The organism is Flammeovirga pacifica, from assembly GCF_000807855.2.
GTDB classification, from domain to species: Bacteria; Bacteroidota; Bacteroidia; order Cytophagales; family Flammeovirgaceae; genus Flammeovirga; species Flammeovirga pacifica.
In genome coordinates, this window is the sequence record NZ_JRYR02000001.1 from 2828299 (window position 1) to 2943641 (window position 115343).

The 115343-nt window shown below is 32.7% G+C and carries 84 protein-coding genes and 11 tRNA genes (2 of these 95 only partly in view); 61 read left to right on the forward strand and 34 right to left on the reverse strand.

Annotated elements, in window-relative coordinates:
- Nucleotides 1–2203, reverse strand: the 5' portion of a protein-coding gene (locus NH26_RS11010; protein ID WP_044222942.1) for a glycosyltransferase family 117 protein. It extends 890 nt beyond the left edge of the window; 2203 of the gene's 3093 nt are visible here — the first part of the coding sequence; it begins with the start codon at nucleotides 2201–2203; its stop codon lies beyond the left edge, outside the window.
- A 122-nt stretch (nucleotides 2204–2325) separates the two neighbouring features.
- Entirely contained in the window at nucleotides 2326–2955 is a 630-nt protein-coding gene (locus tag NH26_RS11015; protein ID WP_044222944.1) for an HAD family hydrolase, read from the reverse strand.
- Nucleotides 2956–3074: 119 nt separating this feature from the next.
- Between NH26_RS11015 and NH26_RS11020 the strand changes: the two genes are divergently transcribed.
- From NH26_RS11020 to NH26_RS11055, 8 genes are all read left to right on the forward strand, one after another.
- Entirely contained in the window at nucleotides 3075–4685 is a 1611-nt protein-coding gene (locus NH26_RS11020) for a mechanosensitive ion channel family protein (RefSeq protein ID WP_044222946.1), read from the forward strand.
- Between the two features lie 219 nt (nucleotides 4686–4904).
- Nucleotides 4905–6530: a mechanosensitive ion channel family protein gene (locus NH26_RS11025; RefSeq protein WP_084812140.1), complete on the forward strand. Its 1626-nt coding sequence runs from the start codon at nucleotides 4905–4907 to the stop codon at nucleotides 6528–6530.
- Nucleotides 6527–10168 (forward strand): PAS domain S-box protein, encoded by a 3642-nt coding sequence (locus NH26_RS11030; RefSeq protein ID WP_044222954.1) that lies wholly within the window; start codon nucleotides 6527–6529, stop codon nucleotides 10166–10168. Before NH26_RS11025 ends, NH26_RS11030 begins: the two co-directional genes overlap by 4 nt.
- Nucleotides 10169–10280: 112 nt before the next feature.
- Nucleotides 10281–10700, forward strand: coding sequence for a hypothetical protein (locus NH26_RS11035; protein WP_044222957.1), 420 nt, complete (start codon nucleotides 10281–10283; stop codon nucleotides 10698–10700).
- 27 nt (nucleotides 10701–10727) lie between these two features.
- Nucleotides 10728–11318 carry a penicillin-binding protein activator LpoB gene (locus tag NH26_RS11040; RefSeq protein ID WP_044222959.1) on the forward strand — a complete coding sequence of 197 codons (591 nt, stop codon included), beginning with the start codon at nucleotides 10728–10730 and terminating at the stop codon, nucleotides 11316–11318.
- A gap of 134 nt (nucleotides 11319–11452) precedes the next feature.
- Nucleotides 11453–12844, forward strand: coding sequence for a COG3014 family protein (locus NH26_RS11045; RefSeq protein ID WP_044222960.1), 1392 nt, complete (start codon nucleotides 11453–11455; stop codon nucleotides 12842–12844).
- A gap of 184 nt (nucleotides 12845–13028) precedes the next feature.
- Entirely contained in the window at nucleotides 13029–14489 is a 1461-nt protein-coding gene (locus tag NH26_RS11050; RefSeq protein ID WP_044222962.1) for a sodium:solute symporter, read from the forward strand.
- 71 nt (nucleotides 14490–14560) lie between these two features.
- Complete coding sequence (locus NH26_RS11055) at nucleotides 14561–15046, forward strand: hypothetical protein (RefSeq protein WP_139263012.1); 486 nt, start codon at nucleotides 14561–14563, stop codon at nucleotides 15044–15046.
- 17 nt (nucleotides 15047–15063) lie between these two features.
- On the opposite strand, the gene recO is transcribed toward NH26_RS11055, so the two are convergent.
- Nucleotides 15064–15774 carry a DNA repair protein RecO gene (recO, locus tag NH26_RS11060; RefSeq protein ID WP_044222969.1) on the reverse strand — a complete coding sequence of 237 codons (711 nt, stop codon included), beginning with the start codon at nucleotides 15772–15774 and terminating at the stop codon, nucleotides 15064–15066.
- Nucleotides 15775–15848: 74 nt separating this feature from the next.
- Between recO and dnaG the strand changes: the two genes are divergently transcribed.
- The 6 genes from dnaG (at nucleotide 15849) to NH26_RS11090 (ending at nucleotide 24345) form a co-directional block, all read left to right on the forward strand.
- The gene (gene dnaG, locus NH26_RS11065) at nucleotides 15849–18077 is read left to right on the forward strand and encodes a DNA primase (protein WP_044222972.1); all 2229 of its coding nucleotides are present in this window, start codon (nucleotides 15849–15851) and stop codon (nucleotides 18075–18077) included.
- Nucleotides 18078–18269: 192 nt separating this feature from the next.
- Complete coding sequence (cysD, locus tag NH26_RS11070; RefSeq protein ID WP_044222975.1) at nucleotides 18270–19175, forward strand: sulfate adenylyltransferase subunit CysD; 906 nt, start codon at nucleotides 18270–18272, stop codon at nucleotides 19173–19175.
- A gap of 14 nt (nucleotides 19176–19189) precedes the next feature.
- Nucleotides 19190–20446 carry a sulfate adenylyltransferase subunit 1 gene (locus NH26_RS11075; RefSeq protein WP_394331097.1) on the forward strand — a complete coding sequence of 419 codons (1257 nt, stop codon included), beginning with the start codon at nucleotides 19190–19192 and terminating at the stop codon, nucleotides 20444–20446.
- 239 nt (nucleotides 20447–20685) lie between these two features.
- On the forward strand, nucleotides 20686–21432 hold the full coding sequence (locus tag NH26_RS11080; protein ID WP_044222980.1) for a DUF6625 family protein: 747 nt from the start codon (nucleotides 20686–20688) through the stop codon (nucleotides 21430–21432).
- 103 nt (nucleotides 21433–21535) lie between these two features.
- Nucleotides 21536–23290: a hypothetical protein gene (locus NH26_RS11085; RefSeq protein WP_052431983.1), complete on the forward strand. Its 1755-nt coding sequence runs from the start codon at nucleotides 21536–21538 to the stop codon at nucleotides 23288–23290.
- Nucleotides 23291–23520: 230 nt separating this feature from the next.
- Nucleotides 23521–24345 (forward strand): hypothetical protein, encoded by an 825-nt coding sequence (locus tag NH26_RS11090; protein WP_044222982.1) that lies wholly within the window; start codon nucleotides 23521–23523, stop codon nucleotides 24343–24345.
- 82 nt (nucleotides 24346–24427) lie between these two features.
- Here NH26_RS11090 and tyrS read toward each other — a convergent pair whose 3' ends face one another.
- The 5 genes from tyrS to NH26_RS11115 form a co-directional block, all read right to left on the reverse strand.
- A complete protein-coding gene (tyrS, locus tag NH26_RS11095) occupies nucleotides 24428–25729 on the reverse strand; it encodes a tyrosine--tRNA ligase (RefSeq protein ID WP_044222986.1) in 1302 nt (433 codons plus the stop codon).
- Nucleotides 25730–25797: 68 nt separating this feature from the next.
- The gene (locus NH26_RS11100; RefSeq protein WP_052431984.1) at nucleotides 25798–27978 is read right to left on the reverse strand and encodes a LysM peptidoglycan-binding domain-containing protein; all 2181 of its coding nucleotides are present in this window, start codon (nucleotides 27976–27978) and stop codon (nucleotides 25798–25800) included.
- Nucleotides 27979–28346: 368 nt separating this feature from the next.
- Complete coding sequence (gene gatA, locus NH26_RS11105) at nucleotides 28347–29771, reverse strand: Asp-tRNA(Asn)/Glu-tRNA(Gln) amidotransferase subunit GatA (RefSeq protein WP_044222988.1); 1425 nt, start codon at nucleotides 29769–29771, stop codon at nucleotides 28347–28349.
- 216 nt (nucleotides 29772–29987) lie between these two features.
- Nucleotides 29988–30200: a Sec-independent protein translocase subunit TatA/TatB gene (locus NH26_RS11110; protein WP_044223187.1), complete on the reverse strand. Its 213-nt coding sequence runs from the start codon at nucleotides 30198–30200 to the stop codon at nucleotides 29988–29990.
- A gap of 61 nt (nucleotides 30201–30261) precedes the next feature.
- On the reverse strand, nucleotides 30262–32031 hold the full coding sequence (locus NH26_RS11115; protein WP_044222991.1) for an ABC transporter ATP-binding protein: 1770 nt from the start codon (nucleotides 32029–32031) through the stop codon (nucleotides 30262–30264).
- Between the two features lie 502 nt (nucleotides 32032–32533).
- Between NH26_RS11115 and NH26_RS11120 the strand changes: the two genes are divergently transcribed.
- Nucleotides 32534–33607 (forward strand): Glu/Leu/Phe/Val family dehydrogenase, encoded by a 1074-nt coding sequence (locus NH26_RS11120; RefSeq protein ID WP_044222993.1) that lies wholly within the window; start codon nucleotides 32534–32536, stop codon nucleotides 33605–33607.
- Between the two features lie 61 nt (nucleotides 33608–33668).
- On the opposite strand, the gene NH26_RS11125 is transcribed toward NH26_RS11120, so the two are convergent.
- The 8 genes from NH26_RS11125 to dusB form a co-directional block, all read right to left on the reverse strand.
- A complete protein-coding gene (locus tag NH26_RS11125; RefSeq protein WP_052431985.1) occupies nucleotides 33669–34052 on the reverse strand; it encodes a YHS domain-containing (seleno)protein in 384 nt (127 codons plus the stop codon).
- A gap of 582 nt (nucleotides 34053–34634) precedes the next feature.
- Nucleotides 34635–36110: a glycoside hydrolase family 30 protein gene (locus NH26_RS11130; RefSeq protein ID WP_044222999.1), complete on the reverse strand. Its 1476-nt coding sequence runs from the start codon at nucleotides 36108–36110 to the stop codon at nucleotides 34635–34637.
- Nucleotides 36111–37583 (reverse strand): glycoside hydrolase family 30 protein, encoded by a 1473-nt coding sequence (locus tag NH26_RS11135; RefSeq protein ID WP_044223189.1) that lies wholly within the window; start codon nucleotides 37581–37583, stop codon nucleotides 36111–36113. It abuts the gene before it with no gap.
- 71 nt (nucleotides 37584–37654) lie between these two features.
- Nucleotides 37655–39412 carry a SusE domain-containing protein gene (locus tag NH26_RS11140; protein ID WP_044223002.1) on the reverse strand — a complete coding sequence of 586 codons (1758 nt, stop codon included), beginning with the start codon at nucleotides 39410–39412 and terminating at the stop codon, nucleotides 37655–37657.
- A 17-nt stretch (nucleotides 39413–39429) separates the two neighbouring features.
- Nucleotides 39430–40899, reverse strand: coding sequence for a RagB/SusD family nutrient uptake outer membrane protein (locus tag NH26_RS11145; RefSeq protein WP_044223006.1), 1470 nt, complete (start codon nucleotides 40897–40899; stop codon nucleotides 39430–39432).
- An 11-nt stretch (nucleotides 40900–40910) separates the two neighbouring features.
- A complete protein-coding gene (locus tag NH26_RS11150) occupies nucleotides 40911–43889 on the reverse strand; it encodes a SusC/RagA family TonB-linked outer membrane protein (RefSeq protein ID WP_044223009.1) in 2979 nt (992 codons plus the stop codon).
- 235 nt (nucleotides 43890–44124) lie between these two features.
- Nucleotides 44125–45783, reverse strand: a complete 1659-nt coding sequence (locus NH26_RS11155; RefSeq protein ID WP_139263014.1) for a DUF6377 domain-containing protein — start codon at nucleotides 45781–45783, stop codon at nucleotides 44125–44127.
- A 225-nt stretch (nucleotides 45784–46008) separates the two neighbouring features.
- On the reverse strand, nucleotides 46009–47001 hold the full coding sequence (dusB, locus tag NH26_RS11160) for a tRNA dihydrouridine synthase DusB (protein ID WP_044223016.1): 993 nt from the start codon (nucleotides 46999–47001) through the stop codon (nucleotides 46009–46011).
- Nucleotides 47002–47187: 186 nt separating this feature from the next.
- Here dusB and NH26_RS11165 point away from each other — a divergent pair, with 186 nt between their 5' ends.
- The 6 genes from NH26_RS11165 (at nucleotide 47188) to NH26_RS11190 (ending at nucleotide 50557) form a co-directional block, all read left to right on the forward strand.
- Nucleotides 47188–48111, forward strand: a complete 924-nt coding sequence (locus NH26_RS11165; protein WP_044223019.1) for a CPBP family intramembrane glutamic endopeptidase — start codon at nucleotides 47188–47190, stop codon at nucleotides 48109–48111.
- Nucleotides 48112–48123: 12 nt separating this feature from the next.
- Nucleotides 48124–48333 (forward strand): putative signal transducing protein, encoded by a 210-nt coding sequence (locus tag NH26_RS11170; protein ID WP_044223021.1) that lies wholly within the window; start codon nucleotides 48124–48126, stop codon nucleotides 48331–48333.
- Nucleotides 48317–49156, forward strand: coding sequence for a phosphatidate cytidylyltransferase (locus NH26_RS11175; protein ID WP_044223024.1), 840 nt, complete (start codon nucleotides 48317–48319; stop codon nucleotides 49154–49156). The genes NH26_RS11170 and NH26_RS11175 overlap by 17 nt, the downstream gene beginning before the upstream one ends.
- Nucleotides 49157–49232: 76 nt before the next feature.
- Nucleotides 49233–49317 (forward strand) — tRNA-Ser (locus NH26_RS11180).
- Between the two features lie 194 nt (nucleotides 49318–49511).
- Nucleotides 49512–49596, forward strand: a tRNA-Ser gene (locus NH26_RS11185).
- Nucleotides 49597–49660: 64 nt separating this feature from the next.
- Nucleotides 49661–50557 (forward strand): sulfotransferase family protein, encoded by an 897-nt coding sequence (locus tag NH26_RS11190; RefSeq protein WP_044223027.1) that lies wholly within the window; start codon nucleotides 49661–49663, stop codon nucleotides 50555–50557.
- Here the strand turns inward: NH26_RS11190 and recG are convergent.
- Nucleotides 50550–52655 (reverse strand): ATP-dependent DNA helicase RecG, encoded by a 2106-nt coding sequence (gene recG / locus NH26_RS11195; protein ID WP_084812141.1) that lies wholly within the window; start codon nucleotides 52653–52655, stop codon nucleotides 50550–50552. The genes NH26_RS11190 and recG overlap by 8 nt on opposite strands.
- Before the next feature lie 265 nt (nucleotides 52656–52920).
- Here recG and porU2 point away from each other — a divergent pair, with 265 nt between their 5' ends.
- Nucleotides 52921–58188, forward strand: a complete 5268-nt coding sequence (gene porU2 / locus NH26_RS11200) for a putative type IX secretion system sortase PorU2 (RefSeq protein ID WP_044223029.1) — start codon at nucleotides 52921–52923, stop codon at nucleotides 58186–58188.
- Here the strand turns inward: porU2 and NH26_RS11205 are convergent.
- Nucleotides 58173–59324: a hypothetical protein gene (locus NH26_RS11205; protein WP_044223031.1), complete on the reverse strand. Its 1152-nt coding sequence runs from the start codon at nucleotides 59322–59324 to the stop codon at nucleotides 58173–58175. The genes porU2 and NH26_RS11205 overlap by 16 nt on opposite strands.
- Before the next feature lie 100 nt (nucleotides 59325–59424).
- Between NH26_RS11205 and NH26_RS11210 the strand changes: the two genes are divergently transcribed.
- Complete coding sequence (locus tag NH26_RS11210) at nucleotides 59425–61491, forward strand: hypothetical protein (RefSeq protein ID WP_044223034.1); 2067 nt, start codon at nucleotides 59425–59427, stop codon at nucleotides 61489–61491.
- A gap of 51 nt (nucleotides 61492–61542) precedes the next feature.
- Here NH26_RS11210 and NH26_RS11215 read toward each other — a convergent pair whose 3' ends face one another.
- Both NH26_RS11215 and dacB read right to left on the reverse strand, forming a co-directional pair.
- Nucleotides 61543–64713, reverse strand: coding sequence for a tetratricopeptide repeat protein (locus tag NH26_RS11215; protein WP_044223037.1), 3171 nt, complete (start codon nucleotides 64711–64713; stop codon nucleotides 61543–61545).
- A 190-nt stretch (nucleotides 64714–64903) separates the two neighbouring features.
- Complete coding sequence (dacB, locus tag NH26_RS11220; RefSeq protein ID WP_044223040.1) at nucleotides 64904–66328, reverse strand: D-alanyl-D-alanine carboxypeptidase/D-alanyl-D-alanine endopeptidase; 1425 nt, start codon at nucleotides 66326–66328, stop codon at nucleotides 64904–64906.
- A gap of 191 nt (nucleotides 66329–66519) precedes the next feature.
- On the opposite strand from dacB, the gene NH26_RS11225 reads away from it, so the two are divergent.
- The 6 genes from NH26_RS11225 (at nucleotide 66520) to hpf (ending at nucleotide 71190) form a co-directional block, all read left to right on the forward strand.
- The gene (locus NH26_RS11225) at nucleotides 66520–67506 is read left to right on the forward strand and encodes a PhoH family protein (RefSeq protein ID WP_044223043.1); all 987 of its coding nucleotides are present in this window, start codon (nucleotides 66520–66522) and stop codon (nucleotides 67504–67506) included.
- Complete coding sequence (locus tag NH26_RS11230; RefSeq protein WP_044223195.1) at nucleotides 67493–68146, forward strand: rhomboid family intramembrane serine protease; 654 nt, start codon at nucleotides 67493–67495, stop codon at nucleotides 68144–68146. The genes NH26_RS11225 and NH26_RS11230 overlap by 14 nt, the downstream gene beginning before the upstream one ends.
- A 17-nt stretch (nucleotides 68147–68163) precedes the next feature.
- The gene (locus NH26_RS11235; protein ID WP_084812143.1) at nucleotides 68164–69252 is read left to right on the forward strand and encodes an ion channel; all 1089 of its coding nucleotides are present in this window, start codon (nucleotides 68164–68166) and stop codon (nucleotides 69250–69252) included.
- Between the two features lie 125 nt (nucleotides 69253–69377).
- Nucleotides 69378–69572, forward strand: a complete 195-nt coding sequence (gene rpsU, locus NH26_RS11240) for a 30S ribosomal protein S21 (protein WP_044223049.1) — start codon at nucleotides 69378–69380, stop codon at nucleotides 69570–69572.
- A 218-nt stretch (nucleotides 69573–69790) separates the two neighbouring features.
- Nucleotides 69791–70684, forward strand: coding sequence for a site-specific tyrosine recombinase/integron integrase (gene xerA / locus NH26_RS11245; protein WP_044223051.1), 894 nt, complete (start codon nucleotides 69791–69793; stop codon nucleotides 70682–70684).
- 191 nt (nucleotides 70685–70875) lie between these two features.
- On the forward strand, nucleotides 70876–71190 hold the full coding sequence (gene hpf / locus NH26_RS11250) for a ribosome hibernation-promoting factor, HPF/YfiA family (RefSeq protein ID WP_044223054.1): 315 nt from the start codon (nucleotides 70876–70878) through the stop codon (nucleotides 71188–71190).
- Between the two features lie 339 nt (nucleotides 71191–71529).
- Here the strand turns inward: hpf and gldB are convergent, their stop codons facing one another.
- The 3 genes from gldB to NH26_RS11265 all read right to left on the reverse strand — a co-directional run bounded on the left by gldB (nucleotide 71530) and on the right by NH26_RS11265 (nucleotide 77131).
- Nucleotides 71530–72558 (reverse strand): gliding motility lipoprotein GldB, encoded by a 1029-nt coding sequence (gldB, locus tag NH26_RS11255; protein ID WP_139263016.1) that lies wholly within the window; start codon nucleotides 72556–72558, stop codon nucleotides 71530–71532.
- Between the two features lie 121 nt (nucleotides 72559–72679).
- Nucleotides 72680–74173, reverse strand: coding sequence for a sodium:proton antiporter (locus NH26_RS11260; protein ID WP_044223057.1), 1494 nt, complete (start codon nucleotides 74171–74173; stop codon nucleotides 72680–72682).
- Nucleotides 74174–74500: 327 nt separating this feature from the next.
- Nucleotides 74501–77131: a WG repeat-containing protein gene (locus NH26_RS11265; protein ID WP_044223060.1), complete on the reverse strand. Its 2631-nt coding sequence runs from the start codon at nucleotides 77129–77131 to the stop codon at nucleotides 74501–74503.
- Between the two features lie 240 nt (nucleotides 77132–77371).
- Between NH26_RS11265 and NH26_RS11270 the strand changes: the two genes are divergently transcribed.
- From NH26_RS11270 to NH26_RS11305, 8 genes are all read left to right on the forward strand, one after another.
- Nucleotides 77372–78748 carry an ABC transporter permease gene (locus tag NH26_RS11270; protein WP_084812144.1) on the forward strand — a complete coding sequence of 459 codons (1377 nt, stop codon included), beginning with the start codon at nucleotides 77372–77374 and terminating at the stop codon, nucleotides 78746–78748.
- A 122-nt stretch (nucleotides 78749–78870) separates the two neighbouring features.
- Nucleotides 78871–80067 carry a M20 metallopeptidase family protein gene (locus tag NH26_RS11275; RefSeq protein WP_044223203.1) on the forward strand — a complete coding sequence of 399 codons (1197 nt, stop codon included), beginning with the start codon at nucleotides 78871–78873 and terminating at the stop codon, nucleotides 80065–80067.
- Nucleotides 80068–80257: 190 nt separating this feature from the next.
- Nucleotides 80258–80926 carry a nucleotide exchange factor GrpE gene (locus tag NH26_RS11280; RefSeq protein ID WP_242427321.1) on the forward strand — a complete coding sequence of 223 codons (669 nt, stop codon included), beginning with the start codon at nucleotides 80258–80260 and terminating at the stop codon, nucleotides 80924–80926.
- Between the two features lie 15 nt (nucleotides 80927–80941).
- Entirely contained in the window at nucleotides 80942–82108 is a 1167-nt protein-coding gene (gene dnaJ, locus NH26_RS11285) for a molecular chaperone DnaJ (RefSeq protein ID WP_044223063.1), read from the forward strand.
- Between the two features lie 164 nt (nucleotides 82109–82272).
- Nucleotides 82273–82695 (forward strand): acyl-CoA thioesterase, encoded by a 423-nt coding sequence (locus NH26_RS11290; protein ID WP_044223066.1) that lies wholly within the window; start codon nucleotides 82273–82275, stop codon nucleotides 82693–82695.
- Nucleotides 82696–83646, forward strand: a complete 951-nt coding sequence (locus tag NH26_RS11295) for a YihY/virulence factor BrkB family protein (protein WP_044223069.1) — start codon at nucleotides 82696–82698, stop codon at nucleotides 83644–83646. It abuts the gene before it with no gap.
- An 88-nt stretch (nucleotides 83647–83734) separates the two neighbouring features.
- A tRNA-Ser gene (locus NH26_RS11300) sits at nucleotides 83735–83819 on the forward strand.
- A 139-nt stretch (nucleotides 83820–83958) separates the two neighbouring features.
- Nucleotides 83959–84156: a PspC domain-containing protein gene (locus NH26_RS11305; RefSeq protein WP_044223072.1), complete on the forward strand. Its 198-nt coding sequence runs from the start codon at nucleotides 83959–83961 to the stop codon at nucleotides 84154–84156.
- A gap of 49 nt (nucleotides 84157–84205) precedes the next feature.
- Here the strand turns inward: NH26_RS11305 and NH26_RS11310 are convergent, their stop codons facing one another.
- Nucleotides 84206–85345: an acyl-CoA dehydrogenase family protein gene (locus tag NH26_RS11310; protein ID WP_044223077.1), complete on the reverse strand. Its 1140-nt coding sequence runs from the start codon at nucleotides 85343–85345 to the stop codon at nucleotides 84206–84208.
- A 243-nt stretch (nucleotides 85346–85588) separates the two neighbouring features.
- Between NH26_RS11310 and NH26_RS11315 the strand changes: the two genes are divergently transcribed.
- From NH26_RS11315 to NH26_RS11360, 10 genes are all read left to right on the forward strand, one after another.
- On the forward strand, nucleotides 85589–86785 hold the full coding sequence (locus NH26_RS11315) for a M28 family metallopeptidase (protein WP_052431989.1): 1197 nt from the start codon (nucleotides 85589–85591) through the stop codon (nucleotides 86783–86785).
- Nucleotides 86786–86882: 97 nt separating this feature from the next.
- Nucleotides 86883–87473 (forward strand): hypothetical protein, encoded by a 591-nt coding sequence (locus NH26_RS11320; protein WP_044223083.1) that lies wholly within the window; start codon nucleotides 86883–86885, stop codon nucleotides 87471–87473.
- An 81-nt stretch (nucleotides 87474–87554) separates the two neighbouring features.
- Complete coding sequence (locus NH26_RS11325) at nucleotides 87555–88556, forward strand: class I SAM-dependent methyltransferase (RefSeq protein ID WP_044223086.1); 1002 nt, start codon at nucleotides 87555–87557, stop codon at nucleotides 88554–88556.
- 123 nt (nucleotides 88557–88679) lie between these two features.
- A complete protein-coding gene (gene rlmB, locus NH26_RS11330) occupies nucleotides 88680–89471 on the forward strand; it encodes a 23S rRNA (guanosine(2251)-2'-O)-methyltransferase RlmB (protein WP_044223210.1) in 792 nt (263 codons plus the stop codon).
- Between the two features lie 50 nt (nucleotides 89472–89521).
- A complete protein-coding gene (locus NH26_RS11335) occupies nucleotides 89522–90130 on the forward strand; it encodes a DUF4254 domain-containing protein (RefSeq protein ID WP_044223089.1) in 609 nt (202 codons plus the stop codon).
- Between the two features lie 147 nt (nucleotides 90131–90277).
- A complete protein-coding gene (locus tag NH26_RS11340; protein ID WP_044223092.1) occupies nucleotides 90278–91321 on the forward strand; it encodes a glycosyltransferase family 9 protein in 1044 nt (347 codons plus the stop codon).
- Nucleotides 91322–91332: 11 nt separating this feature from the next.
- Entirely contained in the window at nucleotides 91333–91935 is a 603-nt protein-coding gene (locus tag NH26_RS11345; protein WP_044223095.1) for a trimeric intracellular cation channel family protein, read from the forward strand.
- A 173-nt stretch (nucleotides 91936–92108) separates the two neighbouring features.
- Entirely contained in the window at nucleotides 92109–92309 is a 201-nt protein-coding gene (locus tag NH26_RS11350; protein WP_044223097.1) for a hypothetical protein, read from the forward strand.
- Between the two features lie 299 nt (nucleotides 92310–92608).
- A complete protein-coding gene (locus tag NH26_RS11355; RefSeq protein WP_044223101.1) occupies nucleotides 92609–93973 on the forward strand; it encodes an MFS transporter in 1365 nt (454 codons plus the stop codon).
- Nucleotides 93974–94204: 231 nt separating this feature from the next.
- The gene (locus NH26_RS11360) at nucleotides 94205–96148 is read left to right on the forward strand and encodes a GAF domain-containing protein (RefSeq protein ID WP_044223105.1); all 1944 of its coding nucleotides are present in this window, start codon (nucleotides 94205–94207) and stop codon (nucleotides 96146–96148) included.
- Between the two features lie 8 nt (nucleotides 96149–96156).
- Here the strand turns inward: NH26_RS11360 and NH26_RS11365 are convergent, their stop codons facing one another.
- Nucleotides 96157–96885, reverse strand: a complete 729-nt coding sequence (locus tag NH26_RS11365) for an SH3 domain-containing protein (RefSeq protein ID WP_158021931.1) — start codon at nucleotides 96883–96885, stop codon at nucleotides 96157–96159.
- A gap of 127 nt (nucleotides 96886–97012) precedes the next feature.
- On the opposite strand from NH26_RS11365, the gene NH26_RS11370 reads away from it, so the two are divergent.
- From NH26_RS11370 to NH26_RS11410, 9 genes are all read left to right on the forward strand, one after another.
- A tRNA-Lys gene (locus NH26_RS11370) sits at nucleotides 97013–97085 on the forward strand.
- A 31-nt stretch (nucleotides 97086–97116) separates the two neighbouring features.
- A tRNA-Lys gene (locus NH26_RS11375) sits at nucleotides 97117–97189 on the forward strand.
- Nucleotides 97190–97220: 31 nt separating this feature from the next.
- Nucleotides 97221–97293, forward strand: a tRNA-Lys gene (locus tag NH26_RS11380).
- A gap of 31 nt (nucleotides 97294–97324) precedes the next feature.
- Nucleotides 97325–97397 (forward strand) — tRNA-Lys (locus NH26_RS11385).
- 31 nt (nucleotides 97398–97428) lie between these two features.
- Nucleotides 97429–97501 (forward strand) — tRNA-Lys (locus NH26_RS11390).
- A gap of 31 nt (nucleotides 97502–97532) precedes the next feature.
- Nucleotides 97533–97605: transfer RNA gene (locus NH26_RS11395), tRNA-Lys, on the forward strand.
- 7 nt (nucleotides 97606–97612) lie between these two features.
- Nucleotides 97613–97696 (forward strand) — tRNA-Leu (locus NH26_RS11400).
- Between the two features lie 26 nt (nucleotides 97697–97722).
- A tRNA-Lys gene (locus NH26_RS11405) sits at nucleotides 97723–97795 on the forward strand.
- A gap of 120 nt (nucleotides 97796–97915) precedes the next feature.
- Complete coding sequence (locus NH26_RS11410) at nucleotides 97916–98344, forward strand: T9SS type A sorting domain-containing protein (RefSeq protein ID WP_044224262.1); 429 nt, start codon at nucleotides 97916–97918, stop codon at nucleotides 98342–98344.
- Nucleotides 98345–98399: 55 nt separating this feature from the next.
- Here the strand turns inward: NH26_RS11410 and NH26_RS11415 are convergent, their stop codons facing one another.
- From NH26_RS11415 to rsfS, 4 genes are all read right to left on the reverse strand, one after another.
- The gene (locus NH26_RS11415) at nucleotides 98400–98858 is read right to left on the reverse strand and encodes a MarR family winged helix-turn-helix transcriptional regulator (protein WP_044224259.1); all 459 of its coding nucleotides are present in this window, start codon (nucleotides 98856–98858) and stop codon (nucleotides 98400–98402) included.
- Between the two features lie 110 nt (nucleotides 98859–98968).
- The gene (locus NH26_RS11420) at nucleotides 98969–100192 is read right to left on the reverse strand and encodes a DUF418 domain-containing protein (protein ID WP_044224257.1); all 1224 of its coding nucleotides are present in this window, start codon (nucleotides 100190–100192) and stop codon (nucleotides 98969–98971) included.
- Between the two features lie 242 nt (nucleotides 100193–100434).
- Nucleotides 100435–102495 (reverse strand): ATP-dependent zinc metalloprotease FtsH, encoded by a 2061-nt coding sequence (gene ftsH / locus NH26_RS11425; protein ID WP_044224255.1) that lies wholly within the window; start codon nucleotides 102493–102495, stop codon nucleotides 100435–100437.
- Between the two features lie 34 nt (nucleotides 102496–102529).
- A complete protein-coding gene (rsfS, locus tag NH26_RS11430; protein ID WP_044224253.1) occupies nucleotides 102530–102898 on the reverse strand; it encodes a ribosome silencing factor in 369 nt (122 codons plus the stop codon).
- Between the two features lie 164 nt (nucleotides 102899–103062).
- Here rsfS and NH26_RS11435 point away from each other — a divergent pair, with 164 nt between their 5' ends.
- Nucleotides 103063–103845 (forward strand): biotin--[acetyl-CoA-carboxylase] ligase, encoded by a 783-nt coding sequence (locus NH26_RS11435; RefSeq protein WP_044224251.1) that lies wholly within the window; start codon nucleotides 103063–103065, stop codon nucleotides 103843–103845.
- Here NH26_RS11435 and NH26_RS11440 read toward each other — a convergent pair.
- Nucleotides 103842–105155 (reverse strand): PDZ domain-containing protein, encoded by a 1314-nt coding sequence (locus NH26_RS11440; RefSeq protein WP_044224248.1) that lies wholly within the window; start codon nucleotides 105153–105155, stop codon nucleotides 103842–103844. The two genes, NH26_RS11435 and NH26_RS11440, sit on opposite strands and share 4 nt — an antisense overlap.
- A gap of 386 nt (nucleotides 105156–105541) precedes the next feature.
- Here NH26_RS11440 and udk point away from each other — a divergent pair, with 386 nt between their 5' ends.
- From udk to NH26_RS11455, 3 genes are all read left to right on the forward strand, one after another.
- The gene (gene udk / locus NH26_RS11445) at nucleotides 105542–106156 is read left to right on the forward strand and encodes a uridine kinase (protein WP_044224246.1); all 615 of its coding nucleotides are present in this window, start codon (nucleotides 105542–105544) and stop codon (nucleotides 106154–106156) included.
- Nucleotides 106157–106196: 40 nt separating this feature from the next.
- Entirely contained in the window at nucleotides 106197–106898 is a 702-nt protein-coding gene (locus NH26_RS11450) for a potassium channel family protein (RefSeq protein WP_044224244.1), read from the forward strand.
- 68 nt (nucleotides 106899–106966) lie between these two features.
- Nucleotides 106967–107914, forward strand: coding sequence for an NAD-dependent epimerase/dehydratase family protein (locus tag NH26_RS11455; protein ID WP_044224243.1), 948 nt, complete (start codon nucleotides 106967–106969; stop codon nucleotides 107912–107914).
- Between the two features lie 436 nt (nucleotides 107915–108350).
- Here the strand turns inward: NH26_RS11455 and NH26_RS11460 are convergent, their stop codons facing one another.
- Nucleotides 108351–108872 carry a sigma-70 family RNA polymerase sigma factor gene (locus NH26_RS11460; protein WP_044224241.1) on the reverse strand — a complete coding sequence of 174 codons (522 nt, stop codon included), beginning with the start codon at nucleotides 108870–108872 and terminating at the stop codon, nucleotides 108351–108353.
- Nucleotides 108873–109100: 228 nt separating this feature from the next.
- On the opposite strand from NH26_RS11460, the gene NH26_RS11465 reads away from it, so the two are divergent.
- Nucleotides 109101–109832 (forward strand): FkbM family methyltransferase, encoded by a 732-nt coding sequence (locus NH26_RS11465; RefSeq protein WP_044224239.1) that lies wholly within the window; start codon nucleotides 109101–109103, stop codon nucleotides 109830–109832.
- Nucleotides 109833–109931: 99 nt separating this feature from the next.
- Here NH26_RS11465 and NH26_RS11470 read toward each other — a convergent pair whose 3' ends face one another.
- The 3 genes in view from NH26_RS11470 to NH26_RS11480 are tightly spaced (at most 21 nt apart) and all read right to left on the reverse strand, a layout consistent with a single transcriptional unit that may run on beyond the window.
- Nucleotides 109932–113402, reverse strand: a complete 3471-nt coding sequence (locus NH26_RS11470; RefSeq protein ID WP_044224237.1) for an efflux RND transporter permease subunit — start codon at nucleotides 113400–113402, stop codon at nucleotides 109932–109934.
- A 9-nt stretch (nucleotides 113403–113411) separates the two neighbouring features.
- Nucleotides 113412–114572, reverse strand: coding sequence for an efflux RND transporter periplasmic adaptor subunit (locus tag NH26_RS11475; protein ID WP_044224235.1), 1161 nt, complete (start codon nucleotides 114570–114572; stop codon nucleotides 113412–113414).
- Between the two features lie 21 nt (nucleotides 114573–114593).
- On the reverse strand, nucleotides 114594–115343 hold the 3' portion of the coding sequence (locus NH26_RS11480) for a TolC family protein (protein WP_044224234.1). Its footprint extends 672 nt past the window's final position; the window shows 750 of its 1422 coding nt (coding positions 673–1422); its start codon lies beyond the right edge, outside the window; its stop codon occupies nucleotides 114594–114596.

The following is a 115343-nucleotide window of genomic DNA, read 5'->3' on the forward strand; positions in this document are numbered from 1 at the left end:
CTATATCTAAAATGAATCTTCTTGATAATAACTTAGAAGTTGTCATTCCACCTTGTAATCCAACTTGAACCATAGGAGAATTCTTATTCACATATTCTAAGTAAGCTTTAAGATTAATACCATTTTTTGCTCTTTCGTCTTCAACTAATGGTATATAATCGTTTTTACCTTCAATATAGTTTTCTTTTGATATAGATAAAGGTAGAGGATCAGAATCATACTGCTGTTCTTTCATCTGATCTAAGTACCAATCAGTACTAAAGTAACTTAATACAGCTACTCTAACGTCAGTTCTAAAGCCTTCTACATTTTGAACATACCACAATGGGAATGTATCGTTATCACCACCTGTAAATAAAATAGCATTAGGAGCACAACTAGCTAAAGTGTTTCTAGCTTGATCTACTGAATGCCAACGGTTAGATCTATTATGACCTTCCCATCCGTTAACTGCCATCACAGAAGGTACTAATAATGAAATAGCAACACCTGCAATTGCTCCTTTACTTGATAATTTCTCAGAAAGGAATTGAGCAATAGCAAAGGCACCAAAACCAATCCACATAGCAAAGGCATAGAATGAGGCTGCATAAATATAATCACGCTCTCTAGGTTCTACTGGAGGAGAGTTTAAGTAACCCACCAAAGCAATACCCATTGTTACAAACAATATACCTACTACGTAGAAGTTTTTCTCGTCTTTTCTAAATTGATAGATAGCACCTAAAAGCCCGAGTAATAATGGTAAGAAATAAAAATTAGCTCTTGCCTTATTTTCTTGAAGCATCTCAGGTAAATCTTGCATATCATCCCATGGAGCAAGATAATTAGCATCTTTCTCATCACTTTCTCTACCCGCAAAATTCCATAAGAAATAACGGACATACATGTGATTAATCTGATAACGGAAAAGGAAAACCATATTGTGGAAGAAAGTGGGTTTCTCCCCAGGTTTTATCCCTGCCCATTGTCTATATAAATCGGCATGATGACCTTGTCTAGAGTACAATCTAGGCAGTAACATCATGTCTTTTTTAGCAAATTCTGCTTTTGTTTTCTGATCGTAGACCTCGTAGTAATCTTTTCCATTACTTACTCCTTGGCGGAATTTATCACCTACAATCTCAGTACCTACGTGTTCTGCATCATATGTTGGTCCGTAAAGTAAAGGACGATCTCCATATTGCTCACGCTTTAAATAAGATACATAACCTAATAAATCATCAGGTGCATTTTCATTAATTGGCGTTAACTGATTAGAACGGATAATTACTAAAGTATAACTCATGTAACCTACCAAGACAAATGTTGTCCCTAAGATTAAATTATTCCAAGTAACTAAACCTTCTCTTTGAGTATAATAAATACCGAAGATTAACCCACAAACTAATAATAGTGAGAAGAATAAACCTCCGTATCCGAAAGGTAAACCTAAAGTATTTACAAAAATTCTATCCACAAAAAAGGCAAATGATGGAAGACCTGGAATCACAATAATAATGATACCTAGAATGATTGCTCCACCTGCTGCCATTGCTGCAATTGTACCTTTTAATGTAATATTATTAGGATACTTTTTGTAGTAATAGATCATCGCTACGGCTGGCAAACAAAGTAAGTTCTCTAAGTGAACTCCAATAGATAAACCAATAATGTAAGCGATCATGACTAACCATCGGTTTGATGCCGAAGGGTTCTCAATATATTCCCATTTTAGGATAGCCCAGAATACTAATGCTGTAAACATAGATGACATAGCATATACCTCTGCCTCAACTGCAGAAAACCAGAAAGAATCTGAAAATGTATACGCTAAGGCTCCAATAGCTCCTGATCCTAAAAGAATAACTTTATTCGTTAATGAATACCCATCTTCAGATGGTTTTAAAATTTTCATGCCCAACATTACTATACTCCAGAAGAGGAATAAGATAGTTAGTGCACTCATAAATGCCGATTGGAAGTTAATCCACCAAGCTACTTTAAGTACATCTCCAAATGCTAAGAAGGAGAACATTCTGTTTATTAAAAGAAAGAAAGGTGCTCCCGGAGGGTGAGGTACCATTAACTTATAGGAAACTGCTATAAATTCACCACAATCCCAAAAAGATGCGGTTTCTTCCATCGTAATGGTATAAACGGCTAAAGATATTAAAAATATCGTCCAACCAACTAAATTGTTTAATCGCTTAAATTCGTTCATTCTATTTCTGTTTGCAACTAGCGAAAATAGGTTAAATTATGGTATTGATTCAACCCCTAATCTTGATCTTGTACGTTTTCGCCCATTATGTAGGTCTAGTTATCTTTATTTAACATACTTTATTAATACATATCTATAGATTTAAGAAATCCGATCACATTCAAATCATCCAAATGATGTGCATGTAAACCTGCTTTCTTTGCCCCTTCAACATGCTGAATAGAATCATCAATAAATAAAGTGGTTGATTTATCTAAATCATTTTCTTTGATCACCGTCTCAAAAATACTAGGATGAGGCTTCCTATCAGACATTTCATAAGAATAGTACCCCTTCTCAAAAAGGTTTTTAAAATCACCAAAGTCTTCTCCTAAAGTATTTTTTACGATATCATTAAAAGCATTGATATGAATTTCGTTGGTATTTGATAATAAGAAAATTCTATACTTCTTGGCTACCTCTTTCAACATATCAATTCTTTCTACAGGGAGATCTAATAGCATAGCATTCCAAGCTTCATCAATTTGATCATCAGTAATAGGTTCATTTACTAAATCTCTGATTCCTTTTCTAAAATCATCCGATGAGATATTACCTTTTTCATATTCATCAAATAAAGTTGTCTGTTCTTTTTTGGTATAAAAAGGAGATACAGGTTTTTGTAAGATTTCTGAGAATTTTTCTAATGTATTTTCGTATCTTAAATTTAGGATAACACCTCCTAAGTCAAAAATGATTGCTTCGTATGACATTTTACTATAATTTTCACAAAATGCTCATCATGAAGTAATGAACATTTAATTTTGGTTAGAGGACGTTAACCCCTCTTATTTAATAGACCGATAAAGATACTATTGTTTTCAAATTAAAAATGAAATTATCTATTCCCTTTTTTTGTGTTTTAAGTTTTCTTATTGTTTTCCCTGTATTTGCTCAGGAAACAGAAGAAGAAATCATTATGGAGTCTTATCCTAATGATCATGATTTTTATAAATTTTACATTTACGATAGTGTGGAGTATTCTCAAAGCACACCCTATCATGCTTTACATACTCATATCGATTTCCTTGATGATCAAAATTATCATCCCTCTGTTGCTGCAAGAGTATTTCCGACTAAAATGGGAAGTCTTGAGGAACGTATAAATATGGCCGCAGAACTAAAATTAGTATTTGCCGCTAAAGGGATATACATCTCTGCATTGGATTTGCCTCTTGAGAAAGATTATATAGAGAAGAACACCCAAAAGAAAAGGTTTATCATTAATAGCAAAATACCAGATATTTATTTGATAAAAGTGGGAGAAAGATGGAGGTATTCTAGTTACTCTTGTTTGCGTATCAGAGAAATTTTTGAAGACTCTTACCCATCATATTCTAGGGCGTTTATTAAATACGTCTCTAAAATGGAAAAGGGACAAAAAATACTATTAGGATTAAAATTATGGCAATGGGGGGCTATTATTACCTTATTTATTTTAATGTACCTAACGTTCTTTATATCTCAATGGCTTGTTGCATTCATCATCAAATTATTGTTTTCAGGACAAGCTAAACCTCATATCATACACCTCATTATCAAGAAATATAGTAAGCCCTGTACTATTGCTTTATTAGCTTTCTTATTTTTCTTATGTCTCCCAATGCTTTTATTGGATTCTCAGATCATGAGAATTTTATCTCTATCTATTCGATTTGTTTTTGGGGTTTGTATAGCCATATTCATTTTTAGAACAGCTGATATTATCGTTTTACAGCTAATGAATTCTAAAAAGCACCTTTCCATTGATCAGCACTTGGAGCCTGTGTTACGTTCGTCTCTAAGAATTGTTGCTTTAATGATTGGCATACTATCTATCATGAAAATTTTAGGGTATGATATTACCAGCCTTGTTACTGGTATTTCTTTTGGTGGTTTGATTTTAGCTTTTGCCGCCCAAGATACTGTAAAGAATTTTATAGGTTCGATTATGTTATTTACTGATCAGCCCTTTAAGGTGGGTGACTCAGTAGTAGTCAAAGGACAAGCTGGAATTGTAGAAGAAATAGGGTTTAGAACAACTAAAATTAGAACTTTTGATAATTCACTCGTGATTTTACCTAATAATATTGCCGCAGATAATGATATAAATAACATGGGAAAACGTCAGTTTAGACGATTTAAATCTATGTTGACGATCGAATATGGCACACCTCCTGATAAAATCCGAGCATTTATTGACGGAATTAAATCGTGTATAGACCAGCATTCTACAACCAGAAAAGAAGGCTATCAAGTAAGACTCTTTCAGTTTTCAAGTAGTTCTATTGATGTTTATCTGAATGTCTTTTTTGAAACAGATGATTATGATATCGAATTAAAATCTAGGGAAGAGATGATGTTCTCAATTATGGAAGTTGCCCAAAAAGTAGGAGTCAACTTTGCGTTTCCTACTCAAACTATTCATCTTAATAAGGAAGATGATAAAGAAACTACCTTGTAATTATTATCAGTACTAAGCCAAAATTTTATCACACTAATTCATGTTATTTTTGGCTTAGTGCTTAATATTCTTTTATAAAAGAAATAAGTGAAAACATTTTAGTTGATATCACTACTGAATTCTTAAATTTACAGCTTGAAAATATCTATATGATATTAAAAATGATGTGATTTCATCAATTTGAGTTTACACCTCAAGATATCAGTCAAAATAAGCTTTATGAACAGATTCTTCCACTTACTTTTAATAGTATTTCTTCACCCATTTTTATTGATTGCACAGAATAATACTGACGATCTAAATATTCAAGAACAAAGTTATCCTACTGATCATAGTTTTTATGAATTTCAAAAATTTGATAGTGTAGAATATTCATTAAGTACACCATATCACGCTTTTCATACTCACCTTACTAATTTAGAAGAAACTTCTTTTCATCCAGATGTTGCTGCTCATGCTTTTCCTTCTAATGTTGGAGACATAGAAGAAAGGAAAAAAATGGCTATTGAACTAAAATTGATATTTTTAGCCAACAACATTTATATAAATAATATTGATCTTCCATTAACCAAAAAATATATTGATCCGAAGACTAAGTCAAGACGATTTGAGATTAGTAATAAGATTCCTAATATCTATTTAGAATACCAAAACGGAATGTGGAGGTACAGTACCTATTCGTGTAAATCCATTCATACCCTATTTAAAGATACTTATCCTTCATATACTAGAGAATTAGTACTTTACACTAGTAAATTACAAAGATCACAAGGGCAATTTTTAAATTTAAAAATTTGGCAATGGATTGCTATTTTCAGCCTCTCGATTTTAAGTTATTTGTTCTATTTTCTCAGTGTTTGGTTTACCGACAGTGTACTAAAGCGACTTATCTTAAAAGCAAAACAAGAACAATTAGCTAAGGTTGTTATACCAAAATTAAGACGACCTATTGTTTGGCTTAGTATCATGTTTTTCTTTTATGTAGCAGTTCCCTTTTTATTATTGCCAAGTGGAATCTCCTACATGGTTACACTTATAATTAAATTAGTTATTGGTGTTAATATAGCCATTCTTTTCTTTGAGCTAGCTGATATTTTGATCCTTAGAATTGGTGTTTTCTCAAAAAAATCAAAAAAGATCGATGAAAACCTCATCCCGATTCTTAAAGTGATTTTTAGAATCATTGCCATATCATTAGGTATTTTGATGGTACTTCAAATTATTGGCTATGATATTACTCATTTAATAACAGGTATTTCTTTTGGTGGTGTTGCTATTGCTTTTGCTGCACAAGACACTATCAAAAACTTTATTGGATCTGTAATGATTTTTGCAGACAGACCTTTTGAAGTGGGAGATTGGGTTAATGTTCGAGGACAAGAGGGAATTGTAGAAGAAATTGGTTTTAGAACCACTAGAATTAGAACATTTGCCAACTCGTTATTAAATATTCCTAATGGCACAGTAGCGGATAGTGATATTGATAATCTTGGAAAAAGGGAATTTAGAAGATTTAAAACCTACTTATCAATACCTTATGGAACTCCTCCAGAGAAAATTGAAATGTTTATTAAAGCCATTAAAAAAGCTGTAGAAGAACACCCTAGAACAAGAAAAGACTTCTATGAAGTAAGATTGAATAACTTTTCTCGTTCATCTTTAGATATTCTTTTGTATATTTTCTTTATTACTAAAGATTGGAGTGAAGAATTGCAAGCCAGAGAATATCTAATGCTTAAAATATTACGTATTGCAGAGCAAATGGGTATTGATTTTGCATTTCCTACTCAAACTATTCATCTCGCTCAAAATGATCGAGAACTCATTGATGAACAACAACAATGAATAAAGACAGTTCCGCCCACATAACAACAGATAACAATTACTTTAAAATATTCGAAGACTCCTTTCAAAAAAGTGATCTTCCCAACTTTGGTCTTAATGACAATGGGATAATTGTTTTTTGGAACGAAGCCATGTTAACTTTATCCGATTTTTATCCTGAAGAAACAATTGGCAAGCACTATTCTGAATATTTTGATATTTTCCATTTCGAGAGAAACTTTTCTTTAAAAGGTCTGACGCAATCGTTAAATGCCAAAATGCGTAATCGAAATGGTAACGAACTGTTACTCAAAATTGGAGGAACTCATGTATGTCAACAAGGAGTTGATCACGTTTATGTACATGTTCAGAATATCACAAAAGAAACTTTTCATGTTCAAGAACTGATCAAAAGTAATACTCTGATGAAGGATATTTTCACTTCATCAAAAGAAATGGTTGTTGTCTTTGATCGAAAGGGATATATAAAATTTGCTAGCGACCCGTTCAAACAACTCCTTAATCTTACTGATTCAGAATTAAAAAAAATCTTTTTTATTGATTTAGTTCCTAAAGAATATCAAGAAAGATTACTGATTAGTTTAAAGCTATCTGAAGAATCTACCTCAGAAAAGAAAATTGAACTTGCTTTTGAACATGAATCCAAAAGAAAAATCACTAATTGTCAAATCAGTTTTAAAAAAGATTCAAATGCTTGTTATCAATTACATTTAACAGATATAACTGATAAAAAAAGAAAAGACAGAGAACAAGAAGTTATCATTACTTTCGCAAAACTGTTACAACAAAACTTTGGGATAAACGATCTCTTTGAGAAAGTTTATCTAGCCATGAAATTAGTTGTAGACATTGAAAGTTTTATTGTGGTAAGGAAAAAAGTGTTTCATACAGGAATGTATATCGCTTTTAACAATCACACTAGATCCAACAACAAAGCACTAGTACCCGCGTCGGACTTTGCACTACAAATGGTAGATGTTTTAAACAGACCGATGTTTATGTATAAAGAAGTCATTGAAAAACTGGCTGATCAATACAATCTAAAACTAGAAAAAGTACCTGAAATATGGATGGGCTTACCTTTGGTAACCAATAATCAAAAAATGGGTATGATTGTCATTCAATCATTTACCAATAGAAAGGCTTTTAGCAAACCCGATCTGAACTTATTTGATTTAGCAACAGGACTTTTAGCTGCGGCTATAATTAGAGATCAATCTCAACTTAAAGTAAGAACGCAAAGAGCACAATTAGAAGCTATTTTTGAAAGTGGTTCTCAAGCAATTTGGACATTCAATAAGAAAGGTGAAATCACTAGGCACAACCAAAGGTTTGCCGATATCATAAAAAAATATTCCAACCTTGAGTTAATACAAGGAATGTCTATCAGAGATATTCTTCCTCATGAAATGTCTCCTATTGAATTTTGGAAAGAGAAAGTAAGAAATGTTTTTGATGGTAAATCAGAATCGTTTGAATTTAAGTTCAATACTTTTGCCAAAGAAGAACAATGGCACTCTATTTCTCTTAACCCTGTAAGAATGCACAGTGGTGATGGAGAAATTATTCAAGAAATCGCCGGAGTAACTAAGAATATTACAAATAGAAAGAAAATGGAACTTCACTTAGCAGATAGTGAAGAACTGTTCCGTAATATTTTTGAAACATTACAAGATGTATATTTCAGAACTGATTTAGAAGGGAAATTCATCCTTATCTCTCCATCTGTGAAAGAAATGTTAGGAGAAGATCAAATGGATGTGGTGGACAAACATGTGACAGAATACTACATTAGTGAGTCACAATTGTCAAGATTAATGAAGGAATTGGCCATCAAAAAATCGGTCAAAAACTACGAAAGTACCGTAAGGAATAAAAAAGGTGAGGTAAGATATATTCTATCCAACTTTAGACTGATTTATGATAAAGAAAAGAGACCAAATGGTGTTGAAGGTTTGGCTCGTGATATCACTCCTATCAAACAATCTGAACATGAATTAAGAGAAGCGAAGGATTTAGCAGAACGTTCTTTAGAAGTTAAACGTCAGTTTTTATCAAATATGTCTCATGAAATCCGAACACCTATGAATGGTGTAATTGGTATGGTAGACTTATTAAGTACAACAAAACTGACGAAGGAACAAACTAAATATGTTTCTACTATTAAGCGATCATCAGAAATTTTATTGAATATTCTGAATGATATTCTAGACTTATCAAAAATTGAAGCTGGTAAAATGGAGCTTCGTCCTTTACCAATTGATATAAGAACTACGATATCAAAACTGATTGCATTATTCCATCAAAATGCAAAAAATAAAAATACCATCTTAAGCTCGAATGTTAGTAATAATGTTCCTAATGTTATCCTCGCCGACGAGACAAGATTACTCCAAATTCTATCTAATTTAACCTCAAATGCTATCAAGTTTACTGATGGCGGAACGGTACAAATTGATGTTAATGGAGTACAAAAATTCAATGGTGTTTATACTCTTATGTTTGATGTAATTGATAATGGTTGTGGTATATCGCCCGAAGGGCAAAAACACCTTTTCAAACAATTTAGTCAAGTAGAAGAAGATTCTTATAAAAGAACCAAAGGCGGAACAGGTTTAGGCTTATCGATTTCCCAAGAACTCTGTAATATGATGAGTGGGGATATTGGTGTAGAGTCAGAAGTTGGAGATGGTAGTACTTTTTGGTTTACAATTGAGGTAAAAGAGGTCAATCATCTTACCCCTACTAATATTGCAGAAGATGTAAAAGAGATATTTTCTCCTAAAATTTCTGTCCAACAGCCTAAGATACTTGTCGTAGATGATAACAGTGTCAATTTAATGGTAGCTGAAAGTATTCTGAAAAAAGCAGGATGCAATACCACCACTGCCAATAGTGGCAACCGTACTATTGAGCTTTTATCCGACGGTCATCTATTTGATATGATCTTTATGGATATTCAAATGCCTAATATGAACGGTATGGAAACAACTCAGAAAATACATGAGATGTTTCCTGAGGTAAAAACACCTATTATTGCGATGACGGCTTTTACCCTTCAGGAAGAACAAGAGGAGTTTATGAAGGCCGGTATGGATGATTTTCTTCCTAAACCGATCAAAGCCCATGATCTTTTACAAAAAGTTGAAAAGATCATTACAAAAAACCTTCATACCGATACGAAAAACACTAAGAAGGAAGAGGTTACTGTAGAAGTAATAGAAGAAGATATTATTGAGATTATTAATAACGAGGAAAAAGCACCAAGAACTGATCTTGATGTTGATGAGAACGGTAATGTTATTATTGATTATTCAATTACGGCTGAATTAGCTAAATATGGAGGAGTAGAATTAATCGAATTATCTTTCATGGATTTTATTAATGAAGGTGATCAATTAATTCACGATTTGGTCGAAGCAAAAAACAGAAAGAATGTCGATGAAATAAAATCTATAATGCACACTTTTAAAGGAACAGCTGCAACCATAGGAATTATGAAATTGGCAGAAAAAGCAAAACAATCTGAACAAAAATTAAAAGTGTCTGACACAACTGGTCTTTGGGATGATATTGATGACGTTTTCTCTCTATATGAGGAATTTAAGTTATCATGGAATAAATATTTAGGACTTTAAAATTTTCTTGAATAAATTCACAGCACAATGTTATTCTCATAAAAGAATTATAGAAATGTAACTTTAATGTTTAAAAAACGTTGTGCCTATTAATAAAAATCAAATATACACCATGAAAAATCACACTAAACTCGGAAGCTTAATTACCTTATTCTTTGCAATATTTCTTTTATCATCTGTTGAATCAAAAGCTCAGGATATTGAAAAAAGAAAACAATATTTAATTAGTAAAGACTGGACCATCACTGAGGTAAAAAGAGAAAAACTAACCAAACAAGAAGTTTACGCTTTAGACGAAGGAAATACACTTCACTTCTCTATTGACAAGAAATTTGGTTTTAAAAACAATAAAAACGAATATCTTGCAGGCAAATGGGTTATGGCAGGAAAAAAATCCTTACTATTAACCCACGGAAAAGGAGATGGTTCTTCGGAAACTGCCTCTTCTAGATTCAAAATTATAAGAATTTCTGAAACTAGAATCATCCTCAAAAAATTAGATAAGCCAAAAGGCAAATTTGTTTTACAATAATTTAATAACTTAAGAATATAGACTATAATGAAGTTTACTAAAACAATCGCATTAGCAATCGCTTTTATATCATTATTGATTGTTGGATCATGTTCAAGATCTGTTACACGTATGGACCCTAATCAAGCGGTTGATATTAGTGGACGTTGGAACGATACTGATTCTAAACAAGTATCTAAAGATATGATTTCAGATGTGATGAGCCGTCCTTGGTTACCTAACTTTGAAAACTCTAAAAATAGAAAGCCTGTAGTTATTGTAGGTGGAGTAATCAATAAATCTCATGAGCATATCGAGGCGGAAACCTTTATTAAAGATATCGAACGTGAATTTGTGAACTCTGGAAAAGTTAGAGTAGTAGAAAACGATCAGTTTAGAGCGCAATTACGTGCTGAGCAACAGTCACAACAAGTGAATGCTTCTGAGGAAACTCAAAAGAAAATTGCTCAAGAACTTGGTGCTGATTTCATTATGTTCGGAACAATCAATTCTACTGTTGACCAATTGAAAAAAGAAAAATTAGTAAACTACAAGATCAACTTGGAGTTAGCTGATTTGGAAACTACTGAAAAGGTGTGGATTGGTGACAAAGAAATCAAAAAATACATCAAAAACTAGTAACTAATAATAAGTATAGAAACCTCTATACTTCACATTATTAATTACCATAATTTCTCCTTACCTCCAAGTATTTTTGAGGTAAGGAGATTTCCTATTTTTTCACTTCAACCTTCCTTTAATTCTTTAAAAGAATGAAGTACTACCTCCGATTTTTTGTTTGTGCCATAGTCGCCTGTATAGTGGTAGCTTGTGCCCCTACTTTTTATGAAAAAACTTATGAGTTTAATAAAGCTCTTGCTGAGGGTAACTTTGATGCTGCTGCATTAATGATGTCTCAAAGTGAGAAGAAAATGAGTAAAGGGCGTCTCGAGTTTCTTTATTTAGTAAACTCTGGTATGGTTGCTTCTCTACAAGATAACTTTGAGAAAAGTAATCAAGATTTTCAAAAAGCAGATATCTTTATTGAAGATCATAAGAAAAATGCTTTTGAAGAAGGTGGAGCCTTATTATTAAATCCCAACCTAACTACTTACCCAGGAGAAGATCATGAAAAATTGATGGTCAATTATTTCAAAGCACTTAATTACCTCGAAATGAGACAATACAACGAAGCACTTGTAGAGTGTAAACGTATGAATCTTCGTCTCAATCAACTTAGTGATAAATACAAATCCGATAAAAAATACAAAAGAGATGCCTTCATCAATGTAATGATGGGTATCGTTTATGAAGCATTCAATGACCCCAACAATGCTTTCATTGCTTATCGTAATGCTTTAGATATCTATCAAAATGATTACGCTAAGCTATTCAAAATGCCTGTTCCAGATCAATTAAAGTTTGATTTAATTAGAACGGCTAGAGAAACTGGGTTATACGATGAAGCCGATAAGTATGCTACTCAATTTGGAATGGATTTCCAAAAAGATGATAGTTATGCGCACCTCACACTTTTATGGAATAATGGTATGTCTCCTGTAAAAGCTGAATGGGGAGTTAATTTTGCTATTATTCAAGGAAGTAATGGATATGTTACTTTTGTCAATAAAGAATTAGGATTGAGCTTCCCTTTCTATTGTGGAAATGATATGCCCGCTGTAACATGGATTAAAGCTGTGTTCCCTAAATATGTGGAGCGTAAAAATTTTTATAAACATGCTCGTCTTGTTGGTGCTGATAATATTGCCTATAAATTTTCTCATGCAGAAAATATCAATGCGATATCTTTTAAGGTACTAGAAGAAAGAATGCTATTAGAGTTTTCTAAATCTTTATTAAGAGTAGCAATGAAACAAAGTATTGCAGCAAGAGTAGGGCAAGAAAATGAAGGTTTAGGTGCTGCTTTAAGTATATTAGGTTCTGCATCAGAATCTGCTGATACTCGATCTTGGCAATCTCTCCCTAGAGATATTTCTTACACAAGAATTCCTTTAAAAGAAGGGCAAACTTCTGTAGAAATCATTTTAACTAATGACAAAGGTGTTGAAGAGAAAAAAACGATTCCTTTGCCTCAATTTGGAAAAGGAGAAAACGTAGTTTTACCTTATTACAGTTTAGCGTCTTATGCTGCTAAAGCATATTAATACACTAACATAATTAGAAAATGGAGGCTGTACTAATCATAGTACAGCCTCTTTTTTTATTTATATCAGATAACAATATGTAGCTTATTCATTATATTTTGAAGATTTCGATTTAATTTACAGTTTTACATTCTCAGTGATCACCTGAGTTCGAAAAAATCAATTCAATTTCGATTACAAACAGATGAATATTACAGCTTATCAAAGTTTCTTTATATATACGGGGTATGTTATTCTCCTATTTATCATTTCATACTTTACTAACAAAACCAACTCCACTACTTCCTTTTTTAACGGGAACAAGAAATCACCTTGGTACGCAGTGGCCTATGGAATGATTGGTACTACATTATCTGGGGTAACTTTTATTTCGCTACCAGGTATTGTTAAAGCAGCTGGTTTCTCTTATTTACAAATGAGTTTAGGTTATGTCGTAGGTTACTTAGTAATAGCTTACGTACTAATGCCTATTTATTATAAGCATCAATTGATATCTATTTACGGTTACTTAGAAAACCGATTTAATAGTATTGCCTATAAAACAGGGTCAGCCTTCTTTTTATTATCTAGAAGTTTGCAAGCTGCAGGAAAATTGTTTTTGATGGCTACAGTACTTCAAACTTTTATTTTTGATCCATTACATCTTCCTTTTACAATTAATGCTGCTTTTCTATTGTTGATTATTAGTTTATACACACTAAAAGGGGGTATTAAAACCGTAGTTTGGACGGATACACTTCAAACTACTTTTATGATTCTAGCCGGTGTTTTCACATTAGTTCTTATTTCTAATAGTTTAGATACCTCATTATTTAGTCTTTGGAACAGAGTAATTGATGAAGGAACCTATACAAAAGTTTTCAACTGGGATGTAAATAGTAGTGGCTATTTCTGGAAACAATTTATTTCTGGAGCATTTATCGTAATTGTCATGACGGGATTGGATCAAGATATGATGCAGAAAAGTTTAACCATAAAATCATTAAAAAAATCTCAATTGAATATGGTTAGTTTTAGTATCGTGCTTTTATTCACCATCTCATTATTCTTAATACTCGGTGCTTTTTTATATACTTTTGCTACAGATATAGGTTTAGAGTTCCCTTCAAAATCAGATCAATTATACCCTTTAATCGCTCAACAAAAATTAGGTTTTGTGGGTGCTTGTATATTTTTATTAGGTGTAATAGCAGCTGCATTCTCAAGTGCCGATTCTGCCATTACCTCTTTAACAACAGCTTTATGTATCGACTTTTTAGGATTTAATTCTGATAGTCTAAAAAGTACTAAAGCAGAAAGTATCAAAAAAGGAGTACATCTTGGCTTTGCCCTCCTACTTTTCTTATTAGTTATCTATTTTGAAGCGATTAATGATACCAATGCTTTAGACACCATCTTGAAATTAGCTACGTATACCTATGGTCCTTTATTAGGATTATATGCCTTTGGAATTATGATGAACGAGAAGTTTCAGCCAAAGTTTATACCACTAATTTGTATTATTTCACCGCTTCTTTGTTATTTTTTACAAACAAATTCTGAAAACTTGTTGAATGGGTACAAATTTGGATATGAATTATTACTACTAAATGGAACATTCACATTTATAGGACTGTTTTTTAGTAGTTTACCTTTAAAGAAATAAACTTTCATCACAATCAAATTAAACATAAAAGGTAATATTCTAGTTTAATAATTAACAAGTAACGACAAGCTATGAAATCAATATATTTCATGATGATTAGTGTTGTCATTGGATTAACTACCACAAATAACTTTCTAAGTCTAGATAATTATGACTTAAAGAAAATAATTCACTTGGATTCTAAGGCTGCTAAAAAGTCGATTAAAGTATCTGGGATTAATACGAATTTATCTCAACCTATTCATGGAGAGTTAGGTAACTTTGACAACATTTATATTAAAATATCAAGTACAAATTCTATATCATTATTAGACATAGAACACGACGGCTTTACTGTGCATGCAGCAGATCAAAAAGAGAGTAATGAAAATGTAAATCTAATTGGATTAACTTTCCCGCTGAAACATCAAAAAGCAACCATTTTAAACCTTAGAAAATTTATTAATCATTCTATAAAAAAGAAAGGCAACCACATTGTCAAAATCAAATTATGCAATAAAGAAGAGTTTGAAAATGAAGAAATAATTGAGAAAACAATTAAAATAGCTGTTGATTAGCAGCACAATATCCATAGTTAAGAATTTCTACTTTTTGACCTTCTTAATGATTCTCCCATTTCCCTTAAAATTCGTAAAGAAGTAAGTTCACCAAAATTGGGTAACTGCATAGTATAAAATTTCACTAAATGGTCCATAATCTCTCTTCGAATAGCAAGAGGGAATTTATAATCATGTGTATAAGGTTGTTGAAGTAAGACTTCGATACATTCCTCCAATTTTTCATCTATGTAGGCCATCGATTGTGTTTCATTCAATAACATTTGAGCTGATGCTATCCCAATTCCTAAATGATGACTCAACCTAAGCATAAACTGTAAAGTGAAAGAATTCCAGTTTTGGTTTATATTATCTAGTTCAATCAAACTATCTTCTAAAAATTGATACAATTCTTGATTACCTACTTCATCTGACCTTAAGGTCTTTTCTAAGAGTTCTGATAAAAAAGTAAGAATCATCGATTTTTGAGGGTTCGTTCTTAGAGACATCAACATTATGCCAATTCTTACTTCTTTGACCATCATTAAAGAAGGCGTTCCTTTTTCATACACTTGTAAATCCAAAATATTTAAAGGAAGGTAAAACGAGGCTTTATTGTTCTTTTTAGAATAGGCACCTTTTATAATATAATCTCGCCTTCCAAACTTTTCGGTATAGACATGAGCAATCAAAGATGATTCTTGATACCTCATATTGCTTAAAACTATACCTTTTGTAGACTCAATCATTTTTATTACGTTTCTTAACCATTAAGTTTAATACAATATCCTAAATTTGTAGTTGAATCCTATAAATAAGTGCAATGATCCCTCAGGAAACCGTTGAAGAAATAAAAAGAACGCTTGATATCGTAGAAGTAGTCGAAGATTTTGTCACCTTAAAGAAAAAAGGTAAATCTTGGATTGGCATCTGTCCTTTCCACGTCGACAATTCTCCTTCTATGTACGTTACTCCAAGTATGAACCTCTACAAGTGTTTTTCTTGTGGAGCTTCTGGGGATGCTATCAAATTTGTTCAAGAAAAAGAAGGGAAATCTTATGTTGAAGCACTAAAGTATTTAGCAGCTAAATATGGGATCAAAATAGTCGAAAAAAAGAGATCTCCTGAAGAAGAAGAAAAAGCCAAGAGGAAAGAAAGTATTTTCTTAACCATGAACTTTGCTAAAGATTACTTCATGCGTATGATGCAAACTTCTGATGAAGGTAAATCTTTAGGATTAGGTTATTTTAAAAACAGAGGATATAACGGGGATACCATTAATAAATTTGAATTAGGGTATAGTCTCGACTCTTGGGATTCATTAGAAAAAGAAGCAACGAATAAAGGATATACTTTAGAGTCACTTGGACAAGCTGGACTTCAATCAGAAAATGAAAAAGGGAAAAAATACGATCGTTTCAGAGGTCGTGTAATGTTTCCTATTCATGATTTATCGGGTAGAGTGATCGCTTTTGGGGCAAGGACTTTAAAAAAAGATGGCAAACCAAAATACCTTAATTCGCCTGAGACAGAAATTTATCATAAAAGTGATGCTTTATATGGTATTTACCAGTCGAAGGATGCACTTAGAGTAAAAGATAGATGTTATCTAGTAGAAGGTTACACCGATGTAATTTCTCTCAATCAATCAGGTATTGAAAATGTGGTTGCCTCTTCAGGTACAGCACTTACAGAAGGACAAATCAAACAAATAAAACGTTTTACTAATAATGTTACTGCACTTTTTGATGGTGATGCCGCTGGTTTAAAAGCAGCCATTCGAGGAGTCGACATGTTATTAGAACAAGGCCTGAATGTACGTGTAGTAAGACTGCCTGATGGTGAAGACCCTGATAGTTTTTGCTCTTCTTTAGGCGGTGATAAATTTGCTGAATATCTAAAGAGAGAAGAAACTGACTTTATTCTTTTTGCAGCAAGGTTATACAACGAGGAAGCCAAAAATGACCCTATCAAAAAAGGGGAAAAGATCAGAGAAGTACTGATGAGTATCGTTAAAATTCCTGATACCATCCAACAAGAAATATTTTTAAAAGAATGTGCTCAAGTTTTTGAAATTTCTGTAGAAGGGCTGGCTAAAAACCTTCAAGAGATTAAACAAAAAGAACTTGAACAAGCTGAAAAACGAAGAAATCAACAAAGAAGACCTTATGAAAACCCTTATGGTGGTGGATCAATAGATGCAAGTCCTTCACATGACGCACCGCCCCCACCATTACCTCCAATGGGTTTTGATAACTTTTCTAACGAACCACCTCCAACACCTCCTCCTTTTGATGATGTTCCTCCTCCTCCAATGGATTTTGATGGTGGTTTTGAACGTGACTTTGGTGGAGATGAAATTCCCCCACCAGTACCTTTTCCTTTAGATGATGTTCCTCCACCTTCTATGGAGCCAGTAATAGAAATAGGCGATGCACCAATATTACCTCCATTAGGAGAGGTTACGCCTTCTACTACTCAAAAACCTGATAGTCCTAAAGGACCTTCACGTTTAAAAAGATTGGGTATTCATGAAGAAGAATATATTAGAATTTTGATGCTTTACGGAGATCAACATATTAATGATGAGGTAGGTTACATCTATCAATATCTTTTTGATGAACTCGGAAATATGATGTTAGAAGACCTATTTTGTCAACAAATATTAGTGGATTATAAGAATGAAACTGCCATGGGAGAAATCCCATCCATCAACTTTTTTAAAGAAAAATACAGTTCTGAAAAAGATAGAAAAAGAATTCTAAATATTATAGGTGAAGATACACATGAACCTTCTGCCGAATGGACAAAACGCCATAAAATCAATATTCCTAAAAAAGATGAGAACATAGGTAAATTGGCCTATAACTCTCTACTGTATTATAAAATGGCCTATCTAACAGACTTAATTAACCAATGTCAGGAGGGCTTACTATTAGCTGAAAAGAATAAAAATGATGAAAAAATGATGGAAGCACTTCAGCTTATGACATTATTATCACAGCAAAGAAAAGAGATTGCAAAACAACTAGGTATCACTATAAAACTTTAGGTACATTTTTCATCATCAATGAATTACAAAGTAGATATAATTCAAAAATTTCAAAAAATTGATACTTCTGTTGACAATATTTTAATAGAATTTATTTCCATAGTAATCTTATAGAGTATATCTTTGTATCTTGTCAAAGAGTTTTTCACAAACTCAAAATGAATTAGACATAATAAAAATTATATATATCTAATGAGTAATTATCAACTTTCACATTTGGACGAGTTGGAAGCTGAAGCAATTTACATATTACGTGAAGTGTTTGCTCAGTTCCAAAATCCAGCACTATTATTCTCTGGTGGTAAAGATTCGATTACGGTAGCTCATTTGGCTAAAAAGGCCTTCTACCCTGCTAAAATACCATTTACTTTTTTACATGTCGACACTGGACATAACTTCCCTGAAACAATTGCTTTTAGAGATGACCTAGTAAAAGACCTTGGAGTAAGACTTGCTGTTGGTTCTGTTCAAGAATCTATTAATGATGGTAGAGTTTTGGAAGAAACTGGTGCAAATGCAAGTAGAAATAAGCTTCAAATAACTACTCTATTAGATACTATCGAAGACGAAAACTTTGATGTTTGTATTGGTGGAGGTCGTCGTGATGAAGAAAAAGCTAGAGCAAAAGAGCGTTTCTTCTCTCACAGAGATGAATTTGGACAATGGGATCCAAAACGCCAACGCCCTGAGCTATGGAACTTATTTAACGGAAAATACAGTCAAGGAGAACACTTCAGAGCGTTCCCTATCTCTAACTGGACTGAATTTGATGTTTGGCAATACATCTTGAGAGAAAAGATTGAGATTCCTTCTCTTTACTTGGCTCATGAACGTGATGTAATTTGGAGAGATAACACTTGGTTACCAGTATCGGAGTATACTAAACTTCGTGAAGGGGAAAAAATCGAGAAAAAGAAAATTCGTTTTAGAACACTTGGTGATATCACTATTACTGGTGGTATTGAATCTGATGCTGACACTGTTGAAAAAGTAGTGGAAGAAGTATCAGCAATGCGTCAGACAGAAAGAGGTAACAGATCAGACGATAAGCGTTCTGAAACTTCTATGGAAGATCGTAAGAAAGAGGGTTATTTCTAAACTAAACAATTATCATCAACGTGGAAATTTTAAGATTTACAACAGCAGGTTCTGTCGATGACGGTAAAAGTACATTGATTGGACGTTTATTATATGATTCGAAATCTATCTTTGAAGATCAGTTAGAACAAGTATCTGAAACTTCAAAAAGAAAAGGTTTAGAACACGTAGACCTATCTTTACTTACAGATGGTCTAAGGGCAGAACGTGAGCAAGGTATTACTATTGATGTGGCTTACAGATATTTTGCTACACCAAGACGTAAGTTTATCATTGCTGATACTCCTGGTCATATTCAGTATACAAGAAATATGGTTACAGGTGCATCTACTGCCAACCTTGCATTGATCTTAGTCGATGCTCGTAATGGTTTAGTAGAACAAACTCACCGTCATGCTATTATCGCCTCTTTACTTCAAATCCCTCACATGATAGTTTGTGTGAACAAAATGGATTTAGTAGACTATAGCGAAGAAAAATTCGAACAAATTCAAGCAGACTTTAAAGAGTTTGCAGCAAAATTGAATCTTAAGGATATCCGTTTTGTACCTATCTCTGCTTTAAAAGGAGATAACGTTGTTCACCGTTCTGAGCAAACACCTTGGTATGATGGAGAAACTTTATTACACACTTTAGAGACTATTTATATTTCTAGTGATAATAATTACATCGATCCTCGTTTTGCTGTACAAACGATTATCAGACCTCATTCTGATGCATTCCATGATTTCCGTGGTTATGCAGGTCGTATTTCATCAGGTGTTTTCAGAAAAGGAGATGATATTATTGCACTTCCTTCTGGGTTTACATCAAAAGTGAAGGACATCTACTTAGGAGAAGAAAAAGTGGAAGAAGCTTTCCCTCCTCAGTCGGTAACTATCACTTTGGAAGATGATATTGATATCTCAAGAGGTGATATGTTGGTAAGACCAAATAACCAACCTCAACAAACTCAAGATTTAGATGTAATGCTTTGCTGGATGGATGATCAACCTCCAAGACCAAGAGCAAAATACATTATTATGCACACGACAAATGAGGCTAGATGTATGATAAAAGATATTCAGTATAAAATGAATATCAATACACTTAGTCGTATTGAAGGTGATAAATCTTTAGCCATGAATGATATTGCGAGAGTTAAAATTAGAACTACTAAGCCTATCATGAGTGATCCGTACAAGTCTAACCGTGTTACAGGTTCAATTATCCTAGTTGACGAAGCAACGCACCAAACGGTTGCTGCCGGTATGATTAGAAGAGAAAAGTAATTCCTTTAAAAGGATTCATATACAAAACACCTAAGTAATCTTAGGTGTTTTTTTATTTCCATAATTATACTTTTCTATGTTTTAGTTCTATAAAATATCTTTGATATTTAGTAAATTAAGCTATTATAAATCTATAAATAATACTATCTATTGATTCCACAACATCTTAAAAGTCAACCTTTTTACATTTATTAACGTATTAATTAATACAACTATTCATCTCATTAAAATAAATAATTATGAATTGTGTTAAAACAACCATAATAGTACCTATTATTGATTCTTTACCAGCTTATTTATCACTATTCCTAGAACAATTATCCCATCAAAAGCATGTTGACGCTCTGTTACTATGTAATTTTAATATTAATATCGAAACACCCGATAACGTAGAGTTAATCACAATTGATTTTCATAACCTACAAGATTTAATACAATACCTAGGTAAACAGAAACAAAATTATCTATTAGAATATGATTATTGGACAATAGGTAGTATTCAACACTTATATGGTCATATCACTCGATTTCTAAATAAATTACATACCCCTAACACAGAAATGATTGTTTTAAATGATGATGACGAAAACTTGATGTTCTTTAAATCGTCTAAGAAGGTGATCGAACAGGTACTTATCCAACATAATTCTAAAACATTAAATCTAGTAGAAGCAGAAATTCTTGAAAAAAATTTAAAGAAAACATTTTATTTCAATAAGGGAAAAATCATTGATTATCATAATAGAATGAATTACCCTTTTATTAATATTGAAAAACTACTAAAACATAGAAACATCGTACACTATGATCAAGATTGGAAAAAAATACCTTCAATCTTTTATCTTGATACCACAGGTTTTTACACTGAAAATGAATTTCGAGAATACGCTCAAGTTAGAATACACAAAGAAATAAAGGAGATCGGTTATATGTGTAAAGAATATTTCATAAACTTATTCCAAAAAAACAGAAAAGAAATCGCTTAAGGTTACCAATCAAGCACATCCTTTTATTGGCAAGTTATTTGATCCTATTTTAAAGATTTTTTAGAAATTTTTACTTTGATTAAAAGAATCAAAAACTTAAACGATGAATCAATTTTTTACTACCGTTATTCGTCTTCTGTGCATATTATTTATTATCACTCCAATTCATAATATTTTAGCACAATCAGCCACTGTACCTTATGACCCGGAATATTATCATTTAATTGATAGATACGAGATAAAACAAAAAGATTTTGGTAACATCTTTACGAACATAAAACCATACAGTCGCCAAGATATTGCCAAATTTGTAGAATCTTTTGATTCAACTTACGACGGTTCATTATCTGAATCAGATAAATACCAGCTTTCTTACCTTGCCTTAGATAATTGGCAATACATGAGCGATTCTACAATTGCTGAAGTAAAAAAACCTTTCCTTAAATATTTATACAGAAGTAAAATTGACTTCGCTAATGTCAATGAAAAAGACTTTGAGGTTCATGTTAACCCATTGCTTTTGTTTAGTGCAGGCGATGATAACCTAAATACTTCAAGACCATTTATTAATCAAAGAGGTGCTGTTATTTATGGTTCAATTGCAGGTAAAGTAGGATTCTATATGCAAGCAAGTGATAATCAAGAAAGATTACCATTTTACGCTCAGCAATACTCAAAATCACATAACAATACCATTCCAGGACAGCAATGGTATAAAGACAATGGAAATGGTACTTACGACTTTTTCAATGCTCAAGGATATATCAACTTCCAATTAGTCGATAAATACATTCAAGCTGAATTTGGTAGAGGAAGAAACTTTATTGGTAATGGCTATCGTTCAATGTTTTTATCTACTCATGCCAACGACTATACTTACTTAAAATTAAATACGAGAGTATGGCACTTAGAATATACCAATATTTTCGCTCAGATGAATGCGAGTAATGTCGCTGAAATGCCTTTTACTGCTTTGCCTAAGAAATATATGGCTATGCATCACTTAGGATGGAATATTACTAAAAACTTAAATATTGGATTGTTTGAGCAGGTATTATTTAGTAGACATGATTCTCTAGGAAATAATTCATTTGATATCTCTTACATGAACCCTATCATCTTCTACAGAGCTTTAGAACATGGATTAGGAGATGCTGATAACGTTCAAATAGGTTTTGATGCGAAATATAATATTTGGGGTAAGGTTCAACTTTATGGACAAATCATGGTGGATGACTTAAGTGTTGGAAACTTAGGAAAAGGCTTTTATGGTAATAAATTCGCATATCAACTTGGTGCGAAATACATTGATGCATTTGGTCTCAGTAATCTAGATCTACAAGGGGAAATGAATGTCGTCGACCCTTACACCTACTCCCATAAGGAAACGACCGGACCAAAAAGTAATTTATATGGTAATCAAGCCCATTATTACCAAGAACTAGCCCATCCTAATGGTGCTAACTTTTATGAGCTAATTGGTATTCTTAGATATAGACCGAACTTCTTACCAAAATTATCAACCGTAATTAAAGGTATTTATAGAGAACAAGGATTTAATACCTACGATGAAAACGGAAATATCTTAGTGAATTACGGTCATGATATTTTTGTCAATTATAACACGGCACCTGGAGCTCCTGATTCTTTTGACAATAAACTTTTACAAGGAGATAAAGTCACTACCATGTATCTTGATGCTGTTTTGACTTACACTCCATTCCATAATATTTTTGTGGATTTAAGAGCTACTTACAGAAAGTTAAGCAGTGATGACAATGCGGCTTACAATCAGTCTGAAAATTATATTGGTGCCGCTGTTAGATGGAATATCGGACAAAGACTTTACGATTTCTAAATCAATAAGAATTGTCTCAATACAAAAGTAGAGGAATTAGTTTCTCTACTTTTTTTTATGCAAAAACATTTCATGTAACATTAAATTCACATACTGATTTGAATTTTATTTATTATTAACATCATTTTAATAATAAAACCTACATATGTCGTCTTTAGGTTAACCTAATGTTAACTCAATGTGAATAATATTCGTATATTAGATAAGAAAACATTGCGAAAGTATTATTCATGAAATTTATTGCCGTCATATTACCCCTTATAATTTCACTTTCTTTTTTAGGAAAGTCAGAGGTGTATGCACAAGATCATGAAATAACGCTTGCAAAAAATCAATCCTCTTCTATGCTAGAGTATTATTCTCTAAATCAAATTGATAAAGCATGGAATACAGATCATTTCAACTTATATTTTTCTCCTACCGAAAAAATTAATGCTAAAGAGTTTACATCCATGAAACAAGATGTTCAGGATTGGGTAAACTATTGGCAAGAACAAAAAGACAAGACCAACAAATCAATTGTCAAAAAAATATTCACAAAAACTAGAAACAAGTTTTTAAAAAATTACGCAGAGTGTAGTTCATTCTCTGAAATGATTAACACTGGAACATATGATTGTTTAACAGCAACATTGTTATATGCTCATATTTTTGATGAGTTAGGTTATGACTTTCAGATTAAACAATTAAACAGCCATGTGTATATTTTATTAAATGATGCACATCAAGGTAGAACACTTATAGAATCTACAGATGTTTATGGCTATGTGATTAATCAGAATGATATTGATGAAAGAATAAATAAGTATCAAAGTAGATTAGAAAATTCATTGTTATATAAGGAATATGGAATGAATTTAAGTGAAAACCTAAGCTTAAAAGATTTAGCTGGTTTACAATATTACAATCAGGCTGTAAACGCTTATAGAGCAGATAATTTTCAAGATGCTCAATTAGCGTTATACAAAGCATCTATTGTTACAGATTCTCCTAGAATAATTTACTTAAGATCTTATTTAGAAGATCAAGTATCTTACGAGGATTGGTCAAAATAAAAGTATAATCGTCAGAAGTTTTTTTATACATAAAAAGGCGTTGAATATTACATTCAACGCCTTTTTTATCTATAAATAGAAATTAAACTACTTTAATCAAACAGTAATTTTTCTTTCCTTTTTGAGCTAAGATATATTTGTCTTGCAACAACTCTAAATCTTTTGGTAACTCGCTACCTTGTAATTTAGCTTTGTTGATAGAAATACCTCCACCTTTAATCATTCTTTTTGCTTCACCTTTAGAAGAGAATAATTGATTATCAGTACCTGCTGATAATAAATCGGCAATTTCTGCCATTCCTTCTAAATCCGCTTTTGTGATTTCAGATTGTGTTACTCCTTCAAATACTTGTAATAATGTACGCTCATCTAAAGATTTCAGCTGATCTGTAACATTCTTACCAAACAAAATATTTGATGCAGCGATTGCCGTGTCTAATTCTTTTTGTCCGTGTACAGCACGTGTTACTTCTTCTGCTAATCGCTTTTGAAGAATACGTGTATGAGGAGCCTCATCATGCTCTGCAATCAATTGATCGATCTCTTCTTTTTCGATAAATGTAAAGATCTTGATGTATTTCTTAGCATCATCATCTCCAACATTTAACCAGAATTGATAGAATTGGTAAGGAGAAGTTTTTTCTGGATCTAACCAAACAGCACCACTTTCCGTTTTACCAAATTTAGTTCCGTCAGCCTTTGTAATTAAAGGACAAGTAGCAGCATAAGCCGTTCCTTGAGCTTTACGACGAATTAATTCAGTACCTGTAACGATATTACCCCACTGGTCTGAACCTCCAAATTGTAAACGACAGTTTTTCTCTTTGTACAGATGATAAAAATCCCATCCTTGTAACAATTGATAAGTAAACTCTGTGAATGAGATACCTGATCCGTCAGCTAAACGCTTCTTCACAGATTCTTTACTCATCATATAATTTACAGTCAAGTGTTTCCCTGCTTCTCTTGCAAAATCGATAAAGCTAAACTCTTTGAACCAATCATAATTGTTCAAGATCTCAGCTGAATTATCTCCGCAATCGAAGTCTAAGAATTTTTCCAATTGTCCCTTCATTCCTGCAATGTTCTTTTGGATAGAATCATCATCCAAAAGTTGTCTTTCTGCAGCTTTAAAAGAAGGATCGCCAATCATACCTGTTGCTCCACCTACAATAGCTAATGGCTTGTGCCCTGCCTTTTGTAAATGTCTAAGCAACATAACAGATACCATATGACCAATGTGAAGAGAATCTGCTGTTGGGTCAAAACCTACATAAGCAGTTGTCATCTCTTTGTTCAATTGATCTTCAGTACCTGGCATGATATCATGCAGCATACCGCGCCACTGCAATTCTTCAATAAGATTTGTTTTTATATCTGCCATTTTCCTGTTGTTTCAAAATTTGAAGATGCAATTTACAAGGAAAATTAGAATTGAGTATTTAAAGATGCTTAAGATTTTATTTTTAATTGCTGTCCTACCTTCAAATTATTACTTTTCAGACCATTTAACTGCTTGATTTCTGAAACTGACACTCCAGATTTCTGAGAAATACTCCATAAAGTATCTCCACTTTTTACAGTGTAATATTGAGGCGAACTACTTTTCGATGATTTCTTCTGCTCATTAAGCACACTATTCGGCGAAGGTGGGATGGTTAAAACCTGACCTGCCTGAATAGTAGAAGTTTTCATATTATTTACTTTCTTAATATCGTTTACATACACTCTATACATCTTAGCAATTTCAACTAGATTTTCTCCAGATTTCACTTTATGTGATCTCGTTTTAGAAGAAGGTCCGTAAGTAGGAGAATTATTTTTTGCCGGTGTTGTAGATTTTTTTGATGAAGCCTTAGAAGTAGTAGGGGCAGCTACTTTTTGAGAACTGTAAACTTTTAATTTTTGTCCTTTGTAAATAGTAGAGCCGCTCATACCGTTCCATCTCCTTAAATTTGAAGCAGATGTGTTATACTGTTCAGCAATTCCTCCTAAAGTTTCACCACTTCTTACAGTGTGGTACACTAGGTTATCTTTCGAAGATGATACAGTTGTAGGTTGTGAGGTTGTTTTTGAAGTACTCGAAGAAGATGCTTCAGGAGCCTTATACTTTCCTTCTTTAATCAATAACTTTTGACCTTTATAAATAGTTGATCCTTTTATTTTATTCAGCCTTTTAATATCTGATACGTATACTCTATATCTTTTAGCAATAGTTCCCAAAGTCTCCCCACTTCTTACCGTATGGTAGATGCTTGCTCCACTTGTTTTAGATGCCGTTGAGGTAGTAGTTGCAGAAGTTCTCTTCTTTGAAGAACTAGATGATGATACGGTTGAAGGCCCCGGACTATATACATTTCCATAAATCTTCAACTTCTGTCCTGGGTAAATAGTGTTATTTCTCAAGTTATTCCATGACTTGATATTAGTAATAGACACTCTATTTTTTCTAGCTATCACACCTAAAGACTCTCCACTTCTTACATAATGATAGTAGTATCCATCACTTATACTAGCCCCTTTACCAGTATATTTTATATTGGATAAGATTTCATCTTGATGCTCTAAATAATAATTGAACCTTGCTTCTGGAATCTTAATTCTAAAGTTTTTTACATAATTGGGAGCAAAACCAAACCTTAACGATGGATTCAAAAGAGATAAATCATCATGGCAAACATTCAACTCATCAGCCAACTTATTTAAATCTACAGATTGACTAACAAAGATATCTTCAGAAGGGATTTCATACATTGGTAAATCTTGCACCAAATTGTACTCATCAGCATACGTTAAAACATACGCCATAGCTACATATTGAGGTAAATAAGACCTTGTTTCTCTAGGTAGTTTTTTATAAATATCCCAGAATTTTTTCTTACCAGATCTTCTTTGTGCTTTTCTAATATTACCAGGTCCACAGTTGTAGGCTGCAATGGCTAATTCCCAATCTCCATGATAATTGTGTAAGAACTTTAAATATCTTGCTGCTGCCCTTGTTGCCTTTTCAGGGTCCATTCTATCATCAATCTGATAACTTTGTTTTAACCCATAAGCACGACCCGTTCTTGGCATAAATTGCCATAAACCTTTGGCACCAACTCTAGATAAAGCAACAGGTTTTAAAGCTGACTCTATCACCGATAAATATTTTAATTCAGTAGGTACGCCTTCTTCTTCAAATATTCTTTCAAACATTGGAAAGTAGATATTTTGTCGTTGCATTATCCCCAATGTGTAATCACGATTTCTTACGGCAAAATAATCTATAAACAAACGTACACGCTCATGATATTCTAAAGGAATCACGTCTTCTAATTCCTTAAGACGTTCTTTCACTAAACTATCTGTTACATTAGGTACATAATCATAAGTTTGATCAGTAACATCTAAAAGTATTGCAGATGTGGTATCAAAATCTTCAAAATTTTCAAACCAAGGTGCATAAGGTGCCGCTTCCACAATTTCTAATGTGTCAGATGGCAAAAGGTAACCTTCAGGAAGAGCTACGGTATAAATACTATCTTTCCAAGTCATTCTAGTCTCTTCTATTTCGTTTTGAGAAAAAACGATTGTACTAGAAATTAAAAAGATAAAAATAGAAATAAATGCGGATGATTTATTGAACTGCATTCTCGGTTAAATAATTAGGGGATAAAACAGTTTTGTGATTAGATCATCATTTAAATAAGTAGAATTCTGATTAATAAAAATGAATCGACATATCAAATCACAAGGTTATTACTTAAGATCGAAGATACTTATTCTATTAAGAAATTGATTTTCAAATAAAATAACTTATTACGAACTTATGCTATCAACAAATATAAGATGAAAATGAATTAAGAATTAGGATTTAAGAATATAGTTCATCAAAAAGTATGATTTTTTATCTATGAAATAAAAAAGATGTAAAACTTCTTCTAAGAATTAGTTTTACATCTTCAATATATTCCTTTCTCCTAAGATGAAAGTCCAATTATAATGATACTATAGTTTAATTATAATTTTGATAGGTAATTCGAAAATGCTAACATTTTTTCTTCTTCAAACCTATTTGCCATTACTTGTAGACCAATAGTTAAACCTTCTTTATCTTCTCCATTAGGAATTGATATTGCTGGCAAACCTGCTAATGAAGCATGCACTGTATATAAATCTCCTAAGTACAATTCTAATAAATTATTTTCGCCATACTCCCCTATTTTAAAAGAAGGAGTGGATGTGGTAGGCATTAAAATAAAATCGTATTCCGATAAGATCTTTTCTGTCGTTTCTTTGATCAATCTTCTTACTTTTTGAGCTTTTGAAAAATAAGCATCATAATAAGAAGCAGATAAAACAAACGTTCCTAACATAATTCTTCTCTTCACTTCATCTCCAAAACCTTCTGATCTTGATTTCTTGTAAAGTGCTTCCAAATCTTTAGGTTGATCTGTTCTGTAACCATACCTTACCCCATCAAAGCGTTCCAAGTTTGTACTTGCTTCTGCTGTTGTTAAGATATAGTAGGTAGGCAACAAATAGTCTAAAAGAGGAAATTCAATACCCTCCACCTGATGACCTTCTGCTTTTAAAGCATTGATCTTATCAAATGTTTTCTGACTAATTTCTTGATTTAAATGCTCACTTTCTACTGTTTCTTTGATGTAAGCAATCTTTAATTTCTCTTTAGGCTGATCATCTACAGTAGTAGAATACGCAGGCACTGGCTGTTGAGAAACTGTAGCATCTTGCTCGTCTTGACCTGCAATAATTTCTAAAACTAGAGCAGCATCAGGAACATTATGTGATATAATACCTATAGTATCAAAAGAAGAAGCATAAGCAATTAAGCCCCATCGCGAAATTCTTGAATAAGTAGGTTTTAAACCAACAGTGCCTGTAAACGCAGCTGGCTGTCTTACAGAACCTCCTGTATCAGAACCTAAAGATACTAAACAGTGTTGATCAGAAACTGCTACGGCAGATGCTCCAGAAGAACCACCCGGCACACGCGTTTCGTCAATATTATTTTTAACTACTCCAAAAGCTGAGTTTTCATTGGATGACCCCATGGCAAACTCATCACAGCTTTGTCTACCAATTATGATAGCGTCTTCATCAAGAAGCCTATCTGTAGCTGTTGCTGAAAATGGAGAAATATATTTATCTAAAATTTTTGATGATGCTTGTAGGCCGTGATCTTTAAATGCAATCACATCTTTCAATCCAACAACCATACCTGCTAAACGACCTGCAGTACCATTTTTAAGCTTTTCATCAACTTTTTTAGCTTGAGCGATCGCTTCATCAGCATATACCTCATTCCAAACATTTAGATGCTTTTTCTCCTCAATTCTTGCCAAATAATTTTCTACAAGAGTAACACAAGAAGTTGCTCCATTGGAAAGTGCTGCCTTTATTTCATCAAATGATTTGTACATATTCTCAGTATAATTAGAAATTAAGTGTGTGAATTGCACAGAAGTTTGTTCTTAGTTATTGCACACAATAATTTTTTGATCTTCAACTTGAAGGGACCAAAATAAAAAAAGTTTATCTATGTATAATGACAAAGATAAACTTCTTTTCGTTTTATTGTGAATAATTTAATGAAAAATAGATTTCATTAAAAATATATCAAGGATAACAAGGTTAAATTACTTTTCCTCTTTCTTCTTCTCCTCTTCTTTAATGCCTTTCTCTAACTCTTCTGAGATTTGATTTTTAGCATCTTTAAATTCTCTGATGCCAGAACCAAGACCACGAGCTAATTCAGGAATACGCTTCGCTCCGAATAGTAATAAAACTACCAAGCCAATGATTACCCATTCCAAACCTCCAGGCATACCGAATAATAAAATTGCATTCAATTCCATGGTGTACTATTTATTGTTTGTTACGCACTGCAAAGGTACTTATAATTTTCTAATATCAATTAATCCCCTCTACTTCTTTGTATTGCATTTGATAAAGTTTAGCATAAAAGCCTTCTTTTTGAAGTAATTCGTCGTGAGAACCAGCTTCTTTTATTTCACCTTTATCTAAAACAATGATGTTGTCTGCATTTCTAATAGTGGCTAATCTATGAGCAATAGCAATGCTCGTTCGTCCTTTCATCATCGAATTAATTGCACCTTGTATTAGTGCTTCTGTCTCTGAATCTACAGAAGAAGTGGCTTCATCTAGAATGATAATTTCAGGATCATAGACCATTGTTCTTACAAATGAAAGTAACTGCCTTTGACCTACACTTAATGTAGCCCCTCTTTCCATTACTTTATAATCTAATTTACCTGGTAACTTTTCTATAAACGATTTTGCTCCAATTAACTCGGCTGCATTCATAATCTGCTCGTCAGTGATTGATTTATCACCTAAAGTAACATTATCTCGTATGGATGAAGAGAAAAGAAACACATCCTGAAGTACAACACCTACATGCTTTCTTAAATTATGTAGATCATAGTCTTTCACATCTCTATTATTCACATAAATGTTCCCTTTGTTGATTTCGTAAAATCTTGAGATCAAATTAATGATAGATGATTTCCCTGCACCTGTTGCCCCTACTAAAGCCACCGTCTCTCCATGGTTTACTTTAAAATTGATGTTCTTAAGAACATAATCGTCTTCTTTATAAGCAAACCAAACATCTTTAAATTCTACATCACCCTTAATCGAATCAGTGGTATATGTTCCATCATTACTGATGAAATCTTTATCATCTAATAATTTAAGAATCCTATCAGAAGAAACAATTCCCATTTGAAGCGTATTGAATCTATCGGCAATCATTCGAATAGGTCTGAAGAATAAGTTGATATACATAATGAAAGCGATCAACGTACCTAAAGTAGCATAGCCGTCTAAAACACTGTGTGCTCCCCACCATACTAAAAGACCTGTTCCTGAAGCAGCAATTACTTCAGCAACCGGGTAATAAATAGAATAATAAAGTACCGTACTGATATTTGCATTTCTATGCTCTTTGTTGATCTTTTGGAATTCATCTTGTTCTCTTTTTTCTGCAGAGAAAAGTTGCACCACATTCATCCCTGTAATGTGTTCCTGAACAAAGGTATTTAGGTTAGAAACTGCATTTCTAACATCGTTAAAGGCTACTTTTATTTTTTCTTTGAAAACGTAAGTTGAGAATAAAAGTAATGGCAATACAGATAAACTTATTAACGTTAAGCGCCAATCTGTATACAACATGACCAAAAGAATGAAAATTAATTGAAGTATATCTCCCAACATAGCTGCTACGCCATTGGCAAATACCTCTGAAAGTGTTTCAATATCTGATACTGCGCGTGTTACCAAACGTCCTATTGGAGTATTATCGTAAAACTTAAGTTTTAACTTAAGAATATGTTCATATAACTGTACTCGCATATCTTTTACGATATGTTGACCTAACCAACCTGACAAATAAGTATGACAGAATTGCACCAAAGCTTGTAATAATTGAACTGCAATAAGTATCACAATCATTTTGTTTAAGCCTGGCATATCATTTTCGACAATAAAATTATCGATGGTATACTGAATGAGGTAGGGTCTAGAGGGAGCTAATACACCTAATGAAATGGTTAGAAACACTAGAAAAACAAAGGCTTTCATGTGAGGTCTAACAAAAATCATCATTCTTGATAGGACTTCTCTATCAAATATTTGCCCCGAATTTTTTTCTTTATCCACTGATTAATGAGTTAAGGATGAAATTTTGCCTTATCAATTTATCTTCACCTATTTTGGGTGAAATGAGTCATCACCTTAGGTAGGTATAAAACCAATCCCAAAGTTATGAATAATATCAGCAAAAACTTTCGATATCACACTTAAGAAGTTTAAAAATATACCTATTGTTTAAATTTTATAGAATGATCTACTTGAAATCATATCAATAAATAATTTTATAACATTCTATTCACAAAAAAGTCTTATTAGAAATCGTAATTAAAATCATTTTTTGAAAAAAAAATTGATTTTATCATTTTCAGAATATAATTCTGAATTATTCATATAATACCCCTATAAATATTTGTAATAATTTAAAATTATCGACCAATAGATATAATATTTGGTAATAATTTAAAATTTAAGCACTTACACGTCCTATTGCAATACAAGTTAGAAAATGTAACTTGCCAACATCAATCATAAAGTATTAGCAATAAACATATACAATACATTAATATAAATGGAAGATATCTCAGTTTTTGAAGAAGTCTCTTCTATGGGACACGAGCAAGTAGTTTACTGCCACGAAAAATCAACAGGATTAAAAGCCATTATCGCTATTCATAATACTGTTTTAGGACCTGCTTTAGGAGGCACTAGAATGTGGATGTACGAAAATGAGGCGCAGGCAACTTATGACGCACTTCGTCTCTCAAGAGGTATGACCTTTAAAAACTCTATCGCCGGTTTAAATCTTGGCGGTGGAAAAGCAGTAATTATCGGAGATGCAAGAAAGCACAAGTCTGAAGGCATGTTAAGAGCTTATGGACGTTTCTTGAAAAACCTAAATGGAAAATATATTACTGCAGAAGACGTTGGAATGAATGCTTCTGATATGGAACATATTGCTGCAGAAACTTCACATGTAAGTGGTATGCCAGAAACGAGAGGTGGTTTGGGAGATCCATCACCTTTTACAGCCTACACAACTTATATGGGTATGAAAGCTGCTGCAAAGAAGCAATTCGGGTCGGATAGTTTAGAAGGTAAAAAAGTATCTATACAGGGTGCAGGTCACGTAGGAGAATACATCATTCAACATTTGAAAAAAGAAGGATGTGAAATTTACGTATCTGATTACTATGAAGATAGAGTAAAAGATGTTGTAAATAAATATGGTATTAAAGGAGTTGGTTTAGACGAAATCTACGATTTAGATGTAGACATCTATTCACCTTGTGCGTTAGGTGCAACGGTAAATGATGAGACTTTATCTAAATTAAAATGTTCTATCATTGCTGGTTGTGCTAACAATCAATTAGCTGATGAAAAAGTACATGGCGATTTGGCTAAATCTAAAGGCATCCTTTATGCTCCAGACTTTTTGATTAACTCAGGTGGGGTAATCAATGTATATGCTGAAGTGATTAAAACAACAAAAGATTGGTCTTGGAATAAATGCGAATTTGTTTACGACCAAACATTAAAAGTTTTTGATCAATCTCAAGCCACAGGCAAAAATGCTCAAGAAGTTGCCATTGATATCGCGCAGCAGCGTATCAATGAAGTTGCCGCTATAAAAAGCACATACTAACATACCAATTCAGGTAAACATATATACAAAAAGGGCAACTCTATTGAGTTGCCCTTATTTTTTATTCTATTAATAATTTCTTCCAATTTCTATCAGCTGCTTCCTCCAGTCTATCTGCTCCTTCTTTGTTCCAATCTTCTAGAGTATTGGTAAAAAACTTATTGTAGTAAAGCATTAATCGACCATTCTGGATCTTATAAGTTTCATAATTTACCTCTACTTTTTCTCCTTTCGCTCCCATCGCGTAAGCACACCAACCTCCATAAGCTGGTATGTACTTATCAGGATTTTCTTTAAACGTTTCTCTATTTTTATGGGATGCAAAATAATAATGCACACCTTTGTGTATAACTGATATATGTTTGTCTCCTTCTTCGGGAGAATCTAAAAAGTAACTCACAGGATCATATCCGCCAATAGCGATTTCTCCCTTTTCTAAATTCATATCACTAGGTAATTGTGAATAACTTAAGGTTGACCAACATAATATTGTGAATAAACAGAGTAAAAATTTAGTTAGTTTCATCATTTTCTAATTTTTTGAGTATTTAATGTGAATAAGTTTCTGGTTATTAGTTATACTGTTATTCATATTAAAAAGTTACTCTATTGTAATTCTCTAGTTTGTACTGATACAATAATTCAACTTTCATCCCTCTTCCCATTTATTAAATGCATTAAAAAATCAAACGTATGTTAACTTAACCAACCCACCAAAAAGAAACATCGTTACCAAATATATATCTTTTAATAATCATTCGAATAAATCTATCATGAAAAAATTAATTATCGGTGTCGTTTTTCTAATTGTTATCGTAAGTGTAAACAATTTTCTAATCAGTAAAAGTGAAGTGGTTAAGCCATACAGACCTTTTAAAATAGAAAAAAGTAAATAATCATCAGAGTTTAGTAAAATCTATTTTCATCGAACTCTGGTGAATAATTTAATGATATAAAAAGCCCCTAAAAATGGATATATTTCAATTTTGGGGGCTTTTTTTATATCAATATGATGAATCAATTATATTTATTTTATACCGAATACAAGAGTTTGAATACCTCTAGCAGGAATATTTAATTTTGTCATTTGACCTTTCAAATACACAGTATAATCATGAGCATCATCTGAAGTGTTTAACACTACAGTAACCAATCTACCATCTGTGTTGATAAATGATGTTGCTTCAATAAAATCATAACTAACTGCTGTACTCACTCTTACAGCCTCAGGTCTAATAAATTTAGAAAAGTGACCGATGTAATAATAAGATGGAGTATAAATCAACTCATTCGTTGACAAGTCTGCATGTATTGGAGAAAAACAAAAGTTACCCACATGATTAGGTCCTCCATTTTGATCTAATAGAATATTCCAATCGGTCCAACCAACAGTACCTCTATTAAAATCATTTACCATAGACTTACCATAACGTTCTGCATTGGGCCAATATTGATACTTTTTTGCATCAAATTTTTCATTACACCCTTCCGTAAATAGTAAATTTTTAGATGGAAAATTTTCTTTTACTTTAGACAGATTGTCAAACATTGGCTCACTTCCTGTCCAGTTCTCATACCAATGAAACCCGATACCCCATGCATATTTTGCAGCTTCTGGATCACCAAAAATGGTATTTGCTCTATTTACTATTAGATCTCTATTGTGATCCCAAACCACTATATTCTTATCAGACAAACCTTGTTTTTCAAAAGTTGGCCCAAGATAATTTTTCAAGAAATCTCTTTCCTCTTCTGCAGTATACACACAAGATTCCCAAGTTTGTACTGCCATAGGTTCGTTTTGGATGGTTACACCCCAAACAGCTACACCTTCGGCTTCATATGCTTCAATAAATTTTACATAATAATTTGCCCAAGATTGATAAAACTCAGGTTGTAATTTACCACCTTTCAACATATCTTTTTTACCTTTCATGAAGGCAGGAGGAGACCAAGGAGAGGCATAAAACTGTAATGATTTATCAGCTTTTTTAATAGCACTTTTAATCATTGGTAGCTTCCACTTTCTATCATGATCAATATTAAATGTAGCCAACTCTTTATCACCTTCATCGATATAAGTATAGCTTTCTGAACCAAAATCACTACTATGGATTGATGTTCTTAAAAGTGTGTAATCTATCCCGTCTTCACCATAATAAGCATTCAATAATTCCTCTTGCTTATCTTTTGATAATTTATAAAACACTTCAGAAGAGGCATCCGTAATAGCACCGCCTATACCTAGTAATCTTTGATATTGTTTATCAGGATTAATAAATAAAGACACATTTCCTTCTGTAGGTTGTTTACTATTACTCAAACTATAATTACCTGTATTAGATAAACGTAACTCAGTATCTTTGGCCGTAGTAAACACGGATACAGAATTAGGAACTGCCATCTCCTGTTTATTTTCTTTTACAGAAGTTAATTGCTGACTAGGTGTACAACCCATCATGAAGCTTGTGGCTAGTAATGTATTTATAAGTATTTTTTTCATTTAACTCATTGGTTTAGTGTGAATAATAGTTGCGACAGCATTACCTGGTAAAGATACTGTATAACTCTCTTCGGTATTTTTAAAGTTTAGATTAACTTTTGTTCCGGTCTCTGCATTATTCATAATAAGTGTCACAATCTTTCCCTCAGGTGTTAGGAAAGCTACATTGGGTAAATTTCCTAATTGATTTGTTTTTATTCTTACTGATCCTACTGGTACATATTTAGAAGCATGACCTATAATATAATAAGCTACATTTCTGTTAACATCATCAGCATCAACCGTTAAACCACCTAAACATCTTGTGCACCCTCCTGGCGTTCTAGGCGTCAAAGAACTATTGGATGTTAAATTCCATTCCATCACTCCTTTGGCCCAATTTCTTGTCGAACCAATAATAATATTCTCAAAATGCCACATCAAAGTGTTTCCAAAATCACCATCTTCAGAATCAACCCATTGTTCTGTAAAATAGATGTCTTTTGATACGTCAGCAGCTTTTACTTGAGACAATGCAGAGATATCACCTCCATAAAGGTGAAAAGCACTTCCTGAAATAAATTCGTTGGCTGCAGATTGAATAATTTCAATGGGGTATTCAGGTTTATCTGCATTATGATCGTAAGTGATAATTTTAGTGGTAATACCTGCTGCTTTTAACTTAGGTCCTAATTGTTGTGCAATGAAATCTGCCATTTCATTGGCATGCATCAACATACTTGGTTCGTTTCCAGGATGAAGAGGTTCGTTCTGAATCGTGATAGCATAAATATCAATTCCTTCTTTTTGATATGCATCAATATATTTAATAAAATAATCAGCATAAGCTTCATAATATTTTACTAACAATTGACCTCCGATAGCACTATTATTCGATTTCATCCATGTTGGGGGAGACCATGGAGTACTTAAGAATTTAATTGTAGGTTGAATGGCAATTATTTCTTTAAGTACAGGTACTAAATTTTTCATATCCTCTTGAATAGAAAAATTACTTAGAAGGTTGTCGTCACTTCCTTTAGTCATAGCATAAGAGAAAGCCTTTGCATCTAAATCAGATGCTGCAATACTTAATCTAAGGAAAGAAATACCTAATTGATTTTCATTACTATCTGTACCAAAAAGTTCTGTTAAAAGGGCTGTTCTTTTACTTTGAGACATCCCCATAAGATGTGCTGCACTACCTCCTGTTAAGGTAAAACCAAAACCATCCATTTCTTGGTATACTTGGTTTTGATCTATTCTTAACGTAGATATATTTTCTTCCGTACCTGAAGAAACAGCATCTTCAATTGTTTTTAATCCGACATTTTTTTGATTAGAAACATCGGATTTAGTAGTCACAACTACTGTAATATTTTCAGGGTTATCAGGTCCTACAACTGGAGGAGGAGGAGCTACTGCTTTATTTTCTTCGGTACAACTAGAACCAAGAATAAAAGCTGAGACTATAAAACTAAGAATCGTATTCATTTTAAACCTAACCATATTTCTTGAATTGATAACCCTACCCCTATAGAAATAGAGGTAGAGTTTTTATTAAATTATTGTGTGATTGTATAGTTACCATGCACAAGGTTTGGTTGAAGAACTAACTCTACATTGTAAGTACCATCAACAGTAATGAATTTGAAGTTTTCAACGGTCTTCGTTTCATCTGTATCGACTTTTGCTTTGTTAGTTGTTGTACCAGCCATAGCAGTAATATCATCGGTAGATTCTGGTGCAGTGTAAGCACCAAATTCAAGGTCCCAAGGCGAAATAAATTTAGAATCATTACCTGCTGTTAAGCTTGCTCCATTAATCACATAAGTGAATGGATGTTGATAAGTCATCGAAATTTCTTCTCTAGCATCCCAATCTGACCAATGGAACATTTTAAGATTGTAGAATTGCCATTTTACTTGAGAATTATCAAAATCAACTGTTAATTGATACGCTTGATCTATTGCAATTGTAATATCAGATTCTCCTTCTACTAACTCTACATCACCCATTACATTGTCTCCAGAAGGTTGATCTGTTTGACCAATCGCTCCATTTAATGAGTAGTATGTTCCAAGACCATCCGCTTGAGAATTTAACTTAAACGTTTCTGAAGCTTGCAATGCTACATGTTGAGGAAGTGAGAATTTATTGCCGTCTTTTATCATTTCTACAGCATCTCCAACAGAAGGAATAAAGAACAATGTTTCTGGACCCACTGGTGGTACAATTGTCTTCTCTAATGTATAAGTATATGCTGTCGCTGATAAATCAACTGTAATTGTATATTCTCCAGTAGCATCTCCAAAGTACATATCTGCTACTTCAACACCTTGAGCGTCTTTGTCTTCTTCAAGAATCATGTTATTGGATGTACCATTGACATGCTTAAAGATATTCTCCCAAGTATTTGTTTTTCTTAATAAGAAATTACCTGTTTGTTTAAATTCACCTACTGTAGAGTATACTCCTAATCCTTGATAAGTAAATGCTAAACCTACCCAATCACCTGAATCCGATGGAGGTGCTCCGAATAATTCAATTTCAGAGAAATCTCTTAATTCATAAGTGCCATTATCAAAATCTACTTTTACACGGTAAACTTTTTCCTCATCAACGGTAATTTCACTACCGCACTTCATGATTTTCTCATCCGTCAAACCGTAATGAGCAGCATTTTCTGTATTGTTATCCAAGAACAAGAAAGTACCTTCAACCGATAGTTTTGTATACACTTCAAATACATTAGAAGCTGATCCATCAGCAGTTGGCAAACGTTTAAATGGTATAGCATTCGCTCTATCATTTCCTGCTTCAGTTGCAGTACCTGTAATGAATAGCTGTGTTGGAACAACCTCATTTTTAAACCTTACTACAGATATTTCTACAAGGTCTTCCACTTGTCTTTCCATAGAAGATGCCACTACACCTACTTTAACATTCACTTCTGAACCTGCTGCAATACATTGTGCAGATAAAGCTTGATCTAGTTCTTGATAAGTGATACTTCCTGTTAAAGCTTTTCCATTATCATCAGATAAAACTTTTAATAATGGAGTCATCGTATCTGAAGCAGTATCTGAAACCACTACTATTTGATAAGTGACATCATAACCTGCGGAATTAATTGCTGCTGTCCATTCAAAGTCAATTGTTTCTTCTGGAAACTCTTGAATCAAATCAATTTTATCTCCAGCTGAAGGTGCCATTAATGAAGGTGCGGATAAATCCCAATTTCCCTCAGGCTGCATATTTTCTTTTTCAGTACACCCTACCAAAAGGATCATACTTACTAGAATTGATATAATTTTTTTCATTGTTGCTGTCGTTAAGATTAGTAACCTGGGTTTTGCTCTAAGTTTGGATTTCTGTTCATCTCTACCTGTGGTATCGGTAGAAGAATTTTATCCTGATTCATATCATAGTTGACAAATGCATTGGCATCTTTATCAAACTCTTTCAAATTAGACATAGTATTGACTAATTGTCCATGACGTTGAAGATCTTCCCATCTCATACCCTCTTGAGCAAACTCTAATCTTCTCTCATTTAAAATGGTATTTCTCATTACTTCTTGAGAAGTCATTTTGTCTGATGTAAGATGATTTAAACCTACTCTAGCTCGTACTTTATTTACCTCAATTGCAGCTCCATTAATATCATTTAATTCATTTAAAGCTTCTGCCTTTACAAGTAGCATATCTGCATATCGTAAAATATATTGTCTATCTGTACTAGACCAAGCCATAGGATTTCTCCATTTGTAAGCAAAAGGTAAATTAGTAGAACCCTCGCCTACATTCGACCAATATTGATCTCTCCAAGCAGTAATATCTTCATATAAAATCGCTGCCGATTTTCTCACTACATCACCTTCTGCATCAAAAGCATTTACTAAATCTACTGATGGCGTACCAAATTTTCTCCAATCATCATTGGTGATAGATGGAGGAAGCATCATAGCAGGAGCAAAGTTTCCAATGTTACCCCCAATGTAATTTGGCATAAATATACACTCCGAATTCTCATAAGCACCTCCAGTAAATAATGAGTTATAATCATTCACAAGAGAATAAGACGCACTGCTTTTATCTACTTCATTTACAGCTTCAACCACCTTTTGCCATTGTTTACTTTGCGCATAAACTTTAGCTAAAAGTGCATAACAAGCTCCTTTAGTCGCTCTTGTTTTTGCTTCAGAACCATCAAATGTATCAGGTAATGCGGCCGCTGCTTCCTTTAAATCTTGCTCAATTAAAGCATACACTTCTTCTACGCTACTTCTTGGAATATTAACATCCTCTGGTGCTGTAGATAAAGTAGGTTGAGTAATTAAAGGTACAGGACCCCATAATTTCACTAAAGAGAAGTAGTATAACGCTCTTAAAAATTTAGATTCTCCAATAATCTCTTCTTTACGATCAGGATCTAAATCGACCACACCATCAACTCTATATAAGACGTTATTGGCTTTAAAAATACCGTTGTATAGTGAAGACCAATCTTGATCTACTTTACTGTTTACAGCAGTAATGGTTAGTAAATCTACCGAATGAATTTCTGGATTATCTCCACCAGAATAAAAATTATCTGATCGAACATCATTGAATAACATGACATCCCATTCATAAAAATCTGAATGAAGAGTAGTATATGTACCTGCTAAAGCTGATTCTATTTGAGTAGCTCTTGTGTAAGCATTATCAGCAGTTTCGTCAGAAATAGGTTTTAAATCTAAGAAATTGTCACAAGCACTAAATGATAGTAGTGTTGCACAAAGTGTTATATATTTAATAATTTTCATGTCGCTAAGAATTAGAATGATACGTTAAGACCGAAAATGTATGTTCTTGTTTGAGGATAAGTACCAAAGTCAATACCCATCACTCTATTATCTCCACCTCTATAATTTACTTCTGGATCAAACCCAGAATAGTTGGTAATTGTAAAAAGGTTTTCGCCTGTTGCATACAATCTACAAGAGCCTAAATGTAACTTCTGTAAGAATGTAGAAGGTACGTTATAACTAAATGTCAATGCTTTTAATCTTAAATAAGAAGCATCTTCGATAAATCGATCTGAGATTAAATTGTTTGTTACAGCTTGATCGCTTCCTAAAGGATGAACACGAGGAATATCAGTGATATCACCAGGTTTTTGCCATCTTCTCAATACTTCAGTAGTTTGATTCATAGGAGAAGACATCGATGTAGTTACAATTTTTGAAGCATTCAACATTTGGTTACCATGTGAACCTTGGATGAAGATATTCAGAGTGAAATTCTTATAAGAAATGTTGTTTGTAAATCCGTAAATAAATGTTGGATTGGCATCTCCAATAACTCTTCTGTCTTCTGGTGATGGAGCAAAAGTTGTCTCACCATCTTGAGTAAAGTAATAAGAATTACCTGTTTCTGGATCCACTCCTGCAAAAGCATATCCATACAATGAACCTAATGGTAACCCTTCTTCAATAATGATCGCATTATCTTTAGAGATGACATCTACATAACCATCCAATACTGTTTGCCCCACTAAATTAGTAACCTTATTTCTATTTAATGATAAGTTGAAATTCGTCGTCCATTCAACGGCTTTATCAATATTGACCGTGTTTAAATTAAACTCTAAACCTTTATTTTCTAAAGAACCAATATTTTGAATGGCTGAATTATAACCTGTAGATTTTGGTAGTGGTGCATCAAATAACAAATCATTCGTTACTTTATGATATGCATCTACTGTCAACTCTACTCTATCATCGAATAAACCTAAATCGAAACCAATATTAAATTGTTCTGACTCTTCCCATTTCAATTTTTGATTTTCTACTGATGAAGGGTATGAACCCGGAGTAGCTGTTCCGGTAAACGGATAAGGAGCATCTTTAGAAACTCTTGCCATATAAGAATAAGGAGCAATGTTATCATTACCAACCACACCCCAACCAGCTCTTAATTTCAAATCAGATATTTGATCTACGTTTTTAAGAAAATCTTCTTCAGACAATCTCCAACCAGCAGATAACGAAGGGAAGAATCCCCATCTTTTTTGAGGACCAAATACTGATGATCCATCCATTCTAATATTTGCAGTAAGAAGATACTTATTATCAAAGTCGTAATTTACACGACCAATAAAAGAAGCATTTGCTTTTTCTGAAGCCCAAGCAGATGATGCTATAATGTTAGCACCAGCATTAGGTGTAGAAATTTGATCAGAATCAAAACCTTGTCTTTCAATATTAGAACTTTGCCAATGGTATTTCTGTATAACTGATCCTGCTAATAAGTTAAACTTACTCTTACCTATTTGCTTATCGTATGATAAGGTGTTATCAAAAATGAAGTAACGGTTATTGTCTTGATTAAAAACAGAAACACCTTTTTTAGCTCTACCATCTACCGTTTCAAATGGATCTTTAAACGATCTAAATTGAGACGAATTATGATCGATTCCTAAATTAGTTTTGAATTTAAGACCTTCAATAATTGTTGCTTCGGCATAGAAATTAGCCAAGAAACGCTTATTTGCAAAACCTCTATCAATCCCATCTGTACTTGCTAATGGGTTTTCCCATGCTTGCGCTAAAGGATTTGTAGTAAAGCTTCCATCAGGATTTCTAATACCAATTATAGAAGGTGTTGTGAGTGTTCCTAATAAAACGCCACCACGATCTACACCGATATTATCGTTAACATCAACATCTTTATAGTCTGTATAGTTAACTCTTGTTCCTACTTTTAACCATGAAGAAACTTCTTGATCTAAATTTACCTTAAAGTTAGCTCTTTGCATTTCTGCAGATCGAACAGCTCCTTCAACATCAGTGTAACCACCAGAAATATAGTAGTTGGTCTTTTTTGACTTTCCTGAGATGGACATTTGATAATTTTGAGTAAATCCTCTTTGGAAGACCTCATTTTGCCAATCTGTTCTTTCTTGATAACTACCCCAATCATTAAATGATGTTCCCATATCAGTCATTAACTGTCTGAATTGCTCACCATTTAATACTTCTTGAGTATTCCATACTTCAGAAAAACCACCATACACATCTAATGCAACAGTTGGTTTATCAGAAGTACCTTTTTTAGTCGTAATTAAAACAACACCATTTGCCCCCTGTGCTCCATAAATAGCAGCAGCTGAAGCATCTTTTAATACTGATACACTTTCGATATCTGATGGGCTTAATGATCTAGTATCTGTGGTAGGTACGCCATCTACAACATATAATGGTTCTGAAGAAGCATTAATAGAGTTCGTACCACGAATACGCATTGAAATTCCCTGAGAAGGTTTACCAGAAGACGCCTGTACTTGCACACCTGCTACTTTACCTTGTATTAAGGCTCCCATTTGAGAGTTAGGTCTTGATTGCATTTCTTCTGCACCTACAACAGATACAGAACCGGTTACGTCTTTTTTATCTTGTGTACCATAACCAATAACCACAAGTTCACTTAATGTTTGCATGTCTTCCTCCATGGTCACATCAATTTTAGTTTGTGTGCCCACAACTATCTCTTGAGTAACCATACCCAAATATCTAAAGACTAGCTTATCTTCTTGAGATGATACTTGAATCGAATACTCTCCATTAAAATCTGTGGTTGTACCTGAAGAGGAATTATTAATTAAAATATTAACGCCTGGCATTGGACCGCCTTGAAGGTCAGTCACCACCCCTTTTATAATTTGTGCTTCTGATAAAAATGAAACAAATAAAAGAGGGATCAATAAATTTAGCCATTTTGGAAAAATGTCTAATAGAGTAAATTTAATAGTCATATTACTGTTGTTTGTCTTTTGTAATAAAACATTTCATTAGATGAACATTGAAAAAGAAATTTGTGATCTAGATTACATGACAAAACAAATACTCAAAAAGTGTCTTTACTACGCTTAGTAGGTAATTAGTAGAACCATAAGACAATTAAAGCATTAAAAATCAATTATTTAACAAATAAATGCCTTACAAAATTAGTAGTAGTTTTATAAGATGTTATAACTACTAAAATCAGCTTTAATCAATTTTCATGATAAAATCTTCTAACTCTTCACGAGGAACGATTGCTTTATTTTTTACTTTTACTCTATAGTTATACACCGTTACAACAGAGTTCCCTAACAAGTGAGCAATCTTGTTTGAGTCTGTAATGCCCAAACGAATCAATGCAAAAATTCTAAGTTCAGTATTTAATAATTGATGTCCTTTAATTAAAATAGGATCATTAGGTTCTAATAATTCATTTAGTTTACTAACAAAATTAGGATAGATCGTTAAGAAGGTTTCATCAAAGTTTTTATAAAAAGCCTTCATCTCATTCTTTCTAAGATCATCGGATTTTAATTCTTCTAATAGTTTAGAATATTTTCTTTCGATAAGCATCTTCTTGGTATAATTGCTTTGCTTCTCTAACTTATCAATATAATCAGAACATATTTTTAAGAATTCACCAATATAGACTTCCTTCACATGAGATGTATTTTTTAAATCGTCAGAAACCTCTTTTAACTTAGTATTGATATCCAATAATTCACTATTGGCATTTTGTAATTGCTGGTTAATCTCTACTTGATTTTTCTCCGAAGTTCTTAAAGCTTTCATTTGCTTCAAGTAAATGATAGAAAAAGCTATAGAAACCACAGATAATAAACTTATCACTACTGTAAAAATTTCTAATCTATTTGCCTTTTGAGAAATTTGAGACTCGTAAGATTTTGAAATGATAGGTTGAATATTTGCAATTTGTATTGCTCTTAATTTTGAGCCATAAAAAGAGGCATCTTCAAATGAAATATTAATGTATCGATAAGCTCTTTTAATATCCCCTTGTTTATGAAGAAGCAAAGCTAAAGTTGCTAAGGAAGCATTGTCTTTTGTACAACTTTTAATATCTGAAATAGCAGAAAGGAGAAGGTACTTTGTTTGACTGATTATATCATGCTCTACTTCATAAGTAAGCGACCTCATAAAAGCAGCCTTTGAATACTCCCTATCTCCAATTTCAGTTTTATTAAAAATAAGAGTATTGTATTTTCTAGCTTTCAATAAGTCTCTTTGATCTAAAGCTCTAGTTTCAATTATATCTAAATAGGTATAGGAGTTTTTGGGAACATTGGATAACAAGGAATCGCAATAAAGGTTGTACTTCTTATGATAAGCTTCTTTCAACTTTCTAGCAGAAGAATAAAAGTACAATTGATTAAACCTTTCTTTATTGATTTTATAGTAATATATCAATTGTTCTTTCGTAAGATGTTTCCTGTTGACTTTATCAAGTACTTCTCCAGATTCTTGATAAATTCCCGAGGTAACTAATATACTTGCAAGATTTAATCGACTATCATTTATCCAATGAAGATGATTTGCTTTTTCTGCAAATTGAAGTTGCTCGTAAGCAAAATATAAAGCTCCCCCAAATTCATATACTTCATATTGTTTGAAAAGGTCATGTGCTAAATAGTATTTATCTTCTAAAGGAAGATCTTGGTTTTCTTCCAATTGAAATTTAAGGTCTTTAATTTTCTCTTCTTTCTTGTTTGATAAAGCTTCCCTCATTTCTATGGCTTTATCCAATTCTATAAAAAGGGAATCTATCTCCTTATTTTGCCCATAAACAGAAGTGACTATGTTGAACAATACGAAAGTTGAAAAAAATTTAAGTAATCGATAAGTCATTTTGGTGAGTTAACAGTGATTTAATTATAGTTCTCTTATTGGACAATATTTTCATTTAATCCTGCTAATTTAAATTTAATTCATAAGAATTAATGTAAAAAATCTCATCTAACATGATATTTTTAAGTAAGTCTGGTCATACATTAAAAATGATAAGAAATTTACGGTATAAAAAAAACAGGTAAGATTACTCTCACCTGTTTTTTCAAATCAATTGATATAAAATTATACAATTGGTTCTTTATCATAATGTTCTTGAACATCCGAAAGTATATTCAGTACTTCTTCATGCGTCATGGCTTCAACCAAACGTGTTCTAAATGGCTTGAAGTGTGTGATACCTTTAAAGTAAGAAGTATAATGTCTTCTCATTTCAAAAATACCTGTTTTATCACCTTTCCATTCAACAGAAAAATCTAAATGACGTCTCAGTGTATTGATTCTTTCTTCTAAAGTAGGAACATCTAAGATCTCTCCTGTTTCCATGAAGTGCTTTATTTCTCTAAAGATCCAAGGGTAACCAATAGAAGCACGACCAATCATGATACCGTCTACTTCATATTTATTTTTATACTCCAATGCTTTTTGAGGTGAATCGATATCACCATTACCAAAAATAGGAATATGAATATCTGGGTGATTTTTGACTTCAGCAATTTTTGTCCAATCAGCAACACCTTTATACATTTGCTGACGAGTTCTACCATGAATAGTTAAAGCCTGAACACCTACATCTTGAAGACGTTTGGCTACTTCGACAATTCTAATAGTACTATCGTCCCATCCTAATCTTGTCTTTACAGTAACAGGCTTTTGAACTTGCTTTACAATTTCTTCGGTCATGCTTTGCATTTTGTCTATATCTAACAAAATACCAGCACCTGCACCTTTACCAGCTACTTTTTTTACAGGACATCCGTAGTTGATATCAATTAATTCTGGATTAGCTTCTTCAGCGATTGCAGCAGCTTCACGCATTGAGTCTATTTTTTCTCCAAAAATCTGAATACCGATAGGACGCTCATAGTCATAGATATCTAGTTTCTGACGACTTTTTGCTGCATCACGAATTAATCCCTCAGCAGAGATGAATTCTGTATACATCAAATCTGCACCATTTTCTTTACAAACCGCTCTGAAAGGAGGATCACTTACGTCTTCCATTGGAGCAAGAAGTAAAGGAAAGTTTTTTATTTCTACGTCACCTATTTTTACCACGAGATGAAATCAATTTAAATGTTTAGCAATTATTGTAGCAATTACTCTTAAAGAAAAAAGTATCTTTGCTATATTATACAACTAGTTATATACAACACAAGTTCGTAAATCACTCTTAATAAGCTTGTTCTGTAACAACTATTAAGAATAAACGACTGTTTGTAACTGCAAAGTTAAACAAAGTAAATGACAGAGCATATACATCAACGTTCGACATTTGATTACATTGTCAAGTTTTTTGGAATTTTTTTAGCAATTCTCTGTTTTACGCTTATTGGTCAGGCGGTAGCTGTAGCATTATTATTACCTCTTCATGGTTATGATGTTATGGAAGTGTTCAACAGTTTGACATCTTACAATAATCGTTTTGAGTTATTACTTACTCAGGGAATATCAGCACTTTTCACCTTTATCATTGGTCCATTAGTTTATGGTTTCTATTTTGATAAATCATATACATTACAACTTAGAAGGCCAACTTCTGCTCCTAGTCAGTATTGGATTTCTATTTTTATTGTAATAACACTTTTACCTTTGGGAGGACTCATTCTTTATTGGAATCAAAATGTACAACTTCCAGAATTTTTAAGCGGTGTAGAAACATGGTTTCGCACTAAAGAAATACATTTAGCAGAAGTGACCGCTTTCTTAGTTAATTTTGAAAATTTCTGGGAATTTCTTTTAGGCTTTATCGTAATAGCAGTATTTGCTGGAGTTGGTGAGGAAATTGTATTCAGAGGCTTTTTACAACGTTATTTAGAAGGTATATTTAAAAATGTACATGTGGGTATTTGGTTATCCGCCTTTATTTTTTCTGCAATACATGTACAATTTTATGGTTTCTTTGTAAGAATGCTTTTGGGCGTACTCTTTGGATATTTATTTTTGTGGTCAGGAAGAAGTTTATATCCTTGTATAATTGCCCACATTACGAATAACGCAATTACAGTAATTAGTGTATATTTGAACAAAGAAGAATATCTTCCAGAAATGAAAGATCCATTTTCTACAGAAGCACCGGAGTGGTATGTAGTTTTAATTTCTACTGTTATAGCTCTTGGTCTATTGTATTACTATCGAAAACTTGGAAATAAAAAAATTAAAATTTAACCTACTGTAAATATGTCAAATTGGGTAAAAATATTTGCGTCTGATCAAATTTATAAAGCTGAAATAGTAAAGTCAGTTTTAGAAGAAAGAGGGATTGTTGCCGTTATTTTAGACAAAAGAGATTCGTCTTATAATGATTTTGGGTTAAGAGAAGTCATGGTCGACGAATCTAGAAAAGAAGAAGCTGAAACTATAATTAAACAAGATGTTGAACTTAAATAAACGATCTGAACTTACACAAAGAGTCATTGTTGGATTTTTAGGTGGTGTAGGGATGATCGGAGCAATCTATTATGGAGCATGGACTTATTTTGCCCTGTTCTTAATTATAAGCATTGCAACAATTTTAGAATTTTACAAACTTTTAAGGTTAGAAGAACATCTACCTTTAAGAACATATGGTACCACTTTAGGTATTCTTATTTACTGTCTTACTTTTTTTATTGAACTCGATCTGATTTCAACTAAATGGATGTATTTGTTTTTTGTTGGATTTACCTCCGCGTATCTTATTAAATTATACAATAAAGCAGATAAACAACCTTTCAAGAACTTAGCATATACTTTTCTTGGTGTAATGTATTGTTCTGTTCCTTTTGCATTAATTCATACCTATGTATTTTTTGATACCCAGTATCACTATGAAATACTAATTGGGGCAATGCTAATTCTTTGGGCTAATGATTCTGGAGCTTACTTTTCTGGTAAAACATTTGGTCGAAGAAAATTATTTGAAAGAATATCTCCTAAGAAAACATGGGAAGGCAGTATTGGAGGTGCAGCATTAGCTGTAACCGTCAGTTTAGTGTTTTCTCATTTCTATACATCATTAGAAGCTTGGAGATGGGTTACTATTGCTATCATAATAGTAGTTACAGGCACTTACGGTGATTTAGTTGAATCTTTATTTAAAAGAAGTATGAGCATCAAAGATTCGGGTACTACTTTACCTGGGCATGGTGGTTTCTTAGATAGATTTGATGGTTTATTGTTATCAGCACCATTTATTGCTGCCTTTTTAAGAATATTCCCTCCAAATTTCTAAAATAATTCTGTAAATATTTGGAAGTGATAAAACTTTCTTACATATTTGCACCCGCTATCACAAACAGATAGCACATAGAGAGTTGGCAGAGTGGTCGAATGCGGTAGTCTTGAAAACTATTGTACCGCGAGGTACCGGGGGTTCGAATCCCTCACTCTCTGCACCAAGAAGGCTTCAGATTTAATTCTGAAGCCTTTTTTCTTATTTAAAATTTTGAACTCAAATAATTGATATCACTTTTTTAAACTGAAAATTAATAAGTTACAAAAAAACGAAAATATTTATTTACAAATTATTTTGATTGATAAAAATAAACGAACATATTTGCACCCGCTATCACAGACAGATAGCACATAGAGAGTTGGCAGAGTGGTCGAATGCGGTAGTCTTGAAAACTATTGTACCGCGAGGTACCGGGGGTTCGAATCCCTCACTCTCTGCACCAAGAAGGTTTCAGATTTATCTGAAACCTTTTTTCTTGCCCAATTTTTTTATATTTAAATCATGAAGACAAATCATATTGATTTTTTAGTTGTTGGTGCAGGGAAGTCTGGTACAACTTCCATCCAAAAATACTTAGAGCAACACCCCAATATTTTTCTTCCTCCACAAAAGGAAACTTTATTTTGGCATCAACACACCAACCCAAATCGTTCTCAAACACACTTCCTAAAAGAGTATATTGATACTTTAGAAGATTATCATAAAACATTTAGTCAAAGTACAGCAAAACTAAATGGAGAAGTCTGTCCTAGCTACCTGTATTATCACTCTCATGTAATTCAAAACCTAAAAAAATATCATCCCAATTATAAAGGCGTTAAAATTATTATCATTCTAAGAGAACCGGTCAGTAAAATTATCTCTTCCTATCATTTTGTATCGACTTCTTTAGGTAGAATTGGAAGAACTATTATTGATAAAGATTTCAGAATGGCTTTAGAAAAAGAACAATTAAGATTACTCGACCCAAATTGTTTACCTGACCTTTATTATAAAGACACAACAATGTATGCTGAACAAGTAAAGGCTTACCTTGATCATTTCGACCACGTGAAAGTACTTTTTTATGATGACTTGAAAGAAAACCCTAAAGAAGTCATGGATAATATTACTGATTTTATTGGTGCAGAAAGATTTAAAACATATCCTGACTTTAGCAAGAAGTACAATATCTCCTATCAAAGACTTGTTCCTAAAATACCATTTTTAAAACGAGTGTTTTTTGATCCTAGGATAATATATCGTCTACCATTCATAAAAAAACACCTTTTTGAAGAGGAAGTTATTGATGATACTATTCGAGGTGAGTTAAAAAATCAATTTCATGAAAATGTACATCAATTAGAAGCATACACACAACTTCCATTTACTAAAAGATGGGGGTACTCCTCTAACTAATTCTACTCCAATTTGTCACAGACTTTTTAACTAACATCGATTGTTGGTATTTGATAATTTGATGTTCTTCCTTTTCTAAATCGGGATCTTCATCTAGTATTTTATCTGCCAAGCCTCTTACAAATTGTAGTAATGCAGCATCAGCTCCAATATCTGCATGTCTTAAATCCAATACTCCACTTTGTTGTGTGCCTTCAATATCTCCAGGTCCACGTAATTTTAAATCAGCATCAGCTATTTTAAAACCATCTGTGGTATCGACCATAGTTTGAATTCTCACTTTTCCATCTTTTGATAACTTATCTTTTGTCATCAACACACAGTAAGACTGTTCAGCACCTCTACCTACACGTCCTCTAAGCTGATGCAATTGTGCTAAACCAAACTTCTCTGCATTTTCAATCACCATAATTGACGCATTAGGCACATTTACACCCACCTCAATTACCGTTGTTGCCACCATTATTTGAGTTTTATTATCCGCGAAGCGTTGCATTTCTGCATCTTTATCCGCAGGTTTCATTCGTCCATGGACAATACTTACTCTAAAATCAGGAAATGCTCTTGAGACCGCTTCATACCCTTCCTCTAAATTTTTATAATCTAAAGTTTCTGATTCTTCAATTAATGGATACACAATATAGGCTTGTCGACCTAACTCTACTTGTTCTCTGATAAAACCAAAAACTCTTAATCGTCCTTTATCAAATTTATGCCAAGTAATAATAGGTTTTCGCCCTGCCGGAAGCTGATCAATAATAGACACCTCCAAATCTCCATATACCGTCATTGCTAAGGTTCTTGGAATAGGTGTAGCGGTCATTACCAACATATGTGGTTTGGCCTTACTTTTCTTTTTCCATAAAGCCGCTCGCTGAGCTACGCCAAATCGATGTTGTTCATCGATAACACACAAACCTAAATTATAAAAATCGACTTTATCTTCGATGAGTGCATGTGTTCCTACGATAATTTTTAATGAACCATCTCTTAAGGTCTCATCAATTCTTCTCCTAGTTTTAGTTTTTGATGAACCTGTAAGTAGTTCTATCGTTACACCCATGGCATCAGCAAATGGTTTCAAGCCATTATAATGCTGTTGTGATAAAATTTCTGTTGGAGCCATTAAGGCAGACTGTGCATCATTGTCCAAAGCCATCAACATACACATGAAGGCAACAATAGTTTTACCAGAACCTACATCCCCTTGTAAAAGCCTGTTCATCTGATACCCACTTTTCATATCATTGTAAATCTCTCTTACTACTCTCTTTTGGGCATCAGTAAGTTCAAAAGGAAGGTGTTCTTTATAAAAAAGATTGAAAGTAGGTATTGTACTAAAAACTTGTCCTCTAAATTTATCGGTTCTCTTTCCTACTTTTGATGCAATGATTTTTAATTGAAGGAAAAATAATTCTTCGAATTTAAGTCTATTCTTTGACTGCTCTAAAGTGGCTGCATCTTTTGGAAAATGTGCCCAAGCAACAGCCAAGCCTTTTGATATTAAATTGTTTTCTGATAAAATATAAGGCGGTAATGTTTCTGAAATATCATGATACACCTTCTCTAATAAAGTACGGGTAATTTTAGCCAGCATTCGACTGTCCATTCCCTTATTTTTCATTTTATCTGAAGTGTGATAAACAGGTTGTAAACCTCCCGTTTTTTTCGTTTCTACATTAGGGTCATACTCCTCCATTTCTGGATGTGCAATAGACATTTTGTAGCCATAACGTTGAGGTTTTCCGTAAATCACATACCAAGCCCCTACCTTCAGTTTTTTTTCAATCCATTTTGCTCCTTTAAACCAAACAAGTTCCAATTCTCCAGTTTCATCAGAAATAAAACCTGTAAGTCTTTTAGATCGGGCTTCGCCAACACTTTGTAAATTGGTTAATCTTCCAATAATTTGAACGTAAGCAGTATCATCAATCACCTCATTGATCTTATAAAAACGAGTACGGTCTTCATGACGAAAAGGGTACTGTTCTAATAAATCGCCAAAAGTATATACTCCCAATTCTTTATTTAGAAGTTCAGCCCTCATCGCTCCAACCCCCTTTAAAAACTCAATTTTAGTATCAAATATATTTTTCACTTAAAATGATTAATTTTTTTATACATTTTATTTGATAGTCAATATCCCGAAATTAGTGTATTCTAATGAATTCTATTAATTTTAGAAAAGGGCTTTTTAAAAGAGTGCATTAGAAATATCAATTTTTAAAGAATATCAACTTTACATGTTTTGTTTTTGAGGCTTTTCTTTAAATTATCTTTTTGATATAAATTTGATCCCGTATCAAAAAACTCAAAAAATATCTTTCTAATAACTCCTATTAATTCATTATTCTGATCTAAATATGCGACAAGCTATTGTCTATATACTCTTATCCACTTTATTTTTATCTACTCCTGTTTTATCTCAAAATCAGGATTTAGATAATTGGAGAGAAAAAACTCGTAATACTACATTCTTTCGTATGGAAGTTCGAGAGAGAGGATTGTACCGTATCACTAAAGAAATTTTAGAAGCGGCAGGTTACCCTGTTAGTGACCAAAATGCCAATGTTATAAGAATGTACAGAAGAGGTGTTGAGATAGCTATAAATGTATCCTCTTCCAATAATAGAATTGAGTATATCGAATTTTATGGTGACCGTAATGACGGAGGCACAGATGTAGATTTATTTGTAAATTCGAATGATCATGTCAACCCTTTTGAACCTGTTTATTCAAGAACAGCAGTATACTTCTTATCTACAAGTGATGTAAGTTCAGAAACAGCTCCGCCAAAAAGAATTCAAACCTCTACTTATACTAACCCGGCTGCGAGTATCCCAACAAACCATTATTATACAGAAACGTATCGAGGAGTTCCTCTAAATGGAAATGATATTAACGCTCCTTTTGGAAGTTTAAGAACATCTTATTGCAGAGGACATTCAACAGACACATTTAGTGACTCAAGAAATAAATTCAGATCTAATTTTGCAGATCCTAGAGGTTGGACGTCTTACAACAATAATTCTGTAAGTGGTGTAATGACTTTTCAACTTTCAACGGTAGATCTCGCCGATAATTTTAATGATGCGAAAGTAGAAATGAATATTATCAATTTCGCTGCTAGATCAGCTAATGTTAATATTACATCAAATAATGGAGAGGGAAGTACATCAAATAAAGTATCAAATCAAGGCATAAATAGCTATGAAGATTCTGGTTTAATAACATTTAATCTATCAAGTAGTGAATTTAGTTCAAGTGATTTTACTCAAATTGAATTAGAAGATACTAGAGAAGGCTCTAATAATACGGATAGAAATCAATTAGGTGTTTCCTACATCAATTTAACTTATCCACAAAAACATGCTGATATAGATGGTAATCATGACCGAGTGTTCCAATTACCATCTAGCCAAGATCATAAGCTTTCTGTGGATGAAAATAATGAAGGGAGATTTTACGATATAACTAATCAATATGAACCGATATTACTTCCATCAACAAGATCAGGAGGAAAAACAGAAGCTACATTAGAACAAAATTCAACTATGTTAGAAAAGAAAGTTCTTTATTCTGTAATAAGAGCAAGACCTTCAAACATTTCAAGAGCTGAATTTGAGTTTACCAATAATAACCTCACCTACAACTACCTAATTGTTTCTCATGAAGATTTAAATTCTGGTGCAACTAGCTACGCCAACTATAGAAGATCTACCGATGGAGGTAGTAATAATGTTTATTTGGCAGAAATGACTCGCTTATATAACACCTTCTCATGGGGAGAACAAACTCCTTTAGCCATCAGAAACTGTATCAAATTATTACACGACAACAATCTTCAATATATTTTATTATTGGGAAAAGGACTTGACCTTAATTATGACCCTTATGAAAAAACAGCTACTGGGGAAAGGGCTTATCATTATGTACCAGCTTATGGTTTTCCTGGCTCTGATGTAGCCTATACAATGTATCTTGAAGACGAAAATGATGTAGTTCAACCCTATCCACAGGTACCTATTGGTAGAATGTCTGCCATTAATAATCAACAAATATTAGATTACCTAAATAAAGTAATTGAACATGATGCTATAGCCTTTGACGATCTTTGGAGAAAAAGAGCATTACACCTTAGTGGAGGTGCCACACCAAGTCAGCAAGTTTCTTTTAAAGAAATTGTTGATCGTTATAAGGACGTATTTATTGATACATTAGAAGGTGGGACAGTAGAAACCATTAGTAGAGAAACAGACGGTTCCATAGAATTTATTGATGTATCTGATATCGTCAATGATGGAATATCACTTATGACCTTTTTTGGACACTCCTCTTCTACTTCTGCTGATATTGATATAGGAGAAGCAAGTGACCCAACTAAAGGGTACCAAAATCAGGGTAAATATCCATTTATTGTTATGAATGGTTGTGGAGGAGGAAATTTTCTTACACATGAAAAATCTTGGGGAGAAGACTGGGTTGAAACTCCTAATAAGGGAGGAATAGGTTTCATGGCAAAATCTGGAATCGGTAGTTCAAATGAACTTGAAGAATATGGAAATCAATTTTATAATAACTTTTATAAAATAAACATTGGTGATAATGTTGGTTTACATATCAATCAAATTCAAAAAACACTTATAAATAACTCTCAATCAAGATCTCGTTTTGCTCATGTAGAACAATTTGATTTACAAGGAGATCCGTTTATTAAAATTTCACCAAAAAAAGTTGATTTTGCCTTAAAAGAAGAAAAAACAACATTTACAGCTGTCAATGGTTCAAATATAAATGCCAATGATAATATCTTTTACATAGATCTTGACATCTTCAATTTTGGAAGAACATCTAACTCCAATAAGATATATATTGAAGTAAAAAGAAGGTATAGTAACGGTACTTTCTCTTCTATTACCACAATTGATTCTTTGAATGCTCCTTATAACTTTACTTCAAAAAGGCTTATTATAGAAAATTCTGCTACAGATAAAGAACTTGGAGGTGGCGATAACTTATTTACTATCATTGTTGGAGACTTCATTAATTCAAATGGAGATGTTTCCATGAAAGATCCTAATAGTGAAGGTAACCTCAATAATAATACAATCAGTAAAAGTGTAAACTTTAGTGAAAACCGTGTAGCTTTTATTCAACCTTTGAATCTTTCTGTGGTACATGATGACAACCTTACTATGTATGCATATGATTATTCATATGATAAATCACCAAAAGAATTTCATCTACAATTAAGTACTGATACCGCTTTTACAAGTGTAACAGAAGAAAGAATTACAACATCCCAACTCGTAGAATGGAATGTACCTTTAAACTCTTCAAATGACACAACAGTGTATTATGCAAGAGTTCGATTTAATTTTGAAAATGAATATAGTGAGTGGTCTAATATCTCTTTTACTAAGATCAATAATAGTACTGGTAACGGTAAGATGTTAAGTAATTTCTACCAAATGGAACATAACGTTGTGACTTCTGGTATAAATTTAACTGAAGGTTCCAATAATAAACCACGATGGGATTTCCCTAATCAAGATGTAAATATTAGTGTTGGAACTGGTGGAAAAACATATGGAGATGGGTATTATTACCAAGTTCAAATAAATAATAACATTATTGTAGAAAATGGTTCTTGTAGTATTGGAGGAGACAATGAACCTGGAGATAAAGTATTATTTTTATTCTTTGATCAAAATTCTGGTGAGATTGTTTCAGGTGATCAGTTTTATTGGAATGATAGAATGTGTGGACAAGGCAACCCGCCTGCTTCAGTACAAATGAGATCTAGAGATCTCAGAGGTTATGTTTGTACAGGATGTGGTGAAGAACTCACTAAAAATGGTCCATATGCACTATTCGAAGACCCAGGAACTAGATTCTTAAAAGATGGAGATTATGTACTAACTATCTTTTCTGGTTCATTTGATATTCAAACAGTCCCTACAGATCCTGCTGTAAAAGAATCTTTTCATCAACATTATGAAGGTTTAGCAAAAGCAGGTTTAGATACTTTAGCACTAAAAAATTTACCTCCAGGTACTCCTTTTATTGGATGGAGTAAGTACAACGACCCCACTTATAATGCTCAATATTATTATGGCGGATCAACCTCTGATATACTATCAGAAAATTTCGTAATCTCTCCTGATGTTGTTCAAGGTAGTGCCACCACAAACCTAATAGGCCCTACTAGCTTATTTAATCGTTTATGGGTAGATGCAGATCTTGAGAGTACTGATCTTTTAACAACACAAATATTTGGTCAAACATTTAATATTGATGGAAGTATAGATTCTACTTTATTGTATCAACATGAAGGCGAAATTGGTAATAGTGGGCTAGATTTAGCCTTTATTTCAGAATTAAAAAACTATAGTTTTATGGGGTTAAAATTAATATTAACTGACCCAATAAATAAAACTGCAGCACAACTTAATCATTGGAGGATTTCTTATTCAGAACCACCCAATTGCGTCTTTTTATACGATGATATCACAGATAATACTAAAGTAAGAGAATTACAACAAGGTCAAAAAACAACTTATAATTTCACGGTACGGAATGTATCCAACAAACCTTTCATTGACACTTTACTTACTACAGTAAATTATAATTTCAATAACACTATTGTCACAGATACAATATTCTTACCTGCATTACCACCAAATGCTAATTACTCTTTAGCTATTTCACCACAAACTTGGGAACATAAGTTACAGGGAAATGTAGACATGAATATTAATATTAATGCTGATAGAGCCCAGATGGAAACTTTTTTTAGTGACAATACTGGAGCAGGTAAAATGAACGTAATGGTAGACGAAACTACACCTGCTATTGATATATTATTTGATGGTCAAAGAATTATTGATGGTGATATTGTAGCACCGAATGCAATGGTTTCAATTAGTCTTAATGATGAAAACGAATTCTTAAACCTTGATGATTTCATTGATGATGATGAAGTTTCACTTCTACAAGCATTTATAAAAAATGATTCTTCAGAAACTTATGAAGAAATTACATTAGCTAATTTAGAGGTAACTAAAGTGAATAATCAAAATCATATTATCGCGAGTTTTAATTTAAATGATGAAGTACCTCAAACATTTTTAGATGAAAATGGAAATCTTCTCAACAATCAATACACTTTGAGAGTTACCGGTTCTGATGTATCAGGAAATAAAATTGGCGATGGTTCAGAGAATTCAGCAAATAGAATTCCTTACCTAGAACAACGATTTAATATTAATCAAACACCTGCAATTACTAATTTCTATCCTTACCCCAATCCTTTCTCTGATAATGTTCGATTTGTATTTCAAATTACAGGTATAGATGTTCCTGATGAGATTAAAATTCAGATTATGACTGTAACCGGCAGAGTAGTGAAAGAAATCTTTCAAGATGAATTAGGACCTATTAGAATAGGTACAAATATCTCTGAATATGCTTGGGATGGAAGAGATGAGTTTGGGGATCAGTTAGCTAATGGTGTTTATTTATATCGTGTTATCATACCAAGAAAAAAGACTGGAGAATTTGATCATATTGACACTGGAAAAGATCATATGTTCAAACACAATATTGGTAAACTTTATTTATTAAGGTAATACTGAGAAGTAACTTCTATCTTATCATCGATTTTAGAATATCGATAATAATTAACTGAAAATCGAACAGAATTATAAACTAGAAACACAAAAAGTAATAAATAATACTTCTTATTTTTTGATAGATGTTTATCAAATAAATAGACTAAAACTACAAGAGTGAAAGGATAAATTATAGACAAAAACCTTTCTGCCTCTTGTGTATTCCCACCATATACAGAAAAATAAGGAGTAACTATCATAAAAAATAGGTAAGATAATATTCCTGAAATAATCAGTTTCATACTTCCATTCACATTTTTAAATAGTAATATGATTAACCCTATTATGTAGGTAGTGAATATTATTTTTGAAAAGATCATATTCCCAACAAAAACATTATTATTTATAGGTAAAAACCACCTTGTAAATACAAATGAATAATCAGAAAGATTATGAACTACGGAGGTCCACCCTCCCATTTCAAAATCAGCTCTAGAATGGTTGAAAATGACGGAATAAACATGCCACATCACCCCTAAAACACCACTGATAGTGAAATGTAAAATGTACTTCTTAATCTGATCTCTTTTCTCAAAAATCACATAAGCAAAAAAGCCTACCCAAATAAAAAACATAGCTGTTCTTTGTAAAGGAAGTAAGCATCCGAGTAATGTCAATAGTAAGAAATGGGATGATTGTATTTTCTTCTTATCTAGATCAATAAATAAATTCACATAAGTAGATAGTAACCCTAAAAACACAATTTCCGACCACATGAATTTATAATCCATTAATAATGAAGTAGATAATAGTATACTTAAGAAAATCACTATTCGATATTTCTTATCATTTATATTTTCACTCAATTTTAATGTATTATACACCACAAAGTAGAACCCTATTATTTGTAAAAGAATAAAGTTAATTGGGTAATAATCAATCAATAATGATAATAAGAAAGGATATAATGGAGGCCATAATAAAAATAAAGTTCCATCAGGGTTAAGCATAACTCCTTTATCAGCAATGCTTTCAGCGGCATGAAAGTAGAATATGGAATCATGACTTAGACCTATTCCAAAAATGAACTGAATAGTATATACTATACATGCAATTATTGAAAAAAAATGAAATAAAGTATTAATACTCTTCATGATTAATATTTAGAACAAAAAACAATTATTTTAAAGTTAGAACCAGTAAAAATCATCATTTTTGATATTAAACTAAGTTCTATTCATAAGACCTCTTTAAATGACACTAAAGAAACAACTAAAAGAATTAAGCGACAAAAATATAAACTTTATTGGGTTATGTATTTTAACCATAATAATTAGCATAATATATAAAGATGTACTTCTTCACCCCAATTCAACATTAAATTATGATGACAGTGTTGATGGATTAAAAAATTATTTCATTTTCATTTGGTTAGCAAAATTTGGACATGCCAATGCGATGAACTATCCTTTTGGTGAAATTATTTTACTTACAGACTCTATACCAATTTTAAGCTACCCTATTTATCTACTGAAATACATTGGATTAGATCTTAATCAATATTCGATAGGAATACTACATTTATCCATGTTTTTATGTTATCCTATTAGTTATTTAGCGAGTGTTCGAGTTTTTAAACATTACAATTGTTCTGCTATATATTCAAATATCTTTGCGTTAATCATTACCTTAGGAAACCCAGTTAATTGTCGAATACTCAAACACTATGGCTTATTTTTCTTTTTAATCACACCTTTATTAATACTGTTAATTATTAAGTTTCTTCATCAGAAAAATTATAAATACTTATTTTGGATATTTATAATGAACTTTTCTGGTTACTATATACATGGTTATGTAGGAATGTTATGGTGTGGACTAACTTTATTTATTTTTTCTTTCACTTTATTCTCAAACACTAAAAACAGAAAAAAACTATTTTTAGGTATCTTATCTGTAATTATTGCCACTGCTCTATATTATTTGTCTGTGAAAATAACAGATGATCATTTATGGAGATCTAAAACTTCCTTTGTTCTCTTTGACTTTGGAATTTCATTAAAAATAATATTCGAAAAGTTCTTTCCAGGTACAATTGATATCAATAACAGTTTACAATTCAATTATTTCTTTTGGTCTCTTTGTATTACAACCACTTATATTCTTATTAAAAAAAGAAAGAAGGTTTTAAAAATTGATTTAACTCTTATTACTTTCACCCTTACCGCCATTATTTTTTTAATGTATGGTGCTACTGTATTTATACGATTTAAATGGGTTTTAGCCTTGATACCACCGTTGGAACAGATTCGTGAACTTGTAAGGTTTGGCTGGGTCTTTTATCTATTAATTTTTATTCCTTTTTTAGTTGTCAATTATAAATACTTAAATAAAAAAATACTTCTCCCAATTCTATTTCTAGGTATGATAGAAAGTATCATGTACCAAAAGGAAATCATGAACATATCTTTATTAGATGAGAATATTTTTCTAGAGGATAAATCAGTTAAAAAAATAGATACAACTAATATTGATGCTATATATGCTAACTATACCAATAACATTTGGAATAAAGCTAATGAGAATAGATTTTTAAATAAATTGTTATACTCTTTTTCATATAAGACTGGAATTCCTTGTATTAATACACACTATTCTAGATTGTCTGAAGAAGAATGGCAATTACAAAGTCAACTATATACACAAGGAATAGAAAAAAGTAAATTACTTTTCAATAGAATTCAATTAGATAATAAGATTCTAGTTATCTCTTATGAAAAAAATATCCCAAAGCATTGGAACCTTCTTAAAAAGTTAGACTCAAAGTATTTGTATTCCATTCCAATTCATGATTTTATACCTCCAAATACTTCACTTAATTCTTTAAAAACAGGGAGTATTTGGAATGAAAATCCTAATTATGAATTAAGCACAAAAAGTGCTATCAAAATATCTAAAAGGAATAGTGACATCTTGACTGTTAAAATTGATAGTTTGGAAATAGGTCAACAGTATGAACTCACCTTTTGGGGATACCATTATAAAATGGATAGTCTGTCTTGTGATAGGTTGGTACTACTCCAAGATAATCATAGAATTGGTTATAATAAAAATGTTGATGTTTATGAAGTCACTGCTAATCAATGGGGTATGTTAAGTATTCCTTTTATTCCAAAAAGTAATTCTGATATTAAAGTAAGGGTGATAAATAGAATACAAAAATCCCCTTACTACTACGATAAAATCTTCAATATCACATACGAACAAAAAGATCGAAAACAGCCGCTCCTTTTTACAGAATTTAATGTGTATAAAAAATGAGGTAAGCTGAATAAACAACTTACCTCATTTTAAAATATCATTTGTTTCGAACTAGAGTCTAATACCTAGAACTGTGATATCATCTCTTTGAGGAATATCTCCCATATGCTCATTTAATGCATTTTCTAAAGCTGATTTTTGTTCCAGCATAGGTTTATCTGCATTTTCATATAGTAACTCAGTAAGTTTTACTTTACCGAACTTTCTTCCTGCTTTATCATTTTGATCTTGTAAACCATCCGTTGTTAAGAAAATAGAAGATCCTTGTTTCACTTCAATTTCTCTATTTGTAAAGCTTACTTTCGATGATTTTCTACGGTGAACACCACCAACAGATTTGTTATCACCTTTTATTTCAAGTAATTCAGTTCCTCCTGGCTCTTTGATATATAACGATCGTTTTGCACCTGAGAAGACTAATTTAGACTCACCAGAAATACTCTTTTCAATCATTACAAGACAAACGTCCATACCATCGTCATTACTCTTATTTTCTTGATGAAGGGCATGAATTACACCTTCATTCAACATATCTAAAATTTTAGATGGATCATAAATACCTTTTTGGTTAATGATCTCGTTCAACAATGTGTTACCAATCATTGACATGAAACCACCTGGTACACCATGACCTGTACAATCTAGTGCCGCAATAAATACTCTTTCCTCAATATCACTCTTATTGAACGACAGTTTATTCATTGTCTCATCAATTTTCGAGAACCAGAAGAAATCTCCTGATACAATATCTTTTGGTTTAAAGAATACAAAGTTTTCTAAAAGTCCAGTTTGAATTTTTGCATTGGAAGGCAAAATGGCTCTCTGGATAGTTTGTGCATATCGAATGGAATCGGTAATACTTTTGTTCTTATTATCGATTTCTTGATAAGCATTGGCGTTGTTTAAGGCAATAGCACAGTACGAAGCAAGAGTTCTTAAGATGTTCAACTCATTTCTTGTATATGCATGCTTGTTATAACTCTGTACAGTTAAAACTCCAAGATTTCTTTCTGTAATTAATGGTAGATATACTAATGAATTAGGACGCTGAGAAGTTCTGAATTCAGGTTCCTGTCTCAAGTAATTATCTATCTCTAATTCGTAATTATTAATTACAATCTCTTCACTTGTTTTATAACAGAGAGATGTTAAACTATTTTTTGAATTGATATCAGAACTGAAAAGCGGTAAACTTAATCCGTTTTCAAGGAAATTGATATATTCAATTTTATCAAAATTTTCTCTATAAATACCAATACCAAATACCGCAGCATCCATTAATGTATTAATATATGCATAGGCTGTCCAGTTAATTGATTCTAAATCAAGAATCGCTGTAATTTTTTGTCCGAAGTCTGATAGTACCTGAATGTTATCATAGGCTTTTTCAATTTGTGAATTGGCCGCTGAAAGTTCATCCCTTTGCTTTTCAATTTCGACATTCTGACCTAAAATCTCTTCGTTCTTAGATGCTAATTTTAAGTTCTTTCTTCTGTTTTGGAAGTAACCTGCAATAATCAAAACCATCACTATAAACAATAGACCAAACATACCTAAATAGACACGTTTCATGTTCTCTTGTTCACGGATTTTATTATTCGAAATTTGCCTATCTCTTTCTAGAAGCTCTAATTCCCTCTGTTTACGTTTTGCATCCGTTTCGTTTTCCTTAATCTTCAGTTCGTTGACTTTCTTAATTCTTTGAAGCTGAGAAATTTCTTTTGCTTTCTGCTCTGCTTCTAAGGCTGTCATTGTTAACTGAAGTTCTTGTTGTTGCCTTCTTTGTTCTAATTCTTTTTGAATTAGTTCTTGTTCCTTAATGTATTGCTCACGTTGAAGAATCTCAAGGTCTTTTGCTTTTCGGGCGTTTTGCTCTTCCAAACTCTTCATGGTTGCCTCATTCACCCTTTGGTTCATAATCAAAAGATCGACTTCCTTCTCTTTTTTCTGAGCAGATAAACGGGCCTCTGTAATTTTCTTTAATTTGGCTGTTTCTATCCTAATCAAACTATCTTTTAAGGCAAGACGTCTTGATAAGGTATTATAGGCTCTTTTATAATCATTCATTGTGCGATAGATGTCTGAAATATTTTTCAAACTTTTTTCTATCTGAGGAATATCACCTGCTTGCTGTGCCATTTTACTACTCTTATCGTAGTATCTAATCGCTTCTTGAAAATTACCTCTACTAGCGTGAACTGATGCTATATAAGAATATACAATAGAAATATCTCTTGGCTTCCCTGCCTTTAACCTAATTTGAAGTACATCATTATAGGCTCTTAATGCTTCACCGAAACGTCCAGAACTATTGGCCTGTGTACCAATGTTCATCAATAATGTTGCGTTCTTTTCTTCTGGCTTCCCAAGCTTTCTGTTAATTTCAAGCGCTCTTTTAAAATACACTAAAGCTTTATCTGGTTTTCTAAGACGAACATAACATACACCAATATCATTTAAAGGAACAAATTTACCTTCCTCGTCTCCTAACTTTTCTTTATTCGCAAGGATTTCTTCATTTATATCTTTAACAATTTCATAATTCTTTCTTGCCATTTCAATACTGGCAATTTGTGCTAAAGCTGTATTGTAACCTTGTAAATCATTAGGATCATGATAGTACTGTTCTCTTTCTTTTAAATATTCAGCTCCTTTTCTGAAATAAAACAAAGCCCTATCATAGTTGGCTAACCTTTGATATGAACTACCTAGTAAAGACCACATATCTTGCTGACGTTTTTTATCATTCATACGTTCAGCAACTTTTAATGCTTTTAGCTCATATTCAATTGCATTTTCGTAAATACCCCAATCTTGGTATAAGAAACAGATATCACTATATGCATCGTATAGAGCTACATTATCGTTTACTTCCTCAAATATTTTGATGGCATTAATACCATAATCAATTGCTGTATCGAAGTCTCTTTTCAACTTGTACATCATTGATTTTAATAATAGGGAATTTGCTTCTCCCAACTTGTACCCAAGCTTCTGAGAAATATTAAATGCTCTATCAGTAGTTACTTTCATTGCGTCGAAATTACTCTGATTAAGTTCTACATTAGAAAGTTCAATCAGTTTATCGACTTTTAATTTACCGTCAGGTAATGATCTAATTTCTGTTTTCAGTTCGTTAATGTTCTGAGCATGGGTTAAGTTACTGAACAATACAAGACAGAATAGTACAAAAAATGTAGTAATTATTTTTTTTAAAAACATAGGCTTACCGAGTCTGGGACAATTAAAAAATTCATGTCATCCTATTAAAAAATAGCATATCCACCTGAAAATCAGATTCATTTCACGTCATACTTACAATGTAAGCAAGATTTTATGATCATTCCAATCATTTATATGATTTTTCTTGTGCAAATATCGTGACGAAATGATATTAAAACTTAAAAAAATACTAATTTGTTAAAATTTCCATCAGAGGTTCTAACGATTTTCTCATCGTTTTATGATTACAAGAAAAATTATTAACAATTATAGTAAAGGCAAGAACATCATTAGAAGTCTGAATATAACCGGCATAGCTTCTTACTCTTCTCATAGATCCACTTTTACCTGTTATCTTACCTTTTGCCTTATTATATCTACAAAAGTATTTCAAAGTACCTGATTTTCCTGTTGTAGCTAATGAATTTTCAAAGTCATCAAAATAACTTTCATGTCGTATTTTACATAAAAAAGAAACCATATGATGTGCTGAAAATGCATCAAATGGAGAAAGACCGCTTCCATCTTCTAGGAAGATTCCTTGAGAATCACCCCCTAATTTTGCTACATAATTTATAATGCTTTTTGCAATACTATCAGGTAATATTGAAGCTGTCTCCTTAATACTAACGGTCTTTGCTAGCGCTTCCGCATATAGATTGATACTTTTTTTATTTGTTTTATCAATAATCAAAGAAATTGGAATAGATTTAACAGATGAAAATGACTTACTATCAGGTAGATCATCCTTAATATAAACTACTTTAATAGCATCTAACCTGATATCAACCCCGTTTTTTACTAAATTATCTCTCAACATATATGCTGCATGATAATCAGGATTGGTAATTCCACCTTTTACTTTAAATTTTTTTCTGTTTGGAGGTAATGTACCTCGAATTATATGGCTATTAGAATAAGGTGATGAAAAAATAAATGAATTATCACCTGTTCCTTTCTCTCCAGACAAGACTTCTGATTCAACAGTTAAATAGGGAGTTTTGGGTGAAATAGAAATAATTTCAGCTCGATCTCCTGTATTACCTGTGTTGAGGTAAATATTATAAATGTTATCATCAATATTTAAACTATTTACACCTGCACCATAGTAATTACCTAAATCTTCCCAAACCCATTTGTATGGTGTTGTTTGCTTACCATATAATGATGCGTCAACTATAATATGGCCAGTAATCTCGCTTAAATTTGGTAAGGATGTTCTTATTGCACTATCTAGTTCCTGAAGTGTTAAAGTAGGGTCTCCACTACCATGAATGATTAAATCACCATTTAAGACACTATTTTCAAATACCCCTGAATAAGATAAGTCTGTTTTATACTGATAATTAGGACCTAATTTATCTAATGCATTAGCGGTAGAAAATAGCTTTGTTATAGAAGCGGGCGTTAATGACTTTTCAGCTTCAAATTGGTAAACTACTTGATTCGATTTTACAGATCTCACTTCAAATGAAACAGAAGCTCCTTTCATCCAATCATGGTCTAATAATTTATGAAATTCACTATCAATGATATTTCTCTTTTCTTGAGAAAAAACAGAAAATGAAAAGAAAAATAATGTGATAAGAGTATATTTTGAAAAATCTAAGATCATATTCTTGAAAATTATCATGTTTGATAGAAAGAATTATTCGTTTATAAAGCAAAATCTCGGTAAATTTGAGCTTACAATTTCCTATATTGTTTATTCTATGTTTGGCAACTTAATTTAGAAACCATAAATGTTCCAAACATACCTGAAAAGAAAACAAATTAGAACAAAGACTCAATTTAAATCATAAACGCTTGATAGAAAAAGTAATTCCATTAGAAGACGTCGCCTTGGTTGATTTTTTAGGTGTCGACAATAGTAATATTAAAGAATTATCTACTGCATTTCCTAACAGTAAAATAATTGCTAGAGGGAGTGAAATTCGTATCCAAGGAACAAGTGCTGAAATAATAAAAGTACATAAAGCCATTAACGAATTACTTCTTCATTACAGAAAATTCGGGAAAGTTACAGTAGACAATATACTGGATTATGTAGAAATGAATGCAGATCTACAAGATGCAGATATTAAAGATGAAATTTTACTGTATGGGGCTAAAGGAATTGCCATCCGCCCTAAAACAAGTAACCAACAGAAATTAGTAGATGCTGTAAAGAAAAACGATCTCGTTTTTGCCTTAGGGCCTGCAGGTACCGGTAAAACTTATGTAGCAACCGCATTGGCAGTAAAAGCATTAAAAAATAAACAGGTAAAAAGAATTATTATCTCACGTCCTGCTGTAGAAGCTGGAGAAAGTTTAGGTTTTCTTCCTGGTGATTTAAAAGATAAAGTAGATCCTTACTTAAGGCCTATATATGATGCTCTTGATGACATGATTCCATCTGAAAAATTAAAGTTTTATATGGAAAACAGAGTCATCGAAATTGCTCCATTAGCCTATATGAGAGGCCGTACATTAAGTAATGCGTTTGTATTGTTAGATGAAGCTCAAAATACTACTGAGATGCAAATGAAAATGTTGCTTACTCGTTTAGGTTTAGATTCAAAAATGATAATTACTGGTGATGTTTCACAAATTGATTTACCACCACGTCAAAAATCTGGTTTGGTCACATCATCTAGGATTCTAGAAAATGTACCTGGAATCAAAGTACTTCATTTAAGTCAAAAAGATGTAGTTAGACATAGACTTGTAAAAAATATCATCACAGCTTACAAACGTTTTGATGATAAAAAGAAAGAACTTAAGGAAGAAAATAAACAAGATGCTAAGAAGTAAAGAAGTACGTATACCTTTACTTTTAATATCCATCGCATGGTTCTTATATGTCTTAGAACTTTCGTTGGATATTCATCTTTATCAATTTGGTGTATACCCTAGAAATCGATTAGGTTTTTTTGGCATACTCTTTCATCCTTTTATTCACGGTGGATTTAAACACCTTTTTAGCAATACCATTTCTTTTGCCATTTTAGGGTTTTCATTGTTTTATTTTGTTCCCAAAATTGCAGGAAAGGTATTATTACAACTCAGTCTATTTAGTGGTGCTTTAGTTTGGTTATTGGCAAGACCGTCTTTTCATATCGGTGCTAGTGGAGTAATATATGGTATCGCTGCCTTTTTATTTTTTTTAGGTATTTTCCAGAAGGACCCTAGTTCTTTAATTATATCATTATGTGTAGCGGTACTAAACCATGGCATGCTGATAGGTTTAGTTCCTAACGAAAAGGGTATTTCATGGGAATCTCACCTTGCGGGTAGTGTTGTGGGATTTATTCTCGCCTATTTATACCGAGGAGTCGAAACTACTTTTAGCCACAAAAAGAAACAAATACCTGATAACGATTTATACAAAGAAGGTTATCAGAATTTAGAGAATAACGCTTTCAAATATCATTACAAAGACAACAGTAAATAAACTAAACAAAAAGACTTATGATTCTTAGTTTAATCAAACGGTTTAGGATACACCAAGATGCAGAACCATTAATATGGCTAAAAAAAGTATTTCTATATACCATTGGCATCAATGTGTTATTTGCTATTCTATTTAAATACATAGAAGCGGTTACTTGGAATGAAGCGGTATGGCAAACTTGGCAAACTGCCACAACAGTGGGATATGGAAATGCTCCTGCAGAAACATTAGCAGGCCGTATTATTACTATGTTATTAAGTACTGTAAGTATTGCCTTTGTAGGGGCTTTATTTAGTGCCGCATTTGATTATAAAGAATTTTACAAACAACAAAAAAAATTAGGTTTCATGAAAAATCCATACAGCGGTGGGTACATCGTCTTTAATTTCCCCGGAAGTAATGTAGCAAAGCATTTTATCGAAGAATTAAGAGTGGTAGAGAAATCTGTTGGAATTTGTTTTGTTGATGATAACATTTCTGAGTTACCTGAAGAAATAGCACATTTACCTAATATACATTTTATTAAGGCATGTCCTCTACAAAAGGAAACCTATGAGAAGTCTGGAGTAAAAAGTAACAAAACCGTTATTGTTTTCCCTACAGATAATACAAAATCAAGCTCGGATGGAAGTACAAAAGTCACATTAGATTTATTAGAAAGATTCATAGATTCTTCTAAGACTAGACTGCTCTATATTTTGGTCGATATGGCTAATTTATGGATGTTTGAAAAGAACAATGCTACCTATATAAGTTCCGATTTATCAACCCTTGCAATTGTGCAAGAATGTCAAGATCCTTATAGTGCTTTAGTGATCGAAGATTTACTTTATAACACCCAAGGAGCCAATCCTATGACTGTTAAGATAGATAAAATCAATGGAATAACATGGAAAGAGTTACAACTGTGTTTATTTAAAGTTTTAGAAAATACTAAATATGAGTGCAATCTGCTCGCTATGATTCGTGATGGACAAAGTAATTCATGTCCGAATGCCTCTGAAGTACTCAAAAAGGGCGATTTATTATCATTAGCAACCTATTTAGACTTCCCTTGGGAGGAGATAGAAGGGAAAATACAGGCCTTAACTATTGATAGTCAATAAGAATCATTTAGAATTCAAAGTGAATATTTTTCGAAATCACTTCCTTTTTATTTAAATCTTGATTATATTTGCCGTCCGAAATCATGGATTGAATTTGAAAATACCTTATAAACAAGGAGAATATAATGATCGAAATTAAAGTAAAAGACAACGAGTCAATCGACCGTGCTCTTAAGCGTTTCAAAAAGAAATTTGAGAGAACAAAAGTACTTCGCGAATTACGTGGACGTGCGTACTATGAGAAGGAATCAGTAACTAGTAGAAAGAAATCTATTAAAGCTGCTTACAAAATCAAAATGAGAACGGAAGCAGGTGCTTAATTAGTACAGTTCTTTTCAAAAAAGCCTATCATATTTATTTATGATGGGCTTTTTTTATGAGTTCATTTTCAAATCAAGAAGAAAAATATTAATTTATGGTTAGGATAGAATTACCACATGAAGGTCTTCTACTTTTTGATTTAATTAGTAGTGATATCATTATTAGCAACATTAGATATTATCTCTTAATAATTACCATAGTTTAGTATATCGTCAAAATGAAATCATCACTACAATCTTTCTTTGATTATTTAAAGTATGAAAAGAAAGTAAGTGAGCACACAGTAACAGCTTACACTATTGATTTAAACCAATTTGAAGATTTCCTAAAAAATGAGCAACCGCACTTTCTTATAGAGAATTGTAGTAAATCAGAAATTAGATTATGGATTGCCTCTTTAATGGAGGAAAAGCTTAGTAATAAGAGTGTTAATCGAAAAATCGCTTCAATTAAAAGCTTCTTCAAATACCTCCGTAAAATCGATGCTATTACTTCCGATCCTTCTAGAGGTATACATTCTATCAAAACTCCAAAAAGGCTACCACAGTACGTTAAAGCCAGCGAGATGGAAGCCCTATTCAATCGAGATGCTTTTGACAACTCTTTTGAAGGAATCAGAAATAAATTAATTTTAGAATTCTTATATGGAACTGGTTTAAGAGCTTCTGAGTTATTAGGTATAGAAGTGAAAGATATTGACTTTTCTACTAAAACAATTAAGGTTCTAGGAAAAAGAAATAAAGAAAGATTGATACCACTACATTCGGTATTAATACAACAACTCAATAACTATTTAAAAGAAAGAAATACATTTGATTCTACAGCATTATTTATCCATCAAAAGGGTACCGCCTTGAACTACCCACAGCTCTATCAAATCGTTAAGAAGTATTTGAGTGAGCATACGACAACAAGTAAAAAAAGTCCTCACGTGCTAAGACACTCTTTTGCCACTAGTATGTTGGAGAATGGTGCTCAACTTAATGACATCAAAGAATTGCTTGGGCATGCTAATTTATCGGCAACGCAAATTTACACCCATTCTACCCTTAAAAGAATGAAAAGTGTTCACACTCAGGCACATCCAAGAGGAGGAAATAAAAAGTCTTAAATCTGAAAAAAATATCTTGAAATTTTACAACTAATGTGAACAAAAACCGTTATATTAAATATTAATAAACGGACAATTATTCACTTTAAGGGCAAGGTATTTATTATTAATAAATTACGTTTTTAAGGTTATAAGGCATCTTTTGATTATAAAATAAAAATATTTCACAACACATTTAAAACTGTAAGAATATGAAACTCGACATCCAATCAATACATTTCACAGCAGACCAAAAATTAATCGAATTCATACAACAAAAAGTAGACAAATTGGAGACTTTTTATGACAGATTCGTAGATGGGGAAGTATTCCTAAGAGTACAAAAAAATAGTGACAATAGTCGAGACAATAAAGTTGTGGAAATTAAGCTTCGCCTTCCAGGTGATACACTTGTAGCTAAAAAGCATGGAGTATCTTTCGAAGCTGCTACTGACGAAGCAACAGAGTCTTTACGTCGCCAAGTAAAAAAATATAAAGAAAAAATATTAGACAAATCAGGGGCTTAATCCTTAGAAAAACATTAAATCCTTAAAGTTGTAAAAAAAGATGCCTAGGTGGATAACTAATAAGTTATCCACCTTTTTTATTTCAGTTTTTCCAAACAAAAACCTCCACATCTCGAAAATCAAGATGGGAGGCTCAGTAAACGAGGATATAAATAATACCATTACAGTATCGGTATATTATATGTTATAATATCCTGAATACTAAATATTTTATATTAACCTTGTTTGGAGATCTATTTTGATAATCAATATTAACCATATTCACCTAGGATACATAATCCTTTAAGACGATTTAATATAGTCTAATATTTGTTTAGCTTTCAACAGATCCTATTATAATTATTTACGATTATCTGGCTTATACTTAGACTTTTGTAAAATTCTTCGAGCATCTTTTTCTTTCATCATAGACTGGAAATCAACTTCTTTGTTATTCTTCATATAACTTTCTACAATTTGCCATCCAAGCCACCTTCCGATTCTACCGGGACTATCACCAGAAATTTCTGTGGTACTTGGTCTATCATCAACATAACGTTTAACTGTCATTCTTTCAGATTTATATAATAGCTCATTTTCTACAAAGTGTGACCACACATACCCCTCATTATATTGCACTTCATACAATTCTCTTGAGCTGTAACCCACTTTAATAGAATCTTCTAAATAAGGCATTGTTTTATCTACAAATTCATATGCCTTACCCCAAGCTATCATTTGAGCAAGTACCGTACGATCTTTATCATTTACTTGATTATACCTATTGGACATAATCTGAATTGTAAATGGCACAATATAATCTTTAGTGTATCGCTTTAAAATGTACCCTGGCGTTTCAGGTACAGTATAAGTGGCTGTAGGTCCGGTAAAATAATCTAGTCCCAAGACAATCATATCACCAAAATCCAACACATCTCCTCCAAAGCCCCAGTTCCCAAATCCTGAAACACTCGTATATACTTTAGGCTCTTTAAAATCAGGGTAATAGTACTTGATGTATTTAAATGCAGTTTCTAATTGTTTTCTTTGAGGTTCAAAATCACCATATACTTCTTTGGCGTCCATTCGTAAAGTATCGTTTTCTGGTTTTGATAAAAAATCATGCAATGCCTCTACCAATACTTCTCTTGTTGGATATAACCTAGCTTGTAAAAAATATTTTTTTTCAATTTCTGGATTCTCAATCAAATATTTAACAATCTGATCTCTTGATGTTAATGCAAAAAGTTCATCTTCTAAATGACGCACTTCTACATTTACCTCAATATTCGATACATCAGGTATGGTTTCCTCTGTATCATCTTGACAGCTAAAGCACAATGTTGATAGTAAAACGAAGAGCAAATAATATTTTTTTAAATATGTCATGAAGTATGAATGTTTATTTCTTTGATGATTTAAGGTGTGATACATCCTTTCTAATCAAAAGTTGTACAAAAAAACCTCTTACATGCGATGTAAGAGGTTTTTTTGTAATATTTTATATCACTTATGCAAAAGCGAAGAACACTAACCAAACTACAATCAGAATACTGAATAAGATTGGTAAAGAGTATCTTAATATATATCCGAAGAATGATGGCATTTCTACACCAGATTGCTCTGCAATAGATTTTACCATAAAGTTAGGACCATTACCAATATAAGTCATTGCTCCAAAGAATACAGCAGCAACTGAAATGGCTAATAATTCTAATTGAGCCTCATGATTAGGAGCTCCATTCACAATACCATTTGTGAAATCTAAAACTTGCTGAGCACTATTAATATCAGCTCCTTTAGAAGCCATAGCGGCAGTCAAGAAATTCAAATATGTTGGAGCGTTATCCAAAATACCAGATAAAGATCCTGTCGCCCAATACAATGTATTGTGATTAATTAATGCAGCTCCTGATTCTGAAGCAGCAAAACCACCTACTAATTGTAAAGCTGGCATCATAGTACCGAAAATACCTATGAATATAAATGCTACCTCTCTAATTGGCTCGAAATTAAATTCATTGCCTTTAATTGCTTTTTGATCAGCAAATTTAAATGACATATAAGCCACTGATAACATAATTACCTCTCTAATAAAAGAGAATAAGGTTGCTCCTTCATGGTGTTGTAAATCGCTTAAGAAACCAATTGACATACCTTCATGTGTTTGAAGTATACCTGGTAACCAAGAAATCTTAGAAGGATCTAAAAATACAGCACCTACTAATACAGCTAACCACGCAAAGTTTTTAGACCCTGTAACTGTAATTTTATTTGAATATTCTTTCTCTGTTTCTTCATCAAAAAGTAAATTTTTCTTGTTGATAAATCTCTTATCAAAGAAGAAGAAAACAGTAGCTAACATAGCAATAGTGAAGGCCCACATCGGAACTGAGTGAATCAATGTCCACTCAAAAGGCACACCTTTAAGGAAACCTAAGAATAATGGAGGGTCACCTATTGGTGTTAATGCTCCACCTACGTTACTTACTATGAAGATAAAGAAGACAACGTGGTAGGGTTGGATTCTTTCTTGATTCAATCTCATAAATGGTCGAATCAATAACATTGATGCTCCTGTTGTTCCAATAATATTTGATATCACAGCTCCAAAGACTAATAGTAAAGTATTTACCAATGGAGTTCCTTTTTTGTCTACTTTAATCATAATACCACCTGAGGCGATATATAGACCAGATAATAGAGCTATAAATTGGAAATACTCAAAAAAGGCATGGATTGGCCCATGAGTATCATGTAAAACAAAAATATAATAACTAACTACTACTGCTGCTAAACCTACAGCTACTTTTGGATAATTGTGATGCCAAAATTTCTCATAAAATAATGGGCCTGTGGCTATCATAATCAACAATGTTGCAAATGGTATTACAGACCAAGGTGCCGCCTCAGCATGTTCCCCTCCAGCTGCTAGCACAGGTGCAACTCCTACTGTCAGCTCTATTCCGAGCAGTACAAGAAGAAGTAATAATTTCTTTTTCATAATCTTAACTTAATTCTTAACTATCGAATCTCCTCTAATTTCATCCTAAGAAGAAATTATTTGAATGTTAGTTGTTCGTATGTTTCTTTAATTTTCTATCCTCATGGAAAACCTAACACACACTCAAAAATACTATCATTTATATTTCATATGCTATTTAGGAAATAATGCCCTCAAAAAACAATGATAAAATTCAGTATATTTTTTTTTAGATGAATAATTCCAAACTATTAACATACATTTTGCAGTATTTAATAGTTTATTAATCATGGTTTTAGGTACCCTAACAATGCATATAAACGTCATTTTCACACATTAGGAGGTGTTTTATTGACAATTTATATTTTTATAACTTTCTGGCTTTAATAATGATTGATAGACTACCTTTCCTTCCTTATTCAGATACAATATTATATTTAAATCTGCTTGATGAATAAATTGATTCACCATAAAAAGTGGAACTTCTAATGATCCCAAATTGATCACATTTTGAAATTCTGGGTAAATAATATCTCCCGTTACTGAATGATAAACACCAAAACCATTTCCTTTTTTATATTTCAACCAAAAAGTAGAATCATTTGATTCTTTTACCTGATATTCATCACAAGACATTTTGATTGTATTATGTTGAACATCCAATAATTTCCATTGTTCATCTTCAAAAACAAAAGCTGATGTAGTATCCATATTTAAAAGTTGAATATCCTCATAGTAGAAGCTTGCATTATTTAATTTGTGAATATCAAAAAATCCTTTTTTACCTCCTTTACTACCTAACCATAAATTAACCCCTTTCTTAGTTAAAGTTGTTGGTTGAATTGCTGCATCAAAAATAGGTTCTATTTTTAATTTTGAATTCACATCATAAAATCCATATTTCTTTTTAGAATACAAATGCAAATACTCTCCATGAACAGTAATACTCTCATATCCTTTAGGGATTATTTTATCTCCTTTAAAATTATAGTAGTATTCTAAGCTTCCATATTTAGCAATTACACCATGTTTAAATACTTCCATTCGAGAAAACTGAGGTGTCATTACTTGATGTCCTTTTTCATTCAATAAAGCATATTTCCCATTTTTCTTAAATTTTGCAGCAATATAAGATACTGTATCAGATTCCTGAGTAACATAAACTACAGACCAATCAGAATATTTTTCTAATGAACAATCCGAACCATTTTTAAAATGAAATGAGACCGTTTTATCTTGGCTATACACCAAATCATTCCTATTCTGATAAAAAAACAAAGTATCAGCTGTAATAGAATATAATGAATCCCCTTCCCATGAGTAAGCATCCCATTCATTTCCTTTCTTAGAAATAAATCCTTGCGGATATTCATAAACAGTATGCAAACTATCAACAACAATATCATTTGTATAAGTTAATAGAGTATATGTTGTGTCATTATTTACCCACCAATGCTTCTTGTCTAAAGCATCTGTTATCCCATCATAATCTTTAGTGTATTTCTCTCCATTAGGTGTAAATACAGTCCATTTTTCATTTTCCTGAAGAATATACCAATTGTCTTTTATCGTTTTGTATCCTTCATAAATAAATTGACTATCATCCCTAGCAATAGTAGCATTATATACATCGCTTTCGCTAAACTGTGCCCAACGCCCTTTTTTCATCACAAGTATCATATTTTCTGATACAGTAATCAACTGCCCTGCCTCAATAGGAAATTTCAATTCACCGTCTACAGAAATAATGCCCCAACGTGATTTCATTCTTACTCCATACAATCGTCTACTTATTGGTATAATTTGATCGTAAGTTGGAGGAATCCATTCTCCTTCTCCCAATGCATAAAGTCCTATTTTATTCCCTTTATTTATAGTATATATTCCTTCATATACTTTTTCTATTTGATCATATTCAAAAGGAATCATTACTTTTTGGGTAAAATCAATTAATCCTATTTGATTGCTGGAATCAGTAACCGAAAGAAATAATTTATCAGTGCCATTACACATATAAGATGCATCTACATTATTATACTCTGGCTGAATTTTCATTTCACCATACACATTGATAAAACCTATTTTCTGATTTACTGAAACGGGGTACTTAATAAACTGACTTTCTTGAAGTAGTTTTTTATAATAATCATATTCCTCCCATTGTGGGTACAACTGTAGTAAGCTATCCTTATTACTCGATAATAAGAAAAGTTGAAAAATAGCTTGATTACTTAGATCAGAATTTGAAAAATCTCTTATAAAATGTTCGTAGGCTATCTTCGTTTTATAAGCTGTAATAATATCATATAATTCTTTCTCTACCTTCTCTTTATAAGGTGAGTCAGGGTGTTCCATCAAAAAGAGTCTTAAAGATTGTTCATCAGCATTTTTTGTTTTATGCTGAAAAACCAGCTTCTCATATTGTGATAAGGCCTCTTGAGATTGCTTTGCATCAGGATAACTTCTTAAAAACAGTTCATAAGAAGCATAAGTATGAGATTGCCTTGCAATTTCAAAACCTAAACTATCTCTTTTGTCTATGGCCTTTGGTAAAATTAATGAGTGAGGGTATTTATTGATATAGTCTATAAACGCCTTTTCGGTCATTTCTTTTGTTGCTGCTCTATAGGCCGATGCTTCTACATATGTTATCCACGTTTTAATAGAATCATTCGTAACATAAAATTTAGTAAACTTCGCTTTTAGCTCATCATCTGCTTGTTTCCATAATGTATCGGCTTTCTGAAGATAATTGTAAGCTGTATCTAAATCATAAACTTCATCATTTTTTATATAGTATAAACCCCATATATAATTTAATGATGCACTCTCATTGATATCATCCGTTTCCTTTATTAATTTTTTATAGATTTTATCATATTCTCCTTTCTGTGATAGTTTCCAAAATGTCCTCGCATTTTGACCGAAAATATTAGTAGAAACAAACAGGGAAATTATTATCAATATATTTTTTATCATATCCTTTTACAATCTATTTCAATTGTATTTTTCGTCGTTAAGACTACCCTCAATTTCAAAGTAACACCCAAATAACGGTCATATATAGTAGAAAGCTAAATTTTTTAAATAGTTTAATAGAAGTAATTTGAGATTTATATTGAGATTTCATCTCTTAGCTTAACTTTGTATCATTAGTACGAAGATAGTCATTTTAAATCTTTCGATATCATTATTGAAAGAGGGAAATTAATTGAGTTGATGTCAAAATTTAGACTTCCATTTTTTATATCTAAAAGGTATTTCCTTTCACAAAGAAACATCAAAAATATTCCTTTGATGTTATTGATCTTAGTGGTTCAAATGACTTTTGGGCTTTTAGTTTTTATAGGAAAAGCCATTGGTGTCCTTTTTACCTTCTCCCCAAAACATATTAGAAAAACATATAAAGGGATGGCGGAACAATTTATCCAACAGAACTTTATACAAACACTTTCTAATATTGCAATGGTAGGTGTTGGTTTTGGTACAGCTGCCCTTGTAATTGTTTTATCCTTATTTAATGGGATGGAAAGAACACTTACGGGAATGTTTAATAGGCATAATCCTGAATTAAAAATTGAAGTAAAAGAAGGCAAGTCATTTCCTTATGAGTGGACACTAAGAAATAAAATTGAAAATATTGAAGGTGTTGAAGCTATTACAGAAGTGATAGAGGATAAAGTATTAATACTTTATAACAACAAACAGAAAGTAGTAAACATGAAGGGGGTGAGTGATAACTTTGCTGTGCAAACCCAAATTGATACTACTGTTGTTTTAGGTACTAATACCTTATATAATAATGATAATAGATATGCATTAGTTGGTTCTGGTGTTTATCAAGAATTGGGTTTAAGGTTACGAGATAGCATGTATCCTCTTCAGTTTTGGTACCCTAAAAGAAAAGGAAAAGCTTCTTTAGACCCTACCAAAGCTTTTAATAAAAAAATTATTCAAGCTGGTGGTGTATTTGTTGCAGAACCTCAGTTCGATCAATCAACAGTTATTGTGCCTATTAAGTTTGCTAATTCACTATTGAATTATGATAACCTAAGAACAGGCCTTGAGATCAAAGTGAATGATCATTACAATGCAAATAATGTAAAAGCGGCCTTACTAGAAGCTATCGGTGATGACTTTATTGTCAAAACACGACCCGAACAACAATCCCAAGTTTTAAGAGCTTTAAAAATCGAAAAGTTCTTTACTTATGGTACTTTTGCATTAATTCTAGGTATTGCTTCATTCAATGTGTTTTTTGCTTTAGCCATGCTATCTATAGAAAAGTCACATGACATGAACATCTTAAAATCGATGGGTGCTACCAATAGGATGATAAGAATGATATTTATTTTGGAAGGCGCCCTTGTAGCTTTATCTGGGGCTATATTTGGATTAATATCAGGCTATTCTTTTTGCTTTGCACAAGAGAGGTTTCAATGGATAAGTACAGGTGCAAATAATGGTATTTTGGATGCTTACCCTGTGGAAACAAGATGGCAAGACTTTCTAATTATTTGTATCACAGTAACAACAATTACGTTATTCGCTGCCATCATACCAGCCCGAAATGCAGCTAAAAATTCTAGACGATAGAATATCTAATCTGAGATATCCTCATATTATTTATTAATTCATTAAATTTACATCAAAATCTATATTAATTCCGTAGTATATTTTTTACTAAAATGGAATTATCAAAATATACAACGCTTGACATGAGCCTAACAGATCAAATAAAATCATTAGTAAAAGAGAATTTAGAAGAGATTGTTGCTAATAGACATCATCTTCATGCACATCCCGAACTTTCTTATCAAGAATTTGAAACAGCAAAATTTGTTGCCGAAAAACTGAAAAGTTATGGTATTGAAGTTCAAGAAGGGGTGGCTAAAACAGGCGTTGTAGGACTTATCAAAGGAAAAAATCCTGATAAGAAAATTATTGCTTTAAGAGGTGATATGGATGCACTTCCTATTACTGAAGCCAATGATGTTCCTTATAAATCTACCAATGAAGGTGTGATGCATGCTTGTGGGCACGATGTACATACTACTTCTCTTCTTGGTGCAGCTCGAATTCTTCAAACTTTAAAAGATGAATTTGAAGGTACTATAAAATTGATTTTCCAACCGGGTGAAGAAAAATTACCTGGAGGAGCGTCTCTAATGATAAAAGACGGTGCACTTCAAAACCCTGAGCCTACTAAGATAATTGGCCAACATGTAATGCCTTTTATTGATTGTGGAAAGGTAGGTTTTAGAGAAGGAATGTATATGGCAAGTGCAGACGAAATCTATTTTACTGTAAAAGGTAAAGGTGGACACGCCGCAATGCCGGAAAAAAATATTGATCCTGTAGTGATCACTTCTCATATTATTGTCGCATTACAACAAATTGTAAGTAGATATGCTGCTCCAAAAATTCCATCAGTATTATCATTTGGTGATGTGAGAGCAATTGGAGCGACTAATGTTATTCCTAATGAAGTAAAAGTTCAGGGTACTTTCCGTACTATGAATGAAGAATGGAGAATGGAAGCACATGAAAGAATTACTAAAATTGCTGAAGGTATAGCTGAAGGTATGGGTGGTTCTGTAGAAATGGACATTCAAAAAGGATATCCATTCTTGGTAAACGAACCAGAATTAACTAGACGTAATAAAGCCGCTGCAATTGAATATTTAGGAGAAGAAAACGTTGTTGATCTTGATATTTGGCTAGCAGCAGAAGACTTCTCTTATTACTCTCAAGAGATGGATGCATGTTTCTATAGATTAGGTACAAGAAACGAAGAAAAAGGGATTGTTTCTTCTGTACATACTCCTACTTTTGATATCGATGAAGATGCTTTAGAAATTGGAGTAGGTCTTATGACTTGGTTAGCTTTATCAGAATTGAATACTGATGCATAAGGGCTTATCAAATAAATGATGGCAAAAATAATTATATTAAAGTATAATTATTCTATAGAATACCTTGATGATGTTAAACTTCATCAAGGTATTTTTTTATGACAATTTTTCAGTTGAATTTTACAATATCAGTCAATAAATAAAGTACATATCCTGCTTTGTCAGTAAAATTCCGACAAAATGACCCAATATGTCAGTTGGCAATATTGTTGATAAAAACGGAGTGTATATTTCAACTTTAGAAATGATTACGAAAATGGCAGAAAATAAAGGACAAGAAAATATTGAAAATAAAGAAGAGCATGTAACTGAAGAGTCTCAAGAAACTACTAAGGATACTGCTTCTGAAAATACAACTGAAGAAACTAAGGAAGAGTCTACAAAAGAGGCTACTCAAGAACTTTCTGAAGTAGATAAATTATCACAAGAATTAGCAGAAATGAAAGACAAATACTTACGTCTTTATTCTGAATTTGACAACTTCCGTAGACGTACATCTCAAGAGAAATTGACTTTACAAAAAACGGGTAGTGAAAAAGTGATGAATGCTATTATTCCTACAATTGATGATTTTGAAAGAGCAATTGCTAATACTAAATCAGAAAACGAAGAAGTAAAGCAAGTTCTTGACGGTGTAGTGATGATCAAAGATAAAATGTTGAAAACACTAGAAGGTCAAGGATTGAAGCAAATGGAAGATGCTACTGGTAAAGATTTAAATACTGATTACCATGATGCTATTACTCAAATTCCTGCACCTACAGAAGAATTTAAAGATAAAATCGTTGATGTTGTTGAAAACGGCTACATCTTAAACGATAAAGTGATCCGCTTCGCTAAAGTAGTTGTAGGACAATAAGAAAAAACACCAAAGATGTCTAAAAGAGATTTTTACGAAGTACTCGGCGTATCGAAAGATGCTTCAGGTAGTGAGGTTAAAAAAGCTTACCGTAAGGTAGCAATTAAATATCATCCAGATAAAAACCCTGGAGATTCTGAAGCTGAAGAGAAATTCAAAGAAGCGGCTGAGGCTTATGAAATATTAAGTGACGACCAAAAAAGAGCACAATATGATCGCTTTGGTCACCAAGCGTTTGACGGATCTGGTGGATTCGGCGGCGGAGGTGGTGGAATGAATATGGACGACATATTTAGCCACTTTGGTGATATCTTTGGCGGCGGCGGTAGTCCATTCGGAGATTTCTTCGGTGGCGGCGGCGGTGGCGGAAGACGTCAGCGTAAAGGCTCTAACTTAAGAATAAAACTAAAAATGACCTTGCAAGAGATGGCAAAAGGTGTGGAGAAAAAAGTCCGCATTAAACGCTATACATCTTGTGAGCCATGTAACGGTACTGGTGCAAAAAATGGTACTGACATGACTACTTGTTCTACTTGCCAAGGTAGCGGACAAGTTCAAAAAGTAGTCAATACAATGTTAGGACAAATGGTTTCTAACTCTACTTGTCCTTCTTGTAATGGTGAAGGTAAAATCATCAAAAACAAGTGTGACAATTGTGGTGGAGAAGGTAGAATGTATACTGAAGAAGATGTTTCTATCAATATCCCTCCAGGAGTAGACGATGGTATGCAACTATCTATGAGAGGTAAAGGTAACATGCCGAAAGGTGGTGGTGTTGCTGGTGATCTTTTAATTGTTATCGAAGCAGTTGAAGACGCTAACTTACATAGAGACGGAGAGAACATCCATTACGAACTTCATCTAAGCTTTGCTGATGCTGCTCTAGGTACTACAGTAGAAGTACCAACATTAAGTGGTAATGTTAAAGTACCAATTGATGCAGGAACACAAAGTGGTAAAGTTTTAAGATTAAGAGGAAAAGGTATCAGAGATATTAATGGTTACGGTGTTGGTGATCAATTAATTCATGTATCAGTTTTCACTCCTAATAAAATAAATTCTGAAGAAAAAGAGCTTCTGAAGAAATTAAGGGAATCGAAAAACTTTAATCCATCAAATGAGCACAAAGAAGAAAAACGTAAAAGTTTCTTCTCAAGAATGAAAGACTTCTTTGCTCAATAATTTGAAATAAAAAATCAGTTATACTGATATATATATAAAAGCATTACTCTATTTTTAGAGTAATGCTTTTGTTTTATCTATTAAAAAATAGCATTAAACTACTTTATCGTCCTACTTAGGTGATATTATTTATTGTATCTTTGTGATTCAATTAATTTAGGAAAATGTTTACTCACGAAACAAAATTAAGGATCTGTTATGCAGATACAGATCAAATGGGATTTGTCTATTATGGGCATTATGCTAAGTTTTTCGAAATAGGTCGAACAGAATCTATTCGTTCACTTGGCATGAGCTACAAAGAAATGGAAGAGGACGGAGTAATGTTACCTGTATTAGAAAATTTCTCTAAGTACCACAAACCTGCTAAGTACGATGATCTTATTACAATTCGTACAAAGTTATTAGAATTACCAAGAGTAAAATTACAGTTTGAGTACGAAATCTTTAACCAAGATAATGAGTTACTTCATACAGGTTGGACTAAATTAGCCTTTATGAGTAAAGAAACTTACAGACCGTGCAGAGCCCCTCAAAAATTCTTAGAGGTAATCTCACCGTTTTTTGTTGAACCTACCGAAGCATAAGTGACCAAAAGAAAATTACATAAAAAGCTTAAAAACAGTAATCAGTATCAAAAACTAATTGGAAGATTAACCGCTTCTAAAGTTCCTCATACTGAGGTGTCTTTTTACACCTTTGGAAAAGCTTTAATACATAGAGTAGATCAGAATGATCTTTTACAAAGAGGTCAAGCTATAGGATTTAGTTTTAGTTTGGCGATGCTCCCATTTATCATTTTTTTCTATACACTCATCTCCTATATTCCTTTTGAGCAATTCGATAGTATGCTTCAGGTATTTAGAGAAGAGATTTTACCTCATTACGTTTATCAAGCAATCGAAGGACCGATCCAAGATCTGAAAGGTAGGTCAAGAGGAGGGTTTCTATCTTTTGGTTTTATAGGGGCAACTTATGTAGCCACTACAGGCATGCGTACTTTAATGAACGCATTTAATAGCTGTTATCATTTAGAAGATAAGCGAAGTTACATCAAACAGTTTCAGACAGCCTTAAATCTAACCTTGCTTTTTCTAATGACTTTATGTGCTTCATCCGTCTTATTAATTTGGGGAAAACACTCATTAGAATACCTTCATGATCATGACTTTCTAAATAATCAGTTTACCATTTATAGTCTTCTTTTCTTAAGATTCATTATTGTGGTATTGATGTTCTTCTTCAATATTGTGATGATTTTTAGATACGCGCCGAGTAATCAACTTAAGAAAAAAATATTTACGCCAGGGTCTATTGTAGCTACTTCTTTATCGATTTTAGTCTCCACCCTATTTGGAATATATTTAGACACCTTTAATTCATATGATATTTTATATGGATCATTAGGAGCATTTATGGGTATGATGGGTTGGGTTTTCACTATTGCAATGATCTTACTTATTGGTTTCCAAATCAATACAACTATAGAAGAAGCTCAATTGTGGTCAGAATCAAATCCTCCTGAGGAATTCAGATAATAACAATTTAATTTTATTTGTATTTTTTATTGATTTTAGCTTTGGATTTTTAAATTCAACCTTGCATATTTGCACACGTCGATAACACAGAGAGTTGGCAGAGTGGTCGAATGCGGTAGTCTTGAAAACTATTGTACCGCGAGGTACCGGGGGTTCGAATCCCTCACTCTCTGCACTAGAGGCTTCAGATTTTTTCTGAAGCCTTTTTTTATTGATTATTTTTGGTGTAACTGCTTATTCTAGTGTATCCTTTTTTATGGAATTCACGTATATTTACATAAGTGTCAAATAACTATATTAATAACATTAACTATGCATAAGAAATTAGTAAAATCACCAAGGACTGGAATTTTAACCGGTGTATGTTCAGGAGTAGCAAAGTATTTTAACATTGATCCTACACTTGTACGTTTAGGGTTTGTTATTTCTTTGTTTGTTGGAGTTGGTTCTCCTGGTTTAATCTATCTAGTCATGGCCTTAGTCATGCCAAAAGATGAATTAGAATTCTAAAAAAAGAAATTATGAAAAGGGTGATCGTTTTAAAACGATCACCCTTTTTTTATCTTAATAAGCATCTACTTATCACTAATTTTTGTATTTCTGACGTTCCTTCGCCAATTGTACAAAGCTTACTATCTCTATAGTATTTTTCAACGGGATAATCTTTTGTAAATCCATACCCCCCAAATATTTGAACAGCCTCATTTGAGGTTCTTACAGCCACCTCTGAAGCATAGTATTTTGCCATTGCAGAAATTTTATTGATGTCTTCACCTCTATTTTTCTTTTCTATGGCTTCTTTAATCAACAAATAAGAGGCTTCTACTTCTGTTGCCATATCTGCCAATTTAAAAGAAATCCCCTGGAAATGAGCGATAGGCTTTCCAAATTGCTCACGTTCTTGAGCATAATCAATAGAACATTTCAAAGCTCCTTTAGCAATACCATAACCTAGAGCTGCAATTGATATTCTTCCTCCGTCTAATATTTTTAAGGCTTGAACAAAACCATCTCCTACCTTACCTAAGATATTCTGTTTAGGAATCTTACAATCGGTAAATATCATTTCAGTAGTTTCAGAAGAACGCATTCCTAACTTTTTTTCTTTTCGTCCTCCTTCAAAACCAGGTGTTCCTCTTTCAACAACGAAAGCAGTCATGGCATGCTTGTCTCCTTTATCCCCTGTTCTTGCCATAACCACAGCAATGTCCCCACTTTTTCCATGAGTAATAAAATTTTTGGATCCGTTCAATACCCAATGGTCTTCTTTTTCTTCTGCAACTGTCATCATATTCCCTGCATCAGATCCCGTATTAGGCTCTGTTAAGCCCCAAGCTCCAATCCACTCTCCTGAGGCCAATTTGGGTAGCCACATTTGTTTTTGAGCTTCGTCTCCAAACATTAAAATATGATTTGTACATAAAGAATTATGAGCTGCCATAGACAATGCAATACCAGGATCGAAATAAGCCAATTCTGCTATTGCAGCAACATAGGCGTGATAACCAAAGCCAGACCCTCCATACATTTCTGGTACTAGTACTCCCATAAGGCCTAGCTCTCCCATTTTATGAAAAAGGTCTACTGGAAAATGTTCGTCGTCGTCCCATTGGTCTCTGTAAGGTGCTATATTTTTCTCGCCAAACTTCCTGACCGAATCTTCGATCATCTTTTGTGTTTCAAAAATATCTTGTACCATGTGTTTAAAATAGTTAGTAGGTGAATTATAGGTCAGTAATCTTGTTTATTTATTATTTATGGATAATGACCTAATGATTTAATGTTTTTGGTAGTAATAAATTAAGAATTATGATTATAAAAATTAAATTTATGGTGAGGTAATTTTTATATTTTTTAAAACCAAGGCAATATGTTTACGTATAAATTAAACTTTTTGATATTCATAATGTTTATTTCTTCCCTATCGTGTATAGGTCAAGACATGACTGAGGTTAAACAAAATATTGATGACCTCTGTAGTAAAAAGTTCTTTGGTAGAGGATATGTGAAGAATGGTGATCAAAAAGCTGCACACTATATTCAAATGAAATACTCTTCACTAGGGCTTCATGCATTCAACAATGACAATTACTTTCAAGATTTTTCTTTTAATGTAAACTCTTTCCCTCAAGAGGTTTCTTTCAAAGTAGATAAGAATGCTTTAGAAATTGGAAAAGATGTACTTCCTGCGCCAGATAGTGGATCTGGTAAAGCATCAGGAAAAATCCATTTTTTGAAAGATGAATTATTTAACGATAAAGCTGCTCAACAAGAGTTTCTAAAAAAAGATTTATCTGGGTTAGTTCTCGTTTACGAGCAAAAACATGAACGAAACCGAATGAGTTGGGGGAGATTATTGATGCCCAAAATGATGGAAGCCGTTGCTACGGTTATTTTATTTGATGGAAAACTCACTTTTGGGGTAGCTCAAAATCAAACCCCTCAGCCTAAATTTTATGTATTAAAGGATAAGCTGACAAGAGAGAATCAAAATGTAAGTTTTGATATTCTAGCCCTTATGAAACCTTATTATCAGTCTCAAAATGTAATTGGATATATAAAAGGTACAGAAACTCCTGATGAATATCTTTTTATTACTGCACACTATGATCATTTAGGAGGAATTGGAAAAAAAACCTTCTTTGCTGGTGCTAATGATAATGCCTCTGGCGTAGCTATGATGTTAGCAATAGCAAAACACTATTCAACTCATCCCCCAAAGAAGACCGTTGTCTTTATTGGTTTTGGTGGGGAGGAAGCTGGTTTGGTTGGCTCCAAATTTTATGTTGAAAACCCCATCGTCCCCTTAGACAAGATTAAGTTTTTAATCAACTTAGATTTGTTCGGTACAGGAGAAGATGGTATGATGGCAGTAAATGGTAAAGTTTTCAAAGAAGAATATCAAATGTTAGATTCTTTGAATACGGCTGGTAATTATTTATCAAAAATTCAATCAAGAGGTAAAGCTGCTAATTCTGATCATTATTTCTTTTCTGAAGCAGGTGTCCCCTCTTTCTTTTTCTATTTGATGGGAAAATCATGGACTCATTATCATGACGTTAACGACAAAACACCTTTACCACTTAGCGACTTCCAACCGGCTTATCGATTAATCATTGACTTTTGTGATAAATTATAAATTTTGTTAAATCACATTAACTCAACAAGCATTAACAAAAGCAATGAAAGGTGGTGATTATCAGTATTGATATATAGAAACACTATAATTCAATACCATGAAAACTCACTCACTATTAATTCTCTCATTGTTCATTGCTTTACAATCATGTGTATTATTAGATGAACATGTACCTGCTGATGAAGTTGAAGTTGTTTATCAAGATCAGGAGGCATTAGAATTAAAACCTCTTGTGGACTATTATTTTAAAGAAGCTACTAAGAGAGATGTTTTCTTCAAGAATAAAAAAGTAACTATTCACACCAAAGAATATCATGGTATTAATGGGAAAGGTAACCCAATGACTAGTGATGTGATTATTAATAAAGCATCTAAAAATTGGAAAGAGTTTCAAGATGGAAATAATGCATCGATGTTATCTACACTAGCACATGAGTTCGGGCATGCACTGTTAGGTTATCATCATAGAGGGAATGGAAAATTAAAATATCATGGGGAATTTTATAGAAACTCTATTATGACCTCAACTAATTGGGGGGTACCTAGTTTAGAGAAAAAAAATAATGAAATTTGGGAATACTATTTTGATGAGTTATTTCATTTAACCGATATTGAAAACACGTATACTGAAGATTCTTCTAATAGTCGTTCTACAGAAGGATTTGAAAGTTGTGATCATGATAATTAATAATTTTCATATCAAAAAAGATAATTGTTAGTATTATTTATTCTTTGCTTATAAATTGAAGTATCTCATAAAATACTTCATATGCTATTAAAAAGATTAGAGTATAATACTATACCTGAAATAACACTAAATCATACACAACTTGAAATGAAAATTCAGGTTGAAGAAAAGGTTAATAACCAAATATATGATTTTGAAAAAGTAAAATGTGCAATTTGCAATAGCGATGAGTATGAGTCCATCGGAGAGAAAGATCGTTATGGGCTTAAGTTTTACACCAATCTATGTAAAAGTTGTGGTTTAGTATATACATCTCCAAGAATGACTCAAAAATCTTATTCTGAGTTTTATAACATTGAATATAGAAAACTTTATGTTGGAGAAGCTAAAGCTTCAAAAATATTTTTTGATAACCAGAAACTTCAAGGACAACGGATTTACAATTTTATACAAAAATCTATTATCAAAATCGATCACACATCATCTATATTAGAAGTAGGTTGTGGAGCCGGTGGAATATTAAAAGTATTTGATGAAAGAGGACATAAAGTTAAAGGGTGTGACTTAGGAGAGGAATATCTATCTTATGGCAAAGACAATCATAACTTAGATCTTGAATTTGGTTTTTTAAATGATATTAAAGTTCAAGATAAATTCAATTTGATCATCTACTCTCATGTTATGGAACATGTACTTGACCTTGATTCTGAAATTGAAAATATAAAAAAGAAACTTGTTTCGAATGGTTATGTTTACATTGAAGTACCTGGCATTAAAGAAATACATAGAAATTATGAAGGAAATATATTGAAGTATTTTCAAAATGCACACACTTATCATTTTACGCTTACATCCATTCAAAATCTAATGTTAAAACATGGCTTTACATTAGTCAATGGAAATAATTATGTACAATCTTTATTTCAATGGACTAATAAGAATAATCAAAACGTAAATAATGAATATTCCTCTATAAAGAATTACTTACTAACAACCGAATCCTTGAGAAAATTTAATGCCTTTTACCCTTATCACATAAAAATGAAAATCAAATCATTTTTAAAAAAATTGGGGTTATTCTAAAATGATTATGAGAAGTTTACAACTATTCTAATCACATGTTAAATTCTTCCATTACCTTTGCAGGTGGAACCTCGTGCGATAAGAGTTATGTACTTGGTTCAAATCCAAGTTCATTACAACATTATGTACGATAATAAAAAGAAACATTACCAAAGATCTCCACGTCCAAAAACAAATGCTGATGATATCATGTATGGTATTCAGCCGATCTTTGAAGCTTTAGAAGCAGGAAAACAATTTGAGAAATTATTTATCCAAAGAGATTCTTCTAATGAATCTATAGCGGAAATTCACAAAATGGCTACAAGAGCCGGTATTGTTGTTTCTCGTGTTCCTCAAGAAAAATTACAACGTATTACTTCTAAGAACCATCAAGGTGTTATTGGTTTTGTACCTGCAATTAATTATGTAGACCCTCAAAATGTAATTGCTACTGCATACGAAGAAGGTAAAGTACCTTTAGTATTAGTTCTTGACAGAGTAACTGATGTTAGAAACTTTGGTGCAATTGCAAGAACAGCAGAATGTGCAGGCGTAAACCTTATTGTTATTCCTAAAAAAGGTTCCGCTCAAATTGGTAGTGATGCTGTTAGAACATCTGCTGGAGCGTTAAATCATATTCCTGTAGCAAGAGTAGATAACCTTACACAAACAGTTATCGAAATTCAAGAAGCTGGATTACAGTTAGTGTCTTGTACAGAAAAAGGTTCTAAAGATGTTTATTACATCGACTTAGAAGGCCCTACAGCAATTATTATGGGTTCTGAAGAAGACGGTATCAATAGCGAATTGATACAGATTTCTGATAAGTTAGCCAAGATTCCAATGATAGGAAAAGTAAGTTCACTTAATGTAGGTGTTGCTGCTGGCGTCATCATTTTCGAAGCGAACAGACAAAGAATGATGAATGCTTAATGCATTTTTATATCTTTGTGAAAAATTATAGATAACAAATAAAAGCATCTATGCAGTTTACAGAAAATTGTAATAAAATCTTTGCTCAAAGCATCGATACATATCATATAAAAGACCATGTAGATACTCCTATCGAAAACCCATTTGAGAAGGAAGATATCCAACACCTTTTGTATTTAAAAAACTGGATTGATACTGTGCAATGGCACTTAGAGGATATTATCCGTGATCCAGAAATTAATCCTGACGAAGCTTTAAAAATCAAAAGAAGAATTGATGCTTCCAATCAGGAAAGAACTGATGTTGTTGAATATATTGATAGCTGGTTTTTGACAAAGTATGAGGGTGTAAACACTATAGAAGGTGCAAGCATCAATACAGAATCACCTGCATGGGCTATTGACCGTTTATCTATTCTTGCGCTGAAAATTTATCATATGCAAGAAGAAGCTAATCGTGAAAACGCATCTGCTGAACACAAAAAAGCTTGTCAGACTAAATTAAATATTCTTTTAGAGCAAAGAGTAGATTTATCTACTGCAATCGAAGAATTAGTTCAAGATATTGAAGCAGGTAAAAAATACATGAAGGTATACAAACAAATGAAAATGTATAACGATCCTTCATTGAACCCTGTACTCTACAAAGAGGGTAAATAATCCTTCCTTTTAAAGTAAATGAAACACTTGGTGTTTCTGGTAAAAGTTGTTTCCATATTGCTCTTAGTATATGGAAACAACTTTTTTTTTTTTGGCATCTAATATAAATCCTTAATTTTATCCCTTTCAATACTCCTAATTCTAATCATGTCGAAAAAAATACTTGCATTTAGATTTTCTGCCATGGGCGATGTCGCAATGACTGTCCCAGTACTTAAAGAAGTTTTAAGACAAAATCCTGACACAGAAATAGTCATGGTTTCTCGTCCGTTTCTAAAACCTTTTTTCGATAATATTCCAAGGCTAACTTTCTTTGGAGCAGATTTAAATGGAGAACATAATGGGTTTAAAGGATTAAGGAAATTATATAAAACACTTCAAGCTCAGGGCCCTTTTTTAGCCGTTGCTGATATTCATTCAGTACTTAGAACGTTTATTCTTGATGCTTTATTTCAAACATCAGGTACTAAAGTGGTAAGAATTGATAAAGGAAGAAAAGGTAAAAAGCAACTTATCAAAAGTAAAGGTAAAGTGATGCAGCCTTTAAAAGCTATGCCTGAGAGATATGCTGATGTTTTTAGAAAAATTGGTTTATCGGTTGAACTTCCTAATCAGCTTCCAGAAAAAATATCTGATGCCCTTAATTTAGCCGAACTAGAATTATTAGGAGGTAAAGATCAATCTTGGATAGGTATTGCTCCTTTTGCACAACATAAGGGAAAAGCTTGGGGAGAAGAAAAAGCAGTTGCTTTAGCACAACTCTTACAAGAAAAAGAAAATGCTAAAGTAATCTTCTTTGGAGGACCTGGGAAAGAATCTGAGCTTCTTGATCAATGTGTTGAAAAAGTACCAGGGAGTATCAACTTAGCTGGAAAAATTAAATTAAAAGAAGAATTAGACATTATCGAGCATCTTGATGTAATGGTAAGTATGGATTCTGCAAATATGCATATGTCTTCACTACGAGGAACTCCAGTAGTTTCTGTTTGGGGAGCAACCCATCATTATGCTGGATTCATGGGGTATGGTCAGGACCTTAATAATATTGTCGAAATTTCTACAAATGAATTAACATGTCGACCTTGTTCTGTTTTTGGAAATAAGCCGTGTTTCCGTGAGGACTATGCTTGCTTAGAAGGAGTTACTCCAGAAATGGTCTACCATAAAGTGTCAGGCATTTTATCTAAATAACGATTCAATCCATGTCTTTAATCTATTTTCTTGATTTAGTAGGAACATTTGTTTTTGCTATTTCAGGTGCTTTAGCTGCATCAGAAAAGAAATTCGATATTTTTGGTGCTCTATTTGTCGCAAGTGTCACTGCTGTTGGTGGTGGTACTGTAAGAGATACCATTTTAGGTAGCACACCAGTATTCTGGACGATGGATACAAATTATCTATTAGTCATTTCTGGAGCTGTTGCATGTACCGTCTTGTTTAAAAAAATCGTAGCCAGATTACGCACCACATTATTTCTATTTGATACCCTAGGACTAGGTGTTTTCACCTTTATTGGTGTAGAAAAAGCAGCGTTAATGGGTATTTCTCCCGCTATTTGTATTGTAATGGGAACATTTACAGCAGTATTAGGAGGAGTAATACGAGATACCCTTTGTAACGAGGTTCCTTTAATTTTTAGAGAAGAAATATATGCAACTGCATGTATAGTGGGTGGACTTATATTTGTTTTGCTTACCTATCTAAATCTTCCTGTAAATATTACGACTTGGTCCAGTGTTTTTACGGTCATTGGTATTAGGATTCTCGCCATAAAATATCATATCACCTTACCTAAATTAGAGTAGGCAAAAATGACAATGGTTTTGTCAGAACAAAAAAACACATGAACATTTGTTAATTTGTTAGTAAGAACTGATGATTATCTCCTAATTATCATTATTTCCCTCAAACAATTCATTACATTTGTGATAACAAGAAAATATTACACCGTCTATTTCAGACATATAACTATATAAATATGGAAACTATCTTATTAGGTGTAGGCATATTTGGTCTATTCTTTATTTTGATGTCAGTTAAACTGATCTTCAAGAAAGATGGAAAATTTGAAGGTACATGTGCATCTCAAAGCCCATTTCTAAATCCAGAAGGTAAGTCTTGTAGCTACTGTGGAAAAGATCCTAGCAAATGTAAAAACAAGCAACCAGAGAGTGCTTAAGCATTATTTTAATAGATAAAAGTCTCTATCTTCATCAAAAGGTAGAGACTTTTTCTTTTATCAGGATCTCCTATTCGATACCACTTTTAATCCTTGCTTGATATATTAAATTCATTATCAATTTACATCGAGTAATGAATACATTTCACAACCGATTGCAATAAAAATTTATTGTAAAAGTTGAAAATCATAACCAAAGTTATCATAATTGTTTCTTTTACATTTTTATATTTGCTATCACAGTAGATTAAAATATACAATCTACTAAGTATGAAATTAAATCAAAGAAGATAACTTATATGTCAAACAAAACCCCTAAACCCAATTTATCCTTTTGGCAAATTTGGAACCTAAGTTTTGGTTTCCTTGGAGTACAATTTGGATTCGCTTTACAAAATGGTAATGTGAGTAGGATTTTACAAGCACTTGGTGCAGATGTACATCACCTAGGATACTTTTGGTTAGCAGCTCCCATTGCAGGTATTATTATTCAACCTATAATTGGCGGTGCGTCTGACTTTACTTGGAATCGATTAGGACGTAGAATCCCCTACATAGTAGGTGGTGCGATCATGGCCACTTTAGCCATGTTCTTAATGCCTAACTCCGAAATATTTGTTGCCTTCCTACCTCCAATGATTTTTGGGGCTATTATGCTTCTTATTATGGATGCCTCTTTCAATATTACCTTCCAGCCATTTAGAGCCTTAGTGGGTGATATGGTCAACGATAAACAAAGAGATTTAGGCTATTCAGTACAATCATTTTTAATCAACACTGGAGCAGTAGTTGGTTCTGCCTTGCCTTTCATACTAACAGCATGGGGTGTTTCTAACGAACCTGATACTGCTGCTGGACAAAAAGTTGCTGACTCTACCGTTTGGTCATTTTATATTGGTGGTGCAACTCTAATACTCACCGTACTTTGGACAGCTTTTAGAACAAAAGAATATCCACCCAAAGAATATGCAGAGTATAATAATATTGATGTTTCGGCCCAATCTGATGAAGAAAGTTTAGCAAAACCTAAAGACTCATTTATTGATACATTAATTAAGTCTCCTAAAGTGATGATACAATTAGCCGCAGTGCAATTGTGCTCATGGGTAGCTTTATATTTTATGTGGGTATATTCAACTCCTGCAATTGCACAACATATTTGGGGTACGACTGATACGACATCGAAAGCTTACAATGAAGCTGGTGATTGGGTAGGAATTATGTTTGCTGCTTACAGTCTAGCAGCTGCTTTATTTTCTATTGCCATGCCTATATTAATTAAAACCTTTAACAGAAAGGCTATTTATTCAGGTGCATTAATTTGCGGAGGTATTGGCTTAGCTAGTATTAGCTTTATTCATGATCAGTATACTTTATTAATCCCAATGGTTGGTGTAGGTATGGCTTGGGCGGCTATTTTAGCAATGCCGTTTAGTATTTTAGCAGAAAACCTACCTGCCGATAAAATGGGATTATATATGGGTATTTTCAATGTAACTATTGCTGGTCCTCAAATTTTTGCCGGTCTTTTTGGAGGTGCTATCGCTACTTCTTTCTTTGATGGCAATACCGTAGGTTTACTTACTTTTGCTGGTGTTCTACTAATCATAGGTGCTTTTTGTGTTGGTATTGTATCAGACAAAAAACCTGCAACCGAAGAATAAATCAATTAGATTTACCTATATACACTTTTTTGAAAAAGAGCTTGATGATGGAATTAGTTTTCCTTCTATCAAGCTCTTTTTTTGTTTTTAAAAAGATAACTTCAATTTTGGCACACATTTTACGCCTAATTATATCTATTCAAAAGTATCAATTTGATGAATTAGAACGTTATTCCTCTAGTTGATCCTCACACTTTTTAAAAAGACCTCCTTTAGTGGAGATAAAATATAATGATCGAGAAATATTTTAAGCAATTTTCTATCAAACAGCTCATCTTTTGGGTGGGCGGTATTGTTATAGGGGCAGTACTATTTACAGTACTTACATTGGTAGGTTTATATACCAACGAAAGTCTAGAAGTAGATGTCTCTGCAAGAAATGCAATGCTTTCCCAACGAATAGTTCTTTTAGCCAACATTTATGTTAACACTGGAGATCAAGCTTCTAAAGATGATTTAGAAAATGCATTAAACCTCTACGATGGTTCTCTTTTAGTGATGAAACATGGAGGATCTGTTCCAGAAATGGAAAGTAAAAAAATTCGTCCTGCTAGTGATAGAGTTGATGATAATATTGAACGTATTGAAGAAGTTTGGAAGCCATTTAGAAACAATGTGAGAACTATACTAGAAGAACCTCTCAACACTTCAAATTATTCTTTCAACATGGATATTGATGTTGATTTATACCTTTCTGATAGTATTGGATTATTAACTCGATTCGAAGAAGAGAATGTTACGGTAAGAAATAGCTTAACCTATCTTGAGAAAAACTCTGCGGCTATGCTTAAAGTAAATCAAGATTTAGTAAAAGCCTATGTCAACGATTCTGAAGAGATAGAATATCAACTCATCCGATTTATTTTAATTGCTATCATTTTAATATGCATTGTTGTATTTGTGAACGCTCTCCTACTAAACAACCTAATTATCAAACCTTTAGAAGAATTATCAGAAAAAGGAAACTTGATTGCTGCAGGTAATTTGAATGTGCAATTTAATTCTAGAGGTACAAAAGAAATGACAAAAATGCGTGCTTCACTTATGAGTATGCGTCAAAAATTAGAAGACATTTCCCTCTACGTAATGGAATTTAGTAAAGGAAATTATGATGTTGATTTTAAAATAAACGACAAAGATCGTTACAAGAGTGATCCCTTCATTCAATCTTTAATCGAAACAAAAAATCGTTTAAAACAGAACTCTGAAGAAAGAAGTGAAAGAGAATGGGTCAACGAAGGACTCGCAAAACTTAATAAAATTATCCGTATTCACAGTGGTAATGCAGTTGAACTAGGCCATGCTTTAGTAAAAGAATTAAGTAGGTTTATGCACTGTACTCATGCTTCTTTTTATATCCATAAAAAAGATACTGTAACAGGGAGAGAATACTTAGAATTGACTTCACTTTATGCTTTTGATAGCTACAAAGAAGAGGAAGGATTAAAAATCAAACAAGGAGAAGGATTAATTGGAGAAATATGGCAAGAAGGAGAACCTATTTATCTCAATGAAATCCCTGAAAATTATATCAATATTCGCTCTGGATTAGGAGACGCTCCTCCTACTGCAATAACCATTTTTCCTTTTAAATCTCATGGTGTTGTTGAAGTGATTTTAGAACTTGCTTCTTTCAGACCTTTAGAAAATAAAGCACTGCAGTTGTTAAACGAAATTGGTGGGGCTATAGCCACTTCCGTAGTTACTTCAGAAAACACTTCTAACGTAAGTAAGCTCTACAATGATAGTAAACGTCTAACAGACGAATTACGAACAAATGAGGAGGAAATGAAGCAGAATATGGAGGAACTTCAGGCCACCCAAGAACAACTAGTGCGAGAAAGGAGAGAAACGGAGTCAACAAAGAAGCTTTTAAATGAGGTTGTAGATTCTACAGCAGGAAGATTACTTATTGTTGAAAGCGAAGGTGATATTTACTTTGGTAGTCAGTCTATGTTAGAATTTTCAGGATACTCTGAAGATGAAATCAAACAACTCCATATTAAAGAAATCATTCCTACTTTTATCGAAGCTGAGGAATGGCAAAAAATACATAAAAAAGAAACCCATACTGTTGTGAACAATATGGGTGAACAAAACGAAATGACGGTTGAAGTAAGAAAACTTTATTTCGAGGATAGTGATAAATGGTTAGTCAGTATCAATAAACTGTAACCTCACAATTATTTTACCTCTAAAACCCTTCCCTTCCTAATGTAGCCTTCTGCTTCATTAGGAAGTTTTACTTTATACCAAATATCATTATCGCTTTCAATTTTTAATCTCTCGCCCTGAACAACTACTCCGAGCTTCCTACCACCTGCAGACGGTTCTTCCATGAGCAAAGCACCATTATTCTTAACAATAGCTTGTGCCCTTTGGATTCCTCCGTTGTAAGCCCACAATCCAATACCACAAAAAACAGTAACAAAAAAAGTTAATGTTGTAATTGACAAGTTTTGTTTCTTTCGAATGAACATAATCACAAGGCATATTGTTATGAGGGTGATCAAAACAATTGCAATAATTTCTTGTAAATTGTTAAACAGTGAGACAAAAAACTCTTTGTCGGAATATTGATAACCAACAAGGTTATTTTCTTCTGCAATTTTAGACATTTTATTCAATGTCTGACGGTCTGCTGTTAATCGATATTGAAGATTTAAATAGTAAAGTGCTTTAGAATAATTATTCTGCCCTTCTTGAATAAAAGACATTCTTAACAACATTCTAGATGAATAGGCACCATCATTACTTAAAAGATCATCGTACAAATTATAAGCATCGATGTATTGTTGAGACTCAAAAAGAGAGTCTGCTTCAGAAATTTTCGCTTCTAGCGGCGAAAAACAAAATCCTAACTGACTGAAAGTCAGTAAATATAAACTTATTAAGGATAAAATAAATCTCATTATTTGCTTGACGTTGAAAATCATTCTACATTTGCACTCGCAAAAAAGGAAAGCTAAACGAGCTTTTCAAATTTAATAGGTCGTTTTTAATTTTAATGAATTAATGCAGATCTTTTAGAAAAATTATGATTCCGTAGCTCAGTTGGTAGAGCATCTCCCTTTTAAGGAGAGGGTCCTGGGTTCGAGCCCCAGCGGGATCACTTTTAAAATAACTTCGTTTCAAAAAACGATGATTCCGTAGCTCAGTTGGTAGAGCATCTCCGTTTTAAGGAGAGGGTCCTGGGTTCGAGCCCCAGCGGGATCACCTTTAAAATAACTTCGTTTGAAAAAACGATGATTCGGTAGCTCAGTTGGTAGAGCATCTCCCTTTTAAGGAGAGGGCCCTGGGTTCGAGCCCCAGCGGGATCACTTTTAAAATCACTTCGTTTGAAAAAACGATGATTCCGTAGCTCAGTTGGTAGAGCATCTCCGTTTTAAGGAGAGGGTCCTGGGTTCGAGCCCCAGCGGGATCACCTTTAAAATAACTTCGTTTGAAAAAACGATGATTCGGTAGCTCAGTTGGTAGAGCATCTCCCTTTTAAGGAGAGGGCCCTGGGTTCGAGCCCCAGCGGGATCACTTTTAAAATAACTTCGTTTGAAAAAACGATGATTCCGTAGCTCAGTTGGTAGAGCATCTCCCTTTTAAGGAGAGGGTCCTGGGTTCGAGCCCCAGCGGGATCACAAGGAAGCTCACGTGGTGAAATTGGTAGACACGCCATCTTGAGGGGGTGGTGGGAGAAATCCCGTGTTGGTTCGAGTCCAATCGTGAGCACAAAGATTAGCTATCCTAAAATATTAGATTCCGTAGCTCAGTTGGTAGAGCATCTCCCTTTTAAGGAGAGGGTCCTGGGTTCGAGCCCCAGCGGGATCACAAAGCCGACACAGAAATGTGTTGGCTTTTTTTATATCTTGATAAAGACAACTTTTTTTCAGATATTATAGATAACACAAAATTAAACTGCCTATAGAACACCTTTACTGAAATAATACCATGAAATATGAAAAAAATATACTGATAAGAACAAGTGCTTTTGTTCTTACCATTAACCTACTATTAGTTTTAGGAATTTTTATGACAACTAGTTCTTTTGCTAGTTCAACTAAAATTCCAACACCTACAAAGACTAACCCTAGTGCACAAACTTTAAGTTTGAAGATCTTACCCAACCCTGTAATTGCAGAAAATTCTGAAATCAATGTAGCCATGGAAATCGAAGGAATCGATCGTTCTTTTCCTGTTCAAGTACTTTTATATAACACGATTGGAAATTTAATTTACAGAATGGATTTATCGGTAGATAATTCTAAAGTTCAATTTAAATACAAACCTAAAGTTGAGGTATCTGAAGGATTGTACTTTATTTCTGTTTTAAACGGCAATAAGAGAGTTACAAAACGTTTAGTGGTCAATTCATACTAAAAGAGCCTGTCATTGCAATATCATTGAAATAACAAGCTCTAATTATAATATCTTCTTAAGCAATAGAACCTCTTAACCTATCTAACAGATCACTTAGCTTTTCGGCCTCTTCATTTGTCAGACTATTAAACATATCCTTCATCTGATTTTCTAATGGATCTAGCTGCTTCAGTTTTTCTAATCCTTCTTCAGTAATAATCACATCCACTTTTCTACGATTACTACCACACGTTTCTCTTTGAACATATTTTTTTTCAATAAGACGATCAATTAAACGTGTCAGATCAGGGCTTTTATCAATCATTACTTCTTTAATGCTCCCAGGGTTCATACAGCTAGGATGAGCACCTCTTAATATACGAAGTACATTATATTGCTGATGTGTAACTCCATGTTCTTTAAACCAAGATTTTGTCTGATTTAACATCCAATTATTGGTAAACATTAAATTGATATATGCTTTTTGATAAGAATCTTTAAAGTTTTTCTGATTTATATCTTTTTCTATCGACATCACTAAAGAAGTAAGTATTTGTTTAAACAAAATATGTTAATCATGCAATAAATGATATTTTTATCAAATATCACAACGATATCAACTTTTGTTTAAACAAATTGTATTATTTAAAGTGATTTCAAATTATGTCTCTCTTGATTATCATCAGATTTATACTTTTTTTGAAGATCAAGTTTCCAAGTCCATTTATGCCAAAGCATTTCAAAAGGACCCTGTTTAAAATTTTTCAACCAGAAATGGCAAAAAATCATTTGAGCAAATAGAAATACAAACCCTATCAATAAACTAAAAGCAACACCACAGGTATCGGCAAGATGAAAACCATATCCAAAGTAAATAATACCGCCAAAAATTGATTGAGTGATATAATTTGTCAAACTCATTCTTCCATAAGTTCTAATGGCTCCAGTCATTTTTTTCACGATATCAAATTGATACAGTAAAACTATCAGAGATATCCATATAAAGGTAAAACTTAACTTCCACCACATATCAAACATGACTCCAAGGGTTCTTCTAATAACATCAGCCTGTTCTTTATTTAAATAAATATCCTTCAAATAAAGAAAGCCTATCATCATCACAAAGGACACAATGAATACCTTTTTCCACGTTTTAATATTTCCTTCCTTAAAGTATCCTTTTTTCCCTATCCAAAAGCCTAGAATAAACAACCCTAAGGTTTGTTCTGCCCTGCCATTTTCTATTGCCCACAATAAAGAAAAACCTTGACCATAAGTAAGATTACCCCAAACTGTTTCCAAGAAAGTTCCATTCTTTACTATATCCATAGAAGACTTCCATAATGGCACGAAATATTGCACTCCCACCTTGTATTCAGGAGTAATAAGAGCATATAAATATTGAGCAATTTCAAAAGGTTGAATCAAAAAGAAAATAGAGGCAATAAGTAATGCTTTATTATTCCACTTTCTTACAACATATAGAATAATTCCACAAAATGAGTACAGTAACAATACTTCACCTGGAAAAAATGCTGCATTAAATTGAGCAAAAAACAATAATAAAAATAACCTCCATAACCATCTAGGTCCAAAATCAATCCCCTTATCCTTTTGTTTTTGGAACATTAAGAAGAACGTAAAGCCAAAAAGTAATGCAAAGATGGAATAGGTTTTCCCACCGAAAAAGAAAAACATCCAATGAAATACCTCTGCATTCAATGTGTTTAACCATTCCGGATTGATGGATTTATCTGGATAGTGATAATAATTAAAATGTTCTATGTTATGAATTAACATAATGGCCATTACAGCATAGCCTCGAAGTACATCTATGACTTCAATTCTTTGATTAATAATCTTATTCATTTCTATTGAATTAAATGACCTGAACTATTCAAAAGCTGTTAAGCTATATAAAACTGTAATTTATTTTTTTTGAATTCAGGCAATTAGTTTAGCTAGTTCAATTACACAAATGCAAGTAACATATAATTTCATAGATAAAAAGTGATTTTCACCACTACAAAAAAAGAGGGTTACATTTCTGCAACCCTCTATTCTATGTCTGTTGATCTTTATCACAAACAAATTATACTTTAAGACAAAGCTTAAACTTCTTCAGTTGTATCTGGCTTTTGTTCTGTATCTTCTTTTTTTGCTTCAACAGAAGCTTCGTCAGCTTTCTCTGCTAATTGCTTAGCTTCTACTTCTGCTTTATTCTCTTCAGCTACCTCAGTAAATTCTTGGTAAATTGTTTTCTTGTCGAAAGGTCTCTCACCAATTAATTTCACTAAATCTGATTGATATAACACTTCTTTTTCTAAAAGTTGTTGTGCTAAAGCTTCTAGTGCATCACCATGTTCTCTTAATAAACCAAGTGTTCTTTGGTAAGCTTTTTCAATAAGCTTCTTCACTTCATCATCAATCTTTTCAGCTAAAGCTTCAGAATATGGTCTTGAACTATATTCGCTTCTGTTAGGGTCATAGAATGATATGTGACCAATTTGATCGTTCATACCATAAATAGACACCATACTGTAAGCCATTTTTGTTGTTCTCTCCAAATCACTTAAAGCTCCTGTAGAGATTCTACCAAAAATAATTTCCTCTGCTGCACGACCGCCTAAAGTCATACAAATTTCGTCCATCATTTCTTCAGTAGTATTTAAGTATTGTTCTTTTGGAAGGTACTGAGCATATCCTAACGCTGCAACACCACGAGGTACAATACTTACTTTCACTAACGGGTTAGCATGTTCTAAGAACCAACCTGTTACTGCATGACCTGCTTCATGGTAAGCAACAATTTTCTTCTCTTCTTTAGAGATGATTTTGTTCTTTTTCTCTAAACCACCAATAACACGGTCAATAGCAGCCATGAAATCGTCCATCTCAACTGCTTGTTTGTTATTTCTAGCAGCAATCAAAGCAGCTTCATTACAAACGTTAGCAAGTTCAGCACCAGCAAATCCTGGAGTTTGAGTAGCCAATTCTTTAGCGTTTACATTTTTCGATACTTTGATCGGGTTTAAGTGAACTTTAAAGATTTGCTCTCTACCATTAATATCTGGCTTGTCTACTGAGATCTGACGATCAAAACGACCAGCTCTCATTAAGGCATTATCCAATACATCTGGGCGGTTAGTCGCAGCAAGAATAATTACTCCTGAATCTGTACCAAAACCATCCATCTCCACAAGAAGGGAGTTCAATGTATTTTCTCTCTCATCATTTGAACCTGGCATTGATCCTTTACCTCTTGAACGACCGATAGCATCGATTTCGTCAATAAAGATAATACAAGGAGCCTTTTCTTTTGCTTGCTTGAATAAGTCACGAACACGAGCCGCACCTACACCTACAAACATTTCAACAAAATCAGAACCTGACATAGAGAAGAAAGGTACTCCTGCTTCACCTGCCACTGCTTTTGCCAATAATGTTTTACCTGTACCCGGAGGGCCTACTAATAAAACACCTTTAGGAATTTTACCACCTAGGTCAGTATATTTTTTAGAGTTTTTCAAGAAATCAACAATTTCTTCTACCTCTTCTTTTGCTTCATCTAAGCCTGCCACATCTTTGAAGGTTACCTTCATGTGGTTAGCATCAAACATTTGAGCTTTTGATTTCCCAATATTAAAGATTTGACCACCGGCACCGCCTGAAGCCATTCTTCTCATTAAGAACCAGAAACCGAACAGTAAAACTAAAAGGAAACCAGAACTCATAAACCATGTAGTAAAGCTTTCTTTTTTAGTCACTTCAAATTCTACCTTTTTATTTTCAGGAAAATCTTTTTGAAGTTCATCTACTTTTTTCTCGAATGCTTCTCCAGAGGTAATCATAAAACGGTAATTAGGATCACGTTTTACAACACTTAAAGGGCTTCTTTCTTGTTGTAGCTTTTTGTACTTACTTTTCTTTAATGCCTCGTTAGACAGGTAAATTTCTGCCCATTCATTATTAACAACAACGACTTTTTCAACATCGCCGTCTTGTAGCATTACTTTAAATTCATTAATGTTTGTAGTTTCTGTAGCCCCACTCTTATTACTAAAATAAGCCAAGCCTAAGACTACTAATATTAATGATAGTAAAATCCATAGTTGGTAATTATTACCCTTAGGCATTGGGTTTTTAGGAGTATTCCTTTTGTTTTGATCCATTCGAAAACTATGATCTTAAGTGTTTATTATTTTCTTATTCTGTTGGTAGTTTAATTACCTTTGCATCTCCCCAAAGTTCTTCTAAAGCATAGAACTCTCTCTTTTTAGGAAGAAAAACATGTGCAACGACTGTAATATAATCTAATAATGCCCAACCATCTGAACCATTTCCTTCAGTAGCAAAAGGTTTTTCACCAGCGGTGTCTTTTATTTCTTTTTCGATACTATCTTTTACAGCGTCTAATTGAGTATCAGAAGATGCCGTACAAATTACGAAGAAATCTGTTACTGCATTCTTTACTTTTCTTAAATCTAATATTTCAATGTTTAAGGCCTTCTTCTCTTGCATCCCTTTAGCTACTAAATGAGCTAACTCCTCTACATTTACCGTTTTTTTACTCATATTCTTTATTTAAGGATTACCCTTAATATTTTCTTAATTTCGATCAACTCGAAATTCAATTTGTTATTATTCTAATCTTTCTTGTTATAATTGCACTGCAAAATCAATACTCATTTTATTGATGTTGATATTATAGGTCAATTCTAATCAAAAGTAATAAATAGTTGTATAAAATTTCTGCCAATACGTCTATTATCGGTAAAACTGTCATATATGTGCCGTCTTGTCATTCAACAAACGACCATATTAATACCCTTATTTCTAAAAATCAATTAGATGAAGGGACCGTTGTAGTGACCTCTGATCAAACGAATGGAAGAGGACAAAGAGGAAATACATGGGAATGTACTCCTGATCATAATATCACGCTTTCATTTGTCATTCATCCTCAATTTCTTGAAGCTCAGCATCAGTTTAATTTAAATATAGCAGTTTCTTTGGCAGTATTTGACACTTTATCTAAACTAATCTCTGGAGTTGACATAAAAATTAAGTGGCCCAACGATTTAATCATCAATAATAAGAAAGTTGGAGGAATCTTAATAGAAAATTATATCATCGGAAAAACGATTTCACATTCTGTGATTGGTATAGGTTTAAATATCAATCAAGAAGCTTTTATTGGGAACTTCCCTGCGACTTCTTTGTTTCAATTGAGCAATAAAAAATACAATTTAAGATCTGTTGCCGAGAACCTATTAGAGAATTTAGAGAAACGTTATCAACAACTTAAGGAGAACAAAATTGATATTCTAAAGAGGCGGTATTACGATCATTTATTTTGGTATCAAGAAGAAGGCTATTTTGAAGAAAATATACCAAATGAAGTAAGTAGACGATTTTATGGGCATATAATTGGAGTAAATCCTACGGGCTGTTTATCTATTATGACGGATAAAAAAGAAGTGAAACATTATGGATTTAAAGAAATCAAACATTTATATTAATCATTAGATGATAGCTTAAAGGGGTCTTCTAATGTTAAAACTAGTTTCTTACTTACACCTTGATAATCCAAAATTCCTAAAGAGAGTTTTTTGCCATCTTTACCTCTAAACAATTTTCTTACTTCTTGCATACTTAATGCGTTGACTGACGTCCCATTAATACGAATTAACCTGTCGCCTTTTTTTATTCCAGCTTTAAACGCTGGAGAATACTCTCTTATTTGAGATACTTCATAAAATGGCAAACTAGGATATGGTTTAATAAAATCTAGGCCTACGTAGTTATATTGAAATTCTTGTTTAAAAGTTCGATTTTTTTTGAGGAGAATTTCTTGATTTTTATAATCAATTACTACAGAAAAACGACGTAATATCTCAGATCCAATACTCCCGTGCCTATCCTCTCCCATGAGTTTTAAATGATTATTATCTAAATCAGGAAACTTTACTATGGGGTCATCAATAATAAATTCACCCATTTTCCAAAGATCTAAACGATTTACTTTCCCGTATAAATCTCCATTGATTCCTACGCCTAAATGATCTCTTATTGCCTTAACTGAAGCCCTCATTGGGCTATTCTCTTTTTCTAATATTGACAATGCATGACTTGCTCCCGTATCTACTAATAACTTTAATTTATAAGAGGTTTCTTCTTCATTCTTTTTAGCCGTTGATACAATATAACTTCTATTTCTATCTACTTCTAGTGGAAATACATCATATCTTTTTTGAAATTTCCTCCTTCTTTTTGCATCATAAAATTCTTGATCATATAAAGTGATTTTCTTTTGGATATAATCAATATGAACACAAAAGTGATTAAATATTGTTGCTCCTATTAATCCATGAACATGCATCCCCAGGTTTTTTGATAGCATAAGCACATCCTGATTAGTATAAATAATATCCTGATTCAACCCAATAACACCCTCTAATTTGAGGGTATTACCCCAAGAATGAAACGCTATTATGCCTTTTTTTTCACCCCATCCTTTAAGGTTAACCTTTCTGATTTTCTTTTTATCGAATTGAAGAGACGATATAATAGCAGGATCACTAATAATTGGATAAGTAACTCCGGAGTCAAAGATTAATTTCAATGAATCAGACGAGTTAATTACCACAGATATTATCATAAGGTTATTAATCAATTCAAAAGGGATTTGAACATAATTATCTTTCTCATTTTCGAAAACTAGGTTCTTTAAATGAGCTTGAGCACCCTGGGCTTTTACTTGATGTGTTGTTGGTGATAAAATTAAAAGTAGCATACCCAACAACATCATTTTTGATACGTTGGCTTTCATAGTAATGTTAGTGGTGTTGTCTTAATTTAATGATAAATAAAGACTTAAACAAAAAAGGAAACCAAATGGCTTCCCCTATTGTCTTGATAGTTTTGTTAATCAAATTGTCGTGATACACAGTCAGTAACGTTTTCCGTTGTGGAAAAACTTATTCATTGTAAGTAAAGAATCATAGTCTACACAAAAGTATCACAAAAGAGCTTTGACCTCAATACCCATAAGTAGGTATTTTTACTTACTCAATAGATCTAACTTCAAAGATCATGGTTGGTTAATAGAGATTAACCAACTATCTTATTAGTGTTTTTTATTTAATGAAATTTAAGGATTGCACTTTTATTGTGATCTAATCCTTATTTTTGACCTTTAATCACTTAAAAAATACAATGGAACTACCTTTTATTGTCGGTATCACAGGAGGAAGTGGGTCTGGTAAAACCACTTTTATCAAAAACTTAACGAAGCTTATTGGTAAAGAAAATGTTTGTACTGTTTCTCAAGACAACTACTATATAGATAAAGATAAGCAACCAGAAGATGCTAAAGGAATAAAAAACTTTGATACTCCTTATTCCATTGATTTAGAAAAATTCTTCCAAGATATTTCTAAGTTAAAAAAAGGTGAGTCTGTTGAAATTGAAGAATATACTTTCAATAACGCCAATGCCACTCCTAAGATGTTGACATTTGTGCCTAAAAAAGTAATTATCCTTGAAGGAATCTTCGTATTTCATGACCCAAGAGTTTTTGAAATGATCGATTTAAAATTATTTATCGAAGCTAAAGCTCACCTAAAATTAAGCCGAAGAATCAAAAGAGATAATGTAGAAAGAGGGTATGATATCAATGACGTTCTTTACAGATATGAAAATCATGTGATGCCTGCTTACGAGAATTACATCAAACCACACAAGGAAAATGTAGATATTATCGTAAGAAATGATAGAAATTTCGACATTGCGTTAGATGTTGTCAAAACATTCTTGCTTGGAAAAATTTAAGGGTTTAATTTTCTGATTGAAATTTTCATAACAGGAAACTATGCCCGACGGAAAATATGCTATTATTGGCCTAGGTCAATTCGGTTCCTCAGTAGCAAGAAACCTTGCCTCTCTGGGAGCCGAAGTGATGGCCATCGACAGAGAAATAGAACTTGTCGATCTAATCAAAGACGAAGTCGCTTATGCTGTGGCTTTAGACTCTACCGATGTGAAATCACTTAATTCGCAATCCATTACAGAAATGGACGCTGTTTTAGTGGCTATCGGAGAAAATGTTGAAGGACTTCTTCTCACTACAGTTTTACTTTTAGAAATGAAAGTGAAACGAATTATTGCAAGAGCAATGAGTGAACAGCAAAAAGTAATTCTTCAGAAACTTGGTGTGACAGAAATCTTGCTTCCGGAAGATGAAGTAGGAAAAATGACCGCCGAAATGATACTTAATCCCGAGATTCAATCTTTTATGCAGCTTCCCGATGAACACGAAATTGTGGAAGTAGTTGCTCCAAAAAGAACAATTGGTAAGTTTATTGATGATTTAGATCTAGAAGGAACATTTAACGCCGATATTATTGCTCTTAGAAGAACTCATGAAGAAGTAAATGCCTTAGGTTTTGTAGAATATAAAGATCATTTGATCAGAAACCCCAAAGAGGTGAATTCTACATTACAACAAGGAGATAAATTAGTGATTCTTGCTAAGAAATCTGATATCCAAAAATTTATTGATATTAACAACTAAGTTAGTATCTTTAAATGATTCCTAAAAGTATTTTTTAAACTCAAAATTTTAGCCTTTAGGGCCAAAACATGAATAAATTTTTAATTACCGGTGGTGCTGGATTTGTCCCTAGTTCAGTAGCCGATCGTTTATTAGAAAACCCAAACAATTTTGTCGTCTGTGTAGATAACTTTCTCACAGGTGAAGCTTGGAAAGTACCTAATCACCCTAATTGTAAATTCATCAAATGTGATGTTAACCGTTATGAAGAAATAGCGGCAATCATGACATCATACAAGTTTGATTATGTATTTCATTATGCTGCTGTTGTGGGCGTAAAAAGAACTCTTGCTAACCCAGTTTTAGTTTTAGAAGATATTCAAGGTATAGAAAATGTACTTAGACTATCTAAAAACACAGGTGTAAAAAGAGTATTCTATTCTTCATCATCAGAAGTATATGGTGAGCCTGTTCACTTACCTCAACACGAACATACTACACCACTTAACTCTAGGTTGCCTTATGCAATTGTAAAGAATGTCGGTGAGGCTTATTGTCGATCATTCAAACAAGAGTTTGATTTAGATTATACTATTCTTAGATTCTTCAATACTTATGGCCCGAAACAAAGTACAGACTTTGTAATGTCTAAGTTTATTGATGCTGCTTTAAGAAATGAACCGATCACATTATATGGTGATGGCTCTCAGACAAGAACCTTCTGCTATATTAAAGATAATGTAGATTCTACTATCAATATGTTAGAAAAAGACTTGGTAGTGAATGACGTAATTAATGTTGGTAATGATTTCATTACTAGTATTAAAGAATTGGCTGAAATTATAATTGAAGCCACTAATTCAAGTTCAGAAATTGTTTATCTTGATCCTCTTAAAGAAGGTGATATGACAAGAAGACAACCTGATATTGAAAAAATGAAAAGTATTCTTGGTAGAGAATTAACTCCATTAAAACAGGGACTTACCAAAGTAATTCAATCAAGAAAGAAATTACTCCAAGAAAAAGGAATGCTCTAATCGCTTGATTCAATATAAAATATAAAAGGCTATACAATTACTTTAGATTGTATAGCCTTTTTCCTTTAAAATTAATTTAGCAACATGAAGTGGTATCGCAACAGTTACTAAAAATACCTTCTTTTATTTCTTCTGCAGTAATTGTGAATTTTGTTTCACCATTACAACAGTTTTCGTCCTTACATTCTTTACAATCACACGTACACACGCAATTACCGTCTTTATCACAAGTGCATTTGCATGTTGTATCTTTACACTCTTCACAAGTACAAAGACAATTACCTTGATCGTCTTTCTCACACTTACATCTATATTTTTTGCAGCATTCTTTGATTGAATCTTTCATGATCTTTTTATTTAAAAGCTTATAATTATACTTTGTTTTCGACCATATAGACGAGCATTTCTAAAAAAGACGCAGATAATAAGAAAAAATTTATTTTCGGTCAGAACAACATTCAAAAACACCCTGATTATCAACACAGCAAGTCTCAAAAGATTTTTTTAATTGATCACGACCTCTTTGAATTCTTGATTTTACAGTTGAATAAGCCAAGCCATTAGTTAATGCATACTCTTTTTGAGATATATTTTCGTAGGTTATTTTTAACATCACATCTTTATAATTATCAGGTAATTCTAAAATAAAAGGACGTACACATTCTTTGCAATAACGCTCATCTTCTGCCTCACCTTCAGATAATAAATCCTTTTCAATACCATCAAATTCTTTGGTTGGCAATTGTTTCTTTCTATAAAAATCAACAATCGTGTTTCGTGTCAATTGATATACCCAACTAGTTAATTTTTTTTCATCTTTTAGTCGATCTACATTACTATGAATCTTGATGAAAACATCCTGTAAAATATCATCTGCAAGATCTTTATCATTGACTTTGTGTTTTATAAAACCATAAAGCTCTGATTTAAAAGTTGTCCAAATTTGTTGAGTATCCATAATTACATTTTTTTTAATAGACGTAGTAATTATTAAAAAGACGCAAGTGACATCAATTATTTAAAATAAGCAATAGACCAAAAATAAATCATCATGAATTCTTGGCTTTGTACTTATAGTTCAAATAGCATAATATAAACTACGAATAATTAGTTCAATGATATCTATCAAAAAAAAGATTTTTTATTATGTAAACGAATACTATATCTTTATCGAAAATTGATAATAATGAACTTCTTAATACTAAACATATACCTCCCTATCAAACAATTTGTTGCAGGGTACATTTTTGATTTTATACAAAAAGAATATAAAGCCAACGGTAATAGTTATATCATTCCAAAAGATCTTACCACCCGCTTTTTTAGAGGTGCATTTACACTAGGTTGGTACGAAAAACAGGAACGTATGTATATACCACAATACCTACCTAAAGAGGCAAAAGTATTGGAATTAGGTGGTTGTATTGGTGTAGTGTCTTGTGTGATCAATAAAACACTTACTGATCCTAAACAACATATTACTGTTGAAGCAAATCCTTACCTTATTGAGCATCTCAATAGAAATAAAGAGAAAAATAATTGTCAGTTTGAAGTGGTGAATAAAATTGTTTCACCAGAAAAATCTATCACTTTTCATATCAATAAATCTATTGTTGAATCTAGTGCTAATAAAAAAACAGGTACTACGGTAGAGGTAGAAGGAATAACACCTCATCAAATTCAAGAAAAATATAATATCACTTTCGATACTTTAATAATGGATATTGAAGGAGGTGAATTACACATCCTTTCTCAGTTTAAAGAGTTTATCGGTGGGTTAAAAAGAGTTTATTTTGAGATTCATCCTTTTTCTAACATACTTACTCAAGAACAAGCAGATGAATGTGAAAGGATACTTGTAGAATTAGGTTTTGAAAAGAAATTAGATGATGATTTTTTCCAAATATGGGAGAAATAAAACTAATAGATAATATAAAAGAAAGTCCCCCTAGATGATATAAAATCTTCTAGGGGGACTTTTTATTTAGCTGTATCCGAACGATTCAGCTTATAGTATTTATTTACTTAACCCTTTTAAGAAGTTAGTCAATCGCTCTGTTAATGTTAACATTACTGGAACAACAACTAACGTTAGGAAAGTGGCAAATGTCAAACCGTAGATTACAGTCCAAGCCATTGGGCCCCAAGTATCTGCGTTAGGTCCACCAAAGTAAATATCAGCATCAAAATGATTGAATAAACCAATGAAATCAATGTTCATACCTGTGGCTAATGGAATCAAACCTAATACAGTTGTGATAGCGGTTAGCAATACAGGACGTAAACGAGTGAAACCTGCTTGTTGCACACATTCGATATACTCTTTAAACGGCAAACGTTCATCTGGGTCAATACCTAATTTTGCCTTCTTAGCTTCTTCCAACTGATCGGCACAATCAATCAATACAATGGCGTTATTCACAACAATACCTGCTAATGAAATAATACCAATACCTGTCATGATAATTACGAATGGATCGTTAAATATGATCAAACCAAGTAATACACCAATCAAACTCAATACTACAGAAATAATAATGATGAATGGTTTTACAAATGAGTTAAACTGAGACACCAAAATTAAGAAAATAGCACATACAGCAATTAACATCGCTCTAGATAAGAATGCCATAGACTCTGCTTGATCCTCTTGCTCACCTGTAAATTTATACTTGTACTGAGATGGCATTTTATAATCTGCCAATAATCCCTTTACATTATCAACTACTTGCTGTGCATTGTAACCTTCGGTGATGTTTGAACTTAATGTAACAACTCTTTCTAAGTCTTTACGCTTAATTTCACCTACCGTAGTACTGTAATCCATTGAAGCTACAGAAGATACAGGCACCTGATGGAACTGACCTTTATTATCTCTAAACGTAATTCTTTGATCTTGTAAAGTAGATAAGTCATACCTGTACTGGTCCTTCAATCTTAGCTGAATAGGATAATCATCCTCTCCGTCTTTGAATTTAGAGACCTCTTGACCATAAATGGCAATTCTCATGTTATTGGCTAACATGCCTGTTGAAACTCCAAATCTACGTGCTTTATTTCTATCGATATTGACCAATAATTCAGGTTTACTCACTGAAATATCAATTGATAATTTATCGACACCTTCAATATCAGATTGCTCTATTTGAGCTTTCATTTTGTTGGCTTCTTGGATTAACACTAAATAATCCTCTCCTGACAACTCGATATTAATAGGTTTACCTGTTGGAGGACCATTTTGATCTTTGTCAGTCACGATCTCAACACCAGGAATTTCTTTGGCAATTTGTTCACAAATGGCTTTTACATCTTTCGAACTTAGATCTCCTCTTTCTTCAAAAGGCACAAAACCTACTGCAATACGTGCTCTGTTAGGCGTTACTGTGTTTCCTGCTCCATCTTGTGGATCATTAGTATTCTCTCCTACATTACTTACAATAGATTCTATAATCGGCTTAAAAGGCACTAAATCTTTATATAATCTTTTCTCTAAATCGAGGGCAATTTTATTAGTCTCTTCTACATCTGTCCCTTGAGGTGCTTCTACATACATATATACGTATCTAGGATCTGATCCTGGGAAGAATTCAATAGGTACATTACCTGATCCTAATCTAGCTCCAAACCACCCAACTGCTAGGAAAAAGAAAATAATATTTCCTACAAGAATAACGAACGGTCTTTTTCCATTTAAAACGTAATCGAGTGTTTTTAAATAAATAGATTCTAATCTGGTTAAAATCTCATTTTGGAAAAAGTAAGCCAAACGTTTAAGTAAAATACCATCAATTAAGGCGATAAAAGCACCTAACATGAATAAGTTACCCCACATATATGTTTCTCCCATAATGTATGCAGGAATAGATAAGCCAAACAAAATCAAGCCTACAGTAACCTTTGTCTTATTGATAATTTTGTAAGCATCAGCAGCATCGACCTTCATGTAACGATATGCTACTACAGGGTTGATAACTAAACCTACAAACAATGAAGATGACAGTACAGTAATTAAGGTAATTGGTAAGTATTTCATAAACTCACCCATAATACCTCCCCAGAATGCCAATGGTACGAAAGCGGCCAATGTTGTTGCTGTAGATGAAATAATTGCCAAAGCAACTTCTCCAGTACCTTGCAGTGCGGCTTTCTTTTTAGTCATACCCTGCTCTCTCAGTCGATAAATGTTCTCAATCACTACAATAGCATTATCTACCAACATACCTAATGCTAGGATTAGTGCAAATAAAACTACCATGTTAATTGTCACTCCCAATATACTTAAGATAAGGAATGATAAGAACATTGACATTGGAATGGCAATACCCACAAATAATGCATTTCTTAATCCCATAAAGAAGAGAAGGACAACAACAACTAGAATCATACCCGAGATAATCGAGTTTTCTAGGTTGGTTAGAGAGGCCTTCATCTCTTTAGATTGAGATTCCGTAATTACAATATTTAAATTTGGAGGTAAGTAAGATTCTTTTGCTTTATCTAATAGCTCATTAATTTTATCAGTTGCAGCAATAAGATTTTCTCCACCTCTTTTTACCACTTTTAATGATACTACTGGATAAGCTCCTTTGTCATCAAAATTTGATGTCGCTAATCTAGCATAAGACTTTCTTTCTACGTAGCTATCTTCAATATCCGCAATGTCCTTAAGATAAATCGAGTTTTGATCTTCAGACTTTACAATTACATTTCGAATTTCTTCTACTTTTTTAAATTCTCCATCTACACGTAATGCTCTACGGAAACCATTGCCCATTTTCACATCACCTCCAGACATTGTTACGTTTTCTCTTGAGATTGCATCTGAAATATCAGAGAAAGATACTTGCATTGCATCCATTGAATACAAATCTGCATTTATCTGAATTTCTCTTTCTACAGATCCTGTAATGTCTACACGAGATACTTCACGAAATTCTTCTAAATCGTCTTGAAGATCTTCTGCATAATCTTTCAATTTTTGAATCTCAAAATCACCAGAAAGGTTAATTACCATAATTGGAATTTCTGAGAAATCCATTTCTTGAACATCAGGATCTTGATCCAAATCAGTTGGTAATTCACTTTTTGATTTATCTACAGCATCTTTAGTGTCTTGAACAGCTTTAGATGTTTCTACATCTTCGTTAAATTCTACTGTAATTACCGAAAAATCTTGAGCCGATGTAGAGATAATTTCTTTTACCCCTTTCATCGATTTCAATTCCTTTTCGATAGGACGCGTGATTAAAGATTCAATATCCACAGGAGAGTTACCAGGGTGTAATGTTCTGATATACACCATAGGTATTTTTATCTCCGGAAATTGCTCTTTCGGCATACCTAAATACGATGCCATTCCAAACAGAGCAATAATGATCGTCAGGATAAATACTGACGTACTATTATTGATAGAAAGAGAACTTAAACCAAATTCTTTTGATTTTTCCTCTTTCTGCTCGTTAGCGTTATTGTTGAAATTTGATTCCATATTCTCTGTTTAGATTTTATAATCTACAATACGAACTTCTTCACCTACGACTACTTCAGAGTAACCTTTATCGATAACTACCATACCAGAAGTAATACCTTCAGTAATCATTGTTTTACCTTTGTAAGATTTACCTGTTTTCACATTTACCTTTTTCACTACATTTTTCTTTCCACCTTCATTAGTTAGGATATAAGTAAATGTTTCGCCATTGGTATTTTTCTGAACCAAATTAGAAGGTATTGCTAAAGCGTTATCTTTAGAGAAATCATTAATAGTAACCACAGCCATCGTATTTGGTTTAACGGCTAAACCTTTTTCTGTTACTTTCATTCTAATTTTGAAAGTTCTGTTGGTCTGATTAATTGTTTGTCCCACTACATTTACCTTCATTGGTTTTTCAATTTCTAGCATAGGGAATTTTACGATTACTTCATCACCTTTCTTTACATCACGGCTATATTTTTCAGAGACTTCAGCCACTACTTCCACATTATTGATATCAACCACTCTCGCATAAGGCTGACCTGCAGGAGCCATCTCACCCTCTTTCATATAGATTTCATCAATCTTACCTGAAATTGGTGCAATAATATATCCTTTAGCTTCTTGTTCTTTTAAACTAGCCAATTTTGCTTCAAGAGATTCTTTATTATTTTTTGCTTGCAAGTATTGTACTTCAGATCCAATATTTTGTTCCCAAAGCTTACTTTGCTTTTCATACATAATGTTAGCCAACTCCAAAGATTTTTCAATCTCTTCTATTTGTTTCTGAAGAATCTCAACGTCTAATTTTGCTAAGCGTTGTCCTCTTCTCACATAAGCGCCTTCTTCAAAGTATCTTCTTACAATACGTCCGGTTGTTTCGGGTGCAACAACAACATTTCTATTTGAAATAACATCACCAGGAACATCTACAAAGTGGTTAAAAGTATAAGCTTCAACATTATAAACAGTTACAGGCTTAAGTACTACTTTACTTTCTTTCGGACCTTCAATTTTTTCTATTTCTTTTTCAAGAGTCGTAATTTCTTGCTCCAATTTTGACAAGTTGTCTTGCAATTGATGCAATTCTTTCTTTTTATCTTCTAACTCATTTCCGCCACAAGCAGCTAAAACACCTGCCAAGGAAATAAGAGTCAATAATTTTTTATATCTATTAAATAACATGATTGTATCTATTTCTATTGATTATTTTCTTTCGTTGTTATGTTTTTTCAAAGTTTCTTCATCCTCTGACTTATCCTCACTTTCAATGTAGTCAAGCAAACGACCATTCGCTTTTTCGAAAGATAGTTTTGCCACCAAAACATCGTATAAAGAAGTGTAGAAACTGTTGGCTGCTGTTTGGTAATCTTGAGCAGACGTGGTAATCTCTAAAGAAGAACCTACACCATTTTTAAACTTCACTTGAGTATTCGTGTATACTTTATCAGCAACATTCATATTCTTTTCCTGTAAGTTTAAAGTTGATAGGTTTGTTTCGTAAGTAATTCTAGATTGTTCTTGCTCGATTGAAATCTGACGTTCTAAATCAGTTTTTGTGTTTTGTAACTGTTGACCTTTTAACTTCTTTTGTTCGATTCTTTTTGATCTATTGAAACCGTCAAAAACCTTAAAAGTTAGATTAAGTCCAATGTTAGCAAAATCACCGTAATTCGAATTAAAATCTGATATTACATTACCACCTGCGTTAAAACCATAGGCTCCAAATGCATATAATTTAGGCCAGTATTCTGCTTTTGTCGCTTTCATATCAAAATTATTCAATTTGATATTGGTCATCATAATTGAGTATTCAATTCTTCTAGATGCCTCTGCAAGATCTGTTGGAGTAACAATAAACTCTCTGAAGTCTTCCAATGACTGAGCCAATACCAAGGGTTGGTTAATATCCATTCCCATTTGGAACTTTAATAACTTCTGAGCGATAATCTGAAG

Coding starts and splice junctions, on each gene's coding strand:
- NH26_RS11015 (WP_044222944.1), bottom strand. CDS start 2,955: ATGTCATACGAAGCAATCATTTTTGACTTAGGAGGTGTTATCCTAAAT.
- NH26_RS11020 (WP_044222946.1), top strand. CDS start 3,075: ATGAAATTATCTATTCCCTTTTTTTGTGTTTTAAGTTTTCTTATTGTT.
- NH26_RS11025 (WP_084812140.1), top strand. CDS start 4,905: ATGAACAGATTCTTCCACTTACTTTTAATAGTATTTCTTCACCCATTT.
- NH26_RS11030 (WP_044222954.1), top strand. CDS start 6,527: ATGAATAAAGACAGTTCCGCCCACATAACAACAGATAACAATTACTTT.
- NH26_RS11035 (WP_044222957.1), top strand. CDS start 10,281: ATGAAAAATCACACTAAACTCGGAAGCTTAATTACCTTATTCTTTGCA.
- NH26_RS11040 (WP_044222959.1), top strand. CDS start 10,728: ATGAAGTTTACTAAAACAATCGCATTAGCAATCGCTTTTATATCATTA.
- NH26_RS11045 (WP_044222960.1), top strand. CDS start 11,453: ATGAAGTACTACCTCCGATTTTTTGTTTGTGCCATAGTCGCCTGTATA.
- NH26_RS11050 (WP_044222962.1), top strand. CDS start 13,029: ATGAATATTACAGCTTATCAAAGTTTCTTTATATATACGGGGTATGTT.
- NH26_RS11055 (WP_139263012.1), top strand. CDS start 14,561: ATGAAATCAATATATTTCATGATGATTAGTGTTGTCATTGGATTAACT.
- recO (WP_044222969.1), bottom strand. CDS start 15,774: ATGATTGAGTCTACAAAAGGTATAGTTTTAAGCAATATGAGGTATCAA.
- dnaG (WP_044222972.1), top strand. CDS start 15,849: ATGATCCCTCAGGAAACCGTTGAAGAAATAAAAAGAACGCTTGATATC.
- cysD (WP_044222975.1), top strand. CDS start 18,270: ATGAGTAATTATCAACTTTCACATTTGGACGAGTTGGAAGCTGAAGCA.
- NH26_RS11080 (WP_044222980.1), top strand. CDS start 20,686: ATGAATTGTGTTAAAACAACCATAATAGTACCTATTATTGATTCTTTA.
- NH26_RS11085 (WP_052431983.1), top strand. CDS start 21,536: ATGAATCAATTTTTTACTACCGTTATTCGTCTTCTGTGCATATTATTT.
- NH26_RS11090 (WP_044222982.1), top strand. CDS start 23,521: ATGAAATTTATTGCCGTCATATTACCCCTTATAATTTCACTTTCTTTT.
- tyrS (WP_044222986.1), bottom strand. CDS start 25,729: ATGGCAGATATAAAAACAAATCTTATTGAAGAATTGCAGTGGCGCGGT.
- NH26_RS11100 (WP_052431984.1), bottom strand. CDS start 27,978: ATGCAGTTCAATAAATCATCCGCATTTATTTCTATTTTTATCTTTTTA.
- gatA (WP_044222988.1), bottom strand. CDS start 29,771: ATGTACAAATCATTTGATGAAATAAAGGCAGCACTTTCCAATGGAGCA.
- NH26_RS11120 (WP_044222993.1), top strand. CDS start 32,534: ATGGAAGATATCTCAGTTTTTGAAGAAGTCTCTTCTATGGGACACGAG.
- NH26_RS11125 (WP_052431985.1), bottom strand. CDS start 34,052: ATGAATTTAGAAAAGGGAGAAATCGCTATTGGCGGATATGATCCTGTG.
- NH26_RS11130 (WP_044222999.1), bottom strand. CDS start 36,110: ATGAAAAAAATACTTATAAATACATTACTAGCCACAAGCTTCATGATG.
- NH26_RS11135 (WP_044223189.1), bottom strand. CDS start 37,583: ATGAATACGATTCTTAGTTTTATAGTCTCAGCTTTTATTCTTGGTTCT.
- NH26_RS11140 (WP_044223002.1), bottom strand. CDS start 39,412: ATGAAAAAAATTATATCAATTCTAGTAAGTATGATCCTTTTGGTAGGG.
- NH26_RS11145 (WP_044223006.1), bottom strand. CDS start 40,899: ATGAAAATTATTAAATATATAACACTTTGTGCAACACTACTATCATTT.
- NH26_RS11150 (WP_044223009.1), bottom strand. CDS start 43,889: ATGACTATTAAATTTACTCTATTAGACATTTTTCCAAAATGGCTAAAT.
- NH26_RS11155 (WP_139263014.1), bottom strand. CDS start 45,783: ATGACTTATCGATTACTTAAATTTTTTTCAACTTTCGTATTGTTCAAC.
- NH26_RS11165 (WP_044223019.1), top strand. CDS start 47,188: ATGACAGAGCATATACATCAACGTTCGACATTTGATTACATTGTCAAG.
- NH26_RS11170 (WP_044223021.1), top strand. CDS start 48,124: ATGTCAAATTGGGTAAAAATATTTGCGTCTGATCAAATTTATAAAGCT.
- NH26_RS11175 (WP_044223024.1), top strand. CDS start 48,317: ATGTTGAACTTAAATAAACGATCTGAACTTACACAAAGAGTCATTGTT.
- NH26_RS11190 (WP_044223027.1), top strand. CDS start 49,661: ATGAAGACAAATCATATTGATTTTTTAGTTGTTGGTGCAGGGAAGTCT.
- porU2 (WP_044223029.1), top strand. CDS start 52,921: ATGCGACAAGCTATTGTCTATATACTCTTATCCACTTTATTTTTATCT.
- NH26_RS11205 (WP_044223031.1), bottom strand. CDS start 59,324: ATGAAGAGTATTAATACTTTATTTCATTTTTTTTCAATAATTGCATGT.
- NH26_RS11210 (WP_044223034.1), top strand. CDS start 59,425: ATGACACTAAAGAAACAACTAAAAGAATTAAGCGACAAAAATATAAAC.
- NH26_RS11215 (WP_044223037.1), bottom strand. CDS start 64,713: ATGTTTTTAAAAAAAATAATTACTACATTTTTTGTACTATTCTGTCTT.
- dacB (WP_044223040.1), bottom strand. CDS start 66,328: ATGATCTTAGATTTTTCAAAATATACTCTTATCACATTATTTTTCTTT.
- NH26_RS11230 (WP_044223195.1), top strand. CDS start 67,493: ATGCTAAGAAGTAAAGAAGTACGTATACCTTTACTTTTAATATCCATC.
- NH26_RS11235 (WP_084812143.1), top strand. CDS start 68,164: ATGATTCTTAGTTTAATCAAACGGTTTAGGATACACCAAGATGCAGAA.
- rpsU (WP_044223049.1), top strand. CDS start 69,378: ATGATCGAAATTAAAGTAAAAGACAACGAGTCAATCGACCGTGCTCTT.
- xerA (WP_044223051.1), top strand. CDS start 69,791: ATGAAATCATCACTACAATCTTTCTTTGATTATTTAAAGTATGAAAAG.
- hpf (WP_044223054.1), top strand. CDS start 70,876: ATGAAACTCGACATCCAATCAATACATTTCACAGCAGACCAAAAATTA.
- gldB (WP_139263016.1), bottom strand. CDS start 72,558: ATGACATATTTAAAAAAATATTATTTGCTCTTCGTTTTACTATCAACA.
- NH26_RS11260 (WP_044223057.1), bottom strand. CDS start 74,173: ATGAAAAAGAAATTATTACTTCTTCTTGTACTGCTCGGAATAGAGCTG.
- NH26_RS11265 (WP_044223060.1), bottom strand. CDS start 77,131: ATGATAAAAAATATATTGATAATAATTTCCCTGTTTGTTTCTACTAAT.
- NH26_RS11270 (WP_084812144.1), top strand. CDS start 77,372: ATGTCAAAATTTAGACTTCCATTTTTTATATCTAAAAGGTATTTCCTT.
- NH26_RS11275 (WP_044223203.1), top strand. CDS start 78,871: ATGAGCCTAACAGATCAAATAAAATCATTAGTAAAAGAGAATTTAGAA.
- NH26_RS11280 (WP_242427321.1), top strand. CDS start 80,258: ATGTCAGTTGGCAATATTGTTGATAAAAACGGAGTGTATATTTCAACT.
- dnaJ (WP_044223063.1), top strand. CDS start 80,942: ATGTCTAAAAGAGATTTTTACGAAGTACTCGGCGTATCGAAAGATGCT.
- NH26_RS11290 (WP_044223066.1), top strand. CDS start 82,273: ATGTTTACTCACGAAACAAAATTAAGGATCTGTTATGCAGATACAGAT.
- NH26_RS11305 (WP_044223072.1), top strand. CDS start 83,959: ATGCATAAGAAATTAGTAAAATCACCAAGGACTGGAATTTTAACCGGT.
- NH26_RS11310 (WP_044223077.1), bottom strand. CDS start 85,345: ATGGTACAAGATATTTTTGAAACACAAAAGATGATCGAAGATTCGGTC.
- NH26_RS11315 (WP_052431989.1), top strand. CDS start 85,589: ATGACTGAGGTTAAACAAAATATTGATGACCTCTGTAGTAAAAAGTTC.
- NH26_RS11320 (WP_044223083.1), top strand. CDS start 86,883: ATGAAAACTCACTCACTATTAATTCTCTCATTGTTCATTGCTTTACAA.
- NH26_RS11325 (WP_044223086.1), top strand. CDS start 87,555: ATGCTATTAAAAAGATTAGAGTATAATACTATACCTGAAATAACACTA.
- rlmB (WP_044223210.1), top strand. CDS start 88,680: ATGTACGATAATAAAAAGAAACATTACCAAAGATCTCCACGTCCAAAA.
- NH26_RS11335 (WP_044223089.1), top strand. CDS start 89,522: ATGCAGTTTACAGAAAATTGTAATAAAATCTTTGCTCAAAGCATCGAT.
- NH26_RS11340 (WP_044223092.1), top strand. CDS start 90,278: ATGTCGAAAAAAATACTTGCATTTAGATTTTCTGCCATGGGCGATGTC.
- NH26_RS11345 (WP_044223095.1), top strand. CDS start 91,333: ATGTCTTTAATCTATTTTCTTGATTTAGTAGGAACATTTGTTTTTGCT.
- NH26_RS11350 (WP_044223097.1), top strand. CDS start 92,109: ATGGAAACTATCTTATTAGGTGTAGGCATATTTGGTCTATTCTTTATT.
- NH26_RS11355 (WP_044223101.1), top strand. CDS start 92,609: ATGTCAAACAAAACCCCTAAACCCAATTTATCCTTTTGGCAAATTTGG.
- NH26_RS11360 (WP_044223105.1), top strand. CDS start 94,205: ATGATCGAGAAATATTTTAAGCAATTTTCTATCAAACAGCTCATCTTT.
- NH26_RS11365 (WP_158021931.1), bottom strand. CDS start 96,885: ATGAGATTTATTTTATCCTTAATAAGTTTATATTTACTGACTTTCAGT.
- NH26_RS11410 (WP_044224262.1), top strand. CDS start 97,916: ATGAAATATGAAAAAAATATACTGATAAGAACAAGTGCTTTTGTTCTT.
- NH26_RS11415 (WP_044224259.1), bottom strand. CDS start 98,858: ATGTCGATAGAAAAAGATATAAATCAGAAAAACTTTAAAGATTCTTAT.
- NH26_RS11420 (WP_044224257.1), bottom strand. CDS start 100,192: ATGAATAAGATTATTAATCAAAGAATTGAAGTCATAGATGTACTTCGA.
- ftsH (WP_044224255.1), bottom strand. CDS start 102,495: ATGGATCAAAACAAAAGGAATACTCCTAAAAACCCAATGCCTAAGGGT.
- rsfS (WP_044224253.1), bottom strand. CDS start 102,898: ATGAGTAAAAAAACGGTAAATGTAGAGGAGTTAGCTCATTTAGTAGCT.
- NH26_RS11440 (WP_044224248.1), bottom strand. CDS start 105,155: ATGAAAGCCAACGTATCAAAAATGATGTTGTTGGGTATGCTACTTTTA.
- udk (WP_044224246.1), top strand. CDS start 105,542: ATGGAACTACCTTTTATTGTCGGTATCACAGGAGGAAGTGGGTCTGGT.
- NH26_RS11450 (WP_044224244.1), top strand. CDS start 106,197: ATGCCCGACGGAAAATATGCTATTATTGGCCTAGGTCAATTCGGTTCC.
- NH26_RS11455 (WP_044224243.1), top strand. CDS start 106,967: ATGAATAAATTTTTAATTACCGGTGGTGCTGGATTTGTCCCTAGTTCA.
- NH26_RS11460 (WP_044224241.1), bottom strand. CDS start 108,872: ATGGATACTCAACAAATTTGGACAACTTTTAAATCAGAGCTTTATGGT.
- NH26_RS11465 (WP_044224239.1), top strand. CDS start 109,101: ATGAACTTCTTAATACTAAACATATACCTCCCTATCAAACAATTTGTT.
- NH26_RS11470 (WP_044224237.1), bottom strand. CDS start 113,402: ATGGAATCAAATTTCAACAATAACGCTAACGAGCAGAAAGAGGAAAAA.
- NH26_RS11475 (WP_044224235.1), bottom strand. CDS start 114,572: ATGTTATTTAATAGATATAAAAAATTATTGACTCTTATTTCCTTGGCA.